A 115343-nucleotide genomic window follows, 5' to 3' on the forward strand; every position below is an offset into this window, starting at 1 on the left:
CAGCAATGTCTTTAGCTGCTGCGGTATCATTTACAACATCACCCGCTTCATTAGAATCAAGTATTGTTTCAAAATTAGGCGATATCAGTGTCGGTTCATATGTTTCAACCATGCGACCTTACTGGTTATTTTTCGTAGCATTAGCGATTGTGTTAGCCTTTTGGGGAACGAAACATAGAAATGTTGGCTTTAAAGAGTCGGCAGATGATGAATTTGATAAAAAGAGCAATGGCGAATTATTTAAAATTACCTTGCCAGCCATTTTCTTATTGTTTGCTGTAATTTTTGGACCAATTGTGAATGATTTAATTGGTTTTGCCTTCTTTACGCCACTTGTATACATGATTTTAACATTAGTTTTAATTTTCTTATGTACAGATTTCTCAATGAACAAATCTGTCGAAGCGATGGTAGATGGGTCTACATATATTTTGACTCGTTTATTCCAAGTAGGGATTTTCTTAGCCTTTATTAATGTTATTGCGGAAACAGGAACGTTTGCTGTCATCGCAGGTGTTGCTGAAAATGCACCAGCCTTTATTGTCGTGCCAGTTGCCATTTTAACAGGGATTTTAATTGGGATTCCAGCTGGGGCCTACGTAGGTTCTGTTTTAACTTTAGTGCTACCAGTTGCTGTATCGTTAAACTTCCCGCCGTTAGCATTAGGTTTTGTAGCAATGGGTGTTGGTTTAGGTAGTCAAATGAGTTTCGTTAATATTACTATGCAAGCTTTATCTTCAGGCTTCCAAATTCCAATTTTGGATGTAGTTAAAGGAAACGTGAAATGGTTAAGTATTGCCTCTGTACTATTATTAGTTATCGGTTTAATCTTTGGATAAAAAACAATTTAGGGAGTGGAAAACATGGATTTATTAATTAAACAAGTTCGTCTTCAAGACGGTGAAGCATTACAAGATGTAGCTATTAAAGAAGGTAAAATCATTGAAATCGCCCCAGTTATTACTGGCGATGCCAAAGAAGTCATCGAAGCAGATGGTCGTGTTTTAATCCCAGGTTTTGTAGAAAGCCATTTACATTTGGACAAGGCATTAATCGCTGATCGTAAACCAAATAAATCAGGTACGTTGAAAGAAGCAATTGAAGTAACCGCAGAATTAAAACCAACATTTACCGAAGAAGACATTTACGACCGTGCCAAACGTGCTTTAGAAATGTTAATCGTTCATGGAACCACGGCGTTAAGAACGCATGCAGAATTTGACCCAGCGCAAGGTTTTACTGGCTTCAAAACAATTATGCGTTTGAAAGAAGAATACAAAGAGTTAATTGACATGCAAGTAGTTGCGTTTCCGCAAGAAGGAATTTTTAAAGCCCCTGGAACAGAACAAATGATGTATGAAGCAATGGATATGGGCGCAGACGTTGTCGGCGGTATTCCTTATAATGATGCACCAGCGAAAGAACATATTGATTTAGTGTTTGAAATTGCTAAAAAATATGATAAAGATGTAGATTTACACCAAGATTTTGCCGATGAAGCTGATGATATGAGTATTGAATATTTATGTGAAAAAACCATCGCTGAAGGCTACCAAGGCCGTGTTTCAGTGGGCCACTTAACGGCATTGCATGCCTTACCTGAAGCAGAATTGGCGCCTATTATTGCAAAAATGGCGGAAGCAAATATTAGCGTGATGGCTTTACCAGCAACGGATTTACATTTAGGGGCTCGTGGTGATCAGTACAATGTTCGACGTGCGGTTACGCCAATCCGTAAATTACGCGATGGTGGCGTGAATGTCTGTATTGCTACGAATAATATTCGCAATGCTTTTACACCATATGGCACAGGGGATATTGTTCAAACAGCGATGTTAGCCATTCCTGTTGGGCACCTAGGTGGAGCGGATGACTTAAAAACAGTGCTACCAATGGTAACAACAAGTCCTGCTCGTGCGATGGGACTAGAAGGATACGGTGTCGCAGTTGGGAATAAAGCAGATTTAGTCTTATTAGACACAAAAGTGGTTGAACATGCGATTATTGATATTCCAGAACGGTTATATGTTATTAAAAACGGCCGTGTTACAGTCAAGACAGACAAAAAAGTCGAAATCATTCGTTAAGAAAAAAAACAAAAAGCTCAAAATGTTAGTTGTCAAAACTAACATTTTGAGCTTTTTTTGATAAAGGTAAAGCTAGGAAGGTGAAAATATGATTAATTTATCCTGTTTTAGCTATGATTCTCTATTGAAAAGTTTATTTTCAGTTTATTTTTGGTCGATTTTCCTTGATATATATAGAATCTTCAGGAAATGCTCCTGTCTGTTTAAAATTCGGAATTTCAGAAATTATTCTTTTTTGCTAAACTAGTTATAACTGGTTAGTAAAAAGAAGTATTGGACGAATAGGGCTGAAACAAGTGAATGATCCAAAGTATAAAGAAAAATGAAACCGATACCACAAGACAAGACTGTTGCTGAAAATGGTAAGTGATCATTCTGCTAAGTTTAGTGTCTTAATGTTTAGTTAACTAAGAATTGTTGGATTGTTCTTTAGAAAGAAGGGACAATATGAAGCGAAGTAAATGGAAAGAATTGATAGTAACGGGCATCTGCCATATATTAGTATTCCCCATACTAATACAGACAACTGTTTTTGCAGAAACATTACCAAGTACAAAACAAGTAAGAGAAGGAACCAATCATTCATTAACAGCAGAAAAAGCCGAAAGTGAACAACCACAGACAAAGGATAAACTACATGATGAAGAACCACTAGCATTGCCAAAAAGTGAGTTAATCGATAATGAGGCTAATGTTACAAGTCAAACGATTAGAGAAAGAATTGAGACGCCTAACCTAACTTATCGTTATGGATTTATTAATGAAGAGGGGCAGCCAGTAAACGCCAATGAGATCCTTCTACAGTATCATAGTTGGCAAGGCAATTCCCCAAATGGCATAAATGTGTGGGAAGGTGAAAGTCAACCAGTGACAGCATCTACAGTGGCTAATTTAAAAGAAGTGGTAATTCCAAGTGAGAAAGTAGCCGTCTATTCCGACATGTCAACGGTGCTTGCAGCGAGTAATCAAACATTTTTTTTACCAAGATATTATACTTCTTTAAGCTTATACAATAAGAAAGGGGAAATTGATCCCAATTATCCGCTGCCAACTATTTCCGACGCATCAGGAAACCAATATCCAACAACAATTTCGCAATTTGAATTGGAAAAAATGTCTGCACAACAATATAGTCAGAAAACAGGAGTAACGTTTAACATTAGCGAGAGTCAAAAACTAATCGTTCCTTTGTACAACCAAGTGAAGGTTGATTCATCGAATCAATCTGGGCTATTGAATTACTTTAAATTTTCAGGGCCGGTCTATTATCATGTTACCAATCGCAAAGTGACAGAACATTTTGTGGATACTCAAGGGAAACCAATCCCTCCACCACCGGGGTTTAGACAAGGAAAGCAAACACTTATTGAGCGTGACCCTTACGCATTTAAACAGAAAGATCTTTTGCCAAGTAGCTATGAAATTGACTCAAAAACGTATCAATTTCAAGGATGGTATAAAGGGAAAACGAAACCTGAAAATTTAGAAAAAAGCGTAACGCCCAGTTATGATATTACCTATGATGACAATGATGATTTAACTGTTGTCTATAAGGAGATACCTCAAAAAAATTATACATTTGAGGATGTCAATGGTGTTGAAATTGCACCACCATCTGATTTTATTCAGGATCACCAACGACCGATAACTACAGATGGCTTTCGCTATTTAGCTGGAAAAAAACTGCCACAACAATACAGCGTTAACGGTAAAACTTATTTATATCAAGGTTGGTATCAAAATAAAACAAAACAAGAGAGCTTAGAAAAAACAAAACGACCAATAAACTCCCCTGTTTTTAATGAAATGAACGCTATTACAGCAGTATATAAGGAAATAACTGCAAAAGCTGAAATGCAAATAGAAGGACTAGTCAAAGTCATGCCAAGTGGTTATATACAAATTTGGCAGATTATGCTTACAAATGTGGGAGAAGTACCGTTAAAAAAAATAAACTTAAAGCCAGCAAGTGGTTGGTCACCAGGTCTAGCTCGGCCAATCCAAGTCACGATTCGTGTTGGATCTGAACCAAACAAAATTGTTCCTATTACTGATGAAAATTGGCGAGTTGGCATTGCTTTAAATACGGAAGTGCCTATTGGTCAGACAGCAACTATTATGATGACAACAATTGCTACAGGTGAACCAGATCAAGTGTTACAAGCGGCTGTTGAAATGAATGGAAATTTTTCTGCTGTTCACGCAGCTGATACTGTCAGAATCCAACCTAAAAATCAAGAAATTGTGGCACCAGAAGAGGAAGGTTTTATCAGCACACCAACTTTTGATTTTGGCAAAGTCGCCATTTCTAGCAACACGCAGCAACATGGTTTAAAGCAGGCAGCAGATTATTATGAAAATGGTCAGGAAAATCCATATTTACGTTTGAAAAAATCACAACCCAATTGGGCACTAACTGCAGAACTATCCCCCTTTGAAGGAAGAGTGGATCAACTATCATCAATGACAAAGTTATTGTTAGGAACAACCAATGTTTCAGGTTTTATTCAGTACAATCAACCAACGGAAACTAAAGTTGCTCTTGGCAAAACAACCGCTATTCAATTAGTTGCCAACGGTGTAGCTAGCCATATTGTTGCCAATGGTCAGTTTGACGAAAGTGATGTTTATCAATTTGATTTTTCTTTTGATCAAATCAAATTAGAAATTCCAGCAAATCAAGGTAGAAAAGATCAAACTTATCAAGCAATGGTGACTTGGAATTTAGTGACAGGCCCATAAGTCCATAAAAAATAAGTTGAATAGTTTGATCAAAAACATTGCATAGAAATAATAAAAGGCGGCTCAACGAAGCGGCCTTTTTTTTGGTTCATTACCAAAATATAACGAATTTTGTAACAAAAACGTTTGCTAAAAAGAAGGAAAAATGATTAATTTTACGAAAAAAAGCATATATCGACAAAAAAGAAGCAAAATTTGAATAAAAAAAGAAAAAATATGAAAAAAAATCGAAGAATTGTTTAACAATTGAAAACACGTGAAAATCAGTCATGACAAGGCGTAAAAGCCTTACAAAAGGTAAGTTTACCTATTATGGAGAAAGAACGAGTGATCTGAAATGTTTTTGTAACATTTCTATTGCTTAATTGAAATATGTGTGTGGTAGAATGTTTTTGTCGTAAGAAAAGATTAAGATATTTTAAATAAACTTTAGAAATTAATTCGGAGGAATGACAAGTGAAGAAACGTCTATTTGCATCAGTATTACTATGTTCATTAACGCTATCAGCAATTGCTACCCCAAGCATCGCTTTGGCGGACAATGTTGATAAAAAAATTGAAGAAAAAAATCAAGAAATTTCATCATTAAAAGCAAAACAAGGGGATTTAGCTTCACAAGTATCTTCTTTAGAAGCAGAAGTATCTTCAGTATTTGATGAAAGCATGGCTTTACGTGAACAAAAGCAAACACTAAAAGCAAAATCAGAACAATTACAACAAGAAATTACAAACTTGAATCAACGTATTGAAAAACGTAACGAAGCAATCAAAAATCAAGCACGTGATGTTCAAGTTAATGGACAAAGCACAACAATGCTAGATGCAGTTTTAGATGCGGACTCAGTTGCAGATGCAATCAGCCGTGTTCAAGCTGTTTCAACAATCGTAAGTGCCAACAACGACTTAATGCAACAACAAAAAGAAGACAAACAAGCGGTTGTTGATAAAAAAGCTGAAAACGAGAAAAAAGTAAAACAACTTGAAGCAACAGAAGCTGAATTAGAAACAAAACGTCAAGATTTACTTTCTAAACAATCTGAATTAAACGTAATGAAAGCTTCATTAGCATTAGAACAATCATCAGCTGAAAGTTCTAAAGCTGGCTTAGAAAAACAAAAAGCAGCTGCTGAAGCAGAGCAAGCACGCTTAGCTGCTGAACAAAAAGCTGCAGCTGAAAAAGCTAAACAAGCTGCTGCAAAACCAGTTCAAGCTAAAGCTGAAGTAAAAGCAGAAGCACCAGTTGCCTCTTCTTCAACAACAGAAGCGCAAGCACCAGCAAGCTCAAGCTCAGCAACTGAATCAAGCACGCAACAAACAACTGAAACAACTACACCAAGTACAGATAATAGTGCAACAGAAAATACTGGCTCTTCTTCATCAGAACAACCAGTACAACCTACAACACCAAGTGATAATGGAAATAATGGTGGCCAAACTGGTGGTGGAACAGTTACACCACCAACACCAGAACCAGAGCAACCAACACCAGCGCCTTCTGCTGATCCAACAATCAATGCATTGAACGTTCTACGTCAATCATTAGGTTTACGTCCAGTAGTATGGGATGCAGGCTTAGCAGCTTCTGCAACTGCTCGTGCAGCACAAGTTGAAGCAGGTGGTATTCCAAATGATCACTGGTCTCGTGGAGATGAAGTTATCGCAATTATGTGGGCGCCAGGTAACTCAGTAATCATGGCGTGGTACAACGAAACAAACATGGTAACAGCTTCAGGAAGCGGTCACCGTGATTGGGAAATTAACCCAGGTATTACGCGTGTCGGTTTTGGTTACTCAGGTAGCACAATCGTAGGACACTCAGCCTAATCAGCAATGATAAAAATAGACGTAAGCAGCTTCTGAAAAGAAGCTGCTTTTTTCATTACTATTTCATCCATCTCCGTTGACAAATTTGCTAAACGTGGTATTCTAATTATAATCTAATAATTTCCGTTGAATAGGAAAGTAAATACAAGACAGTTGGTAGAGAGACTTTGGTTGGTGAAAAAAGTTAGATGTCTGTATCGAAAAATGGCCTAGGAGGAATTTTTGTCGAAACGTAGGCAAAAACGTAATGTCTTTCGTTAACAAGACCGCTGATTATGATTGTCAGTTGAAGGGAAAGAGTCATCTTTCCGAAAAAAGGTGGTACCGCGATAATAATCGCCCTTTTACTAGTTACGGCTAGTAAAAGGGCGTTTTTTTATAAATAAAAATAGGAAAGAGTGAGGCAAATGAGTAGTCAGATTCCTTTTACAGTTGATCATGTGGGAAGTTTTTTACGTCCGGAAACAATTAAGAAAGCACGGAAAAAGGTCCAAGCAGGTGCTTTATCTCAAGCAGAGCTACGTCTTATTGAAGATGAGGAAATCAAAGCATTAGTAGCAAAACAAAAAGCTGGCGGTTTACGGGGAATCACAGATGGTGAATTTCGTCGCGGTTTTTGGCATATTGATTTCTTAGAAGGATTAAATGGTGTGACAGGCTATATCCCAGAAACGGGGTATAACCAAACCTTTCATGGAAAAGCAGCTCCAGCCTATAATATCCGCGTAGTGGATAAAATATCTTTTCCTGCGCAACATCCATTTTTAGAGGACTTTTCATTTTTAAAAGAGGTGGTGGAAGTTGGTGATGGCACGGTAGCCAAAGCAACGATCCCTAGTCCGACCATGATTTTACGTCAAGAAATTTTATCCAACGACGGCACCTCGCGCATTCAAACAATTTATCCAGAGATTGGTGATTTTTATAAGGATTTAGCACAAACATATAAAGATGCAATTGCGGCCTTTTACGAGAGAGGTTGCCGTTATTTACAATTTGATGATACAAATTGGGCGTTTCTAGCGGATCAGACAAAACAAGAAGAATTACGAGCAAAAGGAATACAGCCAGAAGAAATTGCACAAGTGTGTACCACGATTATTAATGAAGCCTTAGCTGGCAAGCCAGAAGATTTAACTGTAACCACGCACATTTGCCGTGGGAACCATGCTTCGTCTTGGTTATTTTCAGGTGGTTATGAACCGATAGCAAAAGAATTATTTGCTACGAATTATGATGGTTTCTTCTTGGAATATGACTCAGATCGTGCAGGGGACTTTTCACCATTAAGACATTGGCAAAATAATGGCAGCAAAGTCGTTTTAGGTTTAGTTACTTCTAAGTTTCCTGAATTAGAAGAGACTGAACAAGTGAAAGCACGAATTGAAGAAGCCCAACAGTTTGTTCCTTTAGAAAACTTAAGTATTAGTCCGCAATGTGGTTTTGCTTCAACGGAAGAAGGAAATCGTTTGACGGAGAAAGAACAATGGCGCAAAGTTCAATTACTTCAAGAAATTGCTAGAGAAGTATGGTAAAAAAACTGGGACATAAGTCTAAACGGCTTATGTCCCAGTTTTTTCATTATATTATTTTAAATATTGATCTTTAGTAAAATTCGTGTGTTCATACTCGCCGTTGTCACCATAAAAGCGGTTATAGCGTTGTTTGAATTTGCGGAATAAATAAATGACTGTCACTTTAACTAGGCAATACATTGGAATCCCGAAGATAACGCCCATTAAACCAAACAGTTCGCCCATAACTAACAAGACAAGTAAAATAGTAATCGGATGGACTTTTAATTTATCGCCCATCACACGAGGAATAACAAAATCACCATGAATCAATTGGATGGCAAACCAGACGATAACAAATTTAACTACCATAAATGTGGAATCCTGAAAGGCAATAATCAATCCAGGAATAAAGGCAATAAATGGCCCGATATAAGGAATAATACATAAAATACCAGCAGCTAAAGCTAAAATGCTACCAAATTGTAAACCAATTAATAGAAAAGTTGGCCAATACATAATCCCTAAAACCAAGGAAGCAATGACTTGACCTTTTAGATAATCGCCAATTTGAATGTTGGCAATTTGGCTATATTCGTCAAAATCAGGACGAAAAGCTGGGGGGATGATGCCTTTTACAAAGCGATAAAACTTTTCTTTGTCTTTTAAAAGGAAAAAGGCGATGATAGGTCCTGTAAACAAGGTTAGGAAAGTAGAAGAGACTGCAGAAAAGACGCTTCCCAGACCTTGTGCGCCTGTTTGTAGGTAATCCCCTGCAAAGTCTTTAAAGGAGTTTGCAAGTTTGCCCCAGAGCTGATTAATCGACTCATTAGCAGATTCTAAATCTTTTGCAAAAGGTGTTTTAGCCATAAATTCTTGTACTGTTTGGAGCGTGCTTTTCCAAAAACTTGGGAATTGTTTGATTAATTCTTCCGTTTGGTCTTGGATAATTGGGAAAAGTTGCAGTCCAGCTAACACTAGTAATGCAATAATTAAGACATAGAGAATCGCAATCGCCCAAACACGGGGAATTTTTTTCTCAAGGCGTTTCACCATTGGATTAAGCAAATAAAATAGAATAATACCAAAAAGTACCGGGCCTAAGACGGCACTAAAAATAACAAAAATTGGTTTAAAGATAAATGAAACAGTGTTGAATAAAAAGATAGTTACAGCAATTAGACAAAGGATAGTTAATGTGTAAAGTAAATTTTTCCCACCTAAAAAGCGGATCCACTTGGTACTTTCTTTATCCATAAGTTGCTCCTTTCGTTAAGCTTTATTTCTAAAATGACCAATAATTTCAATGACACCCATGAAAATCAGGATAAATCCAAAGACTTGCATCAAAACTAAGAGACTTTTGAAGGGGTTGAAAACTAAAACAGCTCCAGCGATTAAAACCAGAATACTGTAGATAAGCGCACCTGTTTGACGAGTATTTAAAGCAAAAGTCAATTGAACGAGGCCGTTTATAACGATACTAATCCCTAATAAAAACGGCAGAATCGAAACAATCACCGGTGCAAAAAATAAAAAGGCTACTGCTAAGACGACAAAGATTAAACCTGTTACGAAACCAAGTCCCCAGCTACCCGTTTGTTTTTTTATTTTGTAGTCATCATAAATATTAATTAACCCTAAAAGCATCAAATAACCAGCAATTAAATAACCGACGAACTGGAAGAAAGCACCGGGATTAAAGACAATGGCACTTCCGATAACGATAAAGACGGCGTCGCGCAATAGGGTATGGCGCCGAAAATTTTCTCTAAAAGTTTGGAACATAAAAATCCTCCTCAATGTTATTGTTTCTTTTATTCTAGCGGAAAAAAGAAAAAAGTGCGAGTGGTAGCTCTAAAAAGTGTTGGAAACTGTGTCTTTAGAAAAAATAACATTAAAAATTAAAAAAGTCTTACAAATGAGCGAAAATTGGCATATAATGGAAAGTGAAATTTTATTTTAAGAAGGAGAGATTTGATGGATTTATTACCTTTATTAGGCGTATTGATCGTCATTGTCGGCTTCGCATTGAAATTTGATGCTATCTTGATTGTGATGGTTGCTTTAATAGTGACGGCTTTTACTGGCGGGCTTGGTTTGACATCAATGCTAGAAACACTAGGAACAACCTTTGTGAATAATCGAGGCATGGCTATCTTTATTATTATTATGTTAGCAACAGGAACTTTAGAAAGAAATGGCTTGAAAGAGTCAGCAGCTACGTTGATTAAACGATTCAAAAAGGTATCTGCTGGTGTGATTATTGACATTTATGGTGTCTTTCGGATTATCTTCGCCGCTTTTAACGTAAGTTTCGGTGGGGTAGCAGGTTTTGTGCGTCCGATTATTTTGCCAATGGCGTTAGGAACAATTGAATCAAAAAATTTACCAATGGTGCCAGAGTATGAAGAAGAACTAAAAGGGATGGCTTCAGCCATGGAAAATATCTGTTGGTTCTTTGGTCAAGTTCTGTTTGTTGGTGGGGCTGGGGCATTACTTGTTCAATCAACATTAAAAGATTTAGGCTATGAAGTGACATTAGGTAAATTGGCTTTAGTGGAAGTACCAGTCGCCTTAGTTGCCTTAATTTCGGCAAGTATTTACTTTACTTTAAAAGAAAAAAGATTACGTAAAAAATATTATGGACAGGAGGGACTGAAATGAGTTTTTTCACAGATCCAAGTATTGATTTGAGTGCAAAGTTATTGGAAGTCCTTTATATTTTTATGGGGATTATCTTGTTATATACAAGTTTTCGTAGTTTTCGTGATAAAACCAATCAACATGCGTATGGGACTAGTTTATTCTGGGGAATCTTAGGGATCTTAATCGGTTTTGGTCGGTTTATTCCACCAGTTGCCTGTGGCGTACTTATTTTTGTGATGACAATTCCGGCAATTCTTCAAAAAGTGACAAAAGGAGAAAGTCGCTTACCTTCGAAAGAATACATGGAAAAAATGTCTCAAAAATTAGGAATGAAGATTTTTATTCCCGCACTAAGTATCGGGGTTTTTGCAATTCTTTTTGCCACATTGACTACTTTAGGAGCTTTAGTCGGTGTCGGTGTTGGTGTCTTTGTAGCGATTTTCATCATGATGTTCTTTTCTAAAAATAATACGCCGAAAGTATTTTTTGATGATGCGGCGGAAATGTTAGAAACAGTCGGTCCTCTTAGTACGTTGCCAATGCTATTAGCTTGTTTAGGTGCTGTTTTTACTAGCGCTGGTGTTGGTGAGATTATTTCAAAAGGGGTTAGTGCCGTAGTACCAGCAGGAAATGTCAATGTAGGGATTATTATTTATGCTGTGGGAATGGTTATTTTTACGGCTATCATGGGCAATGCCTTTGCAGCAATAACCGTGATGACAGTCGGAATTGGTGTGCCGTTTGTCTTTTCTTTAGGTGCAGATCCCGCATTAGTTGGGATGGTTGCCTTAACATGTGGTTTTTGTGGTACACTGTTAACACCGATGGCTGCGAACTTTAATATCGTACCTGTAGCCATGTTGGAAATGAAAGATAAGTACGGCGTCATTAAAAATCAATTGCCGATTGCACTTTTCATGTTAATTTTCCAAATTGTTTATATGATTCTATTCAAATAAGAAAGGATGATCGAAATGAAAGTTGTCGTTACTGGCTTTGATCCATTTGGAGGAGAAGCAATCAATCCTGCCTTTGAAGCAGTCAAAAAATTACCTGCTGAAATTGCAGGAGCTGAAATTATTAAAGTTGAGGTGCCAACTGTTTTTGGCACTAGTGGTGAAAAAGTGGCTGAAGCAATTGAAACCCATCAACCAGATATGGTGATTTGTGTTGGACAAGCAGGCGGCCGCCAAACAGTCACTGTTGAAAAAGTGGCGATTAATTTAGCGGAAGCGCGTATCCCGGATAATGCAGGACAACAACCAAGCGATGTGCCGTTGGTTGAAGATGGAGCAACAGCCTATTTTACAAATTTACCGATTAAAGCGATGGTAAAAAATTGTCATGACCATCAATTACCTGCAGCGATTTCTTATACAGCAGGAACCTTTGTATGTAATGATATTATGTATCACTTACTACACTTAATTAACACTAAATATCCAACTATTCGTGGCGGATTTATTCATGTTCCGTTCCTACCAGAACAAACAATTGATAAACCAACGTTTGCTTCTATGTCATTAGAAGCAATCACAGATTCTTTGTTCTATATGATTGAAGCAGCAGTAAAAACGCAAGAAGATATTCAACTACAAGGTGGCACAACCCATTAATTAACAGGCGCTTTCGTGAGAACGGAGGCGCTTTTCTATTTTTACAAAAAGAAAAAGTAATTTTTGTTGGCGTGTGAAAAAATTTTTTATACTATTTTCGTTGACAAGTCGGTTTCTTCTTGGTATATTGAGATTCATAAATTATTAGCCCAGTAGGAAATAGATGTTTTGTTCAGAAAGTCGATGGTTGCTGCGAATCGATCAAGTCTATTTGTGAATTACACTAATAAGTAGTAACAATTACATAATACATAAGCGAGAAGCAAGTAAGCTTCTAATTAAGGTGGTACCGCGGAGAGATTCGTCCTTATTCTTTAAGGATGAATCTCTCTTTTTATGTAGCTTTAGGAGGCGTTTTCAATGAGTTGTGGAGGGGTTATTCGTTATCATAAGATCCTTTAATGTCAGAGTATTCAGAAAAAAGATTAGAGGAGAGTAACGAAATGAAAGAAAAACAGAAAAAGAAGACCGTGAGTGTTCGAGAAGCAAGTATCGTGTTATTAATTATTGTGGCAGCTATTGCAACAGGAGTAATTGGCTTAAAGATATCGCCAAATATTACTATTTTGTTTGTGATTGCATTGATTTTAGGCTACGCAATGTTTCGTAAAGTACCATTTGATCAAATGCATAAAGGGATTGTTGATGGCTTGAAGCCAGGGATTATTCCAATTTTTATTTTCATTTTAGTGGGGGCATTGATTGCCGTTTGGATTCAAGCAGGAATTATTCCAACGATTATGGTTTTTGGTTTTAAAATGATTAGTGTTAAATGGTTTGTGCCGTCAGTTTTTATTGTCTGTGCGATTGTCGGCAGTGCAGTAGGTAGTGCTTTTACAGTGATGTCAACAATTGGAATTGCCTTTTTCGGTATTGGCAGTACCTTAGGGTTAAATCCTGCTTTAGTTGTGGGGGCGATTGTTTCTGGTTCAGTTTTTGGTGATAAAATGTCGCCTTTATCAGAATCAACAAACTTAGCCGCAGCGATTGTTGAAGCGGATTTATTTAAACATATAAAAAACTTGATGTGGTCGACTGTACCAGCATTTATCGTCTCTTTAATCTTGTTTATGATTTTAGGACAAACGTACGCGAATACAAGTCTGACAGAAGTAGTTCAAGTTATTCAAGTATTGGAAGACCACTTTACCATTTCAATTTGGTCATTGTTACCATTAGCCTTAATGTTAATCTGTGCCTGGCGCAAAATTCCAGCGATTATCACGATTTTGTTGAACATTATTGTGGCAGTAATTATGATTATTATTCAAAATCCGAAAGTATCGTTGCAAGCATTAGGAAACACGTTGGAAAATGGGTTTGTTTCTCAAACGGGGAACGAACAAATTGATCAATTATTAAGTCGTGGCGGGATTATGAGTATGATGCCGACTGTTGCACTTATTATTCTAACGTTGTCTCTAGGTGGCTTATTAATGGAATTAGGATTGATTTCTGCGGTCATGGAAGTTGTTTCGCAGAAAATGAGCAGTACACCGAAATTGATTTTATCAACGTTATTAACAGGAATTGGCGTAAATATTTTTATTGGTGAACAATTCCTATCGGTTATTTTACCAGGGAATGCCTTTAAAGAAGTTTACAAAAAAGAAGGCTTGGATCCGACTGTTTTAGGCAGAACCTTGGAGGATGGTGGGACGGTTATTAACTACCTCATTCCTTGGGGGATTGCAGGTAGCTTCGTAGCGGGGACCTTTGGCGTACCAACGTTGACTTACTTACCATTTGTTTTCTTTAGCTTATTATCGCCTGTCTTCTCAATGGTCAGTGCATTTACTGGTTTAGGAATTAAGCGGTTATCAGCAGAACCTGTTACCGAAAAATAGATTGATTAAAATAGAACAGTTGATGGGGAATACTGTAGTTTCTCCCTGTCAATTGTTCTATTTTTCTTGTAAAAAAGGTTGCATTTTTAGAAAGAAACAGTTATAGTTGACTAGTCAATTGTTGACGAGTCATCTTTTTAAGGAGGAAACTATGTCGTTATCATTACGGGAAGTCAGCCAATTATTATGTCAGTTAAAGGTATTAGATCAAAAAATTACCAAAGTTTTTGAAGAGCAAGTTGGCTTGAGTTTGACTCGTTATGAGTTGCTGATGATTTTAAAAGAACGTCAGCCGTGTCTTCAAACGGAGATTCAAGAACACTTAAAAATCGATAGTGGTGCGGTCACTCGCCATTTGAAAATTTTAGAAGAGAAACAGTATGTGACACGACAGCGAAATCCAGAAAATAATCGGGAAGTGCTAGTGCATTTAACAGAAAAAGCACAACAAGAACTACAGCAATGTACAGCCAAGCAACAAACGGTAACAGAAATTATTCCCAGTACATTTACAAAGGACGACTGTCGCCAGTTAAAAGAACTTTTGACAAAACTAGATCAAAGCATTACAACGAAAGAGGTATGATAGAATGACAACATATACAACGAATGATTTTTCAGAGATTGTTTTTGGCCGCAAATCGGTTCGGGTGTACGATGAAACCCATAAAATTTCTCATGAAGAAATGTTAACAATGATTCAAGAAGCGACCACTGCCCCTTCTTCTGTTAACATGCAGCCATGGCGTTTTGTCGTAGTGGAAAGTGAAGCAGGCAAAGAAAAATTAAAACCCTTAATTCGCTTTAATACGCGTCAAAATGAAACATCTTCTGCAATGCTCTTAATTTTTGGTGATCTAAACTGCCATGAGCGAGGAGAGGAAATTTACAATCAAGCCTATGCTAGTGGTAAAATGCCTAAGGAAGTGCGGGACCAACAATTAGCAGCCATTATTCCCCATTATGAAAGTTTAAGTAGAGAACAAATGAATGACATCGTAAAAATTGATGCGAGTTTAGCAGCTATGCAATTTATGTTAGTGGCCCGAGCTCACGGATATGAAACAAATCCAATCGGTGGTTTTGAAGCGGAAAAATTAGCCGAAACATTTGGTTTAGATCAAGAGCGCTATGTCCCAGTAATGATTTTATCTGTGGGTAAGGGCATGGAAACTGGTTATGAATCTGTTCGTTTAGCACCAGAAAAAATCACGACATTTGAATAGGCAATAAAAAATGACGGCGTACGCTTGCATCAACCAACGATCTTAAAGAAAGTTGGCTAATGCAACAGCGATGCCGTCATTGTCGTTGGATAAAGTGACTTCCGTTGCGATGCTTTTAAGCTCGTCAACGGCGTTTTCCATAGCAATCCCCGTGCCGGCCCATTCCAACATTGTATAATCGTTGTGACCATCACCAAAAGCAATTACTTCTTCAGCAGTTATGCCTAACTGTAGGGTTAGTTTTTCTAAAGAACGCGCTTTATCAATATTTTTAGCGGTAAATTCAAAATAGAAAGGAGCGGAAAAAGCAGCGGTGACGGTTTCTTTGAAAGGCGCGTAGATGGCCTCATGATATTTTTGTAAATAGGCGGGTTCACCAGCAATTAAAATTTTGTTCAAGGGAAAGTTTAGTCTGGCGGCTAAATCACGCCACTCACATAATTGAAAGTTGCCGCCCCGTGATTCATATTCAATAATATTAAAATCACCAGTCTCTAAATGTAAGGTGTTATGAAAAACATCATTGACATACATAAATGTTTCATCATTAATCATTGGAATTACGTCAAATTGTTTCAAATGTTCTAAAATTTGTTGACTCAATGATTTTGAAATTGTCTGGTTAAATAGTTGTTGCTGACTGCCATGATGGGTGACACAAGCGCCGTTATAGGAAAGTAAGTGTCCATTATAATGAGCCATCTCCAATTCATCTGCTAAGGGCCGCATACCGTTAGTCGGGCGGCCAGAAGCCAAAATCAGTGAGAGGCCTTGTTTTTGTGCAGCTACTAATGCTTGTCGCGTTTTTGGTGAAATCTTTTTTTCTGAAGTTAACAAGGTACCATCAATATCCATTACAATTGCTTTGATTGCCATAATTGGCCTCCAATCCGAAGAGTTTCTTTCTTTTAGTATAAAAGTTTTTTCTATTAATGTAAACGGATTCTCTTGTGAGGTGTATAAAAGAATTATTTTACAAAAATCTATACTATTTTTTTGTGAAATTTCATATAATAGAAGTATTCTAATTATCTACATAGAGAGCGAGGGACAAGGAATATGAAGGAAAAAGAAATGCATTCGCTCTTTTTTAAACATAAGTTTGTGAAAGTAACTCCCTATTTACGTCGTTTTGGTCATCGTTTGAGTGGGATGATTATGCCAAATTTGAGTATTTTTATTGCGTGGAGCTTATTGTCTTTGGTGGCTGGCTATACGACCGGGAATCTACGGCTAGCTCTTTCTGAAGTCGAAACGATAATGATTCGAGTTGTTTTACCGATTCTAATTGGTTTTACAGGCGGAAAAATGTTCGAGGAACAACGTGGCGGCGTCGTTGCTGCTATTGCGACAGTGGGCGTGATTGTTTCCACAGATGTTCCACAGTTGTTTGGTGCTATGTTTATTGGTCCTTTAGCAGGATATACTTTCGCCAAAATTGAACAAATTCTCTTACCGAAAGTTAAAGAAGGCTATGAGATGCTGACTAAAAACTTTTTAGCAGGAATTGTGGGAGGACTGCTTTGCTGTTTTGGTATTCTGGTTGTAGCTCCTGCTGTTGAAAGTGCTAGTTTTTGGCTGTATCAATTTTCTTCTTGGTTAATTGAAGCCAATCTTTTACCATTGGTTCACGTTTTCTTAGAGCCCTTAAAAGTGTTATTTTTTAATAATGCGATTAACCATGGCTTATTAACGCCTCTAGGTTTAGAAGGTGCTAGTCAAACAGGTCAGTCCATTTTATTTCTATTGGAAACAAATCCTGGACCAGGCGTGGGCGTTTTGGTTGCTTTTCTGCTGTTTGGGCCTGTAGGACAACGAAAAACAGCAGGAGGTGCCACCATGATTCAACTGATTGGGGGCATTCATGAAATTTATTTTCCGTTTGTTTTGATGGACCCGCGCTTATTTTTAGCAGTAATTGCTGGAGGAATGAGTGGTACGCTTGTTTTTCAAATATTTAATGTGGGTCTAAGTGCTCCAGCTTCGCCAGGTTCATTGGTTGCGATTTTAGCCAATGCCCCGACTGAGGCGAGGCTGGTGGTTTTTAGCGGAATTTTTGTTAGCTTTCTGTGCTCTTTTGCAATAGCAAGCTTGTTATTAAAACGTCAACGAGGAATTGAACCAGTTTCAATGATAAAGATGAAGGAGAAGGAGGAAGACCAAGTGGAAACAGTCACACCTAACTATCAGCAAATTTTATTTGTTTGTGATGCAGGAATGGGCTCAAGTGCCATGGGGGCTAGTTTGCTGAGCCGACAATTAAAAGCTGTGGACTTGGAGATACCTGTGACTTACCAGTCCGTTCATCAGATGAAGTGGCAGCCTAAGACATTAGTGGTCATTCAAGCAGAATTGAAACAGTTAGCACAAAAGTACGTCCCAGAAAAGGATATGGTGAGTGTTCAAAATTTTTTAGAAATTAAATCCTATTACCCGCAAGTTTTAGCCAAACTGACTGCTTCTTCTCAAGAGCAATCTTCACTTGGTTCAGAGTCTACTGAAACGAACCCGACAAAACAAAGACAGAAGTTTGTTTTTTTATATGCCGAGAATGTTCGAGGATCGCAAACAATGGGAATGGAATTATTGCGGCAACAAGCGGCGAAACAAGGAGTCGCGATTGAAGTATCTAAAGAACCACTGGAAACAGTCTTTTTTACCAAGGAGACAACCTACGTAGTGACTCGTGAACTGGCGCAAGCCTATCATTTAGATCTAACGCAACAAAATTTATACGTAGTTACTAGTTTTTTGAATAAGAAAGAGTATCAAGAATGGCTGGAAGGAGGAGCTGATAGATGTTTTTAACGACAAGAGAAACTGTTCTATTAACGGAATTAGTGAATAGTCCTACCCCCGTTTCAGTAAACCGCATGATGAATTTGTTAAAGGTTAGCCGCCGGACGGTATATCGTGAATTAGAAAATTTAGAAACCTCGCTAGCATCGATGGGCGCAACGTTGGAAAAAGTAGCTCGTGGGCGTTTTTCGATTCAAGCAGATGAAGCAGCGATGACGGAAATTCAGGCTGCTATTTTAGGAGAAGAGACACAGGAACTTTCTACTTTGGCGCGGCAACATGCGATTTTATTGACATTACTTCAAACAAAAGAGCCAGTCTCTATGCATTATTTTCTGGAAACGTATTGTATTAGTAATACGACTTTTTATGCCGATATTAAACAATTAGAAACACGGATTGCTCGGATTCCGTTGACGATTTCTCGGAATCAAGGCTATGAAGTGACTGGTTCTGAAAAATATCGCCGTCTTCTAATGGCGAATATTCTAAGTATGGAAATTAATGAGTACCAATTTTTTCATTTTACCGAATTAACAACAAGCGACCATTTTTTCTTTCAGTTTATTCATGCAGAACATTTAGCATTTGCACAAAAAATTGTTCAGCCAGAAGTAGAAACTTTATTTCCAGCATTAAGTGATCGCAAATTACAACATTTGATTTTAATGTTAACAATTGCGATGGATCGGGTCACTGCAGGTTTTTATTTAGCTGATGAGACCTATACTGGGCAGATGAATAAGGCCTTTCTAAATTGTTCTAAACGACTTTTTTCAAAAGTTGCTGCTGAAACGAAACAACTATACGCTGTCAGTGAGATTGTTTTTTTTGCTAGCTTATTAAGTGATTTTTCTAATTCTTTTGATGAAGATTTTTTTGATGAACATTTTGACACTCAGCTGGCTTATGCAGTGAAACAACTGATTGAAGCAGTAAGTCAAGAAACGGAAGTTAATTTTTTCGAAGATACCAATTTGTATAAAATGTTGTTGACGCATTTATCAGGTGTTTTTTCTCGGGCGGTTTTACAAGAAGAAGATTTAACGAATCCCATTTTAGAACGGATTATGAATCAATATCAAGAAATAGCTGCGGCTTTACGCCAAGCGTTGCCGCAAATTTTTCCGCAAAAGAATTTATCGGAAGAGGAAATTGCCTACATGGTACTTCATTTTGCCAATTCTTTAGAGCGGAGTCCCAAAATTATGGAAGTTGATATTGCTGGTTTTTCTCCTAGCGGTTTGGCTTCGACAAGTATGCTGGAAATGCGATTACGGCGCTACTTTCCTTTTATCAACCAGATTCATTTTTTTCGGATTGCGGATTTAGGTAAGGTGAATGTTGAGGAAAACTATGACTTAGTGATTTCCACTTCGTTATTACCAGGATACAATGGTAAATATAAATTGATCTCACCGTTACTTTTAGACGATGAAATCCGCCAATTGAAAGAAGAGTTTAAGCGGATTAGTCACGAAAAACGCTCGCTTAGGAAAGCGCCTGTGAAAAAAATAGGTGGCGAAGAAAGCTACGAAACAGTGGTCGCTTTCATGGAAGAAATTAGTAAACTATTAGAAACATTTTTCATAGCAGATTTAAATAATCAAGCGGATTTAGCAGAAACCGTTCAACAAGCTCTCGCGCAACTTTCCGCAGATTTAATCACCGATAGTGCAATCGTCTGTCAGCAATTGATGAAACGTTACGAGCAAGCGCCTATTGGGATTCCTCAGACGGAAATGGCCTTATTCCATACCTCAAGTACAGCAGTGACACAGCCTGTTTTTTGTATTTTTAATCTGGCCCAGCCACTTATGATTGAAGGGATGGATAAAAAGCCGATGCAGTTACAACGTATGTTACTCATGCTAGCGCCGATGCCGATTGATGAAACAATCGGGAAAATTTTAGGAAAAATCAGTGGTGCGATTATTATGAATGATTTAAATACAGAAATTTTTCATTCAGGAAATGAAGCCATTGTTTATCAGTTGCTTTCGTCATTATTAATTGAAGAAATGAAAGGCTAGGTGTTGAGAGATGTTTGAAATTACAGCGGAGCAAATAATGTTGAATCAATCGTATGCTAGTTGGGAGGAAGCACTTGCAGCTTCTGGTGAATTACTGCTAAAAAATCAGTTGGTCACGCCTGACTATGTCAAAGCAATGTATCAACGTCAACAAAAAGTCAGCGTGTATATCGGTAACTTCGTGGCATTGCCTCATGCGGAAGGACAAGATGAACAAGTTTTAAAAGAAGGGATTTGCTTTATTCAAGTGCCTGATGGGGTCAACTTTGGTACGGAAGCAGATCGAAAAATAGCTACTTTGTTATTTGTCGTTGCTCTAAAAAGTCAACGGCAACTAAGCATGCTTCAAGAATTAGCTTTTTTCTGTTCAGATCTCGAAAACATTCAGCGGCTCAGTGATTGTCGAACAATAGATGAAGCGCAAAAAATTCTGGCTCAAGCCTAAAGTTACGTCTGAAAAAATCAATTCAATTTGAAATGTTCAATAATTATTTAAATAATTTTATATTAAAAAATAAAATATTTTAATTTAAGAGATCAAACAAAAAAGATAAGAAGATTCCTTGACAAAAAATAGGCCCTATGATAAATTTAAGGTAACTTGTGACAAAGTCGTGCATGGATGCACTAAAAAGACACCCTATCAGTAGTAGGGTGTCTTTTTTTGCTGTTTAGACAGCAGCGGCTGGAAGCAACTTGTTTATTCCTCGTTCTGTTTTTCCAACCAAATGGTTACAAGTTTCAGGACAATCCCGACAAAAATCGGCACAAGAATTTTTGTGACAATGTCGTACATGTGATGCACCTCCTTTCGAGGCAAGTCGCCAATTTGAGTATAGCATAAAAAGTTGTTCATTTATTATTGAAATTATTAGAAATGGAACAAGCACGTGTTTTCTGGTTTTCGTAACTAGAGAACACGTGCTTTTTTCTTTCAACTTTTGGCAAAATGGTTTGTGCCAAAGTACGACTTTTTCCAGATTCGGAAAGCGGATACAATTTAGTCAACAAGAAAAGTTACTTGAGAGAAGGGGAATAAAAATGGAACAAGTACCAGAAAAAAATAAAGTATCAATTAAAGCAAAAGTCCAAAGACTTGGCAGTACCTTATCTAGCATGGTGATGCCCAATATCGGGGCGTTGATTGCGTGGGGCGTTTTGACAGCGCTATTTATCCCAGATGGATATCTGCCAAATAAAGCCTTTGCCACGATGGTTGGCCCAATGTTGACCTATTTAATTCCATTATTAATTGGCTACACTGGTGGGAAAGTAATTGCAGGTGATCGCGGTGCCGTAGTTGGCGCAATTGCGACAATGGGCGTGATTGTGGGAACCGATATTCCGATGATGCTAGGTGCCATGATTATGGGTCCACTTGGTGGCTTTACAATTAAGAAATTTGATCAGTATTTCCAACATCGGATTAAAGCTGGTTTTGAAATGTTAGTAAACAATTTTTCAGCTGGATTGATTGGTTTTGCATTAGCTTTACTTGGTTTTTCAGCGATTGGCCCAATTGTCGATGCGCTGACTGCTGCAATGGCACGTGGTGTGGAAATCATTTTAAATGCTCATTTGATTCCATTAACGAGTATTTTTATTGAACCGGCAAAAGTGCTCTTTTTAAACAATGCGATTAATCATGGCATTTTAACACCCCTAGGGACAGAACAAGTCTTATCGGCTGGCAAATCAATTCTTTTCCTATTAGAAGCAAACCCTGGTCCTGGGTTAGGTGTCTTATTAGCATTTATGTTTTTTGGAAAAGGTGCGGCAAAATCTTCTGCGCCGGGAGCAATAATTATTCATTTCCTTGGTGGTATCCACGAAATTTACTTCCCATATGTAATGATGAAACCGTTATTATTCTTATCGGTTATTGCAGGTGGTGCGACAGGTAGTTTGGTTTTCCAAACGTTAGATGCTGGTTTACGTGCGCCCGCTTCTCCAGGCTCCATTATAGCTATTTTAGCGATGACACCAATGGGTTCTTACTTACCAGTTATTTTAGGTGTTTTGGCAGCAACTGCTGTTTCCTTTGCAGTATCCGCAGTCATTTTAAAAGCAGATGCGAAAGAAGAAAGTGATGAATTTGCCCAAAAAGTGAAAGAAACCCAAGCTGCTAAAGCAGCATCAAAAGGATTAACTGTCACAAATGGTAGTGCTTCATTGTCAGGAATTCAACAAATTATTTTTGCTTGTGATGCTGGGATGGGCTCTAGTGCAATGGGTGCGTCTATCTTACGGAAAAAGGTCCAAGAGGCTGGTTTAGTACAAACTGTGACGAATCGGGCCATTAATAATTTGACCGATGAGGGAAATACATTGATTGTCACACAAGCGGAATTGCAAGAACGGGCCAAACAGAAAGCACCTAATGCAACCTTTGTAGCAGTTGAAAATTTCTTGAACTCACCACGTTATGATGAAATTGTGGCTGAACTATCAGGTACCAAAGAAAAAAACGACGCACAACCAACAGCCTCCAAAGCAACACCTGCTTCTGAAATTGAGGGAGATTTAGCAAATGTCAATGAGATTCTTTTGGTTCACGATGATCGTGTCGGGTCAGCAACGATGGGAATGAAAGTCTTAGAAGAAATTTTAGATAAAGAGAAAATTTCAATGCCGATTCGAAAAATTAATATTAATGAATTAACTCAACAAACACGGGCTTTAATTGTCACAAAAGCTGAACTAACGGAACAAGCCCGTAAAAAAGCACCGAAAGCGACACACTTATCAGTAAAAAGTATGGTTAATCCCCAAAAATATGAAACAGTGGTTTCGCTCTTAAAAGAAAGTGCCTAGAGAGGAAGAAAACAATGGAAAATCTTACGAATATTTCAATTGAATTAAATCAACAGTTTAATACAAAAGAAGAAGCTATTCGCTTTTGCGGCGAAAAACTAGTCGAGGCAGGCTGTGTTGAGCCCGCTTATATCGAAGCAATGATTGAAAGAGACCAATTGCTATCTGTTTATATGGGGAATTTTATTGCCATTCCTCATGGAACAGAAGAAGCCAAAAAATTAGTGAAAAAATCAGGAATCTGTGTAGTGCAAGTCCCAGAGGGCGTTAATTTTGGCACCGAAGAAGATGAAAAAATTGCTACCGTATTATTTGGGATTGCCGGAGTCGGTGAAGAACATTTGCAATTAGTCCAACAAATTGCACTTTATTGTAGTGATATGGATAACGTGGTGCAACTTGCCGATGCATTAAGTAAAGAAGAAATAACAGAAAATTTAGCCATTGCTTAAAGGAGAGAATAAGAATGAACGCAGTACATTTTGGAGCAGGAAATATTGGACGCGGCTTTATTGGCGAAATTTTAGCTAAAAACGGGTTTCATATTACGTTTGTGGATGTTAATGAAACCATCATTCAAGCGTTAAAAGAACGTAAAAGTTATACAATTGAATTGGCCGATGCCTCACATCAACAAATTAACGTTGAAAATGTGACCGGGTTAAATAACATGACAGAACCAGAAAAAGTAGTAGAAGCAATTGCGGACGCCGATTTAGTCACGACGGCAATTGGTCCTAATATTTTACCAAGAATTGCTGAATTAATTGCTCAAGGAATTGATGCACGTGCCGAAGCAAATTGTCAAAAGCCGCTGGATATTATCGCTTGTGAAAATATGATTGGTGGTTCAACCTTTTTAGCAGAAGAAGTGGCCAAATATTTGAAAAACCCAGCTTATGCTGAACAATGGATTGGTTTTCCTGATGCGGCGGTTGATCGGATTGTTCCATTACAAAAACATGAAGATCCACTTTTTGTTCAAGTTGAGCCTTTTTGTGAATGGGTCATTGATGATACCAACCGAAAAGCCAAAGAGATTCAGTTAGAAGGCGTTCATTACGTTGCTGATTTAGAGCCGTATATTGAACGAAAATTATTTAGTGTAAACACTGGCCATGCTACAGTTGCCTATACAGGGGCGTTGTTAGGCTATCAAACCATTGACGAAGCGATGCAGGACGCCTTAGTAGTAGCACAACTCAAATCAGTTTTGCAGGAAACCGGTAAACTTTTAGTGGCCAAATGGAATTTTGATGAACAAGAACATGCAGCCTATATTGAAAAAATTATTCAACGTTTCCAAAATAAATATATTTCAGATGCTATTACACGTGTAGCACGGACACCAATCAGAAAATTAGGTGCGCAAGAACGGTTTATTCGACCAATCCGTGAATTACAGGAACGCAATCTAGTGTCGCCGCATTTATTAGCAATGATTGGTATTGTTTTTAATTATCATGATCCAGAAGATGAACAAAGCCGTCAATTACAGGAAATGCTTGACCAAGAAAGCGTTGATACAGTGATCGCTGAAGTAACGGGCATTGAAGATCCAGAAACGGTTAAAAATATTAAACAAAACGTAGAACGCTATGCGCGACCACAAGTAGCATAATAACAAAATCCTTCTACCAAGATACTTCACATTTCTTAATTAAAGAAAAAAACAACCGCTCACTGATTAAAGTGAGGGGTTGTTTTTTACATAGTGACTAAGTGGTTTTTGATAAAGCTCTCCTTTGAAGGCACCTGTATTGAAGTATTCAGCTAATTGGTAACCAATGAATGGGCCAGTAGTGAGTCCTGATGAACCAAGTCCGCTAGCAACCACAAGGTGGGGCAGCTCTGGCAAAGGACCAAAAAACGGAGCGAAATCAGATGTATAAGCACGTGTACCAACGCGGTAATGCATGGGTTGCTTAAAAAGCTGCTCTGCTTCTTTTAGAAATGGCGCAGTCCCAGAAGTTAGTTGTTGAAAAGCGCTAACAGTCTCTTCTAAATCCCAGGCTTGTTCATTTTCGTGGGTGGCACCTAATAAAATTTTTCCTTGATTAAAAGGAATTAAATCGGCTTCGCCATCTAACATAGCAACAGGCCATTGCTGACTATTTGTAAAAGGGGTCTCGAAAACTAACAATTGTCCTTTTTGGGGACGAATGTCCACAGATAAATTTAAAGTAGCGAGTAATTCCTTTAAATGAGGACCAGGTGTTAAAGCGAGAAAATCAACGCTCTTTTTTTCTGAATTTGTGACAATTTCCCACCCTTGATTCAGTTGACGAAAGTGCGCCCGTTGTGAGCAAAAAGTGACCCCTTTAGCTTCGGCGCGTTTCTGAAGATGGTTTAGATAAGCTGGTCCATCTAGGCGACCGCCGCCAGAAATAAAAAGTGAGGGAGTTTCCTTAAGTAGCGGTAAGAACTTCGCTGTTTGAACCGCTGACAACATCGTGATTTCTCCAATTTCAGGTGCAGTTTGCTTACGCTCTTCTGCCAAATGGGCTAAGTCTGCCAAAGCAGCTGCCGGACGCAAAATGACTGTCCCTGATTGACGATAAATATCCTCCGTCAGCTGAAAATCTTTGACTAGCTTTGGAAATAGGGCAGCGCCCTCTCGCGCTAATTGGTACCATTTCTTATTCCGACGTTTGGATAGCCAAGGGGAAATAATCCCGGCGCTCGCTTTAGTCGCTTGGCCGAGCCCTTCATCATAAACGGTAATATCAAATTTTTGTGGATCTAAATAATTAGCTAACGTCATTCCGATAATGCCGCCGCCAATAATGGCAATTTTTTTCATGCTTCTTCTCTCCTTCGAACAGTTGTATTGTAACACAAAAAAACCGCCTCTAGACAGAGACGATTGGGAGATAACTTGTTAACGGGTCCTTCTGTGTGTGTAAATAGAATTGCCGCCTTCTAAAACGTGAACAATTTCTTGTGCCATTTCTGCCACAGGCACAGGATCATAGCCAATAAATAAGTTCTTTAAAAAGGGGATTTTCTTAAAAAAATAAATACATTTACTAAAAAGTATGGTGCCGGTACGTTCTTGACCTACAAGTAAACTAGGATAAAAAATCACTGCTTCGGCGACTTCTTGGTGGATTAGTTCCTCCGCTGCCAATTTGGCATCCATATATTTTCTCAAAGGGAAAGGAACAGTATTGGCTGAAATAAATAAAAACTTAGCTGGCTTTTTTTGTTGTGCTAAAAAAGAGCTGATTTTTTTCACTGGCGTCAGAATTAGCCGTTGATAGGTTTTCTTTTTTCGTGGATTTTCAAATAAAATACCTACTGTATCAATGACCCAGTCAGCACGCTGGACTTGTTCTTGCCAATTCGTGTCACGAGTAACATCGGAGCATACCCACTGCACTTGGTGGCTCCAAGATGCGGAGAGCGTGGCAGGCTTTCCATGACGTGAAACACTGATGACTTGATGTTGGCGTTGGACTAAAATTTTCGCGATTTGTTGACCTAAAAAACCGCTACCGCCAAAAATAATGACTTTCATGGCAAGCCCTCACTTTCAATTGTTTCTTCTAGTGTACCTTAAATAAAAAAAGAAGCAAAAAATCTCGATTGCGCATAGTTTAGTTATAAATAACATAAAAATAACCTTTTTAGATTGTTGAAACACAAAGACCCAACAATGGTTATTTATTGTCGTGAAATAAATAAAAAAATGAACAAAAATGAAATAAATCAGACTAAAGGCCTAGAGAAATGCCCTTGTTTCTTGAATTCAAGCATGGTTAAATAGTTATAAGTGAACGACCGAGCAATTTAGTTTGTTGGGGAAAATAGACAGAATGAGGAGATGAAACGAAGAAAATGAAGAAGAAAACGATAATTATATTGGGGGCAGTTGCGGTAATTGCGGTTGGGGGCATCGTAACTGTGAATGCGTTAAATAAAAATGCACAACAAGTAGCTGTCAAGCAAGCGCCTAAAGATGACTGGGGAATTGACTATTTTGACGTTCCCGACTTGCAACAAATTTATATTAACGGTGTCATCCAACCAGAACAAATGGAAGCCTTTGCGCGTGATCAAAAAATAACAAAGGATCCAGAGATTAAGGTGAAAAACGGCGATGTCGTAGATGCAGGCACAGAATTATTTACTTATGAAGATGAGGCGGTCACAAAAGAAATTGAGGCACAACAAAATAGCTTAGCCAAATTAGAAACGAAGCGGGCGAATATCTATAATAAGTGGAATCGGGCCATTGATAAATTTAATAAAACTAAAGAAGAAGACCGCACGATGTCTGGTGATGATTTAAATGAACAATATCAAACAGAAGTCGATGCGGTAGATGAAGAGATTACCTTCACCAATGAAACCTTAGCGGATTTAGGAGCGAAGCAATATATTTCCACAAAGGCTAATTTCAAAGGTCGCGTATCAATTCCAGAAGTAAAAGATGCCAATTCACCGATTTTACGGTTAACTTCAGAAGATCTTTATTTAGCTGGGAAAGTGAATGAAAAGGACTTGACTAAAATTAGTGTTGGGCAAAAAGCTAAACTAACTTCTGTTTCCAACAATGTGGTTGTGGATGGCTCAATTTCTTACATCGATGATAATCCTCCTGAAGGCAACAGCGATGCCGCGAGTGGCAATCCAGAGGGCGGCACGACGATGTCTAGTTATAGCGTCAAAATTGCGTTGGCCAATTTAGACAAAGTTAAAAATGGCTACCATATGCAAGCAACCATTGATTTAGGCGATTTAGGGGCGATTGAGTTACCGAAAAAAGCGATTCAAAAAGAGGGTGAACAGGCCTACGTTTTAGTGAATGATTTTGGAACCATCATTCGTCGTGATGTCCAAGTCGGGCAAGAAAATGGCGACAAAATGGCGATTGAATCTGGCTTAGAATCAGCCGACCGAGTGGTTATTTCTTCAAAAAAACCAGTAAAAGTCGGTGATATTGTGGAATCAGATGCAGCGATTGCTTCTGATGAATCAGCAACCAACGAATCAATGACAGATGCGTCGAAATAGGAGGGCTTGATGGTGGAAGCAAACAATACAAATCAACCCCTCATTGAATTGCGGGACATTAACAAGTTCTATCCAGTAGGTAAGGAAAAACTACATGTTTTAAAAGAATTGAACTTGACCATCCATCAAGGAGAGTTCATTTTAATCATGGGGAAGTCCGGTAGCGGTAAGACAACGCTGATGAACATTATTGGTTTCTTGGATCGCTTAACAGACGGAAGTTATCATTTCTCAGGAACAGATGTTTCAAAATTGTCTGAAAATAAAAAATCAGCCTTTCGCAATGAATATCTAGGATTTATTTTTCAACAATTTTTCTTGATTAATTCTTTAAATGTTAGTCAAAATGTTCAATTGCCCTGTGTTTATGAAGGAAAAAAAAGCCGCGCTGAGAAAAAAGCGATTGCTGAGAAGTACCTAAAAATTGTCGGTTTGGAAACAAAAGCCAAATCAAAAGTTACTGAACTTTCTGGAGGACAGCAACAAAGAGTAGCCATTGCTCGTTCCTTGGTGAATGATCCATTATTGATTATGGCTGATGAACCGACTGGGGCATTGGATAGTGAAACGGGTACAGAAATCATGGAATTATTGAAAGAATTGAATGAACAGGGCAAAACAATTGTCATGGTGACACATGATGAAGATATGAAAAAATATGCCTCACGAGTGATTCATATGAAAGATGGTCGCTTTTTGGAAGAAGAGGTGATTAGATGATTGCTAATTTATTTGTTAGTACTTTTTTAAGCTTAAAGGCGCATAAGTTGCGGGTATTTTTGACGATGGTCGGGATTATTATTGGGATTACATCAGTCGTAACGATTTCTGCGCTAGGTGAAGGGATGAAGCGTCAAGTTGTGAAGGCATCCAGTGCAGTGAACGCGGATGTTTTGAAGATTCATTATACAATGTCGGATGGTAGCAGTGACAATTTTATGTCCTATGAAGAGCCAGATTATACGTTTAGCCGAGTGGACTTGAAAAAATTACAAGACATTCAAGGAATTGAAAGTATTTATCCTCAATATGGTGAATCAATGATGGGGGGCGGAGACAATTTGTTTGTACCAATGGATTATTTTGGGGCGCAAGCGAATTTATCCATTACGTCGACTAAAGGGCAGAATGATATTTTATATGGTCGTGATTTTCAACCGAGCGATGCAAATACAGATGCGATTGTCTTAAATCATGATATCTTTGAAGCGCAAATTCGGCTTGATGATCCTAGCCAACTCATTGGAAAAGCTGTTTCAATTGGTGGTTATATGTACAAGGTGATTGGTATTTTAGCACCAAAAGATTTAGATAGTTTGGGTATGAACGATGATTGGGCAACTGCTATGAGCAGTTTTGTTTCTCGAGAATCATACAATAAATTAGCAAAAACAAAAGCAATTAGTGGCATCAATATTAAGGTTCGTGAGGGAGCGGACCGTGAAGCAATTTTAGGACAGGCAATCACCATTTTAAGTGAAAATCATCCTGAAGTGAAAGGAACGTTTAAAGAAAATGACCAAGACCAACAACTCCAACAACAAATGGAAGAAATGGTCACGGGTATGACGATGTTTCTGATGGCAATTACTGCAATCTCCCTATTAGTCGGGGGAATTGGCGTCATGAACATCATGTATGTGTCTGTTACGGAACGGAAACGAGAAATCGGGATTCGCCGGGCCATTGGTGCTAAACCACGAGTCATTTTATTCCAATTTTTAATGGAAGCAGCGTTTATCACATTGATTGGTGGTTTGATTGGTGTCGGCTGCGGCTATTTATTGGCAACTGTGGTCGGTGGGTATATTTCGATTACGCCAATTATTACGCCGTCCATCTTTGCTATTTCAACATTAGTTTCGGTCTTCACAGGTATCTTTTTCGGGATTATTCCAGCAATTGGTGCCTCGAGGATGGATCCGATTAAAGCGATTTATAATTAAAAAGATATATTTTGGGTTTTTTCTAAACAGTTCAAATAATCTGAAATTAGATTGTTTGTTAAAAGATTGAATGATATGCTTTTGTTGTGCATGGTCACAATGGAAGCATATTGTTTTAATAGGAGGAGAGAAAATGAAAAAAACGGTTAGACTGTTGTTGGTTGGTTATGTAGAATGGACTGTAGAAGAAAGGTATCAAAGCTGTCTAGGGAATAATATAGTGAGTATAAGACAATTGTTTAAAAAAGTTCAGGCGCCAATTACATATAGAAATACAACGAAAATATGAAAAAAATAGTAGCAGGATTTCTTAGTTTGATTAGTATTGGAATAATGTTATTTGTTGTAAAAGACAAATTGATAGAAGAAAAAAAGCAATCTTTTGTTGTGCAAGAAGAAACAGATTTTTATGTATTATCAACCCAAGCGATTTATTCATTCATATTTTCTGAAAATGACATCAAAAAACATAAGCGAAGTCGTGTGGATCTACCAGAGATTGTCCCAACAGGGTTTTCAAAAGGAAGATTACAATCCCATTATTTACTATTTTCAACAGGTGATCTTTTGAGCAGCACTAAGGATGAATTTATAGTGAGTGTTGATTTTTTTAAAGGAGAACTTTTGAAAAGAAAGACAGAAAAATATCTTTATACTGGTACGGGTTATAGCTCCAACTATTTTTATACTGTTCAAGCAGAGCGTTTATATTCTTTTGATACTGAAGGGAATCCAGTTAGTTCATACATGTTTAATGAATCTACAACACCAGTTACGCAATTTTCAGGAACACAAAATAAGCTATATGTCGTCGCTAGTCAGGAAGACAAAGAAAAACAACTTTATGAGAATATGTTGTTCATTTTTAAAGAAGGAGAAAATTTGACATTAACAGACGAAATATTTTTAGATACAAGCCCAGAGTATGTTTATGGTTTTACTTCTTCTGTGATTGTAAATAATCAAATTTACTTGCCGATAACGGCTCATAGAAACCGAGTAAGTTATGAAAATGTGCCAGATAATCGAATTATGCAAATGGGTTTAGATGCTAAAAATCAACGTTTTATTCAATTGACAGAGAATTTTCCTAACCTAATTTACAAAAGTAGAACGTCCGAATATTTGATTATTGATCACGAGCCAAATGCATTAGGGAAAGTGGGGCTGTCAATTGTTAATCTTGCTACGGAAGAAAGTTATTTTTTAAATATTAATGGACAGTTAAAGACGGAAGAATTAGAAGAATCTATGATTTATAGTGTAAATACAACGAAAGATAATCAGTTGTTGGTTTTAGCTGGTCAGACGCTTCTCAGATATGATTTGGTGACAGGAAATTTGCTTTCGGAAACAAAAGTTCTTGAAAAAGAAGAACAAGGTATTTATATTTGGGTTAATCATTGAAAAAGAAGGACCGCCTGATAAGTTTCTCAGGCAGTCCTTCTTTTTATTTCATGTCACTAAGAATTTTCTGAATCAATTCTTGTTGAAACTCTTTGGTATATTGTTCGGTGAGTTTCGCTTGTTCTTCTTGGGACATTGATGGATTCGCCATCATAGCAGCCATCATTTTTTTGCCAACTGTTTCAGTCCCTTCTTTTTTGATATCAGCGGCATGTTGTTCCATATATTCGCCTAATTTTTTTGCTTGATCAGCACTTAAAACTAGCCAGTCACTAGCAACGTTGAAGGTGTTTTCTTGTTTTGCAAATTGGTTATCGTTGTCAGCAAGGCCAAATAGTGTTTTGGCCCAAGACTCTTGATAGGACCATTTCGTCGTTTTTTGGACTAATGTGGCTTTTTGAGCATCTTTTTGAACTGTGTTTGTGACGTTTTCCGTTCCTGTTTTTTGTAGTTTCTTTTTATCTGGTGTGTTATATAAATAAACTTTTTCGGAACCATCGCCCAACGGCTGGTACAATAACATGTTGGGGCCATCTTTGCTTGAACTACTGCTTTTTAGTTCAAACGTTTTGTCCTGAGTAACTTCGGTCATACCAAAATGATCTTTATCGTTTAAAACGATAAGACTTAACGAAGCTAAGAACCCTAAACCAAAAATAACCATACAGCATTTATGCCAAACTTTTCGGCCAAATACATTCGTATAGGCAAAGCCTAACACGCAAAGGATTAAAAGGAAAATAATCATTATTTCATTGCACCTACTTCCTTAACAGGCATCGCTTCTTTTTTATTTAAGAAGAAAGTAATCGCCAAGCCGAGAACGCCAAAGATTGTTGCCACGAAGAAGGCTGCGTGATAACCGTTTAGTGTTGCGTTTGTTGCTTGGTCGCGATAAGTGAGTGGGGCTGTTTTTAATAAGTCCGATGCAGGTAAGCCGTCTTTGGTAACATTTGTTAAAACACTAATCAAAACAGCTGTTCCAATTGAGCTGGCTACTTGTCGGAAGGTGTTGTTTACAGCAGTCCCGTGACTTAATAAATTCATTGGTAAAGCATTCATGCCAGAAGTTGTCACAGGCATCATGACCATCGAAATACCAAACATCCGAATCGCATATAGGACAATGATATAAATAATAGGTGTTGCTTTTGTTAAGAAAGCAAACGGTAACGTTGCAGCTGTTAAAATAAACATCCCAGTAATCGCAAGACGACGGGCACCAATTTTATCAAAAATGCGACCCGTTACTGGCATCATAAGTCCCATGACTAACGCTCCTGGTAAAAGCATTAACCCTGAATGGAAGGCAGATTCGCCACGAATATTTTGGATATACAAAGGTAAAACCATTTCGGCGCCAATCATTGCCATGTTGGTTACGCCAGATAAAATGGCCGCAACAGTAAAGACTTTTGATTTAAAAACGCGTAGTTCTAAGAAAGGTTGTTCTAAATGCAATTGTCGATATGTAAAAAGACATAAAACAATCGCACCAACAATTAAGAATCCATAGACTTGCGGGCTACCCCAACCTTTATCACCAACGCTTGAGAAGCCGTAAAGTAAGCTACCAAAGCCGAGAGTAGAAAGAATGACCGATAAGACATCGATACTTGGATTAGATAATTGAATGACATTTTTCATTAAAAATGAAGCTAAAATTAGGACTAAAACGACAATTGGAATGACCATCCCAAAAAGGTCACGCCATGTATAAGAATCAATAATCCAACCAGATAATGTTGGACCTAAAGCGGGTGCTAATCCGATAACAATTCCCGTTGTGCCCATGGCAGCGCCACGTTTTTCAGGCGGGAAAATTGAAAGCATAATTGTTTGTAAAAGAGGCATAGATACACCGACCCCTGCGGCTTGAACAAGACGTCCAGTCAATAACATGCCGAAGTCTTGCGCTACAAAACAGATGATGGTTCCGATTAAGAACGTTGACATCGCTGTTATGTATAATTTTTTTGAACTGAATTTGTTAATCAACCAAGCACTGATGGGAATCATAATGCCGTTCACAAGTAGGAATCCAGTGGTTAGCCACTGTACACTTGAAGCTGAGATATCAAATTCTTTCATTAATGTAGGTAAGGCCGTCGTTAAAAGCGTTTGGTTTAAAATCGTACAAAATGTTCCGATTAGTAAAACACCGACTAGTAACGACCGGTTATAAGGTTTTCCGTGAATATCCACAGGTTGTTGTGAAGTCACATATATCGCTCCTTTTTCTGTAAGTTTCAAATTAAATTGCATTAACTACTTTACAACTAATTAGAATCTTTGTCAACTTACTTGACAAAGGTGTAAAAAAAACTACAATTAAGGAAAGGATAAGGGAAAGGAAGTTAAACTAATGTGGTCAAAAATGATTCAGCGTTTGTTAAATGAAGAAAATTTGTTGATAGGAATTAGTGAACTAAGTGAAATTGCTGAAGTTTCGCCACGTCAACTTCGTTATTGGGAAGAAAAAGGGTATATTTCTTCTATTGCGAAAGACGCAAACGGTCCACGGAAATATCGGTTACATACAGTCGTCAAAGTGCATTGGATCAAGCGTTTTTTAGATGAAGGATATACGTTACAAAGTGCGGTGGAAAAAGCAGAAGAGCAGCATCGTAATGTGGGGATGACGAAAAAAATCTTTAGTCAAATGTTTCATGGTATCTCAGAAGTTTGTCCCAATTACGTAGCGATTGATTTGGGCGATTTCGATGAAGAACAAAAATTATATGTTGTATTTAATGAAACCACAGAAGTCAGTGAGTATCTTTTAATTCCTAAGGATGCAGATGTTTCTGATGAGTTAAAGAAAAGAAAATAAGAATGAAATAGGACTGGGAGAAAGACCTGAAGTGAAAGTAAAACGTTACTGAATGAATCTTCGAGTTCTTTTTTTCTTGCAATTTCTTTATTTTTCTATATAATTTCTTATATGGAAAAGGAGGGTTTCGATGAAAGAAACAAAACCTTACGGAACAGTCTTGTTAAAAGCGGCTAAAATCATGGACTGTCTAAGTTTACAACCCGATCAAACCTTACAGGAAATTGCAAAGAATACCGAAATGACGGCATCAACGGCAATCAAAATTTTAGAAACCTTAACATTAATTGGCTATGTTCAAAAAGACACGAACAAGACGTACCGCTTAGGAACAAAATTGATTCGCTATGCGAATCAAAGTGTGGAGCAAATCGATTTAGCTGAAATTGCGGTACCTTATTTAGAAAACCTTCAAAATACGGTCGATGAAACCATTCATTTAGGGATTTTAAATAATAATGAAATTCTGTATATCAATAAATTAGAACCGAAAAATCAAACGATTCGCATGTCCTCGAAAGTGGGAATTACTCGACCTTTGTATAATTCGGCCATGGGTAAAGCCGTTTTAGCAGAATTTTCGGAAGAACAAGTGCAACAATATTTAGACACGCAGACATTAATTCCCTATACCGAAAATACGATTACCAATCCCTTGCGTTTGAAAAAAGAATTAAAACAAGTGCAACAAACGGGGGTTGCTTACGATGATGAAGAAATTGAACAAGATATTTTCTGTAGCGGAGTATCTTTAATGAAAGATGGCGAAATTGCGGGTGCTTTTAGTGTAAGCATGCCGAAATATCGTTTGACAGAGGAAAATAAAACGACGATTAATCAAGCCCTTTTGGCAACAAAAGCAGCGATTGAAGCGAAATTATAGTAGAAAAAGAAAGACAAACAAAAGTCGATTGGGATTTTTGTTTGTCTTTCTTTTTTTATTTTTGTAAAAACGTTTGCATTTTCTTTTTTTATCTGTATAATGAAGTTGTGAATTTCTTTATAATAAATATATATTTCTAAATAAGAAATGAGGGAGTCTGTTGAAGCGAGTATCAATTTTACAAAAATTAGAAAATGCTGGCGTGATTGCTGTGGTTCGCGGAAAGACAAAAGAGGAAGCGCTAAAAGCTAGTCAAGCCATTGTAGCAGGCGGTATGCGGGGGATTGAGTTAACCTTTACTGTTCCTCAAGCAACAGAAGTGATTCAGGAATTAGTTGCGTTATACCAAGAGAATCCTGACGTAGTCATTGGTGCGGGGACAGTTTTGGATGCTACGACTGCTCGTTTAGCTATTGTAGCAGGGGCTGAATATATTGTGAGTCCAAGCTTCGATGAAGAAACCGCTAAAATTTGCAATTTATATCAAGTTCCTTACTTGCCAGGCTGTATGACCATCACAGAAATGAAAGAAGCACTGAAAAGCGGAGCAGATATTATTAAACTATTTCCGGGAAGTGTTTATGGACCGAGTGTTATTTCAGCATTTAAAGCGCCATTGCCTCAGTTAAATATTATGCCAACGGGTGGTGTCAGTTTGGAAAATATGGCCGAGTGGTTCGCTGCAGGTGTGACGGCCGTCGGTGTTGGTGGCAATCTGTTAGCGCCAGCAGCAACTGGGGATTTTGAAAAAGTTCGTGAGGTTGCCCAAGCCTATATGGAAAAATTCCAAGCAATCAAAGGGGTGTAGGCACATGGGGAAAGTCGTAACATTGGGAGAAATCATGTTGCGTTTGTCTACGCCTGTCGGAATACGCGTAGCACAAACAGAAAATTTCGCTGTACATTACGGCGGTGGTGAAGCGAATGTAGCGATTTCGTTAGCGAACTATGGCCACCAAGTGACTTTTGCCAGTAAAGTGCCCGATAATTCATTAGGAGAAGCCGCCAAAAAGCATTTAAGTCGTTATGGGGTTTCAACGGAATTTGTACGAACTGGCGGAACACGTCTAGGAACGTATTACTTGGAAACTGGTACAGGAGAACGAGCAGCCAGTGTTGTCTATGATCGCGCCTATTCAAGCTTTGCTCAAATCGAAGAAATGGAATGGGACTTACATGAGCTGTTTTCAGGAGTAGAGATCTTTCATATTTCAGGGATTACAGCGGCGTTATCAAAAAATTGGCAAAGTATGACGGTTGCGCTAGTTAAAGCAGCGAAGCAAGCAGGGTGCCAAGTAAGTTTTGACATTAATTATCGAGGGAAACTTTGGTCCCAGAAAGAAGCGAGCGTGGCATTGAAGGCCATTCTTCCATTTGTTGATATTTGTTCAGCTGGGGTATTAGATGCTCGTTATTTATTGGAGATTCCAGAACCAGAGGAAGAACTTGAAGACGCATTAACGTGGTACTACCGAAAAATGCAAGAACGTTATCCCAACATTCAAGTATTTTATTCAACCAAACGTCAAGTACACTCAGCGACAGATAATGAATTAATCGGAACGCTATGGTACAAAGGTGCGTATTATACGTCCAAATGTCATCGATTACAACCGATTGTTGACCGTGTCGGTGCCGGTGATGCGTTTGCTGGTGGGGTTTTACATGGCATATTAGCTGCCTATGATCCACAAACCTGCATTGATTTTGCGACAGCGGCTAGTGCGTTAAAACATACTGTCCATGGTGATTGTAATCAATTTAGTCAAAAAGAAGTCCTTGCTTTTTTGGCAACGGGCTCAGGAAAAATAAATAGATAGGAGATTTTAGTTATGCAAAATATGGAAACACGTTATACACATAGTCCGGCGGATATCCGTCACTATTCAACAGAACAATTGAGAGATGAATTTTTAGTAGAGAAAGTTTTTATTCCAGGTGCAATCAGCTTAACCTACACACATAATGATCGGATGATTTTTGGTGGTGTGACACCGACCACAGAAGAATTAGAAATTATTTTGGACAAAGAATTAGGGGTTGACTATTTCTTAGAACGCCGTGAACTAGGGGTTATTAATATTGGGGGACCAGGCTTTATTGAAATTGATGGCGCCAAAGAAACAATGAAAAAACAAGATGGCTATTATATTGGGAAAGAAACAAAACATGTTCGTTTTTCTTCAGAAAACCCTGATAATCCAGCGAAATTTTACATTAGTTGTGTGCCAGCACATCATAAATATCCCAACGTAAAAATTAGTATTGATGAAATTACCCCAATGGAAACGGGTGATCCATTAACATTGAACCAACGTAAAATTTACCAATACATTCATCCGAACGTTTGTGAAAGTTGCCAGTTACAAATGGGTTACACCATTTTAGAACCAGGTAGCGCTTGGAATACAATGCCTTGTCATACACATGAACGTCGTATGGAAGCGTATGTTTATTTTGATATGGAAGAAGATACGCGGATTTTCCACATGATGGGTAAACCAGACGAAACGAAACATTTAGTAATGAGTAATGAACAAGCAGCCATTTCACCAAGCTGGTCAATTCATTCTGGGGTTGGTACAAGTAATTATTCCTTTATTTGGGCCATGTGCGGAGAAAATATTACGTACACAGACATGGATATGGTTGCAATGGATCAATTAAAATAAACCAAAGAAAGAGGAGAAAACATGGAATTTAAAATGAATGATTTTCAATTAGATGGAAAAGTAGCGTTAATTACAGGTGCTGTTTATGGGATTGGCTTTGAGATTGCGAAATCCCTAGCTGAAGCAGGAGCAACAATTGTTTTTAATAACTTATCTCCTGAATCAGTTGAACAAGGCTTGGAAAATTATCGGGCCGCAGGGATTGAAGCACGTGGTTATGTGTGTGATGTCACTGATGAAGAGCAAGTTCAAGCGATGGTCGCTCAGATTAAAGAAGAAGTCGGCTCTATTGATATTTTAGTCAATAATGCGGGAATTATTAAACGAATTCCAATGGTGGATATGTCAGCAGAAGAGTTCCGTCAAGTGATTGATGTTGACTTGAATGCGCCATTTATTATGGCAAAAGCGGTTATTCCAGATATGATTGAAAAGGGTCATGGCAAAATTATCAATATCTGTTCAATGATGAGTGAACTAGGTCGTGAAACAGTTAGTGCGTACGCGGCGGCAAAAGGCGGACTAAAAATGTTAACGAAAAATATTGCTTCTGAATATGGACAATATAATATTCAATGTAATGGGATTGGACCTGGCTACATTGAAACGCCACAGACGGCGCCATTAAGAGAACCAGGGCATCCATTTAACGAATTCATCTTGGGACGAACACCTGCTAATCGTTGGGGCACACCAGCAGATTTAGCTGGCCCAGCAGTTTTCTTAGCATCTAACGCTTCTGACTTTGTTAACGGACATATCTTATATGTCGATGGTGGAATTTTAGCTTATATTGGAAAACAACCATAAATAAGTAACAAAAAGCGGACATACCTAAAAAGGATGTCCGTTTTTTGTTATTTACTCATTGATTGAATTGGTAAAAACCGTATCTAATTTTTAAAAAAAGTCAATTTTTGACAGTAATTCGTCAAGATTAACTATATAATTTGCTAACATTCCTTGCTAAACTAAAATTATAAAAAAATGAAAGCGTTTCATTTGCGCTGGTGGGATGGAAAAGGAGTTTTGATTGCCGATGATTATTAAACAGGAACAATTCATACCAAAAGATACAGTAGAAACAACGATTGACTTATTAATTAGAAATTTAACAACGATTAAAGATAACACAGGTGAATTTCTGTTAGATTTTGATGGTTTAAAAGTTGATGACAAAAGTTGGACGATTTGGAACTGGCCGCAAGGCGTTGGGTTGTATGGTATATATAAGAATTATCGAAATACTAAAAGTGAAAAAGCTTTACAAGTAGTTAACGACTGGTTTGAAGGTCGGATGCAAGAAGGCGCGCCGCCTAAGAATGTGAATACGATGGCTCCGCTTTTAACAATGGCTTATCTATATGAAGACACTAAAGACTCTAAATATATACCTTACTTAGAGCAATGGGCGGAATGGGTGATGGAAGAAATGCCCCGAACGAATGAAGGGGGCTTGCAACATGCGACATATGGACCAGAAAATAAAAATCAATTATGGGATGATACGTTAATGATGACTGTCTTACCTTTGGCAAAAATTGGTAAGTTGTTGAATCGACTCGATTATTTGGAAGAAGCAAAGCATCAATTTTTAATCCATATTAAATATTTACAAGATAAAAAAAGTGGTCTATGGTATCACGGTTGGACTTTTGAGGGAAATCATAACTATGCGGAAGCACTGTGGGCAAGAGGGAACTGCTGGATTACGATTGCTATTCCAGAAATTATTGAAATCTTAGAGTTGCCAAAAGGAGATAGTTTACGGGAATTTTTATTAAGTACCCTCAATGCGCAAGTGGCAGCTTTAGCGAAATACCAAGATGAATCTGGTTTATGGCATACATTAATTAATGATTCAAATTCGTATTTAGAATCTTCTGCTACAGCGGGATTCGCTTATGGGATTTTAAAAGCGGTTCATAAAAAATATATTTCTTCTGAATATGAAGAAGTGGCAAACAAAGCAATTGCTGGCTTACTAAATGAGATTGATGAAACGGGAGAAGTACAACATGTGTCAGTTGGTACAGGAATGGGTGATAATTTAGATTTTTATCGCACAATTGGAATGACAGCGATGCCTTATGGTCAATCATTAACAATCCTATGTTTGACTGAATTGCTTGTTTCTTATTGCTAGAAAAGTAAGGAGAAAAGTTCATGAAAAAAAGAAAGGTTTTATTTACAGCAGTTATGGTATTGGAAGGATTACAGTTGCTAAGTGGTTGCGGCAAAACAGAAGCTTCGGCAAGTGATACGGTAGTCTTGCGCTATGCGTATGCTAGTAATAGCCAACCAGTTATCGATTCTATGAAGAAATTCGGTGAATTGGTAGAGGAAAAAACAGATGGTAAAGTTCAAATTGAATACTTTCCAGATGGTCAATTAGGGGGAGAAACAGAACTAATTGAATTAACACAAACAGGTGCAATTGATTTTGCAAAGGTCAGTGGATCAGCATTAGAAAGTTTTTCTAAAGATTATTCTGTATTTGCCATTCCGTATATTTTTGATAATGAAAAACATTTTTTTAAAGTAATGGATAATCAAGCGCTAATGCAACCAGTATATGATTCTACAAAAAAATTAGGATTTGTTGGTTTAACTTATTATGACTCTGGTCAACGAAGTTTTTATATGAGCAAAGGGCCTGTTACATCTCCAGATGATTTGAAAGGTAAAAAAATTCGGGTCATGCAAAGTGAAACCGCCATCAAAATGGTAGAACTTTTAGGAGGTTCGCCAGTACCTATGGGTAGTTCGGAAGTATATACTTCTCTACAATCTAATCTAATCAACGGTGCAGAGAATAATGAGTTCGTTTTATATACAGCTGGTCATGGTGGTGTGGCTAAGTATTATTCTTATGATGAGCATACTCGAGTGCCAGATATTGTGATTATGAACGAGGGGACAAAAGAACGTTTGACAGCGAAACAAGAACAAGCGATTGAAGAAGCAGCAAAAGAATCGACCGCTTTTGAAAAAACGGTCTTTAAAGAAGCAGTTGAAGAAGAAAAGAAAAAAGCACAAGCAGAATATGGCGTTGTGTTCAATCAAGTAGACAGTGAACCATTCCAAAAACTTGTTCAACCGTTGCATGAATCATTCAAAAATAGCTCAGAACATGGCGAACTGTATCAGGCTATTCGCCAGTTGGCGGACTAATTAAGGAGGTAATTATGACAGGTTTTAGAAAATTTTTAAATCGACTTTTAGAAATACTTGGATCAATCATTCTTGCTGCAATGGTTTTGGTCGTTTTGTACCAAGTGTTTGCCCGGACAGTGTTAAAAAATCCTAGTACCTTAACAGAAGAATTTGTTCGCTTTGCATTGGTCTGGCTGGCGATGTTAGCTTCTGCTTATGTGGTTGGAAAAAAGGGACATTTAGCAGTAACTTTGTTAAGTGAAAAATTACAAGGGAAACAAAAACGCTTTTTAGAATTTATTGTTCAATTGTTGTTCCTACTTTTTGCAGGAGTGATTATGATATTTGGTGGTTGGAATGGTGTAGTAATTACGTTAGGACAAATTTCACCATCTTTGGCAATTCCTATGGGTTATGTCTATTTAGCCGTTCCAGTAGCAGGTGTTTTGATGTTTATTTATAGTTTGATGAATTTGCTAGAGTTATTCACGCAATCAAAAGATTCTTAATGCGTTTATAGAAGAAAAAGAATAGGAGTAAAAATATGGCTTTAGAAGCAGGCATTATCTTATTTGTAGTTTTTGCAGTCTTATTGGTAGTTGGTATGCCAATTGGTATGAGCATTGCGGCATCTTCAATTGCAACATTGTTATTAGTAATTCCTTTTGAAGCAGCTGCATTTACCTCAGCTCAAAAAATGGTCTCTAGTTTAAATAGTTTCTCTCTCGTAGCAATTCCGTTTTTTATTTTTTCTGGCGTGATTATGAATAATGGGGGAATTGCCCAAAAGTTGGTAAATTTTTCTATGTTATTTGTTGGTCGTGTTCCCGGCGCGCTAGCACATACTAATGTGTTAGGGAACGCATTATTTGGTTCGATTTCTAGCTCTGCAATTGCAGCATCTACTGCTATTGGTGGCGTGCTAATTCCGCAACAAGTAAATGAGGGCTATGATCGGAAATTTGCAACGGCTGTAAATATTGCCTCTGCTCCTACAGGAATGGTTATTCCACCAAGTACAGCGTTTATTATGTATTCATTGGTGGCTGGTGGGGCCTCTATTTCTTCTTTATTTTTAGGAGGTTATTTGGTAGGTTCTTTGTGGGCGTTAGGAATTATGGTGGTAGCCTATGTTATTGCAAAACGTCATAATTATCCTACTGTGGCAAAAGCAAAAAAAGGAGAAGTCAGCAAGGTTCTGCGAGAAGCGGTTCCCAGTGTATTGTTAATTGTCATTATTATTGGCGGTATTTTGACTGGGTTATTTACAGCGATTGAAGCATCAGCAATTGCTGTCGCATACTCATTATTGATTTCAATGTTTTACTACAAAACAGTGAAAATAAACGATTTACCTAAAATGTTAAAAGAGGCTGTCTTGATGAGTGGAACCATTATGTTCTTGTTGGCAACTTCTTCAATGATGTCTTTTGCGATGGCTTTTACAGGGATACCAGAAGCAATCAGTACAGCTATTTTAGGAATCACAGACAATAAATACTTAATTCTACTATTAGTAAACGTTGTCCTATTGTTTGTGGGAATGTTTATGGATGTTGGTCCAGCTATTTTGATTTTTACGCCAATCTTTTTACCAATTGTTATGAATGTTGGGGTGGATCCAGTTCATTTTGGTTTATTTGCGATTATGAACTTGTGTGTTGGTTCAATTACACCACCTGTTGGAACAGGATTATATGTTGGTGCTAGTGTTGGGGGTGTTAAAGCTGAGCAAATGCTGAAACCACTAGTTCCATTTTATCTGGTAATCTTAGCAATTTTACTTTTAATCACATATGTACCTGAACTTGTCATGTGGTTACCAAATCTAATTTCTTAATTCAATACAAATTGTCTAACAACCCCAATTGAGCGAAATATAAGTTGTTCAATCAACTAGATTTGGTAATTTACTATAAAATATTGAGTTTAGGAGGCATAGAAATAAAAAATCTCTCTATGACGTTATGTGTCATAGAGAGATTTTTTAGAAGCCACTTTTACGGTATTGACTAGGAGTTAATCCAGTTCGCTTTTTAAATAATCGACTAAAGTAGGCATAGTTTTCTAAACCAACATCTACAGCAATTTCTTTCACTGTTTGATTAGAATAGCGTAGTAAATCTTTTGAATAAGAAATTTTTTTACTAATTTGATATTTAATTGGCGGTAATCCAATGTATTTGGAGAACTCTTTGTTCAATTGATATTTATTTAAATGAAAGAGTTGAGCCAAGTCTTCTAAAGAAATTGTTTCTTTGAAATGTTGATCAATGTAAGCTTTCATTTCCAAAACCAATGATGGAATCGTTTCGTAGGTAAAGTCTTGACGATACTTTTGCAACAATAATTCGTTCAGTAATTGATGAATTAAAACGGAAGACTGGTAATCAGTTTGCGCATGTTGTAAATCTTGTAATTGTAATAGCTGCTGAATGATTAAATGAATAGGATTATCTTCTGGAAGCTGATTAGTGGAGAAAACTGGTGAACCATTTTTCATAAATTCTTGGAAAAAAGCACCAGAATTTCCTCCTTCAAAATGAATCCAGTCCATTTCCCAAGGATCTTCGCTGGTTGCTTGATAGTATTGATAATCCCGACAGTCAATAAAGAATAAATCACCTCTCTGTAAGCTGTATGTATGATAACGATAGCGTAATTCCCCAGTACCATTTAGCGTGAATTTAATTAAGTATGATGGTAAATGTGCCCGCTCCGTATAATAAGGGCGCGAGGCTTTAAACTGTCCAATTTCCTGTATGTAATAAAAAAGTGTGCGACTTTTGCTGCTAGGTGTCAAAATATGTCGCTTAGAATCGTCTGACCAAGAGTAGTCGGCTTTTTCCCAATAATCCATAAGAACCTCCTAATTACCAAGATAGTACAATTATATCTCAAAATTGTGAGAGGTGAAAGCGCTATTTTTTGTTTATGATGAATACATAAAGTTAGTCTAACGTACAAAAAATAAAAATAGTGAAAGGATTGACAACTATCAACAAAGTGAAAAAAGAACAAGTTGAGAAACGAACCTATTTAGCGGTTGATATTGGCGCTTCTAGCGGTCGCATAATGAAAAGTCAACGCTTAGCGAATGGTCAGATAACAATAGAAGAAATTCATCGTTTTAAAAATGGTTTTCATCAAAAAGATGGGTATCAGCGTTGGGATATGGCTAGTTTAGTTCATGAGTTACTGCTTGGTCTGCAAAAAGTTAAACAATTAGGTATCAAGGAATGCTTTATTGGAATTGATACTTGGGGTGTTGACTATTGTCTGCTGGATCAATCTGGACAACTTTTGGACGAACCGATTGCTTATCGAGATGGACGGACAGAAGCAGCTGTAACAAATTTTTCAAAAGGCTATTCATTAGAAAAATTGTACCAACAAACGGGGATTCAAGTTCAACCTTTTAATACCATTTTTCAGTTATTTGTAGAGGAAAAGGAACGTTTGGCTGCAGCCAGTCAATTGTTGTTAATCCCTGATTACTTAGGTTATGTCTTTACTGGAAAAGCAGTCATCGAAGCAACCAACGCCTCCACCACGCAACTGTTGAATGCTGGAACGAAACAATGGGAAAGTGAATTACTGGATTTCCTAGGAATTGATGAAACACTATTTCCAACATTAGTAGAGCCGGGCACGATTTTAGGCGACCTGCAAACAGCGGCTTTTCCAGACTATGATTTACCAAATGCAACGTTGATTACGATAGCTAGTCATGATACAGCTTCAGCAATTTTAGGTACGCCAGGCATTGGCGATGACTGGGCGTACATTAGCAGTGGTACTTGGTCTTTATTAGGCATTGAAACGACTGTTACAACAATTTCTGCTGAAGCTTTCCAAGAAAATTACACGAATGAATGGGGCGCCCAGAACACAATTCGTTTCTTAAAAAATATTATGGGTATGTGGCTAATTCAAGAAGTGGCACGGCACCAAAACTACCAATATAGCTATGCTGAATTGGCCGCCTTAGCTGAAAAAGAACCAGCATTTCAACAATTTATTGATGTAAATGATCCTCGTTTTTTAAATCCGGGAAATATGATTACTGAATTACAAGCCTATTGCCGTGAAACACAACAAACAGTTCCTGAAAGCCCTGGTGAACTCGCTCGTTGTATTTATGATAATTTAGCATTGTGTTACAGCGTAGAACTAGAAAAATTAGCTCAATTAACAGGAATCGAACGGAAAATTACAACTTTACATGTTGTCGGTGGTGGTTCCAATAATCGTTTATTGAACCAGCTAACTGCGGATGTTGCTAATGTTACAGTGAAAGCGGGACCTGGGGAAGCAACTGCTTTAGGTAATCTTTTGATGCAGATGATTGCAACAGGTGAACTTAAAGATATTCCAGCAGCTCGTACTTGTATCCAAACATCTTTTCCCACGGAAATCTATCAAGCAAATCCAATTGATTCAACAATAAAAAATCGCTATCAAGCATTTATGAAAAGGAGCTCATTATGACAACCATTACACAAAAATATGAAGAAGCGAAAGAAAAATATGCCAGTATTGGCGTAGATACCGAAGCTGTATTGGAAAAAATGGCTGATGTCAAAATTTCAATGCATGTGTGGCAAGGAGATGATGTGAGAGGCTTCTTAAGTGAGGATGAACTTTCTGGCGGTATTTCAGTTACAGGGAATTATCCAGGCGTTGCTCGAAGTCCCCAGCAACTACGTCAAGATTTAGAAAAAGCGTTTTCTTTAATTCCAGGAAAACACAAATTGAATTTGCATGCTATTTATTTAGACACAGAGGAAAGGGTAGATTTAAACGAACTGGAACCAAAGCATTTTGAACCATGGGTGACTTGGGCAAAAGAAAATGGCTTAGGATTGGACTTTAATCCAACCTTTTTCTCGCATCCAATGTACCGCGATGGCTTTACTTTAGCTCATCCGAATCCGCAAGTTCGAGACTTTTGGATTGAGCATGGGAAACGTTCACGAAGAATTGCTGAATATTTTGGAAGAGAATTAGGACAAGTAGCTGTCAATAACTTTTGGGTGCCAGATGGCTTTAAAGATAACCCAGTTGATCGTTTAACGCCGAGAAAGCGGCTAATGGCTTCGCTAGATGAAATTTTTTCAGAGGAAATTGATCCAGCTTATACAGTCGATGCGGTGGAAAGCAAGCTCTTTGGGATTGGTTCAGAAGCCTATACAGTTGGGTCTCATGAATTTTATATGGGCTACGGTTTAACGCGGAATAAATTAATTTGTTTAGATGCTGGTCATTTTCATCCAACAGAAGTGATTTCTAATAAGTTATCTTCATTATCCTTATTTGGCGAAGGAATGCTATTACATGTCAGTCGTCCAGTTCGCTGGGATAGTGACCACGTTGTCATTATGGATGATGAATTGCAAGAAATTGCCAATGAGTTAGTTCGTAATGATTTATTAGGAAAAACACACGTGGGCTTAGATTTCTTTGATGCCACAATCAATCGTGTTGCCGCTTGGGTGATTGGCACCCGCAATACACAAAAAGCGTTAATGAAAGCGATGCTTGAGCCAACAAACGTCTTAAAAGAAGCTGAATTGATAGGAGATTTTACCACACGTTTAGCCTTAACGGAAGAGTTAAAAGACTTTCCATTTGCCGATATCTGGAACTACTACTGTCAAGAAAATCACGTACCTATCGGCTTAGATTGGTTAACGGATGTTCAAGAATACGAAAAAGTGATTTTACCAACTCGTCAATTGCCAACAGGTAAAGATAGTTGTCGTTTTTCATAAAATTAACAAACGAGAGGAACTTCTAAAATGAAAAAAATGAACGTGTTACAAGCACCATTTGTGGAAGAAATGGTCAAAACGACCAAAAATTTATATCGTTTAGGTTGGGATGAACGAAATGGCGGAAATATTTCGTATTTATTAAAAGAGGAGGAGATTTTACCTTTTCTAAATCCAACACAAGTGCTCCGAAAGATTCCAATGAAATTTGATGCAACGAAATTAGCAGGAAAATATTTTATCGTGACAGGCTCAGGAAAATATTTTAAAAATGTCTGTGATGCACCAAGCGAAAACTTAGGGATTTTACGAGTTAGTGAAAATGGCCAGGAATTAGAACTATTGTGGGGCTTAGAAGATGAAGCTGTGCCAACGAGTGAATTACCTAGCCATTTTATGAGCCATATTGCTCGTTTAGCTGTTGATCCAGAAAATCGCATTGTCATGCATAATCATGCGAGTCATTTATTAGCAATGAGTTTTACCCACGAATTAGATGAAAAAGTCTTTACTAGAACATTATGGCAAATGTGTACCGAATGTTTAGTAGTATTTCCAGACGGTGTTGGTATTATTCCGTGGTTGGTTCCTGGAACGAATGAAATTGGTGCAGCAACGGCTGAAAAAATGAAAGAATCTCGTTTGGTTTTATGGCCGCAACATGGTATTTATGGTACTGGCCGTGATATGGATGAAGTATTTGGTTTAATTGAAACTGCCGAAAAAGCCGCTGAAGTGTACACTTATGTTTGTGCGCAAGGAGGCGTTCGCCAAACAATTTCAGATGCAGATTTATGGCGCTTAGCAGAAGCGTTTGGTGTGACACCGAAAGTTGGCTATTTGGAAGAGAAAGTATCAAAACGGAGAAAGCTATGATAAAAAAAGCCTTTTGTATGCAAGTATATCCTGATCAACATGCCGAATATCAACGACGTCATGAGGAGTTATGGCCAGAAATGCGTCAAATGCTGAAAGAACATGGGGTAATTAAGTATCAAATTTTTTTAAATACTGAAACCAGTACACTTTTTGGTTATTTAGAAATAGAAGATGAAGCTCGCTGGGAGCAAATAGCACTGACACCAATCAATCAAAAATGGTGGAACTATATGGAAGATATTATGGAAACAAATCCGGATTGCTCGCCGGTGACGGCTGAATTAAAAAAAGTTTTTGAACTATAATTTAAAATAGAACAGTTTGTTATAGTGAATCGTATGATTGTACACAAAACAACTTACTTGAGTAGAGTTGATTTCAAGGGATTGTTCTAGAACTTACAAAGAAAGCCTTTGTGGTAACGGCTGTTCCAGAAAGAAATAAATTGTACCAACATTAGCTGTAACTGTTTATTCAAAAAATAGTTAACTTCTAAAAAAAGAGGTGAATCTTGTTGAAGAGTGTAAAAGAAATCCGGAAATCACAAGTAAATAGTATGATTTCAGATCAATATGAGATCTTTCATGTAAAAGATATGGTTAGTCCAGAAAAAACCATCTATCATTACCACGATTTTTATGAAGTCCATTGTACGTTAAAAGGGGTAGCAACGTTCTTTTTAGATGGACATCAATTTGATGTTGAAGCAGGGACCGTTTTACTCATTCATTATCATGATTTACATCGAATTATTAAGCAGAGTACTGATGATTTTGAACGGATGTATATTTTTTTAACACCTGATTTTTTACAACAACGATCTAGTAAACGGACAAACTTGTCTGCTTGTTTTCAACATTTTGGTCAGCGTCGTAGTAAAGTTATCAAAGTGGATGTAGCAAAATTAGCAAACTACTTGACCCCGTTAGATCATTCTCCTTTGCCAGAAGAATATGGTGCGGATGTTCGTTATGAACAACAACTGTTAGACTTTTTAATTTACTTAAATCAATTAGTTCTGAAAGAAGAGAATGAGAGCCAACCAAAACAAATGATTGAAAATGAACGAATTGAAGCAATGATTACCTACATTTCTCAAAATTTGGATCAACCATTAACCTTAGAACAGATGGAAAAAAATTTTTTTGTGACTAAGTATTATGTAACGCGGGAATTTAAGAAACATACAGGATTTACTTTCCATCAATTTGTGCTGAAAAAGAAATTACTTTACGCTAAACAGTTATTAAAAGAATATCGCAGTGCTAGTGATGTTTACCTGAAATGTGGATTTAAATCATATCCACACTTTTTGAAATCCTTTAAAAAAGAGTTTAATATGACACCAAAAGAATTTTTGGTGCAACATAAGAATAATCAGATCATTCATTTTGATCATTACGAAGAATCTATAAAGAAAGTGAGGCTTGAATAAAATGTTGACACTTGCAGTACGTGCCCATGATGTTGGCACCAAAATATCTCCTGTGGAATTGGCTAAAAAAATTGCTGAAACGAACATAACTTCAATTCAATTTGCCTTAGGTATTTCTTATCCAGAATATGCAAGTGCTGCTGTTCTATCTCCAGGACTAGGAAGCCAATTGAAGAATATTTTCGAAGATGAAAAGATTACGATTAGTGTCCTAAGTTGTTATATTAATCTGATTCATCCAGATTTAGAAGAGCGAGAAAAACGACTTCATCAATTTGAAACATACATTCGTTACGCTTCAATGTTTGGGGCAAAAATCGTTGCAACTGAAACAGGCAGTATATATGAAACGATTTATTACACTGAAGATAATTATACAGAAGAAGCCTACGAAGAAGTTTTATTTTCTGTTAGAAGATTATGTCGAGAAGCTGAAAAGTATGGGATAATTGTTGGGATTGAACCAGGAATCAATCATCCAATTCATACAATTGAAAAAATGCAACGATTGATTGACGAGGTTGCTTCAACTAATTTAGGCATTATTTTGGATCCTACCAACTTAATTCGAGTGGATATAGATAAAACGTATTTGGAAATAGTAGAAGAAGCGTTTGAGTGTTTTGGTGAAAAAATCGTTGCTTTTCATTTGAAAGATTTCATTATAAGAAATCAGCAGATATTTCCGGTAGCCATTGGCGAAGGGCAGGTACCTCTTAAAGAAACCATTCAATTTTTGAATAAACATAAGCCCGGACTGTTCACTATTTTTGAGGAAACACCATTTGAAAAAATAGCAAGTGCCTATCAAAAAGTTTCGCAATATCATTCCATTTAGATAAAAATGTGCAACAAAAAACATCTCGATTTTTTGAGATGTTTTTGTTGCTTAATAAGACAAAATATAAAATACACTTGCCTTAAAAACTCACATAAAAGAAAGAAGCAATCGCCACAGCAAATGAAATAATAGCAAACACTAAACTACTCCATAGTCCTAACAGAATAAATGGTGAGGTTCTTTTACCGCCCTCTTTCTTTAAGTAGGAAAATGTCCGTCCAGTAACAATGAATTGCCAGATACTAATCAATAAAAAAATACCGCCAATTAAGTAACGCATGTCCTCGTCCTCCTTCTATTTAGTATACCACTTGATGAAAACGTTATCAAAACGCTGTATAAAAAAGTTGCCTTTCAAAAAAGAGAAAGGCAACTTTTTGACGGTTTAACGGACGTCACCCATTAAGTTTTGGATTGGTTTTTTCACAATGAATAAGAGAATCCCAGCAACGACAGCTACAAGTCCGACAATCCCAAAATATGCTGACTCTGTTCCAGGTGTATAGAAACGAGCAATTTGAGCGTTAATGGCTTGTGAAGCGGCATCTGCTAATAACCAAATAGCAACGGTTTGAGCTTCGAAAGCTTTCGGTGCTAATTTTGTAGTAATCGATAAGCCAACGGGAGATAAACACATTTCTCCGACAATCATAATGAAGAAACTAAAGAATAACCAAAGTGGACTCACCCGTCCTTCGGTACCATAAAGTAGACCTGGCAACATTAATAAGACGAAGGAAAGACCAGCAAAGACTAGCCCTAGTGAAAACTTCACAACGGTTGATGGTTGACGTTTACCTAGTTTTGTCCATAATGTAACAAAAATAGGGGTCAAAATAACTACGAATACAGGATTTAATGATTGGAACCAGCTAGCGGCAATCGGGAAGCCAAACAAACTCGTTTGCGTCCGTTCATTTGCAAATAGAGCAAGAATAGACGAACCTTGTTCTTCCAATGACCAGAAAACAATTGCTGCTAAGAATAATGGCAAGTAAGCCAGAACTTTTGGTTTTTCTTCAGCAGTGACATCTTTAGACGTTAACATTTTGCTGAAATAATAAACTGGTAACAGGATTCCTAACACGCTGATGGTATTAATAAAGAAATCAATTGTTAAATGTCCTGTGACATAGGCGCCACCAAAAATAAGTAAAGCAACGACAATTGCCAACATAAATGCTTTAGCAAATTTCTTTTGCTCTTCTTTAGACATTGGATTAGTTGGGGCCTGACCAATCCCAGCAAGAGATTTACGTCCTTGGAAATAATATTGTAGTAGCCCGAAGAACATCCCTACTGCGGCAACTGAAAAGCCTAAATGATAATTATATTCTTGTCCTAAAGTTCCGACAACAAGGGGAGCGATTAAGGCTCCGATATTAATCCCCATGTAAAAAATGGAGAAGCCTGCATCTCTACGTAAGTCAGTTTTTGAATAAAGATGACCAACCATCCCTGAAACGTTTGGTTTTAACATCCCAGTCCCAAACACAATCAACATAATAGAAACGAATAAGGCGGGGACACCAAATGGGGTAGCGAGAACAATATGTCCAGCAATGATTAGCAAACCACCAATAAAAACAGTTTTCCTTGAACCTAAGACACGGTCAGAGACCCAACCGCCAATGATACTGGACATGAAAACCATTGATCCATAAATGGACATGATGGCTAAGGCAGTTGCTTTGGGGAGACCTAAACCGCCATTGGCTACGGTATCGTAAATGTAATACATTAGAATAGCACGCATGCCGTAGTAACTGAAACGTTCCCACATTTCTGTGAAGAACAGTGTTGCTAGTCCTTTCGGTTGTCCCAGAAAGGATTTGTCTAATTTCTCAAGTTGTTCTTTGTCACTCATAGATAAAACTCCAATTCTTATAATATTCAGAATATTTGATAATAAAATGACTTAAATGTAGATTCATATATTTTATTACTCATAGATTGGAAAATAGAAAGATAAAAAACTGATTACGTTTTTAAATAACAAACGTTCGAATGATTATTTGTTTTTTATTCGTGAATTACAATAAAAATGAATATTTATTCTGCTTTATTTTCAATACTTTGTTTTCACAGTCGTTTTAGCTGTTCTTTTTTTGAATAAGATTAAAATGAATAAATAACAAGCAAAATATAAGATTTTTTTGTTTAACTCTTTTTGTTTCAATAGGAAGTGCTTAGTGTTTTTTCAGAATCAAAAAATGAATACGACAAAAAATTTAACTATATATAGAAGGAAAAATAAAAATAGTGAATGATAAAAAAATTCAAAAAAAACACCCGTTCTTTTTAGGCCTGAGTTTTTGAAAAAAACATTCTCATGTCTAGTATCTTTAACATTTTGTTACTTTTTGACTGAAACGAATGTAAAAAAACCGACATTTAATGGCTAATCAAGGGTTAGAAAACGGTTTCTCGAAAATAAAATCCTGTTTTTTTAACTTTTTTTCGCAAAATATAAACAGGATAATATCAAGCTTCCAGCAGCTTTTTATTACAAAATGTAACAAAACCGACATTCTAGTAATAAATTGTCACGAGATATTCACCTACGGCCGGCCATTCGATGATAAAGTATGTGAAGTCGTTTCGATAAAGCGAAGCAGACGTGGTTGTTGCCGAGAGCTAAGAGCAACAATCAAATATTTTTAATTACAAAGGAGAAACATACATGAAATCAATCAAAACGATTTTACTTGGAACAACTTTGGCCGCAGGTTTAGGATTATTCTTAGGAACAGACGCAAACGCAGAAAGCTTATATACAGTTAAAGCAGGAGATACTTTATCAACAATTTCTCATCAATTTGCAGGAGACAATAGCTTAATTCAAAAAATTGCTTCTGATAACAAATTGCCAAACCTTGATTTAATTTTTGAAGGAGAACAATTAGTTATTCGTTCAGAAAAAGAAGTTGCTAATACTCCAGCACCAGCTGTAGAAGTTGCACCAGTTCAACAAGTAGTTGAACAACCTGTTGCACAACCAGTACAACAAGAAGTACAACAACCTGTTGCTCAAGAAGTAGCGCAACCAGCAGCACCTGCCGCAAGCAGTGATGCAAAAGAGTGGATCGCACAACGTGAATCTAGTGGTTCTTACGATGCAACAAACGGTCAGTATATCGGTCGTTACCAATTATCTGCCTCTTATTTAAATGGTGACTATTCACCTGCCAACCAAGAACGCGTGGCAGATCAGTACGTAGCAGGTCGCTATGGTTCATGGGATGCAGCTAAATCATTCTGGTTAGCAAATGGTTGGTACTAAAATTAAATAAACGAAGTAATCTAATTACTTATTAAAAACCATAAACAAAAAAACAGTAACCTGTAAAGATTACTGTTTTTTTTGTCGATTTGTTAAGGTACAACGCCCCACGCTCGTCAATTGGTGGTCTGCGTTATATATTTTTGCTTCCCAAACTTGAAGGGTCTTTCCCGAGTGATCGGGTGTCGCAATCACGGTAAGGCTACCATCATGGACACTACGAAGATGATTTACTTGTAAGTCTATGCCGACAGCAAAAGTGTTTTCAGGAACGTTTTCGTTCGCACCTAAACTACAGGCAGTTTCAATTAAGACGCCGTTTAAGCCCCCGTGGACAAGGCCATAGGGTTGTTTATGCACGTCTTTTACCGCTAAAGTAAGCTGACATTTCTCAGCAGAAACCTGTTGAATCGTGATGCCTAAATACTCTAAAAGATGAATAGTAATCAGTCCTTTCTAATAAAAGAGAGAATAAAAGGTTTTTTATTTATTATACAGGAATGAAGAAAATTTGAAATAGCCATGTTTTTTCTTAAAATTCAAGCGACTTTTTCTCTAAAGTGCCGATTCTTGTGTATAATAGAAAAGATGAGATTAATGAAGGAGGTTTCCTAATGAGAAACTGGACAACAATTAAAGAATATGATGAAATTTTATTTGAGCAAGCAGGCAAAGTAGCAAAAATTACTATCAACCGCCCGCATGTTCACAACGCATTCACACCAAAAACAGTCATGGAAATGATTGATGCATTCAACATTAGTCGTGATAAAGAAGATGTCGGGGTTATTATTTTAACAGGCGCAGGTGACCAAGCATTCTGTTCTGGTGGCGATCAAAAAGTTCGAGGTAATGGTGGTTACGTTGGCGAAGACAACATTCCACGTTTAAATGTGTTAGATTTACAACGGTTAATCCGTGTCATTCCCAAACCAGTCATCGCAATGGTGAAAGGCTGGTCCATTGGTGGCGGCAATGTTTTACAATTAGTTTGTGATTTAACAATTGCGGCGGAAAATGCTAAGTTTGGGCAAACAGGACCAAATGTCGGTAGCTTTGATGGTGGATACGGCTCAGGTTACTTAGCGCGTGTTATCGGCCATAAAAAAGCAAAAGAAGTTTGGTTTATGTGTAAACAGTATTCTGCTCAAGAAGCTTTAGATATGGGCTGGATTAATACAGTTGTTCCATTGGAACAAGTAGAAGATGTGACAATGGAGTGGGCAGAAGAAATGTTAACCAAAAGCCCGATTGCTTTACGGATGATTAAAGCCTCTTTAAATGCCGATACAGATGGCTTGGCTGGTGTGCAACAATTAGCTGGTGATGCGACACTTCTTTACTATACAATGGCTGAAGCACAAGAAGGCCGAGATGCATTTAAAGAAAAACGGACACCAGATTTCGATCAATTCCCTAAATTCCCATAAACCAATGACTTGGTTAAATAAACAAGTACAAAAACGTCCCGATCATCCTGCTTTTTATTTTCAGGATGAATCTTGGACGTTTTTAGAAGTGCAACAAGAAGTCAGCCATTGGGTAGCCACATATCAACAGGTGCTTGCACCAGAAGAAAAACGTGTGGCTTTATTCAGTAAGAACAGCAAAGAGTTGTATTTTTCAATTCTAGCCTTATGGGAATTGGGGAAAGAGTTATTATTTTTAAATACGCATTTGACACTTGCTGAACTGACTTTTCAGTTAAAAGATGCGCAAGTTAAAACGATTATTGGTGCGCCTGAAACGCAGGCTTTGTTAGAAGAAATTTCTTTTGTCGACGTTCAGCCAATGATTAAAAAACAGCATAGTCTTTCACATCAGGAGTTTCAACAGCCAAGTGACTTAGAGTCGGTGGCTTCTATTATGTATACATCTGGAACTACAGGACAGCCTAAAGGGGTCTTGCAACGGTTTAAAAATCATTTGGCCAGTGCTAGAGGCACTCAAGAAAATATGGGGATTACTGCTGAAGATTGTTGGTTGTGTGCAGTCCCATTATTTCACATTAGCGGATTGTCGATTGTTGTTCGACAACTCGTCTTAGGTTGTAGTATTCGCCTTTACGATAAATTTGATGAACAGCAAGTGACACAAGATTTACAAGAAGGCCGTGGAACCGTCATTTCAGTGGTTGCGACAATGTTACAACAATTATTGTCTGTCTATCCTGAAGCTGGCTACAGCGCCAGCTTTAAAGGAATGCTATTAGGCGGCGGACCGATTGCTCCGGATAAATTAGCGCAGTGTGAGGAAAAAGGGATTCCAGTCATTCAATCTTACGGGATGACGGAAACGTGTTCGCAAGTTGTTGCCTTGAAATTTGAAGATGCGGCACTGAAAATCGGCTCTGCTGGACAACCGTTAAAAGATATGCAAATCAAAATTGTTGATGAACTAGGACAAGAACAGCCAGAAAAGCAAGTCGGGGAAATTTTACTTAAGGGACCAAACGTTGTTTCAGGTTACCTTAACCAGCGTCAACCTGAAAAATGGACAGCAGATGGTTGGTTTAAAACAGGCGACATGGGCTATTTAGATGCACAAAGTTACCTGTATTTGGTTAGTCGTTTAAGTGAACTCATTATCTCTGGTGGTGAAAATATTTACCCCACTGAGGTTGAACAGGTGTTACAGGCGATAACAGGAATTAAAGCAGCGGCAGTTGTAGGAGAACCAGATGCGCAATGGGGAGCCGTCCCAGTTGCATATGTGATTAGTGACCAAGAAATCACCTTAGCGCAAATTCAAGACCAGTGTTCACGAAAACTGGCAAAATATAAACGACCGAAACGCATTTATTTTTGTCATTCTTTCCCGCAAACAGCAAGTGGAAAGATTGCCAAACATCGTTTCATGACAGAAGAAAGAGAGGCGTTTTTAATCAGATGAAATTGCCTGATGAATTACGACAAGCCTATCAGAAGAATGCCCGTCAGTTCAGTTGGGTTTTTCCATTAGAAACAGAACAAACAGCCTTGGCAATTTTTGCCGCTGGTGAAAAGGCATACCAAGGAGAACGTTTTTTTTGGCAAACGCCGAAAAAAGATTTTGCTTTGGTTGGCTTCGGATATGAAACTATCTTAAAAGGCGCAGAAACAGAAACGCATCAATTGAACAACTTTTTAAAAAAAGAGGCGGCAACTCGTTTTCAAAATATGTCTATTTCTGGTACGGGGGGCCTTCTGTTTGGCGGTTTGCCTTTTGATACAGAACAAACGCCTACTGAGGCCTGGGGAGAGTTAGGGGAAGGTTGGTTTTATCTACCAAGTATTCTATTTACTTTTTCAGGTTCACGTATTTATGGAACGCTGAACTTTTCAGGTTCTAGTGAACAAGAAGTCGAGGAACGTTGGTCGACTTTGGTGGCTCAGTTTGATCGCTTGTTAGCTACCTGTGAGGAGTTGCCAGCTGTAGCGGAAACAAAGATTGACAAGGAAGAAGTTGCCGTGACTGAATGGCTACAAGCTGTCAACGAAACAGTAGCAGTCTTAAGAGAAGATGGCCCTTTAAAAAAAGTGGTTTTGGCTCGACAACTTGCTGTGAGCAGTCCTGAAAAAATTCGAAGTAACCAAGTGCTCGTTAATTTAATGGCACAACAACAAAATACGTATTTGTTTGCTTTAGAAGCCAAAGACACAAGTTTCATTGGTGCAACACCAGAACGACTTCTGTTGGGTACTAAAGAAACGTTTGCGACCGCTTGTATTGCAGGAACCATTAAAACGGGTCAAACACCAGAAGAAACGAAAGCTTTAGGAGCGCAACTTTTACAAGACCGCAAAAATACCGGAGAACACCAAATTGTGGTGGAACGTTTAGCGAAAGAGTTGGCGAAGATGACGACTTCTGAAAACAGTATTCAAGCACCTATTATTTTGGAAAATCGAGATGTACAACATCTTTATGTGCCAATCTCGGGTCAACGTAAACCGGGAATTTCGTTCTTGGAAAGTGTGATGCAGTTACACCCAACGCCAGCTTTAGGTGGTGAGCCCAAAGAGTTGGCAGTCGAATGGATTCGACAATATGAGCCAGGGAGTCGTGGGTTATATGGTGCGCCAATCGGTTGGATTTCAGGGAATGATGATAGTGGCGAGTTCGCTGTGGCCTTGCGTTCAGGTGTCTTTGCTGGTCAGCAAGGCGTTCTTTATGCAGGTTGTGGTATCGTTGCTGATTCTCAAGCAGAGCTAGAAAGAGAAGAAACGAAAATAAAATTTCAACCGATGTTACGAGGAATTGGAGGGCAGGTTTAATGAATCATCAAGAAACAATGACCGATTATTTAATGGCCTTTATTGAAGGCTTAAAAAATAGTGGGGTTGAACAAGCAGTCATTAGTCCAGGGTCCCGTTCCACACCACTGGCTTTATTACTTCATCGGGAAACCGCAATCCAAACTTTTGTCGATGTCGATGAACGTTCCGCTGCTTTTTTTGCTTTAGGATTAAGTAAAGCGAGTCAAAAACCAGTGGTCTTACTTTGTACCTCTGGAACAGCAGCTGCAAACTATTATCCAGCAATTTGTGAAGCCAATATTAGCCATGTGCCTTTAGTCGTTTTAACAACGGATCGGCCGCATGAGTTACGTCAAGTTGGCGCTCCTCAAGCCATGGACCAATTACAAATGTATCAAAATCACGTGAAATTATTTGTTGAAATGGCTTTGCCAGAAGCAACAGAAGAGATGTTGAATTACGCCTATTGGCAAGGCGCTAAAGGAGCAGCTTTCGCGCAACAAACGCCTGCAGCACCTGTTCATTTGAATTTTCCTTTGCGGGAACCATTATTACCTGACTTAGAGAGAAAAACAAAGAGTTCTCAACAAACGGCTTTATTCGCTGGTCAATCAATCCTTTCTACAGAACAAGTGCAACAGCTAGCGGATCAATGGTACCAGAAAAACGGCGTTTTGGTTGTCGGTGGCAGTCATACAGAGGAAGAAGCGGCGTTATTTATTCAATTAGCCGAAGCTTTGCAATGGCCGTTACTAGCGGATCCTTTAGCAAACATTGTGACACATGGGCAAAATAGTGAAGTTGTTATTGCACACAGTGATCTGTTTCTAAATGTGGCGACCTTGCCACAAGAACCAGAAGTGGTAGTGCGTTTTGGTTCGCTGCCAATTTCTAAAAACATCATGTTATGGTTGAAACGCTTAGCAACGACAGAGACTGCTTTTTATTTTGTGGACGAAAATGGGCAATGGCAAGAGCAATTGAAAAAATCACAAACAGTTATTCAGGCAAAGGAAACCACGTTTGTAGAACAACTACTAACGGTTGTCAAACCAACAGAAGCGACTTGGTTAGCACAATGGCTCCTGCTGGAAAAAACGGTCTCTGAAGTTCTTCTAGAAACGCTGAACGCGACAGAATTAAATGAAACAACAGCCAGCTTAGCTGTTCACCAAACAATGAAAGAGAACGGTCAGTTATTTGTATCTAATAGTATGGCTATCCGCTACTTAGATCGATTTATGGATAGTCGCCCTTATCGGATGTTTGGAAATCGCGGCATCAACGGGATTGATGGGATTGTTTCAACTGCTTTAGGAATGAGTGCCGTAGCACCGACACAGCAAAACGTTCTACTGATTGGTGATTTAGCGCTATATCATGATATGAATGGTTTATTTTTGGCTAAACGTTATCAGTTGCCGTTAACAATTGTTTTATTAAATAACAATGGTGGCGGGATTTTCTCTTTTCTATCTCAACGAACTTTACGTGAGGACGATTTCGAGCCTTTATTTGGAACACCGCTTGATTTAGATTTTTCGTTAGTTGCTGAACTTTACGGTGCTTCGTACCAAGAAGTCAAAACAATCGCGGAGCTCAAGCAAATTTTACAAGCAGCGGCTGAAGAACCACAATTTCAAGTGATAGAAGTCAAAGGAAATCGCCAAGAGAATGTTCATTTGTACGAATCAATTTTAGCTGAAATTGGTAGACGAGTAGAAAGACAGGGGATTTCATGGAACGGTTAATTCGGGGGATGCAGTACCATTATCAATGGTTAACACCTTTTGATGCAAAGCGAACGACAGTAGTCTGTTTACACGGTTTCACAGGAACGTTAGCCACGTTTGCAGCCGTTTTTCCCAGTCAAACACCTTATAACGTTTTAGGCATTGATTTACCTGGGCATGGCGCGACTGCTAGTTTGGTAGCACCAGAGCGTTATACCATGAAACAGGTTTGCCATGATATTGCTGAACTAACCGAATCGCTAAATTTGCCTTGCTTTTGTTTATTAGGCTATTCAATGGGCGCTCGAACAGCTTTAGGTTTTGCATTACATTATCCACAAAAGGTACAGCATCTTTTATTGGAAAGTGGATCACCAGGTTTGGCCACTGCCGCAGAACGTCAGGCTCGGATCTGTCAAGATCATCGTTTGGCGGAACGTCTTTTAGAGGAACCGCTGGTGGATTTTATTGATTTTTGGCAAGAATTACCGTTATTTCAAACGCAAAAAGCTTTGTCTGTGGCACAGCAAATGGCCATTCGTCAGGAACGTTTGAGCCAATCGGCCTTTGGATTGGCTAGTAGTTTGTGGTATATGGGCACAGGAGCGCAAGAGAGTTACTGGGAACGTCTAGCAGAATTGCAGCCGATTCCTACCGATTTATTGGTAGGCGGCGAAGATCAAAAATTTATTGGAATTGCGAAAAAAATGCAGGCACGTCAACCGTTGTTGAGGCTGACAATTTTTCCTGAAGCAGGACATTGTATCCATTTAGAACAACCAACGATTTTCTATGAAAAGGTGACAGCGTTATTGGAAGGAGCTATCTGAATGAACATTCAATCAATTGAAACCTATCAGGTTCGTTTGCCTTTAAAAACGCCGTTTGTCACGAGCTATGGTCGCCTGGAAGAAAAAGCGTTTGATCTATTTGTAATAACAGATGAGCAAGGAAATCAAGGGTTTGGCGAATTAGTGGCTTTTGAGCAACCTGATTATGTGCAAGAAACGTTGGTAACCGAACGCTTCATCATCCAACAGCATTTAATTCCGTTACTTTTAACAGAAGCGATTGAACAGCCGCAAGAGGTTTCAACAATTTTTGAAGAAGTTAAAGGACATTGGATGGGAAAAGCTGCGTTAGAAACTGCCATCTGGGATTTATATGCCAAACGGCAACAGAAGAGTTTAACTGAATTTTTTGGACCAACGCGGAGGAAAATTCCTGTAGGGATTAGTTTAGGGATTCAAGAAGACTTACCTCAATTGCTTAAACAAGTTCAGTTAGCTGTAGAAAAAGGGTATCAACGAGTGAAGCTGAAAATTCGTCCCGGTTATGATGTGGAACCTGTTGCTTTGATTCGTCAGCATTTTCCTAACTTGCCTTTAATGGTCGATGCAAATTCAGCGTATACATTGGCAGATTTGCCTCAATTGCAACGTTTAGATCACTATCAATTAGCGATGATTGAACAGCCTTTTGCTGCAGATGATTTTTTAGATCACGCACAATTACAAAGAGAACTGAAGACAAGAATTTGTTTGGATGAAAATATTCGTAGTCTCAAAGACTGCCAAGTGGCGTTAGCATTGGGCAGTTGCCGTAGTATCAATTTGAAGATTCCTCGTGTAGGTGGGATTCACGAGGCGTTGAAGATTGCCACATTTTGCCAAGAAAATGATTTATTGGTTTGGTTAGGTGGTATGTTTGAGTCTGGTGTTGGTCGCGCATTGAATTTGCAATTTGCGTCACAGCCTACCTTTTCCTTTCCAGGTGATATTTCAGCAACGGAACGCTATTTTTATGAAGATATCATCACGGAACCTTTTATTTTAGAGCAAGGGACAATGACCGTGCCTCAGGGACTTGGTATTGGTGTTACACTTTCCCAGACGAATTTGCTAAAATACAGTCAGTATCAAAAAATCATGTAATGATAACAAAATTGCGCCTATGACTATGCAGAGAAGCATAATCTAGGCGCAATTTTTTATTTTTCTAATTGACTCGCTGCGGCTTCATCCAAGAGAACCGTTAAATTTGGATGGAGTTGAAGAATAGAGGCAGGATACGTTTCTGTGACAGGTCCTTGGAGCACTTGTTTGACCATCTGAGCTTTTTGTTCACCATTTACAATTAGGACAAGATGCTTAACTTTCATGATGCTGGCTGGCCCCATCGTAACAAAGGTCATGCCTGGCTGCATCATTTCAGGAACAAACCAAGGCTCTGAACCAGTGACGGTCACTTGATAGGTTTCGTTTTTAAAATGAGTGGTAGTGGGCATGTTCCCACAAAAATGACCATCTGCTCCTAAGCCAATTAACATCAAATCTAAGCCGCCTGCGTCAGCAATCCGTTGTTCTTGTTGTTGAAAGTTTTCAACAGTTAATGGATGGATGTTTTGCTCGGATATTTCCGCAGGTGTCAAATACAGCGTTCGCAAATCTGTCAGAGTAATGCCTTCCTTTTGATGAGGAACGGGGATTTCATCAAAGTTATAATAATGAACATTATCAAAGTCAGATGAATTTTTCACAATCGAGGCTAATTTTTGGTAAACAAGTGCTGGCGTTTTACCAGCGGTAATTGATAAATTCACTCGTTTATCTTGGCTCATCGTGCTTAGAAGTAACATTTTTGCCCATTCGCTCATCGTGTCGAAATCTTGTTTAATTAAAATTTTCATACTTGCTCACTCCATTCTTTGAATAAGCTAAGTATAATTTGTGGGAACCATCCCATGTCAAGCTCTTCACAAAAAGGATTTAATTAACGGTATGCAAAAGAAAGAGGAGCAGCCGTCAAAACGACGACTACCCCTCTTTTTAAAGCTTAAGATAACCTACAACGAGTTAACTTTTTAGCTTTCTGCTCCACTTGCTCCAACGCTGGTCTAAACGTTCTTTTGACCAACACTGTTTAACAAAGAATTTTATTTTATTGTTCTTTTAACCATTTTTCTAGTTGTAAACGTTGCACTTTCATAGTAGCTGTGTGAGGGATTTCGTCAAAAGCCATAATGATAGGTTCGTTTAAATGTGGTAAATCGGCTACTTGTGTCCACCAAGCGTCCCAATCCATTTCTTCCCCAGGGACAACCGCTAAAATTGGCTGAGGTTCATTTTCTTTGCCACGGACAATAATCACTTCTTCTAAGAAATCTAATGCATCCAATAAATGATCTTCAATAGCTAAATTACTGTCGATGTTTTCAATTAGATCTACTTGGCGATCTTTCAAGAATAAGTGGCCGCGTTCATCTAACATTCCGTAATCGCCGCTGTCCCACCATTCGCCGTAGACATTTTCTGCAAAGCGGGCATCTTCTTTGTAATATGTTAAGGCCCGTCCTTTTGATAAGAATTGGATATGGCCGTCCGTCATCGCAGGTAAAACTTGTCCTTTTTCATCAGTAATTCGAGCTTGTGTTAAATCCTCTAAACCAACACCCATGTCACGAGCATCTGAATCTTTTAGGGAGTCTAAAGTATGCGCTCGTAAGATCATTGGCCCGCATTCACTTTGTCCATAAACTTGTAGGAAAATTGGTTCATTGGCAGCAGATGCTTTTAAGAAAGCCACCATTGTAGCGTTGTTAATTGCATCAAAAGTAGAATGATAATAATGGACACTAGCGAAAGCTTCAGGTTTTTCTTTGGTCAAACGAACCCATTGAACGAAGTTATTGGGGTGTGTTTCTACAGCGATTGGTTGATAGGTGCTGAACATTTCAGCGACTTTTTCGCTCGAAGCATTTGCTAAAGGCATCATAGGGAAGCCCATGGCCATTAAAGAAGACACGCCAATGTTAAAACGAGAATGAACTGGCGAAATATGAAAGCCAACTAATTTCTTTTCAGCAATTTTTGTAAAAATGGTTTTTTGCCATTTTGTACGCCAACCCATAGAGTGATTGGAATGACAGATAAGTTTAGGAATACCTGTTGTTCCAGAGGTGTGGGTCATGTAGGCAATTTCGTCTTTAGTCAGTTCGTCTTGAGGAACTTCCGTGGCATCAGCTTCTAAAAGAGAAGCAACCGAAAGTTTTTTATTGGCAGAGCTGTTACGAACAGCTTGAACTTTTTCAGCAGTCACATCATCAAATAAAATATAAGGATCTTCTAAACGATCAACGAATACTTCAATTGTTTCAAAAGGTAAATGGTATGAAACCATTACAGGAACGGCTGCTAGATATGAGGCTGCAACAGCTAGTAAATACGTGTCGAATTTAGGACTTTTATAAATAATAATTTTGTCGCCTTTTTTTACACCTAAAGCGGCTAATTGATATGCCCGTTTCAAAATTTCTTGATGGCTTTCACCATAAGTTGTTTCTAAGCCAAGTGCAGGAAAAGCAGGCAAAGATTCATCAAAAATAATTGGAACAGTTGGTGTTTTTTCTGCGGCTTCTTGATAGTTTGTGTAGAGGTTTAATGGTTGATAATCAAGTAAGTGTGTCAAGGGAAAGTCTCCTTTGTAAAATAGTTTGTGTACAAATGTACAAGTTCACTTTATCCTATCATAGAATGGGTTCTTTTTCTACGTCAAAAATACAACGTTAAATGTTATTTTTTATTATTCACAAGCACAACGTTTGCTGTATCTGACAAAGTTTCCTACAATAATTATGTAAGTAACAAGTTCTCAGAAGTGTAAAACTTTACAAAGGAGAGGAATTTACATGAAAAAAATCTATGAAACAACTATCATTAATACGGGTGGACGTGCAGGAGAAGTTCACTCACCGGATAAATCATTTTCTTATGCGGTTGCTTCGCCAGGTGTCAAGAAAGAAAATACAACAAATCCAGAACAATTATTCGCAGCGGCTTACAGTGCTTGCTTTAACGGTGCATTAGAATTAGTGATGGATCAAGAAAAAGTCGAAGGTAAAAGTACAGTAACTGCACGTGTTTCCTTATTCCAAGGAGAAGATGGATTTAGCGTTGGTGCTGAATTAGAAGTTCATATTGATGGGGTAGATCAAGCTAAAGCAGAAGAACTTGTTAAAAAAGCCCACGAAATTTGCCCATATTCTAAAGCAACAAGAAATAATATAGATGTTAAATTAACAGTGATTTAATTAAAAAAGAAGCGCTTTGTCTATACGACAAAGCGCTTCTTTTTTAGATAACACTCCACAAATTATACATATTTAACAAAATAACTAAAAAAACAACTAAACTATAAATTTGGGCGACCCGTTGTTGGGATAATTTTTTACTGAAAAGACCGCCGACATAACCACCGAATAAAGCGGCAGGAATAATAGCCCAAAGCATTGTCAAATCAAAAACCGCAAACCCTGTGGTCAAGCCGATATTGCCAAGTTTGGCGAGTTGGGAGAAAAAAATAGTAATGATGGAATAGACAGTTGCTGATTTGATATCCATTCCAAAAAAGAGAATAAGGCAAGCTACATTAATGGGACCGCCACCGATGCCTAAAAAGGTTGACAGAATCCCTAAGCCTAATCCAACAATCAGAAAAATGCTCAATCCGTTGAGGTGTAAGTGCCAGTTGGAAAATTGATTGTAGAGAAGAACCAAAACCAAGGTCAGCAACATGATGATATATTGGATTAGTTGTACTTTTTCTTCATTTGGCGCTAGTGCAATCGCCTGATTAAGAAGTAAATCACCTAACATGCCGCCGACTAAGGAACCAAACGAAATACTCGCGGCTTTTTTCCATTCAATTTGGACACCATTTTGATACTGTTTATAAGTCGAAGAAATGGACATGACAAAAACAGCGACACTTGAATAGAACGCAATACTATTTAACGAATGGAACCCAAGAAAATCCAAAACAGGCTTAATAATGACGCCTCCACCCATCCCAGAGAGCGCCCCAACTGTATTGGATAGAAAAATAGTTATGAAATAAATCAGCAAAACCCGCACATAATCACTCCTAAACCGTTTTCTTTTAGTATAGCACAAAAATTATATAAGAAATGTAATTTCATTTAAAAATATTTTTAAAAAGAACTTGAAATGATATTTCTTTAATGGTATTCTACAAATACAAAAAAGAAAACGCATTCAAGGAGGATGAGAAAGCATGACAGTATCGATTGGTATTATTTTGATTTTATGTCTTTACACAGTTGTTGGTGTACTTGACCAAATTTCTATTCAGATTGGTCCATATACACCATTGTTTGCTGCAACGTTTACTGGCCTAGTCTTAGGAGATGTTCAAACAGGTTTGATGATTGGGGCAACGCTTCAATTGATGACATTAGGCGTAGCGACTTATGGAGGAGCAACAGTCCCAGACTTTCTTTCGGGGGCCATTATGGGAACGGCTTATGCAATCATTTCAGGGAAAGGGGCAGAGTATGGTATCGGAGTTGCGGTTCCGATTGGGTTATTATTAACACAACTAGATATTTTAGGCAGAATGGCTAATACGTTTTTTCAACACAAAGCAGATCGTTATGCGGAAGAAGGCAATTATAAAGGGGTCGAGCGTTGCAATGTTTTAGGAATTTTTCCTTGGACGATTTCTCGTGTCATCCCAGTTTTTATTGGCCTAGCTTTTGGTGAACAAGTTGTAAACGCTATCAATGATTGGATTCCTATTTGGGTGATGAATGGGTTAAAAGCAGCAGGCGCTATTTTACCAGCGATGGGGATTGCTATTTTAATGCGTTACTTACCAATTAAAACATACTGGCCCTATTTTATTATTGGGTTCGTGTTACTTGCTTATGGGGCCCAATTCTTCTCAGTTTTAGGTGTCGCACTGGTTGGCTTGGCTTTAGCAGCGATTTATGTGATGAATCATAACAAAGGCGGCGCAGCTACAACAAGTGGCACGGTTATTTACGAAGATGATGAGGAGGTTGAGATTGATGACTAACAAATTAACAAAAAAGGATATTAATAAAGTTTACGTCCGTAATCTTTTTGGCTATCAGTGGGGCTGGAACTATGAAAAAATGCAAGGACTTGGTTACGCTTGGGTGATGATGCCTGCATTAAAGCGACTATACAGTGAAGATCCAGTAGCTATGAAGAAAGCCTTGAAGACACATCTTGGCTTTATGAATACAACGCCAGCCATGTCGCACTTAATTGTCGGAGCTGATATGGCTTTGGAAGAAGAAGTCGGCATTGAAGATGAAACGGCCATTACTGGTTTGAAAACAGGTCTAATGGGTCCGTTTGCTGGTGTTGGTGATACCATTTTTATCGCGATTTATCGTGCGATTGTTTTTTCGATTGCAGCTTACATGGCGCAAGGGGGCCAGGTTGTTGGGTTACTGATCCCGTTAATTGCCGGAGCAGTGGTCCTATGGGTTCGCTATAAATTCACTTGGATTGGTTACCATCAAGGGAAAAAAATTGCGACAGAATTTGCGGATAAAATGAAATTGTTTACGCAAGGTGCAGCTATTTTAGGGTTAACGGTGGTCGGCGGTTTGATTCCTTCGGTAATTACTTACAAATTAGATTTAACTTATAAAATGGGAGATGTAACATTATCTGTTCAAGAAATGTTGGATAAAATTTTACCCGCATTAATTCCTTTAGGGATTGTTCTTTTATCCTATTGGTTACTAGGGAAAAAGAAAATGAATTCAACACGGCTAATCTTTGTTTTAATTTTAATTGGCATGGTTTTAGGCAATTTACAACCAATGTTGGCTTGGGTTGGCGGTTTATTTTAAAAAAATAGTATATAATAGGAGAGATTTATTATGACAATTGTACATGCAAGAGTAGATGAGCGTTTAATTCACGGACAAGTTGCAACTGTTTGGACGAATACGGTTGGCGCACAAAGAATCATGGTAGTAAATGATGCCGCTGTCAAAGATCAATTACAAATTGGTGCCTTAAAAATGGCTAAGCCTGCAGGAGTTAAATTATCCATTTTATCAAAACGTAAAGCGATTGAAAAAATTTTAGCAGGCAATTATGATGAAGAAAAAGTCTTTTTAATTACGAAAGACATTGCAGACATGGCGGCTTTAATTGATGGCGGTGTCCCATTACAGAGCTTCAATGTCGGCAATATTTCTCAAAAAGAAGGCAGTCGAGCAATTAAAAAATCTGTTGCATTAACCGATGAAGATATTCAAACCGTTCGTCGTTTAACAGATAATGGGGTGACTATTACCGCACAGATGATCCCTTCTGAACCAAACGAAGCAATTTTAACTTTCATAAAATAGAAATGGAGATGAGAAGATGGAGCCAATCCGTTCAATCAGACAAAAATATAAGGACTTTTCCAAAGTAAATAAGAGAATCGCAGACTATATACTGAAGGATCCGACCCGTCTTCTCTCATTAACAGCAAACGAAATTGCTAGCAATAGCGAAACTTCTCCAGCGTCAGTTACCCGTTTTTCTAAACAATTAGGGTTTGACAGCTGGGAAGAGTTAAAACTATCCATTGCAGCGGTACAAGCTGCCAGTAACGGTAAAAAAGATATTGATCCAATTGTAGCGGCGGATGATTCGGTGGATACTATTTGTATGAAAGTGGAATCTTTATTAAATGCTACGATTGAGGATTTATTTTATACAGTGGATAAACAAGCCTTGGAACGAGCAATCGCGCATGTTAAAAAAGCGGAAAAAATTCATTTGGTTGGAATTGGTGCCTCTTCTTTAACGACTTATAATCTTTATCACAAGTTTAACCGCGCTGGTCGCCAAGCGATTTTTAATTATGATAGTCACATGATGTTGGAGTTTTTAAATTATGCAACGGCACAAGACATTTTGATCACGGTCTCCTATAGTGGTTTGACAAAAGAAGCCTTAATCGCCTGTGAAATTGCCAAAAATAGAGGTGCAACGGTTATTTTTATTACCAGTAACGATGGAGAAAACGTGCGATCATTGAGCGATGAAGTTCTTTTAGTCCCCAATAATGAGCACCTCATCCGAGTTGGGGCTATTTCATCGATTGCTTCGTCAATGGCAATTGGCGATGTTCTGTATTTAGGTTCAATTCAAGATGATTTAGACACAGAAATTGAACGCAATATGATTGAAACGAGTCAACTTGTCAGCCGTCTAAAAGAGAAGTAGGGGTGTGCAAGCAAATGAACTTAGAAGGATTAACGACAGAAGCCAGAAATGAAGCGACTAAAAAGATTGACCAAGTGTCAACATTAGAGATGGTGACTTTAATAAATCAAGAAGACCAAAAGGTAGCACAAGCAATTGAAAAGGTGCTTCCGCAGATCGCTGCAGCAATTGATGCAGCGGCAGAACGATTTAAAAAAGGGGGCCGTTTAATCTATTGTGGTGCAGGAACGTCTGGACGTTTAGGTGCTTTGGATGCGATTGAATTAACGCCCACATATAGTGTGTCGCCAGAACGCGCATTTGGTATTTTAGCTGGTGGTGAAAAAGCAATGTATCAAGCAATTGAAGGCGCTGAAGACTCGAAAGAATTAGCTATCGAAGATTTAACGCAACATCAATTGACCGCCCGAGATGTCGTAATTGCGATTGCTGCTAGTGGTCGGACACCATATGCTGTTTCCGCAATTGAATACGGAAAAAAAGTGGGCGCTCTAACCATTTCAGTTACCTGTAATAATCAAAGTCCGATGAATCAATTGGCGGAAATTGGGATTGCGCCAATTGTCGGACCGGAAGTCATTACAGGGTCAACTAGAATGAAAGCGGGTTCAGCACAGAAAATGGTGTTAAATATGTTTTCAACAGGAATTATGGTTAAAGTAGGGAATATCTATCAAAATTTGATGGTCAATGTACAACCAACGAACGAAAAATTAATTCAACGTGCCACGAATATCATTAAAGAAGCAGCAGAAATCGAGGAATCGCAAGCCAAAGAATACTTGGAGGCAGCACAGCTAGAAGTGGCACCAGCCATTGTAATGGCAAAAGCCCACGTTGATTTTCAAAAAGCCAAACAACTATTAGCAGAACATGATGGACGGATTTCAGAAGTTTTAGCATAGAAGTGGTGAACAATGAATCAAATCGCAATTCAAGAAACAATTCAGAGACTGATTAATCAGCAAGTCGTTCCGGGTGTCGCTTGGGGGACGATCACAGAAGATAGCTTATCAGAACAGTATACGGGCTTTTTAGGTAATACTGGTCCATTTGCAAGACAAAAGGTTTCATCAGCTAGCCTGTATGATTTAGCGTCCTTAACGAAAGTTATTGGGACAACAAATCGAATGTTACAATTAATCGATACAAATCAGCTTACTTTTTCAACCACTGTGGGGGAAATCCTACCTGATTATCAAGGACTATCTTGTTCGATTGGGGAGCTTCTACTGCATCAGAGCGGACTGCCAGCTGATGTTGTCGATAAGAAAAATGTCACAAAAAAAAGCTTGCAAGAAATCATTTTAACGCATTCGTTATCTGAACGAGGGAAAACCACTTATTCTGATTTAGGGTATTACTTATTGGGAGAAATTATTCAAGTATTGGATCGCTGCTCATTAGAAGAGAGCTTTCAAACATACTTATTTCAACCAATGAACCTACAGCATACAAGTTTTACGGTCAGCGATTTTGCCCAGGCAGTGCCCACAGAGATTACAAAACAACGCGGCGTTATTCAGGGAGTGGTCCACGATTCGAAAGCCTATCAACTAAAAGCGCCAATTGGCAGTGCAGGTTTATTTGCAACTTTACCAGATTTACTCACTTTTGTTCAGTGTTTTATGAACAATCGCTACCCGTCTGGCAAACCATTATTTTCTGAAAAAATGTTCGATGCTCTCTGGTCTATGAACCAAGGGGGACGTACATTTGGTTGGGAAGTGAAAAAGACGCAAGCAGGGGCAGGCTATTTGTATCATACTGGCTTTACTGGAACGGCGATTGGTATGAAAAAAGAGACCAAAGAAGCCCTAATTTTGCTGACGAATCGGATTCATCCCACTCGTGAAGAACGTGGCTTTCTGAAAGCACGAACAAAAATTTATCAGCAGTATTTTTAGGAGGATATGATGAAACCAAAATTAATTTTAATGAGCCATGGACGGATGGCAGAAGAAACCTTAGCTTCTACTCAAATGATTGTCGGGGAATTAGCAGATGCTGCGATTGTGTCAATGACCGCAGAAGATGGCTTGAGCGGCACGCAAGCAAAACTGGCAGCAATCTTAAAAGAAGCTGGCAATGTCCCGACGCTTGTATTAGCTGATTTAAAAGGAGGAACACCTTGTAATGTGGCTATGATGGCCATGGGCACTTATCCGCAATTGCGAGTAGTCGCTGGACTTAATTTAGCAATGGCAATTGAAGCAGCCGTCTCACCTGTGGAAAATGTGGATGAATTAGCTGCATATTTAACGCAAATTGGCCAATCTGCGGTGACCACGATTGACTTACCTGAATTAACAGATGAAGAAGAATTTGAAGAATAGAAAGAGGTCGGGACGGAACCGTTTAGCTCCGAGAAATAAGAAGGAATTTCCGAAAATTGCTTTTTAATTTTTGGAGAATTTCGGCTTATTTCCGAAGGAGTTGGTTCTGTTCCCGCCGTTTATCAGGTTTTGAGCCTGGAACAAAAATCCAAAGTGATTTTTGTTCCAGGCTCTTTTTTTAAGAACCAGGGATATTCCGTGGTTCGTTTTTGGTTGTGACAAAGAAAAAGAACAGACTTAGTAAAATAACTAGGATGCCATCGTTAAACATCGGATTTACGAAGTTTAAAATAGCACTTAAGATAACTGGCACGGTAGCACAATACGTAATAATTTTTAAACAATCAATCAAACGTAAAGAATAAAAACGTAATTTTGAATAGAGAGATGCACCGATAGCGGCAATCAGTAAGTCTAAAACTAAACCGATTAGAACAGGGTAGATAGCCACTAAAAAGACAATGAGTTTTGTCCACCAGGGGATCGCTGCCTCACTTAGCGCAGTCTTGATACTCTGAGCGTTAACGCCATCTAAGGTTCCTTTACTATAGGGGAAGATAAATTGGTCGGTGCCTAGAATTGATTCAGTTGCGCCTGAATTTGGTAAGGCGACTACAAATTCATCTTGTAAAAAAGCCAAACCAAACGCATTACCAATTAAATCCTTTTGGACATCAGCGGCTGTACGTTTTCCATCTGGATCAAACGTAAAAATAATCGAGTCGGTTTGATAAATAAAGCCAGATTCTTTGGCCTTTGTTTGCAACGTGCCATTTTCAATAGAAAAGTCAGGCAACTTTTCTGCAATTTTTTGGCCATCTTGTTGCACCTCTTGTAGCACAGAAAAGACTTGTTTGGTAATAGGTAGTGCTAAAATAGCACTTAAAAAAACAGCATAGAGAATTACTTTCCAAAACGCCATTTTTTTCGCATGCCGTAATTCTGAAACTGAAAAAAAGGCCTGCTTAAATAATTGCAATGTATTCATTTATTTACTCCTCACATCGTTCTTCTACAGGTCATTCTAGCGAATTTATGAGGGAAACACAAGGTAATCTCCCTCTTTTGTAAAACTTTTCTTTTGGCAAGCAAACTATTTTGTAGAAAGCGGTTCACTCTGTTATCATAATAGTTGTATGAAAGACGTATGTTACATACTAAAAAATAGGGGGATTTAAAAAATGACTTATACATTACCAGAATTACCATATGCTTATGATGCATTAGAACCTTACATTGACGTGGAAACAATGCACTTACACCATGATAAACACCACAACACTTATGTGACTAACTTAAACGCAGCGATTGAAAAACATCCAGAATTAGGCGAAAAATCTGTAGAAGACCTAATTTCAGATATGAATGCTATTCCTGAAGATATCCGCACAGCCGTTCGTAACAATGGTGGCGGTCACGCAAACCATACATTCTTCTGGGAAATTATGGCACCAAATGCTGGTGGTCAACCAACTGGCGCTATTAAAGAAGCAATCGATGAAACATTTGGTAACTTTGATGAAATGAAAGCTGCTTTCAAAACAGCTGCAACTGGCCGCTTTGGTTCAGGTTGGGCTTGGTTAGTTGTGAATAACGGTAAATTAGAAATCACTTCAACACCAAACCAAGATTCACCATTAATGGATGGCCAAACACCTGTTTTAGGTCTTGACGTTTGGGAACATGCGTATTACTTAAAATATAAAAACGTTCGTCCAGATTACATTGAAGCATTCTGGAACGTTGTTAACTGGGATAAAGTAAACGAACTTTTTGCAGCAGCAAAATAAGTTTGCCAATTGTGAAGGAAAGAGTCAAATGACGGCTGTCATTTGACTCTTTCCTTTTACAAATCCAGGGTCGAAATAGTTGTTCGTTTATGGCATACTAAAGTAAGTAGGGAAAGATAACGGATACATAAAGAAGGAGCTAAAAAAATGAATGTTATGATGCAAAAAGTACACGGGTCAGAAAATGATTTCTTTTTATTGGATGAAACACAGTTTGAGCGTTCTTTAACCGCTGAGGAAATTGAGCAATTGCGCATCCAGTTATGTTCGCGGGAAACAGGATTATTGGCGGGAGCAGATGGGTTACTTTTGGTAGGAGAAGGGACTCACGGCACGTCCAATGCTAGAATGCGAGTGATTAACAGCGATGGTAGTGAAGCAAGCATGTGCGGGAACGGCTTGCGTACGGTTGCCCGTTATTTATCTGAAAAAAACCAAGAAAAATCATTTACAGTTGAAACAATGTTTGCAGATTTGAAAGTACGTCAAGCCCCCAATTTAGCTGAAGAAGTAGCGACTTACCAAGTGGAAATTTCACCAGTAAGTTTTGAAGCAGTCACTATCCCAATGCATTTAGGGGTCCAAACATTAATTGATGAAATCGTACCAGCCTTATCTAACACCATTCGCTTTACAGCGGTAGCAGTGCCTAATCCGCACCTTGTAGCATTTGTGGATCACGAAACCTTAAATGGTCCAGAATTTGAACGAATCGCTACCTATGTAAATAATGAAAATCCATATTTTCCAGAAGGGATAAATGTGAGTTTTGTTGAAATTCTTGGCAAAAATCAACTATTTGTTCGAACGTATGAACGTGGTGTAGGTTTTACAAGTGCTTGTGGGACAGCTATGTGCGCAAGTAGTTTACTTTATACGTTATTGAAAGATGGTGTTTTTTATGAAGAAATAACCGTCAAAAATGCTGGAGGTATGGTGAAAACAGTCGTCCACGAAACGTCTGATGGCAGTTATTGGATGGAATTAATTGGGAATGCCACGATTACGCATTTGATTGAAGGATCACTGACTGATTTACTAAATGGTGCATTTGAGAAAATAACTATCACTGAAACGAATGAACAGAAACATTATCAAGAATTTCTGCAAACACTTTCTCAAAAATAACAATTGTTCCTTGATAAAGCGCTCTTTTATTTTACAATTGTGTTAAGTTCTTGTTCCAAAAAATAAAAAATATTGCTTGAATAAGCAAACTATGAGAAAATAAAGGGCATGAATTAAGAATTATTCTTAGATAAACGAGGAAGTGTCTTATGAAACTATGGAAAAAAGTAGTACTGGGCTTCTTGAGCGTCTTGCTAGTGGTAGTAGCTGGGGTATGTGCTTACGGGATTAAGATGTATTCAGATGCCAATTCAACAATTAATGGGATCTATCAATCAGTTAACCGTAAGTCCAATAAAGGAGCCACGGCCAATATTGATGCGCAAGAACCATTCTCTGTTCTTTTAATGGGGATTGACACAGGCGATTTAGGTCGAACAGAACAAGGTCGTTCAGATACTACAATGGTTGTAACCATCAACCCGAAAGAAAACAAGTCCACAATGATCAGTTTGGATAGAGATATTCTAACAGATATTGTTGGAAATGACACACAAGACAAATTGAACCATGCCTATGCATTTGGTGGCGCCGAAATGGCGATTAATACAGTCCAAGAATTACTGGATATTCCCATCCATCACTATGTATCCATCAATATGAAAGGGTTAAAAGACCTGATTGATGCGGTAGGCGGTATTGAAGTAGATAATACGATTGGTGAATTTACGTTGGACGGTATTACTGTTCCAGCAGGTAAAATCAAGTTAGATGGCACGACAGGTTTGGCTTATGCGCGGATGCGTCACGAAGATCCTGAAGGAGATGTGGGTCGTCAACGCCGCCAACGAGAAGTTGTTGAGAAAATTGTGCGCAAAGTCATGAGTTTTGATGGTGTTTCAAAATATCGAAAAATTCTTGATGCTGTTGAAGCCAATGTAAAAACAGACTTAACCTGGGATGACATGATGGACATCCAATCAAAATATTTGTCTGCCTTTAAAACAATTGACTCAGAACAATTACAAGGATACAGTGCAACCATTGATGATATTTATTATCAAGTCCTAGATCCAAATAGCTTATACAAAACACAAACAACGCTTAGAAAACAACTTGGTTTAAAAGAACATGCTTCTGAACGTGAAAAAGATTTAGCCTTTTATAATCAGTTTAGCTATGCTGTTACAGATACTGCACTGATTGGTGAATCTGGTGATTCAAGTGCTAATAGCTCTACTAGTTCGAGTAGCACAGCGGACACCACAGCCGGACAAACAGAATACAACGGCAATACGCAACAAGCAGCAGAAGGAGCCTACGATCCGAATACGTACGTTGACCCAAATGCGTACACAGATCCAAACGCTTATGCTGATCCAAATACGTATGTGGATCCCAACGCACCACAATATTAATCTGTTAAACAAGCTCGAAAACTTCTATTTCTGATGAGAAATAGAAGTTTTTTTCTTTTATTCTAGAAATTTTTTTCAGAAGGTGTTATAATTGGACTATACCAAAATAAACCGTAAGGAGCGTGTCAAAATGCAAATTATCCGTGTAGCAAATGCAGAAGAAGGCGGCAAAAAAGCGTTTGAATTAATTAAAGAAGGTATGAACAATGGTGCGAAAGTTTTAGGCTTAGCAACAGGTAGTACACCAGAAACATTATATAAAGAAATGACTGCAAGTGATGTCGACTTTACAGAAATGACTTCTGTAAACTTAGATGAATATGTTGGTTTAGGTGGCGAAGATGAGCAAAGTTACCGTTATTTCATGAACAAACACTTATTCGACAAAAAACCATTTAAAGAAACATTTGTACCAAATGGTAAAGCAGAAGATTTAGATGCTGCTTCCGCAGAATATGAAAAAATTATCGATGCACATCCAGTAGATATCCAAATCTTAGGTATTGGTCAAAATGGACACATTGGTTTCAACGAACCAGGCACACCTCTAGATAGCTTAACCCATGTCGTTGAGTTGACTGAATCAACAATCAACGCAAACAAACGTTATTTTGACAAAGTAGAAGATGTCCCAACACGTGCTGTTTCTATGGGGATTGGCTCAATCATGAAAGGTAAAAAAATGATTTTAATGGCTTATGGCGAAGCAAAAGCAGAGGCCATTAAAGGAATGATTGACGGACCAGTAACAACAGACATGCCAGCAAGTGCATTACAAAACCATCAAGATGTTGTTGTAATCATTGATGATGCAGCTGCAAGTAAATTATAATCGTTGATGAAAAAGAACTTGAAACATAAGGATTTCCTTATGTTTCAAGTTCTTTTTTTGTTATACTGGAAGTAATAGAAGAAGAGGTGAAAAGGATGTTACAGCTAACAATTCCAGAAATTATTTTACGGTTAGTCCTAGCGATGGTGATGGGTGGCGCAATTGGTTTTGAAAGACAATATAAGAATCGCCCAGCAGGGATGCGCACTCACATTTTAGTTTGTATGGGCGCGGCTATTATTGCGTTAATTCAGTCGCAAATTGCAATCAATGCATTGAAAGATGCGTTAGCTAATCCGGCTTTGACGGGGGTCATTCGTTCAGATCAAGCAAGGTTGATCGCACAAGTTGTAAGTGGAATCGGCTTTTTAGGTGCTGGAACCATCATTGTAACGAAACAAAGTGTCACCGGATTGACGACAGCAGCGTCACTATGGACCGTTGCTGGTTTAGGGATCGCGGTGGGCATGGGCTACTATACGATTGCCTTAACAAGTTTTATCGGTGTATTATTTGCCTTAACCATTGTCAAACGAATTATTCACGTACCAACAATCAAAAAATTAGAAATTCGCTATCAACATAAACAAGAAACCAAAGAATTTATTAATCAGTATTTTGAAGAAAAACATATTGAAATTTATGATGTGAATTTCAATGTTTCTTGGGTGGATGATACAAAAATCTATACGAATATCTATACTATTGATTTACCTAAAGGCCTAACGTATGCCGATGTTATCGAAGATCTATCTGTTTCAAATAATGTAACAAAATTACGATTGATTAATGTATAGAAATTAAAAAATATCTCATGAAATGAATGCTTTTAGCGTTTGGTTTTATAGGGATAATGAAAATAGAGAGGGATGTAGGATGAAAAATAATCAAGAAAAAGCTAATGAGAAAATGAATATCTCTAATTCTTCTTTTGATAAAATGAATACAAAAGTAGATCCTTCGCAAAATGGTTCACCCCTTCCATTTCAAGTGGGAGATTTTGCTTCTACCAGATTTGAAAAAGGAGAAGAAAAATCTAGCCGAGAAATACTCCAATTTTATTTGGTGGGCATTATTTTATCTCTTATTGGGTATCTAGGGTTAATAAAAATTCCCGTATTTAAGAATGTTTTGGAAAATACTATCGGTTCTTTTGTTATTTTAGCCTGCATCATAATTTTTAGCTTTATTTTCTCCAAAATTATCCAGGTTGCTTTTAAAAGAAAAAAGTAATCCATTTTGCATAAGCTAATTGTTATCCTGTTTATCAGGGGCAATGAGAAAAGAAATTACTTATAAGTTAGAGTAGGGTACATAATAAAATGGTTTCATACTCTAATTTATATATATCTTTTACTTAGGGAGGTGAAAAGTATGTTTGGTTGGATTAGTTCTTGGTTCGGTGGCGGCTCATTCGGCGGTGGCGGTGCCTCAGGAAGTTGGTAAAACAAAAAGCTAGAAACGTTAATCGTTTCTAGCTTTTTGCTATTTATCTAAACCGTAAAGATAGTCATCATCTTTCATGGCTTCAACTGTTCCTAGTAAATAGCCATTTCCTACTTGGGAGAAGAAGTCATGGTTGCTAGTTCCTGTCGAAATACCATTCATTACAATCGGGTTCACATCATTGGCTGTATCCGCAAATAAGGGATCCATACCTAAGTTCATTAAAGCTTTGTTGGCGTTGTAACGTAAAAAGGTTTTTACTTCTTCGGTCCAACCTAAGTCATCATATAATTCTTCTGTATAACGTTCTTCGTTTTCGTACAATTCGTAAAGTAAATTATACATCCAGTCTTTTAGTTTATCTTGCTCATCTTCTGGTAATTCATTAAATCCTAATTGGAATTTATAGCCAATATACGTGCCGTGCACTGATTCATCACGGATAATCAATTTAATAATTTCAGCGACGTTCGCTAGTTTATTGTTTCCTAAATAGTAAAGAGGAGTGTAAAACCCAGAATAGAATAAAAACGTTTCTAAAAATACACTAGCAATTTTTTTCTCTAACGGAGTACCGTTTTTATAAATTTCGTTAATCCGTTCTGCTTTATATTGCAGATGTTTGTTGGTATTTGTCCACTCAAAAATATCATCAATCTCTTTTTTTGTATTTAATGTACTGAAGATAGAAGAATAACTTTTGGCATGGACAGATTCCATGAATTGGATGTTATTTAAGACGGCTTCTTCATGGGGCGTCCGCACATCATTTCTCAGTTGATCCATGCCGCTTTCTGATTGAACAGTATCTAATAAAGTTAAACCGCCGAAAACGTAGCCGACAGTAGTTTTTTCTAAATCGGAAAGAGTCCGCCAATCATCTAAGTCATTGGATAACGGAATCCGTGTATCTAACCAAAATTGTTCGGTTAATTTTTCCCAAGTGGATTTATCAATGACGTCTTCAATGGCGTTCCAGTTAATTGCTTCATAATACGTTGCCATGGTTATTCCTCCTGTATGCTGGGACAGCAGTCTGTTTGACTAGTTGTCTCGTTTCTTCGCTTAAAACGTTCTACAGAGTCCAAATAGGAGCATGCAGCCGTTCTTCTTTGTCCAGTATATCTGAAAATGTCCTGTTTAAAAAGAGAACATTCCTAAAAAATAAGACGCTCAAGCAGAACGCCTTATTTAAGTGCTTTTCATTAAATCACGCAAGACTCACATTGATTGCTGCCAATTTCTTCAGCATCATCTGTAAATGTACGAATATAGTAAATTGATTTAATCCCTTTGTTGAACGCATAATGACGTAAAATGTTTAAGTCACGGGTTGTTTGTTTTGGTGTTTCTTTCCATTCATACAAGCCTTCAGGGATTTCTGAACGCATAAACAAGGTTAAACTCATTCCTTGATCAACGTGTTGTTGCGCTGTTGCGTAGACATCAATCACTTTGCGCATATCCATGTCGTAAGCAGAAGTATAGTAAGGGATTGTATCATTAGCTAAATAAGGCGCTGGATAGTAAATCTTACCAATTTTCTTCTCTTGACGTTCTTCAATCATACGAGTAATTGGATGAATGCTGGCACTAGTATCATTAATATATGAAATTGAACCATTTGGCGCTACGGCTAAACGATTTTGATGATAAAGACCATCTTTTTTCACAGCATCGCGTAACGCAGCCCAATCTTCAGCCGTTGGAATCTGAATGTCTTTGAAAATTTCTTTCACTTTATCAAATTTTGGTGTAAAGTTGCCTTCAATATATTTATCGAAGTAAGCACCAGAAGCATAATCTGATTTTTCAAAATTGTGGAAGACTTGGTTACGTTCTTTCGCAATTTGGTTACTTTCCATTAAAGTCCAGTAATTTAATAACATGAAATAAATGTCTGTAAAGTCTAATGATTCTTCAGAGCCGTATTCCATATGATTTTTAGCGAAGAAGGTGTGTAAGCCCATTGCGCCTAGTCCGATTGTATGGCTTAAACGATTTCCATTTTGGATAGTTGGCACGACATCAATTTCAGAAGCATCTGTTACAAAAGTTAACGCACGCGTCATAGCGCGGACAGATTTTCCAAAGTCAGGACTTTCCATTAAATTAACAATGTTAGTTGAACCTAAGTTACAACTAATATCTGTGCCTAAAACTTCATATTCTTGTTTCCCATTAATAACAGAAGGCGTTTGAACTTGAAGAATTTCAGAACATAAGTTACTCATGATAATCTTGCCATCAATCGGATTGTTTTTGTTAGCTGTATCAATATTGATGATATAAGGATAGCCAGATTCTTGTTGTAATTTAGAAATTTCATTTTCTAAGTCACGGGCTTTAATTTTACGTTTACGTATGTTTGGATTGGCCACTAGGTTATCATATTCTTTGGTAATATCTACATAGGAATAAGGCACACCATATTCACGTTCCACACTATAAGGACTAAATAAATACATATCTTCGTTGTTACGCGTTAATTCGTAAAATTTATCTGGAACAATAACACCAAGAGACAACGTTTTTACACGGATTTTTTCATCAGCGTTTTCTTTTTTAGCAGATAAGAACATTTCAATATCTGGATGGAAGACGTTTAGATAAACCACACCAGCACCTTGACGTTGACCTAGTTGGTTAGAGTAGCTAAAGCTATCTTCAAATAATTTCATAACAGGGACAACACCACTTGCTGCGCCATCATAACCTTTGATTGGTGCGCCCGCTTCACGTAAGTTTGAAAGAGTAATTCCTACGCCACCGCCGATTCGTGATAATTGAAGGGCAGAATTAATTGAACGCCCAATGCTGTTCATATCATCTGTTACTTGAACTAAGAAACAAGAAACCAATTCACCTCGACGTTTACGCCCAGCGTTTAAGAAAGAAGGTGTGGCTGGTTGATACCGTTGATGGATCATTTCATCCGCCAATGTTAAAGCCAACTCTTCATCGCCATCCGCAAAATACAAGGCATTAAAGGCAACACGATCTTCATATGTTTCTAAATACTCTGTTCCGGCGTTGTTCTTTAAAGCGTATTGAGAATAAAATTTATAAGCCGCCATGAAAGACTTGAATTGGAAATGTTGTTCATCTAAGAAAGCATATAATTTTTCAATAAAGTCCATTGAATATTTTTCGATGAATTCAGTTTCAATAAAATCTTCTTTCATTAAAAAGTTGATTTTTTCTTCAGCAGAGCTGAATTTACGTGTATTCGGTTCTACATTTTCTTTAAAGAAGGCTGCGAGTGCTTCTTTATCTTTATTTAAAGGGATTTGACCATCAACAGGACGGTTAATCTCGTTATTCAGTTTGAAATAGCTGACATCTTTAATTTCTTTTAGACTCAATTTCTTCCACTACTTTCTTAAAGGTCTCCACGTCTTCGTCTGTTCCGCTAAACTCAAAGGAGTACAGAAGCGGAACGTGGTAATCGCGGGCAATATCTTTGGCGGTATAGACAAATAATTCAGCAAAATTACGGTTGCCCCCACCAGCTACACCAACTAACAGTTCTTGGTTACTTTTATAATCAAGAAAGTCATTCACTACCTCTGTAATTTCTGCATCATAGGTAGGAATGACAAGAATAAAAGGCTCATTTATTTCAAAAAAAGGATTCGCTGGCTCAAGTTCATAAGCAGGCAAATCCAATTTTTTAATAAAGCGCCTTGTTTGACCGGTGACTGAAAAATAAACAAGTTTCATCTTAGCTAGCCAATTGTTTTAATTGGTCTGGACGGAAGCCAACAACGGTTGTTGCTTCAGATGTGATTACCGGTACGCTTTGGAACCCTTGTTCTTTTAACCAGTCGATAGCATCTGGTTGTGCGTCGATATTGATTTCTTCAAAAGCGATGTTATTTTCACTTAGGAAACGTTTCGCCATTTTACATTGGATACAGTTATTTTTTGAAAAGATTTTTACGTTCATTGAAAGTTCCTCCTCTTTTTTTCTACATAGACTAGTATAAATCTATGTAGAAAAAAGTCAACACTTTAACACTATATATTGTGGTGCGTTTTTCTCATAATACTAGTTTTTGTGTTTTTGAAAGAAAAATGAAAACACGTGAATCCTCGTTTTTGGGAGAAAAAACACATTGGTCAGTGTTTGACAAACAAAAAAATTAAAATTTTGAAAGAGAACATTTAGTGAAAAAACACTAAATATTGTGTTGACATTTGAGTTAGGCACAAGAAGAAAAAATAAGTGGATTTGTTATTGAATGAGTGGAATTTTATAGTAGCTAGTAACATAAAAAACAAGAGCTGACTTTTTTCAAAAATAGTAACCTGAAAAAAGTGTCTCTATATAGAAGGAAAATAGAAGAAAACAGGAGACACATCCAGAAATTCATTGACTTTCCGTGTAAGCAAGCGTATTCTTTTAATTGAGAACGATTCTCATTTTCGTTTGAAACTTTTTCACATGGAGGAAAGTAAATGATTACGTTAGCGCAGGCAGAAGTTGGGAAAGTCTATACAGTCGAAAGCGTCCAAGCAGATGTTCAGACAAAGAAACATCTGAACAATTTAGGTGTCGTTGCAGGCCAAGCAGTTGTCCTTGTCAATTATCAGAATCAAAATGGTATTGTTTTATTACATAATAGTCGAATTGCGCTGACAGATACGATTTTACAAGCGATTCATGTGGAGGAGCGCTCGGCGAATGAGAAAGTTTGGGTCTCCTTGGATACCTTAAAAGTTGGAGAACGCGCTACAATAGTAGGGATCCACGGACAAGGAGCGGTGAAACGTCGGTTGATGGACATGGGCTTAACAAAAGGAACAGTAATTTTTATTCGCAAAGTAGCTCCTTTAGCTGATCCAATTGAAATCAATGTACGTGGCTACGAACTAACGTTACGAAAAAGTGAAGCGGAACTAATCTTGGTTGAAAAGGAGGAAAGCGAATGACTCAGCAAATTGCACTAGCCGGCAACCCTAATAGCGGTAAAACGACAACGTTCAATATGTTAACAGGAGCCAACCAATATGTTGGAAACTGGCCAGGGGTGACTGTGGAACGCAAAGAGGGGGTGGCAAAGAAAGATAAGACACTCATTATTCAAGATTTGCCAGGGATTTACTCTCTTTCTCCTTATACGCCTGAAGAAATTGTGGCACGAGATTATCTTTTGGAGGACCAACCTTCAGTGATTTTGAATATTCTCGATGTGACCAATTTGGAACGGAATCTTTATTTAACAACACAATTAATTGAAACTGGATTACCGGTTGTTTGTGCGTTAAATATGATGGATTTGTTGGAAAAAAACGGCCAAACATTGAATAGTGAAAAGTTAAGTTATGGCTTAGGCGTGCCTGTTGTTGAGATTAGTGCTTTGAAGAATCGTGGGTTGGATCATGCTTTAAAACAAAGTAAGCAGCGAGCGAATGCCATAGAGACAGAGGTTATTTATCCTTCTTATGATAATCGCTTAGAAGCAGCACTTGCTGAAATTGTTGATATTTTAGGGAATACTGTTCCTGAAACGCAACAGCGTTGGTATAGTTTAAAACTTTTTGAACGAGATGTTCGAACCAAAGAGCAATTATTATTGAGTTCTTTTCAAGAAAAAGAAATTGAAGAAGTCATTCAAATTACTGAAAAAATCTTTCAAGATGAAAGTGAAGCGATTATCATTAATGAACGCTATGCCTTTATTGCTCGATTAATTGCTTTGTGTGCGACGAAAAAAACAGAAATGACATTTACTCACAGTGATAAGATTGACCGAGTGGTAACCAATCGGTGGTTGGCGTTGCCAATCTTTGCGTTTGTGATGTGGTTGGTCTATTACTTATCTATTCAAACGGTTGGTACAATGGGGACAGACTGGTTAAATGATGTCTTTTTTGGGGAATGGGTTCCTCAATTTGTGGGAAATTGGTTGGCGCAATGGCAAGTAGCGCCATGGATGCAAAGTTTAATTTTAGATGGGATCATTGCAGGTGTTGGGGCGGTGTTAGGATTTTTACCACAACTGGCCGTCCTGTTTTTATGTTTAGGTTTTTTAGAAGATTGTGGCTATATGGCCCGGATTGCCTTTGTCATGGATCGCTTGTTTCGGAAATTCGGCCTATCTGGTAAGTCGTTTATTCCAATGTTAATTGCGACAGGTTGTGGGGTCCCAGGCGTGATGGCTAGTCGAACGATTGAAAACGAACGCGATCGGCGAATGACTATTATGGTCACGACTTTTATGCCATGTTCGGCGAAGTTGCCAATTATCGCTCTGATTGCAGGTGCATTTTTTCCTAACCAAAGTTGGGTCTCGCCCTCTGCTTATTTCTTAGGGGTTGCTTCCATTGTGTTATCAGGAATTGCTTTAAAAAAGACCAAGCATTTTTCGGGAGATCCAGCACCATTCATTATGGAACTTCCCGCCTATCATTTGCCACAGCTTAGAAGTGTGGTTCGGCATGCCTATGAACGATGTCGCTCATTTGTAAAAAAAGCAGGAACGATTATTTTTGTTTCCAGTATTCTCATTTGGTTCATGTCACATTATTCTGTGACGTTTCAACCCGTTCCAGAAAGTCAAAGTATTCTAGCATTTCTAGGTAAAGGGTTGGCGGTGCTATTTATCCCATTAGGCTGGGGTAATTGGCAAGGGGCAGTTGCCACAATTACAGGATTGATAGCGAAAGAAAATATTATTGGTACCTTAGGCATTTTATTTGGCAATGTGAAAGATGTTTCTGAAAACGGGGTAGAAGTCTGGGGCGCACTGCAACACACCTTTACGCCAGTCGCGGCCTATTCGTTCTTAACTTTTAACTTATTATGTGCACCTTGTTTTGCTGCAATTGGCGCAATTCGTCGTGAAATGGGAGACCTCAAATGGACATTAGGAGCCATTGGTTATCAATGCGGTTTGGCTTATATGGTCAGTTTTGTGATTTATCAATTAGGCCATGTGTTAGTCGAAAAAGGCACACTAACTCTGGGGACTTTTTTAGCGATGGGTGTTGTTTTAGCTGGATTTTATTTCCTTATAAGAAAACCAAAGCCAGGCAAAGAAAGTGTCCAAGCAATCACTTCTTTAGAAAGAGGGTAATAACGGATGGCAACAATTATTTTATCCATTTTAATTTTTGGAACAGCAGGAATCATCACCTATCAACGAATCAAAAAAGGGGAAAGTTGTGAAGATTGTCAAACAGCTTGTCCTGTAAAAAAAGAACAATCTTCACAAGAATAACAACTGAAAAAAATTCCCTCTTGTATAAATAATAGCGGAGTGCTACAATATTGAGGTAGCTGAAAAGCCATTTTATACAACGGGGGCATAGCTCAGTTGGTTAGAGCATCTGACTCTTAATCAGAGGGTCTAGGGTTCGAATCCCTATGCCCCCATTGGGTGCCAAACCCACGAGAACGGTATTCTGTCGGCGTCTTAGGACGTTTCGAAGACGGAGTACGCGTTCTCTTTTTTTACATAAAATGTCGTGTGTCGTGAGAGATACACTAGTTAAATCGGTTAAAGAATGCTACGCTTAGAAGAGCGAGAAAGTACGTTATATAAAAAAAGTTAAAAATTTTTCAGGCTAAAAAAGCGAATTTACCAAAAAGCGCACTTTTTGGTTCCTATGAAACGAAAAAGTACGTACTATACAGCATGTACGGCACGGTATATGATGATATCAGAAAACGTTAAAGGAGCGAATCAAATGATTACATCACTAGCAGATACAGTAACATTAAACAACGGCACTAAAATTCCAGGAATGGGTCTCGGGGTATTCCAAATACCAGATGAAGAGACAGCAAAAGTGGTCGAAGAAGGGATTATCAATGGTTATCGTTTAATCGATACAGCGCAAATCTATGGCAATGAATCTGGCACAGGAGCGGGAATTAAAGCAGGCTTAGCGGCAACTGGTTTGAACCGTGAGGACTTATTTGTTACCTCGAAAGTTTGGAACGCGCATATTTCCTATGATGAAACAATTCAAGCTTTCAATGATAGTTTGGAACGTTTAGGTTTAGATTATTTAGATTTGTATTTAATTCATTGGCCAGGAAATAATTCTTACAAAGAATCATGGCAAGCTTTAGAAACTTTATACGCCGAAGGAAAAGTGAAAGCAATTGGTGTCAGCAACTTCCAAGTTCATCATTTAGAAGATTTACTTTCTTATGCAAAAGTTGTTCCGGTAATTAACCAAGTGGAACTACATCCAAAATTGGATCAAAAAGAAGTGCGTAATTTCTGTGAAAAACATGATATCAAAGTCCAAGCTTGGTCACCATTGATGCAAGGTCAATTATTATCGAACGAAACCATTTTGGCGATTGCTGAGAACCATAATAAATCAGCAGCCCAAGTGATTTTACGTTGGGATATTCAACAAGATATCTTATTAGCCGTGAAATCTGTCCACAAAGAACGGATGATTAGCAATGCAGCGGTCTTTGATTTTGAACTAAGTGCAGATGAAATGGCACAAATTAACCAATTGAATGAATCGTTACGTGTGGGACCAGATCCAGACACGTTTGATTTCTAAAAATTAATTAGGAGGAGATACAATGAGTGAAGCAGTTAAAGGTTTTTCAGTAGTCAACCACGTGGGGATTACAGTCAGTAATTTGGATGAATCAGTGAAGTTTTATGAAGCATTAACAGGAACAAAAATCGCAAATCGTGATGAAATTGGTGGAAAACGGATGGCCCAAACACAAGGGTTAGATGATACATTAATCAAGTATGCCAATGTGCATCTAGAAAACATCAATATTGATTTATTAGAATATGTTAAACCAAAATCAGAAAAAGCTTCTTATTCCAACGAACAAATTAGTGCAATGCATATGTGTTTCGAAGTGGAAGATATTGATGCAGCTGTTGCACGTTTAAGAGCGATTGGCGTAGAACCTGATGGAGAGCCGATTACATTCCAAGAAGAAGATGGCTTGAAGAGCGGTTTTGGTACAGGTGTCGCTTACTTTACCGATCCAGATGGTACAAATTTAGAATTGATTGCTCCTAAAGGTCCATTTACACGAAATTAAGTTAAAAGACTTTCAAACAAACATCAAAAAGAACCCCTCATTCTAGTTACTGGTACTAGAATGAAGGGTTCTTTTTATTTTTTGAGACAGAAGCAGCTAAAGAAAAGATATTCCAAATCCGTAATTGATGGTATACTAAAACATAACAAATAAAGGAGGAAGACAATTGATTCTTAGCGTCTTAACAGTTATTTATTTTATTAATGCAATTATTGCGGGAATTACCATTTTGTTAAAACCTCGAGATGTAGCAGCAATTTGGGCATGGCTACTCGTACTGATTGCTCTACCCGTTTTTGGTTTTTTCTTATATTTATTCTTTGGGCGCGGTTTAACCGACAAAAAGAAATTTTATTTGCAACAAAGTGATTTACGGGAATTAGAGAATTTCCAGAATTTCCAAGAAGAAAGTTTTGAACTTTATAGTCAAAAGATGCCGACGGAGGAGCAACAACAGTTTACAGACTTTTTTTCCTCGTTAAATAGGATGCCTCTGACTAAGAAAAATGATGTTGAAATTTTTACGGATGGTACGGAAAAATTCAATGCGTTGATGGCGGACATAAAAAAAGCTCAGCACTCCATTCATATTGAATATTATGCCTTTGTAACGGATCATATCGGCACCAAAATTTTGAACTTATTAGAAGAAAAGGCGGCTGAAGGGGTTGAAGTGCGGTTGCTTTACGATGCCTTTGGCTCAAAGGGCACCAAGGTTCATCATTTGAATGAATTGAAAAAAAACGGCGGTTTTGTCCAAACATTTATTACTTCTCAAAAAGCACTTTTGAAGTTTCGTTTGAATTATCATGATCACCGGAAAATTGTTGTTATTGACGGAAAAGTAGGCTACATTGGCGGCTTTAATGTTGCCGATCAATATGCCGGAACGACTAAAAAGTTTGGCTATTGGCGGGATACGCATTTACGGATTCAAGGGCCAGCAGCCTCATTACTGCAAATGCGTTTTTTAATGGATTGGAACGTCTCTTCCCCCGAGAAAAATCGTGTGGCGTATCAATTGGATTATTTCTTTAAACTTGAAGCATTGGTGCCAGAGGCAAATACATCCATTCAGATGATTGCCAGTGGTCCTAACAGTGACCGTGAACAAATTAAATTGGCCTTTATTAAATTGATTACTTCTGCCAAGAAAAGAGTCTGGATTCAAACGCCGTATTTAGTTCCTGATGATAGTGTCTTGGCTGCTTTAAAGGTTGCTGCGGCTTCAGGAGTAGATGTTAAAATTATGATTCCAGATAAGCCCGACCATCCGTTTATTTATCGAGCAACACAGTATTACGGCCGCTTATTGATGAAAGAAAATATTGAAATTTTAATTTATAACGGTGGTTTCTTACATGCGAAAACAATGATTATGGATGATGAAGTCTGCACAGTTGGTTCAGCCAATCAAGATATCCGAAGTTACAAATTAAACTTTGAAGCAAATGCTGTGTTATATGATAAAAAAATCATTGATCAATTAGAAGCAATTTTCTTAGAAGATCGAAAAAAATGTACAACAATGACTCCAGAAGTTGTTCGCGACATGTCAAAATGGTTGATTTTTAAACAACAAATTTCACGATTATTTTCACCAATTCTTTAAAACTGTTTTTCACAAAATGACGAACTTCTGATCCGAAGTTCGTCATTTTTCTTCGGGAATTTTATAAAAGTATAGAAAATCACAAAAAAAGTCAAAAAAATTTAAAAGAATATTTTTTAAATTTTTTCGTTATTTTTTTATCTGTAGTTGCTGTTAAAACAAATAAATATTATTTTGAATTCGTTATTTTATTTTTGTGAAAAAGGGACATCTTTTATAAAAGTAAAAAAAATTAAGCAAAGAGTGTTGACAAAAAAAACGAAAAGGAATATGCTACATGTACAAGTTAAATACAAAGCAATGACAGAAAAGCAGTAGAGAAATAACCACTGTTACAGAAAGCTAGTGGCGCTGGAAACTAGTACACGTTATTTATCGAATTACATTCTTGAGCTTCTGCCTACAGGGCACGGGTAACAGCGTTATTTGTTAAGAGGTATATAGTATTTTAAATAAATTAAACTATGTATAAATTTGGGTGGTACCACGAGAAATTCGTCCCTAAGTCGTTTTGACGGCTTAGGGATTTTTTGTATTCTTTTTTTGAATACGTGGCAGACCAAAGAAAATTTCGTGAACCCGTGTATACATAGAAATAAACACGGGATATCGTGTAAAAACAAGTGTGTTAATCGTTTATTTCGTTAAATGAACGATTTCCTATAAAGAGATAATTATAAATATGGAGGGTGATAACATGAATATCATTGACGAGCTAGCATGGCGTGATGCAATCAATCAACAAACAAACGAAGAAGGACTAAGAGAACTTACAGAAAATACGAGCATTTCGCTATATTGCGGTGTCGATCCAACTGGAGATAGCATGCATATTGGACATTTAATTCCTTTTATGATGATGAAACGATTCCAATTAGCAGGTCATCACCCATACATTTTAATTGGTGGCGGAACTGGAACAATTGGTGATCCAAGTGGACGAACAACCGAACGTGTCTTACAAACGATGGAAGCTGTGCAACATAATGTGGACAGTCTTTCAAACCAAATGAAAAAATTATTTGGTAAAGATGCTGAGGTAACAATGGTGAACAACTACGATTGGTTATCAGAACTATCTTTATTAGATTTTTTAAGAGATTACGGGAAAAACTTTAATGTCAACACGATGTTGGCAAAAGACATTGTCGCTAGTCGTTTAGAAAGTGGCATTTCCTTTACAGAATTCACATACCAAATTCTTCAATCAATTGACTTTTACACATTGCATAAAAAACATAATATTCAATTGCAAATTGGTGGCGCTGATCAATGGGGCAATATCACTGCAGGATTAGATTTGATTCGTAAAAAAGAAGGACCAGAAGCCAAAGTATTCGGGTTAACCATTCCTTTAATGCTAAAAGCAGATGGTACAAAATTTGGGAAAACAGCGGGTGGCGCTATCTGGTTAGATCCTAAGAAAACCTCACCATTTGAATTCTACCAATTCTGGTTAAACCAAGATGATCGTGATGTCATCAAATACTTGAAATTCTTTACTTTCTTAGATAAAGAAGAAATCGATGCGTTAGCTGAAAAAGTTGAAAAAGAACCAGGTAAACGTGAAGCACAAAGACGCTTAGCTGAAGAAGTGACACGATTTGTTCACGATGATGCAGCATTAGAAGAAGCGCAAAAAATTTCAGAAGCTCTTTTCTCAGGCAATATTAAAGACTTAACGATTGAGGAAATCGAGCAAGGGTTAGAACATGTGCCAACTGTTGAAATTACCAAAGATGCTAAAAACATCGTAGATTGGTTAGTTGACACAGAAATCGAACCATCAAAACGTCAAGCTCGCGAAGATGTGAGCGGAGGAGCTATAAGTATTAACGGTGACCGAGTTACCGATTTAGATTTTGCAGTCGATCCAACACAACATTTCGATGGAAAATTCGTTGTTGTACGGAAAGGGAAGAAAAATTACTTTTTAGCAAAAGTAATGGATTAGAAATTGATAATAATTTCACGAAGAGAAGACGTGTGATTATTTGATCAAAGTTAAAATTCTATTTCTCCTTACAGGTAGTGGTGAAACCGTTAATACACCTAATAAGAGTGGGATTGTACACACAATCCCACTCTTATTTTTTTATATAATGGTTCTGACAAGACACCTTGTGAAAAAATTATAAAATTAAAGAGCTATGATAACCATTGTTATTTTTCTTCTTTACACTTTAGCCGTTTGGGTGTAAGTTGTGAATGCAAAATCTAATTCATTAAAATTTGTAAGGAGGAATTTTCGTATGAAAAACGAAAAATTAGCAAAAGGCGAAATGAACCTTAATGCACTATTCATTGGGGACAAAGCCGAAAACGGACAATTATATAAAGACTTGTTGATCGACTTAGTAGATGAACATTTAGGATGGCGTCAAAACTACATGCCACAAGACATGCCAGTTATCTCTTCTCAAGAACGCACATCTGAAAGCTACGAAAAAACTGTCAACCATATGAAAGATGTATTGAATGAAATTTCTTCTCGCATGCGTACACATTCAGTTCCATGGCATACAGCAGGTAGATATTGGGGACATATGAACTCAGAAACATTAATGCCTTCTCTATTAGCTTACAACTTTGCAATGCTATGGAACGGGAACAACGTTGCCTATGAATCTTCTCCAGCAACTTCTCAAATGGAAGAAGAAGTAGGACATGAATTTGCTCACTTAATGAGCTACAAAAATGGTTGGGGACACATCGTTGCTGATGGTTCTTTAGCTAACTTAGAAGGCTTATGGTATGCCCGTAACATTAAATCATTACCATTTGCTATGAAAGAAGTAAAACCAGAATTAGTTGCTGGCAAATCAGATTGGGAACTATTGAACATGCCAACAAAAGAAATTATGGACTTATTAGAATCAGCTGAAGATGAAATTGATGAAATCAAAGCTCATTCAGCTCGTTCAGGTAAACATTTACAAGCAATCGGTAAATGGTTAGTTCCACAAACTAAACACTATTCTTGGTTAAAAGCTGCTGATATTATCGGTATCGGTTTAGATCAAGTTATCCCAGTACCAGTTGACCATAACTACCGTATGGATATCAACGAATTAGAAAAAATCGTTCGTGGCTTAGCAGAAGAACAAATTCCAGTGCTAGGTGTTGTCGGTGTAGTTGGTTCTACTGAAGAAGGTGCCGTTGACTCAATCGATAAAATTATTGCTTTACGCGATGAATTAATGAAAGACGGTATTTACTATTATGTACACGTGGATGCTGCTTATGGTGGTTATGGACGTGCCATCTTCTTAGACGAAGACAACAACTTCATCCCTTACGAAGATTTACAAGATGTTCATGAAGAATACGGTGTCTTCAAAGAGAAAAAAGAACACATTTCAAGAGAAGTGTATGATGCATATAAAGCAATCGAATTAGCAGAATCAGTAACAATTGACCCTCATAAAATGGGTTATATCCCTTATTCAGCTGGTGGTATCGTTATCCAAGATATCCGTATGCGCGACGTTATTTCTTACTTCGCAACTTACGTATTTGAAAAAGGTGCCGATATTCCTGCGTTACTAGGTGCTTATATCCTTGAAGGTTCAAAAGCTGGTGCAACAGCTGCTTCTGTATGGGCTGCACATCACGTTTTACCTTTAAACGTTGCAGGTTATGGTAAATTAATTGGTGCTTCAATTGAAGGCTCACATCATTTCTATAACTTCTTGAATGATTTAACATTCAAAGTTGGCGACAAAGAAATCGAAGTCCACACATTAACTCATCCAGACTTCAACATGGTTGACTATGTGTTTAAAGAAAAAGGCAACGATGATTTAGTAGCAATGAACAAATTAAACCATGATGTATATGACTATGCATCATACGTTAAAGGAAATATTTACAACAACGAATTCATTACTTCACATACTGACTTTGCTATTCCAGATTATGGCAACAGCCCATTAAAATTTGTAAACAGCTTAGGATTTAGTGACGAAGAATGGAACCGTGCAGGTAAAGTAACTGTGTTACGTGCTGCTGTAATGACTCCATACATGAACGATAAAGAAGAATTTGATGTTTACGCTCCTAAGATTCAAGCTGCTTTACAAGAAAAATTAGAACAAATTTACGACGTAAAATAATTGAATCTTAAACGGAAAAAAGAAATGGTAACCGAATGAGGGAACGTTCGTCTGATTGATTTATTTAAGAGATAAATCAATCAGATGGCTAACCTCTTAACCAATTCTTTGTCTGGGTAAGAGGCAGTCGAATGACTGTTTTACTCAGCGTATAACAGTCATTCATGCTCCTTATCCAAAATCTTATAAGGAGTGTACAAAATTGGATAAACAACAAGTTAAAAAAATTGAATTAGGTACTTTTATCGGTTTAACAATGGCATTGTGTGCAACTGTACGTAGTATCCCAACACTTGCTGCTGTTGGTTGGACATTAATTTCTTACACAATTTTCGCGGTCTTATTCTTTGCTGGTCCAATCGCATTGATATCTGGTGAATTATCTACGATGCTTCCTCAAGAAGGTGGCCCTCAACTTTGGGTTAAAACTGCCTTAGGTAGCAAATGGGGTTTTGTTGTCGCTTGGTTACTATGGGTGCAAATGTTCCCAGGAATGGTAATGGTTGCTTCTACATTAGGCCCTTTGCTAGGTAATACATTTGGTAATGTTCACTTAGGTGAAAATCATTGGTTCGTATTAGGTTGTATCTTAGTGATTTACTGGATTATTACAATCTTGAACTTGAAATTTGACATGGCGAAAGTTGGCGGAAATATTGGTGTTTGGCTAGGTGTTTACATCCCAGTATTAGTTATGTTTGTTTTAGGTCTTCTTTCAATGATTAAAGTAGGCTTAACACCTGGCGGCTATTTAGGTGCCTTCTCTTGGTCAAAAGTTTTACCAAACTTAGAAAATATGGACACATTTAAATATCTAGCAGGGATTGCGTTTATCTTTGTTGGGATTGAAATGTCTTCTGTTTATATTCCTCGTTTGAAAGATGCAACAAAAAATTATACAAAAGGCGTTTTCATTTCATTAATTGGTTTAGTTTTATTAAACGTTATTAATGCAATGTTTGTTGCTAATATTGTTCCAAATGGCAAAATGGAATTGTCTAACATTACACAACCAATTTTGCTTTATTGTGACGTTTTAGGTTTACCAACAATTATTGGTAATATCTTTAGTTTCATGGTCTTCTTAGGCGTGTTATTACAATTATCTGCTTGGGTTACTGGACCATCAAAAACAATTATTCAAGTTGCTCGTGATGGCTTATTGCCACCAAAATTTGGTTTCCATCGCGAAAATAAATATGGCGTTTCTCGTAACGTTGTGTTAACACAATCTGTGGTTATCTCATTATTCGCTTTACTTTATGGGGTAATGGATGATGTCAACGCTGTATTCTTAACTTTAACAAATGCAACAACAATTATTTATAGTATTGTGTATGTATTGATTGCGATTTCCCTAATTAAATTACGTAAATCTCAACCAGATACACTACGTCCTTACCGAATTGGTAAAAAAGGTAATGGCTTAGCTTATTTAGTGGCAGCAATGTTAATTTTTAGTGTTATCATTGTTATTTTCGCCACATTAGGTACAACAACCGTGACTGATGCAGTCTTAGTTGCATTAATCACTATTGTTATGTTTGTGATTCCGTTAATCATTAATCGCTTTAAAAAAGCAAGTTGGGCAACGGAAGTAAAAGAAGATTTAGGTGAATAAAAAGGCCAGCAATTATTTTGCTGAGTGCCTCTTCATCTGATGACTATAGTAAATTGTCGTTTGGAAACTGAAGCAAGTTCGATTATTGCTTCAGTTTTCGCTTTCCATAAAAGGAGGTTTTCATATGAAATCAACGAAACCCACTGTTTCGTTCGCTGAAAGTTTAGGCATTTTGGTTGCCTTGTTAGCGATTCTCGGGTACTTAATTATTGGTCAAAAATTAACCCCTCACATACCGATTCTTTTTGTATTCATGTTGTTGTTGCTTTATGGCAAATGGAAAGGATTTTCTTGGGATGAGATCCACGAAGGCATTGTGGAAGGGATTAAACCAGGGATCATTCCGATTATTATTTTCTTGTTGATAGGTGTCTTAGTTGCTACTTGGATCTTGTCTGGGACGATTCCAACAATTATGGTCTATGGTTTTAAAATTATCTCAGTGAAGTTCTTCTTACCAACCGTTTTTGTGGTCTGTGCACTAGTTGGTGTGACGGTAGGGAGCTCCTTTACGACTGTTTCAACTATGGGGATTGCCTTTCTAGGTATTGGACATATTCTTGGATTCGACAATGCGATGACAGCTGGTGCAGTTGTTTCAGGTGCCTTTTTAGGGAACAACATTTCACCGTTATCTGATACAACAAACTTAGCTGCTGGAATTGGTGGCGTGAACCTTTTTGAACATATACTAAACATGATGTACACTGTTATTCCGGCGTTTATTATTTCGATTGTCGGCTATATCTTCTTGGGGCATCAATCTGGTTCAGCGGATTTACAATCGGTTGATGCAATGGTCCAAACGTTACATCAAGGATTCTGGATTTCACCGATTACATTGTTGCCAGTAGCGGTTTTATTCTTATTCGCCTGGAAAAAGGTACCGGCTATTCCAACGTTACTAGTCGGCTCTACAGTGGCGGTCATCTTAGCTTTTATAAATGATCATCACCTAAGTTTAGCGAAAGTTTCTACCATCTTAATGAGTGGTTATGTGGCAGATACAGGGGATCAAAGTATTGATACACTTTTATCTCGTGGTGGGATTGAAAGCATGTTAGGTTCTGCTGCGTTGATTATTTTGGCATTAGGTTTGGGCGGTTTGTTGATTAAGTTTAACATCGTGGCTACTTTAATTGATAAAATTAAAGGCTATGTGAATAATCCAGCCAAATTAATCGCTTTAACTGCCTTAAGTTCTGTGGGAATTAACTTACTAGTTGGCGAACAATATTTGTCAATTATTTTACCAGGGGAAACATTTAAATCCTCATTTACTCGTTTAGGTATTGATAAAAAATATTTAACTCGTACTTTGGCAGATGCTGGGGCGGCAGTCAACTCGTTAATTCCTTGGGGAGTTAGTGGTACCTTCATTATGGGAACGTTAAAAGTTGGTGCACTAGAATACTTACCGTATGCCTTTTTCCCATTGCTTTGCCCTATTATCACCGTCATTCTGGGGATATTCTTAAAAAAACAACAAGGGGAAAACAAAAAAGCACCAGGGACTAACGTTGAATTGTGAGTTTTTTCAGATAATTAAACAATTGGTTACGATTGAACCTCAGTGTATCTACTGATTGGTTCAATCGTTTTTTCGTCACAGATTTTTTACAATTCTTCATATAATCTTTGAAGCTCCTTAAAGGCAATTTAATTATTCTAAGTTATGATACAAAGGATCAATCAAATAGGTGGATGAACGTGGTGTTAAACTCATAGAGACTAACAGTAGTTTATTCTTGCTCAATGTTGAGGTGTAGGTTCGAATCCTACCGTCCACTTTTGTTATTTAAACCAACTTAGAACGAAACACAAACAAGTGACGGATACACATGATTAAGGTACAATAAGGGTAGGGAAAACAAGGAGGAATTCTTATGAAAAAGATAGGGCTTATTTCTAGTGCTTTTCTTTTAACCCTTGCTTTAGCAGCATGTGGCGGCGGAAAAAGTACAGAAAATACGGATAGTCGTTCCAGTGCTGCGGAAAGTACCACAGTCGAGAGTACAAAAGCATCTGCTACAAAAGAATCAAGTAGCAAAGCAGCAACAAAATCTAGTGATGCGAAACCGTCAGGAACAACAACAGCTGATTCGAAAGCAACAGCTTCTTCTACGAAGGAAGCGGCAAATAATGGCTCAGCAGAGAAGCAATCACCAGCGAAAAATGCGAATCCAGATGACCAAGCCAACCAAGTGCTTAACCAGCTAGCAAACATGTTTCCTAGTCAAGGCTTACCGCAGGCAATTTTAACGAGTCAAACGAATAACTTTTTAACTGCAGCGACAACTTCACAAGCGGATCAAAACAATTTTCGTGTTTTATATTATGCAGAAAAAGAAGCGATTCCAGTGAATGATGCACGTGTTAATCAGTTAACGCCAATTAGTTCTTTTGAGAAAAAAACATATGGCTCTGATGCCGAAGCAAAAAATGCAGTGAACCAAATCATTGACAATGGCGGTCAACCAGTAGATTTAGGTTACAATATTACTGGGTATAAACAAGGGGCGGCAGGTTCTAGTTACTTATCTTGGCAAGAAGGCAATTGGAGTTTAGTCGTACGGGCCTCAAATATCAATGGTGAATCGCCTGATGATTTAGCAAAAAATGTTGTCAACATTTTGGAACAAGAAACGTTGCCAGCACCGAATACCGTTGGTCAAATCACACTGAACGTGGCAGGAACCACTGACTATAATCGCAACTCAGTAGTTTGGCAAGCCGGTACAGTCGTTTACTCTGTCCATCATTTTGACCCAATTCAAGCAGTGAAGATGGCAACATCAATGTAATTAATAAAAAGAAAGCGTGCGACAATGCCCATTGTCGCACGCTTTCTTTTATTATTTTTGTTCTGTATAACCTTGTGACTCCACCAATTCTTGGCTTTTCTTCATGCTGATTCCCTTAGAAGAATCTCCATCAATCTGGATACCATCCACTTTTTTGGCTTTATCATAATCAAGTTTTTCATAATTAATCGTCAATTTTTCGATGGCTTGTTTGTCCTCATAGGTCAGTTTGTAATCAAGCCCTTTGATGTCCTCATATTGTTTAGAAACGGGTTCCAACGCTGTTTTTGCCTCTTCTTTTGTAATTCCCAATTTGTCATAAGAAACAATGTTTTTAGCCGTTTGCGTTAAGACTTTATCTCCTTGGTACGTATAGGTTAAGGTGGAATCAATCCCATCTTGTGGCGAACCTACAAAGGTTTTTGTCTCTATTTTTGAACCGCAACTTGCAAGAAAGAATACCCCAATAAAAATTAAAAATACGCGTAAAAACTTTTTCATTTCTAGATAACCTCCTTTAGCTGTTTATTCTTTACTGTAACATAACACGGCAAATAATTACTGTTAAGTAGAAAGCTTGTGAGAAGTCCAGCAAATAAAAAACTTGCCTCTTCTCATAAAAATGAAGAGGCAAGTTTTTTATTTAGTAATATCACTTAAATCTGGTTGTGAGTGGGCCAACCGACTGGCAGCCGCAGCCGCAATTGCGCCCACGATATCATCCAAGAATGTGTGGACATGTTCGCCATCATGCGCATTTAACTCTTTTAAAATGCCTGGTTTTACCTTGTCGATATACCCATAGTTCGTAAAACCGATAGATCCATAAACATTTACAATGGAGAGCGCCATAATTTCATCAATGCCATAAAGCCCTTCATCTTCCGTTAAAATTTCTTGTAACGGTGAGAGTAGCTTGTTTTCTTCTGCCAGAATATCCAGTTGGACACCTGTAATAATCGCGTTGTGTACTTCACGCTTTGTTAACACGGCATCAACACTTTCTAAACAAGTATCTAATGTTAAATTGTCAATATAATCTTTTTGTAAAAATAACACAAGTTCAGCTAAATCATTCATTGTTACGCCACGTTCTTGCAATAAACGACGTGCGCTATTTTCTAACGTATCTCCTTGGATTACCATTTTTTGTCCTCCTAATTTCTGCTTTAGTTGAAGTTCTTCTTTCATGGTACCAAAAAGAACGATAAAGGGGAATTAGAATCTATTTTGGTAGAGAATAATTTAGTTGAAGTGTTATTTTTAGTTAAAAATTACTAAGCGTTCGGTTGTAACGATGCCATCACTTGTTTTAATTGTGTCACTGATTTTTGGAAGAGTTCTTTTTCAGCGGCATTCAGATTCAATTCAATAATGTCAGTCACACCTTGATTGCCAACGACTGCAGGAATCCCTGTAAATACATCTTGTTGCCCATATTGCCCATCTAAGTAAGCTGAGACAGGTAAAATAGCTTGTTCATTATTTAAAATGGCTTTAACAATGCGTGCAGTACTCATACCAATCCCATAATAGGTCGCTTGTTTGCGATCGATAATTTCATAAGCTGTATTTTTCACTTTATCAGAAATGATTGGTAAATCGTCACTAGTTAAGCGCTCTGTCGTATCCACAATTTCTAAAATAGGTTTGGTACCAATCATGGTATGAGACCAGACAGCCACTTCAGAATCCCCGTGTTCGCCAATAATATAGCCGTGAACATTGCGTGGATCAATCGCTAAACGTTGAGACAGTTCTTTGCGGAAACGAGTTGTGTCCAAAGTTGTACCAGTTCCAATTACTCTTGAAACAGGTAAACCAGAAGCTTGCCAAGCCACATAAGTCAGTACATCGACAGGATTTGAGGCAATCACTAAAATTCCATCAAAACCAGATTTCATGATATTGTTAACAATTGTTTTCATAATTTCTGCATTGATTGAAACCAAATCTAGACGACTTTGCCCAGGTTTTTGATTAGCACCAGCTGTAATCACGACGATATCGGCATCTTGGCAGTCTTGATAGTCGCCAGCCCAGACGTTTACATTTTCTTGACCCCAAGACACACCATCTAATAAGTCAATTGCTTCGCCTTCAGATTTGGCTTTGTCAATATCAACTAAGATTAATTCATTCGCAATCCCTTGGTTGATCATGGAATAGGCAATACTTGTGCCAACAAAACCAGTACCAATAATTGCGACTTTTTTGTTAAATACTTTCATCGTTCATCTCTTCTTTCTGTAATATTTCTTTCTTAGTGAATTATATCACGAACTTTTTAGGTGTGGTTATACCAATCTGTAATAGTCTTTATTAACAATTTAAATAAGGGAAGCGTGCTTTTTTTGTTATGATAAGAGTAGGAAAATAGAGAAGATAAGGAGGCAAAATGACAACGACAACAGTGTATTATGCAAGCAATAATGAAAAACAGCCGAACCATTTTCAACTAGTTATCGGTAGCTGTAGCTATGAACTTCCAAAAATAGAAATCTACGAAATCCTGGAATGTGTCGCTTCAGCATATGGCTATCAAAAAGAACCATTCATTGAAGAACAAACAGAATGTTTTGTTAAAGGCAACCGTTGTATACATGTTTCCCAACAAGCGACGACGTTGACTTTTGTTGTGAATGATCTGCGTTTAGTAATGGAAAAACAATGCCGGAATCACGAAGAAGTCTTTCAAGAAGTCAATCATATTTTATTGAATATTTTTGAGGAGACCCCTTGTGTTTTTCTCGAAAAGTAGGAAAGAAGGATTAAGATGAAACAGGTGAAAATAACAACTACCTCAGACTTGATTAATGGCGGCTGCAATGCCTGTCCGAATGTGAAGTGTACGAATTATCTTGTTCATGTAGAAGATGAAACAATTGCGTTAGAAACGCTAACCGTTGCAGATTTAGTAACTTTATTAGCACTCAAAGAAGGGTTTCGTCAAAAATTAGTTATGGAAATGTTCGAAGAATATACGATGTTTGAAAGGGAAACTCATCAAGTTGTATTCAAGGAAGAGGAAACGAGAATTCTTTTTCAATCAAAAAAACAGACCATTCAAAGCACTCTTTTGTCTAAAGAACCACAACAAGTGTTCCAAGAAACCCAGCAAATTTTACACCAACTATTTGAGTTAGAACCTTTTGAATTTGAATTGGTAGAGGAAACTGATGAATAAAAAACAGGAAAACGATTTAGCGAAAGCTAAGTCGTTCTCCTGTTTTTTAGGCTTGTCGTTCACGAATTTTTTCAACGATTCGGTTATAAACTTCAGAGAAGGAAGTATTGGCATGGTGATCGGTCTGGACAATGAAAATTTTTCGAGAAGCAAAGGACTGATCAATTGGTTGCCAAGGGATCTCATCGGAAATAGATAATCGAGAAACAATTGATTGCCCAATGTTATTTTTTAGCAATTGTAACAGGACTTCGTTGTTGTTTAATTCGATAATTGGTAAGTTGATGCTGTGTTCGTTGAGATAAAGCTCATTGAAAAAACGTAAGCCAGAGTTCTTTTCTCTTAAGAGCCAAAATTTTGAAGCGGCATCTCCTGCTAGAACTAGTTGATCTTCATAAACAATTTCTTTGTGTAGATTTTTGGTTTCAATGGGTTTTTCAATTAGTCCAATGTGGGCATGATTATTTTGAACCATATCCACGACTTCGTTTGAATTCATCAGTTGAATCGAAAAATTGATGAGTGGAAAAGCGGTAACCAAACTCTCCATAATATCTGGCAGTAAATAAATAGCAACTGTATTTGAAGAGGCTATAATGCAGTCTTCTTTAAAATTCTCTTTTTCTGCAGCTTGCGCAAAAGAAGTAGTTAAGCTTTCAATAATCGAGAGCATTTTTGGATATAAAAAATCAGCTTCTTTGGTTGGAATAACCGATTGTTTTCCATTACGATAGAACAGCTTGATCGAAAAGTGTTGCTCTAATTTCTTGATTTGCAAAGAAACAGTTGGCTGAGAAATATACAATTGTTTGGCCGCCGCACTAAAATTTTTGGTTTCATACACAGCAATAAATGTTTTGATCCATTCGAACATAAAATCGCCTCTTTCTATTTACTATCTTAATAGTTGGTATTGAAAATATTTATTTTACAAATATAAATATTTCATTTAGTATAATAACATACTTTTGATTAATATCAATAATAATAAATAAAGACGGAGTGTGACTACATAATGGTAGAAAGTGCGAAAAAATTCTTGCGGAAAGTCCCGATTCCCATTTGCGGACTAATTTTAGGGATGGTTTCTTTGGGGAATTTACTTTATTCCTTGGGATATGCAACAATTGGGACCATTTATTGTGTACTTGGCAGTCTCTTAATGATTTTAGTTATTTTAAAAATTATTTTTACAATGAAACATGCATTAAGCACCTTAGATGATCCAATTATTGCTTCGGTATCACCAACATTTACAATGGCTTTAATGGTTATCTGTGTTTTCTTAGATCGGATATTTACCAATGCTGCTTGGATTAATGTGTTGTGGATTGGCGCAGTGATTTTACATTTTATTTTAATGATTTATTTTGTAGCGGTGCATATTTTTCCAACAAAAATCGAACTGGAACATATTTATCCAAGCTGGTTTATTACGTTTGTCGGCATTGGCGTTATTCCTAATACTTCTCAATTGTTTATCAATGAGTTGGGAAAAATTGTTTTTTGGGTAGCGTTGTTCTTTTATTTACTCTTGTTACCAATTTTAATCAAGAGAATTACGAAGTCGAAAGAAATGCCTGAATCGACCATTCCTTTATTGACGATTATGACAGCGCCAGGTTCGTTATGTTTAGCTGGCTATATTTCAATGGGTGGTCATTTGTATATGCCATTAGTTGTTTTCTTGCTAATTTTATCTCAATGTATTTATGGGATTGTAGTAGTGAATCTATATAAAATTATGCAAGTGACATTCTATCCAAGTTATGCTGCCTTTACATTCCCATTAGTAATTTCTGCGACAGCATTAGTCAAAGTTAAACCTTTATTTGCAGAAAAGGTAGGCCTAACGAGTCTGTTAAATATTTTGTCTACTTTTGAACTTTTATTAGCTGTGGCTATTGTAAGTTATGTGTTCATTCGATATTGCATTTTTTTATTCCAAAGAGAAAATAACACGAAAAAAGTGGAATTAAATTAAAAAAGAGAGGAAGCAAAGAGGTGAAGAAACTATTAATTACTGGAGGAGCTGGCTTTATTGGTTCTAATTTGGCTAATTTTTATAGTCAACAGTATCAAGTTTTTGTGATTGATGATTTGTCCATGGGGCGAGTGTCAAATTTGCAACAAACTGAGCAGTTGGTTTTTATTAAAGGAAGTGTGACGGATCAGCAATTATTGGACGAAGTACTTTCAAAGCATTCGTTTGAGTACATCTTTCATCTTGCGGCTGTGGCAAGCGTGGCAAGTTCTGTGGCACAGCCTCTAGAGACCCACGAGGTCAATTTTTTAAGTGTATTGAAAATATTGGAATCAATAAAAAAATATCAAAAAGAGCTCAAACGTTTTGTTTTTGCTTCGTCGGCAGCCGTTTACGGTGCAGAGCCAACGTTGCCTAAAAGAGAAACTTCGGTGATTTGCCCTTTGAGTCCCTATGCTATTGATAAGTTTGCTGCTGAACGTTATGTTCTCAATGAATACCATTTACACGGGGTACCCACGAGCGCAGTTCGCTTCTTTAACGTCTATGGTCCCAATCAAAATCCTGCTTCACCCTATTCTGGTGTCCTGTCCATTTTGATGGATCGTTATATCCAGTTAGAACAAGGGCAAGCGAGCCAATTTCAAATATTTGGAGATGGTCAGCAAACACGTGACTTTGTCTACATTGAGGATGTCCTAACTGCATTAGATTTAGTAGCAACCAAAAATGAAGCGTTGGGACACGTTTATAATATGGGTACCGAAGTTGCTATTTCCCTTAATCAATTAATTGAAGAAATGAACCAATTAGTGGGACTTTCTTTGCCAGTTTCTTATCAAAAGGAACGAGATGGCGATATAAAATATTCTCTTTCAGATAGTTCCGCTTTGAAAGGCTTAGGTTTTTCGCCCGTTTATTCAATTCGAGAAGGACTTCAAAAATATCTTAAGTTTACCCATAATACCCAAAATAGATAAAAAAAGACGAGACTTATTTGTTAAGTCTCGCCTTTTTTTGTGCAAATGTTTCGCCCCAATGGCAAAGTGAAGAGAGGGCATCGTAAAGAGCATATCCTTCCGGAGTGAGCGTATATTCCACACGCGGGGGTAGTTCGTTAAAGGATTCTCGATGGACTAAGCCATCTTTTTCCATTTCTCTCAAGCGATCTGTCAGGACGCGCTGAGTGATTCCGTCGAGCGCACGCATCAATTCACCGTTGCGCTTGGTTCCTTGGAATAATTCATCCATTAATGATAATTTCCATTTGCCGTTAATGGTGGAAAGGGCTAAGTTGATACTGGTTTGTTTATCAGTTGTCATAGTTTCTCCTTGTGACACGTAATGGTTACTTTTTTCTTCCTAGGTGAATAAAAAGTGCGTACTTTTTTTCTCCATCATAGTGAGTAATAATAACTATGTCAAGTAAGGCAAGAGGAAGGAAGAAGAAATATGATGTATCAAGATGTTGTTCGCAGCCGCCGCTCAGTTCGGGATTTTATGCCAGATGTTGAGATTCCTAAAGAGGAATTAATGGCCATAATTGAGGAAGCGATGTTCGCGCCAAATAGTACCAATTTAAATTCATGGCGTTTTTTAATTGTCACAGAAAAAGAACAAAAAGAAGCCCTTTACGAAGTTTCGATGCAACAACCAGCAGTTAAAGGGGCAGCGGCGGTGATTATTTTATTAGGTGATTTGACTGCTTATACAGTGGCCAATGCAGATGAAATCAGTGCTAAAGCTGTCGCACAAGGAACGATGACGGAAGAAATTCGTCAAGGAATTAATGAAAATGTTTCTTGGTACTATGATGTTAGCGAAGAACAAAAAAGAGAGTGGCTAATGTTAGACCAAGGCTTAGTTGCGATGCAGCTGATGCTTTCTGCAAAAGATCGAGGCTATGATACTGTGGCGATGTCTGGTTTTGAAACAGAAGCGGTTCGCAAGTTATTTAATATTGAGGATCATTTAGTGAACGGACTGATTATTCCGATTGGCAAAGCTCAAACACCCGGCTTTGAAACAGTCCGACGAGATGTTTCAGAAGTAGTAACTTGGTTAGATTAAAAAGCTAAACAGTTCTGCAATTGCTGTTTATTAGATTTTGAGCGTGGAACAAACATCCAAAGTGATTGTTGTCCCACGTTCGTTTTTTTGTTGATCATCCGCTTTTGAGAATGGCCAGAGAAGACGTTTAGTGAACCAATTTTGAAAGAAAGTGATACACTAGAAGAAAAAGAAGTGGGGCGACCTTATGCGTTATGTCATAATGCAGTCACGAGATATTCGTGAAAATTTAGCAACGGAAGATTATCTATTAAACACTCTCTCTTTTGAAGAGCCCTTAGTGTTGTTTTATATTCAGGAACCCTGTGTTATTTTAGGCCGAAATCAAAATGCTTATGAAGAAATTGACTTAGCTTATGCTAGAGAGAAGGGAATCGTTATTACTCGCCGTTTATCGGGCGGTGGTGCTGTTTATGATGATCTCGGGAATGTCAGCTTTAGTTTTGTTGTTCAGGAAGGACATCAAGCTTTTGGGGATTTTAAAGCGTTCACTAAACCAATTATTGAAGCATTACATAAAATGGGCGCAACGGGGGCCGAGATTAGCGGTCGCAATGATTTATTAATTGATGGGAAAAAATTTTCTGGCAATGCCATGTATACAAAAAAGGGGAAGATGTATACTCATGGTACCTTGATGTATGATGTTGGTTTGGCAGAAGTTCAACGTGTCTTAACTGTTTCTAAGAAAAAAATTGAATCAAAAGGGACAAAATCTGTTCGGGGACGCGTAACCAATTTACGGCCGTACTTAGACGAAAAATATCAACAATTAACCATTGAGGAATTTCGCAATCGTTTACTGATGGAGCTCTTTGATGTCGAATCTCTAACTGAAATTGCGGAGAAAGAATATGTCCTAACCAAAGCAGATCAACAGGAAATTAGGAAATTGGTCGCTGAAGTGTATGGCAATGAAGCTTGGATTTTTGGTGAAGCGCCTAAATTTACGATCAAAAAAGAAGAAAAGTTTAAAGGTGGCATCGTGGATGCACGTTTGACTGTTGAAAAAGGTAAAATAATTGAGTTAACGATTTATGGTGATTACTTTGCCAAAAAAGAAACAGCGGAAATCGTTGCAGCTTTATTAGGTGTGGACTATCAGTATTCATCAATTTGGCAAGCATTAGCAGCGTTTAACTTTGAAGACTACTTTGTAAATATCACCAAAGAAGAATTTGTTCATTTATTGGTGGATTAATAAACGTGCTGGGACAAAAGTTAAAGAATCTTTTGTCCCAGCACGTTTATTTAATGATGGTTGGCTCTTGCTAGAAAAATTTTCCATGAACGTCCCAATTGCCAGTATCTTTGGCTTTTTTCAATGTTTGCATTCGACGGAAGCCAACAGGATGATCGGATAAGAAGTTACTCAATTTAAGCCAGATGGTATCATCATGTAAATCAATACTGTGAAAGTATTCTTCTAAATCCACACGACTGCCCATATATTTTCCTGAAAATAAATAAATCATGCTTAAAGCACCTTCTTCTGCGTAGTATAAACCTGCGCGATCAGCGGTATATTCTTGCGTTCTTGTAAAACTTTTATCTAACGCAACTGGTTTCAAAATAATGGATAACATTAGCCGCCATAAATTAGTGTGCCCACATTTATGGTGTCCTAGCTCGTGTGCCAAAATAAAGCGAATCAGCGAAAAATCGCCTGTATTGTACGCGATGTCCAACAAATCACTGTGAATGACAACATAGCGTCTGTGTAAAGAGCATTTTGCCGCAAAAGCGTTTAAGACACCATTCCCGTTGATTAAATAAAGACGTGGCATCCTTAATTTTTTAGTGCCAAAGCCCATTTCTTTTGCCAAATCAATATACAAGGAATAAATTTCTGGTAACTGATTTTCTGTAATTTCCACTCCGTTAGAAGCAGTATCCATGTACATATAACGAATGGTAAAAAAAGCAATGACTGGCGCAATTGGTGCAATTAAGACAATTAATAACCAGTCAGGAATCGGCAAATCACTCAATATCAATAAAGCAACTAACCCCAATGCGAAAAACAATAAAACAAAACCAATGATAATCATTGGTACTTCAAAACGATAACGTAACTTAGCAACAGAAATTTCTTTCTTTTTTTCCTGCGGTTGACACATAAACATTCCTCCCCAAACATTTCCCAAACACTTTTTCAAATAAAATGACTTATCTGTTACTTCTAATATACCATTGGTTAATCGATAATGACAATGGTGGGAACTTGAATAAAGGTAATTATATCAAGTGATTAATGAAAGGGACTCGTTGTACGCGGGGAATTGGTCTATCTTGATTAAATAAAATTTTAATAATCTAACTGTTTTAGACGTAATAAAGTAGTTTCTGGAGTTAATTTTTTAATAACATACAAACGCAAAATCGCATGTTCAATTTTTTGTTCTTCTGGTGATAGCGCCGAATTTATATAGGATAACTTCTCGATTAAATAGGTTAAAAATGAGCCAGCACCTTGGCTGCCCACTAAGAAGCCCATTTCTTCCGTTTCGGTTAATTGTTGTTTTTTTAAGTGGTAAATTTCTTGTGCAAGTGCCCCCGAGATAATGATTTCATCTGTTTGCTTGTTCAAATTTGTTAGTAAGTCGCTTTTTGTTGCTACTGTAACAGTTTCCATTGCACTCATCCTTTGCTTTTATATGATACATCTAGTATAACATGGTCTCACTTTTTTTATTTTTCCTCTTGCTCTGGTACGCGTTTCATAAGGTAAGCTATGTGTATCAAAATATTGGAGGGCATGAAAATGAATGTTATAGTGGAGATAAGCGATAGACTTGGTATGGATTACTATTTTGTCTCGGTGACTACGACGGCCAAAAGTCTGCAGTTAGATAGTCCCAAAAAATACTATAAGATTTGGCATCAAGAAATTCCGTACCATCAGATAACGGAGTGGCACTTGACACAGCAGGAGGATATTCAGGAAATTTCTTTTGCTTGGCAGGAGACCTTTTATCGTTTTGTTGATTACGGAACAGGGATTGTGCCTTATTTAACTCAATTTTGTAAAGTAATGAGGTGAAAGTATGACAACAATTCGAGAAATTGCGCGCCTTTCAGGATCTTCAGTTACGACTGTTTCGCGTGTGATTAATCATCATCCTTATGTTTCTGAAGAAAAACGACTGAAAATCCAAGCAATTATCGATGAGTTGGGCTATAAGCCCAATATATTAGCGAGAAATCTTAGCTTTGGGAAAAGTAATACATTAGGTGTCATGGTTCCTTATACGAATCAACCTTATTTTGATGCTATTTTAAGTGGGATTATCCACCAAGCATTTCAACAAGGGATGATGGTCAGTTTATTACCAACGGATTATGATAAAGAAGTTGAAAAAAGTTACTTGGAAAAAATGGCCACGGGTGCGTTTGATGGCATGATTGTTTTGTCAAAGGCAAATCCTTTAAGTGTGTTTGCTCCGTATAAAGAGCAAGTTGTTTTTTGTGAAAAAATAGAAGACCCTAGTTATGCTAGTATCTATATCGATCGTTTAACCGTTTATCGGCGGGTTTTCCAAGCGTTGAAACAACAAGGATGTAGTGAAGTGGCAATTACGATTAACCGTGCACCAGAAAAAAGTACAAGCGCACGCTATTTAGTTGACGCATATCAGGAAATTTATGGAGTGATTCCTGAAAATCGGTTATTTAAGGACTGTTTAACCTATGAAGATGGGTGTGAAGTAGGACGACACTGTGGGCAAGATCCAACGCTCCAAGCGGTTGTGACCAACGGTGATGAAATTGCTGCAGGGATTCAAGCCGTTATTGAAAGACCACTCTTTTTAGTGGGACAGGAGCAAACTTTATTAAGTGAAATTTTAAATTTTTCAACAATCTGTCATCCATTAATGGAATTAGGGGAAAAAGCCACACACTTATTTCAAGAAAAACGGCCGAAAACGATTCAATTGACTTCTACATTTATTAATCGACAACCAGATTTTTCTTTTTCTTAGAAAAAAGCTGGTTGTTTTTTCTTTGGTAGAATAAGGTTTTTCACTAAAAAATAAAAAAACTTACAAAAAGTAAGACAAAAATCTTTACTTACTTTTAGTAAGGTAGTATAGTAAGCATGTAAACAAAATTAAATGAATTTACTGAGGAAATTCGAAAGGATGAACATATTATGTCAAAATTTACTGAAATGATGAAAAACCGTCGTTCAATCTATGCTTTAGGAGAAAACTTACCAATTTCAAAAGAAGAAGTAACTGCTTTAGTAAAAGAAGTTGTTAGAGAAAGTCCAACAGCTTTTAACTCTCAAACACAACGTGTTGTGTTCTTATTCGGCGATGCTCACAAAAAATTATGGGCAATGACTGAAGATGCCTTAAAACCATTAACTCCAGCAGAAGCATTTCCAAACACACAAGCTAAATTACAAGGTTTTGCATCTGGTGCGGGCACAATTTTATTCTTTGAAGATACAGATATCGTGAAAAACTTACAAGATAGCTTTCCATTATATGCGGATAACTTCCCTGTTTGGTCTGAACAAGCAACTGGTTTAACACAAGCGAACGTTTGGACTGCCTTAGCGCAAGAAAATATCGGCGCAAACTTACAACACTACAACCCAGTCATTGACGAAGCGGTTGCTGCAGAATGGTCAATTCCTGCAAACTGGAATTTACGTGCACAAATGGTTATTGGTTCCATTGAAGCGCCAGCTGGCGAAAAAGAATACATGGAAGATAGTGCTCGTTTTAAAGAATTCAACTAAATCATTGCTTTAGTAAAACAAAGAGGAAAGGAGTGAAAGCAAATGGTTCAAGCATTACCAAGTAATATTGGGATTCAACAAGTCACTTTGAAAGTGGCTGATTTAGATAAAATGGTAAACTTTTATACGAAAACAATTGGCTTAAAACTTTTAAAACAAGGAGAGGGACGTGCTTGGCTAGCGCCACAAGGCACCAACGATGCAATTCTTGTCTTAAAAGAACTAACAGCTGGGGAAGAAAATCAGGGTACCACTGGCTTGTACCATATTGCTTTCCTGCTACCAACCCGCAAAGATTTAGGCAATATGTTGCTGTGGCTTTTGCAAGAAAATGTGCAAATTGGCGCAGCAGATCATGGCTATAGTGAAGCCCTTTACTTAAGTGATCCAGAAAATAATGGCATCGAAATTTATTGGGATAAACCAGAAGAAGTCTGGGATATTCGTCCAAATGGTGAAATTATCGGTGTGACAGAAGAATTAGACGGTGATAGTTTAGCTGCAGAAGCTGACGGTCACTGGCTAGGAATTTCCGAAGGTTCTAAAATTGGGCACATTCATTTGAAAGTGGCCGATTTAGATACCACTGAAACGTTCTATAAAAATTTAGGGTTTGGCTTAAAGTCTAACTTTGGTCAACAAGCGAAGTTTTTTGCAGCGGGTCAGTACCATCATCATATTGGGACAAATACATGGAGCGGCAAACAGCTGCCAACGATTCAAGAAAATCAATTTGGCTTAGAAAATTACACCTTCCGTTTACCAACTGCGGCAGATTTAGAGATAGTCCAAGCCAATGCGGAAGAAGCAAAGTTACATTTTATTGCCAAAGATCATTTACTTGCGTTAGAAGATCCTAGCGGCATGATTATTCAATTTACCTATTAAAACCACTCTCAAACTAGCCCTTCGTTAGAAAATGAAGGACTAGTTTTTTTTGTCTTATTTGCATTATTTTGCATTTGTTTGCAAAATAATGCAAAAGATGCTATCTTTACTTAGAAGAGGTGAGGAAGCATGTTGATTGAAGAACGTTTAGCCAAGATTCAAAAAATAGTGAATGAACAAAAAAGTATTTCCATGGAAGCGTTAGCGGAGCAAGTCTCCGTTTCAAAAGATACTATTCGACGAGATTTAATTCGTTTAGAAAAGGAAGGACATTTAAAGAGAACGCATGGTGGCGCTATCTCAGTGCAGTCTGAAGCAACTATTTATGATTATGCTCAACGAATAATGAAGCATCCAGAGAAAAAACAAGCGATTGCCCAAAAAGTTTGGGCAAATATTCCCAAACAAGCGTCCATTTTTTTTGATTCATCAACCACGGTGGAAGCAGCTATTCGAGCGATGGAAAATAGTCCGATTCACGCGATAACGAACTCTCTCAGTCATGCGCTACTTCTAGCGCAAATGGATCAGACAAAAATTACAGTATTACCTGGGCAACTGCATAAACAACAACTCTTTTTGTTTGGGGCAGAAACAGTCGCTAAGGTTGGGGAATTTGCCCCCGACTATACATTATTAGGTGTGTTTGCGTTATCTGAACAAGGATTATTTATTCACACAGAAGAAGAAGGTCAAGTCAAACGGCGAATGATTCGACAAGGCAAACAAGTCATTGCCTTAGCAGACCAAACGAAATTAAACAAAACGGGTTTATTTAAAATTTGCGAATTAACAGAAATTGATTGTTTAGTGACAGATACACGACCTGATGAAAAATTCTGTGAACAGTTAGCGCAAGCAGGCATAACGTTGATTGTCGCAGATGAATAATGGAGGATAATAATGAAGCGAAAAATTAATTATACACATATTGCTGAACCTACTGTTTTTGAGAATGTTTTTCCAACGTATTTGACGAATGAAACGATGATGGCGCGCAAGCAGAAAGTATTACAACGAATGGAAACAGAAAAATTCGATCAATTAGTTTTCTATGCAGACAAAGAGCATGGCAGTAATTTTGAATACTTAACTGGCTTTATTCCAAGGTTTGAAGAAGGACTCCTTGTGTTAAATAAGGATGGTGCGGCGACACTTATTTTAGGTAATGAAAATTTAAAAATGTGCCAACATGCCCGCATCTCAGCCGATTTAATTCATTATCCAGCTTTTTCGCTACCGAATCAACCAATGGCTGGGGAACAAAAATTGTCGCAGATTTTTGAAACGCTTCTCGATGAAACAGCTCAAAAAATAGGTATTGTTGGTTGGAAAATGTTTACAACACAACAGCAAGAACCTGCTACTATGTTTGATGTGCCATATTTTATTGTCGAAGCACTGAAAAAAGCGCTGCCGAAAGAAGCTCGTTTACTAAATGGGACCCACTTATTGATTGGAGCAAAGGGGGCCCGCACAACAAATAATGCCAACGAATTGGCGCACTATGAATATGGGGCGAATTTGGCTTCTCGCAGTATGTTAAAGGCCTTAAATGCAATTGAAATAGGACAGCGTGAAACGGACATTGGGGCTTTGTTAAATGATGAAGGTCAAACGCCGACGGTAGTAACCATTGCGGCAACTGGTCAACGTTTTGAATATGCAAACATGTATCCGACTGCCAAAGAAATTCAGTTAGGTGATGCCTTATCATTAACTACAGGCTACAAAGGCGGCTTGTCTAGCCGAACAGGTTTTGTTATTGAAAACGAGCAGCAATTGCCAGAAGCGCAACGTGATTATTTAGAGCGCGTAGCAAAACCCTATTTTCAAGCTGTCGTTCACTGGCTTGAAACCATTCGAATCGGACTGTTAGGGCGAGAAATGTACCAAGCGATTGAAGAACAGTTACCAAAAGAAATCTATCACTGGCATTTGAATCCTGGGCATTTAGTTTCGGATGATGAATGGATGTCGTCGCCTATTTATCCAGATTCAGCCATTCGCTTGGAAAGTGGCATGCTCTTTCAAGTGGATATTATTCCTTCTGTACCTGGTTATACAGGGGTGAGTGCAGAAGAATGTGTGGCTTTGGCTGATGAAACACTGCAAAAAGAGATTCAGCAAACTTATCCAGACATGTGGCAACGGATTGCGACACGCAAAGCCTATTTAAAGGAGACATTAAAGATCGATTTACCATCGGAGGTTTTACCAATGTCTAATTTAGTTGGTTACTTACGGCCTTTTTATTTAGCTAAAGACAAAGCTTTGTGTGTAGAAAAACCAGCTCCTAAATGAGTAGGCTCCTTTTTTGAGTTTCTTTTGGGTCCTATTTATAATCAATATAGCGAAGGAAGAACACCAGAAGAGAGGCGTGATGGTAAATGCACTATCCTGAACATCTGAAAAAAGCAGTTTTAGCTAAAGCGAAAGACTTACCATTAGAAGGTTTTGTGGAAGGGCAAGGCCCGCAACAGCCAAAAGTGATGCTGATTGGGGAAGCACCTGGAAAAGAAGAAATTAAAGAAAACGTACCATTTATAGGGCGTTCAGGTCAATTGTTGATGGAACAATTACAACAAGTTGGCTTAAGTCGTGAAACGGTGTATATCACCAGTGCGGTTAGGAGTCGGCCTTTTTCTGTAAAAACGAAGCAGATTGCAAAAACGGGAGAAAGAGTAACCAAGTTTCCTAATCGAACGCCAACCAAAGAAGAAATCAAAATTTTTGCGCCTTTGCTTGATTGGGAAATCGCTGTTTGCCAACCTGAACTAATTTTGACACTGGGGAATATTGGGTTGCAACGACTTTTAGGACCAAAGCCAACAATCACTGCAGTGCACGGAACGGTCATTCAGTCGCCCATTCAAACATTTGATGAGCAATCACAAAACTATCATTGGACGCAGAAAACCTATCAAATCATTCCACTCTTCCATCCAGCAGCTGTCTTTTATAATTATCGTTTAAAAGAAGTCGTGAAAGAAGATTGGCAAGTGGTTCAAAAACAACTGCAACTGCTTAAGAAAGTTTAAAATGAGAAAAATAGAAGGATGGTTGTTTTTTCGAAGAGAGAATGCTACCCTAGAAGTATCAATAAATAGACAGATTATTTAATCGCTGGGTTGAATAATTGAAGGATTCTGATTTTTGCGTAAGCCTTGAAGCAAAAAGAATGAGTCCTTTTTTTGTTAGAAGGAGATTTGGGTATGGAGCAAACACAGCAAAACCATTTTACTGCGTTGTTTTATAAAAATGTTCTGTTAGGAATTTTAAGTATGGCGGCGCAATCAATTTTTATTTTGGCGGACACATTTTTCATTGCAAATGGGATCGGCACCGAGGCGTTGGCGGGGCTTAACATTGTCTTACCACTCGTTAATATTATTAATGGATTAGGTTGGATGTTTGGCGTTGGCGGCGCTACGTTGTTTTCGACCACGGTTGCGCAAAAAGAAATCAAAAAAGCCAATCAGTATTTTAGTTTAACGATTGGGTTAGTTTTCGTTATAGGGAGTCTCTTTACTTTAGTGAGCTTGATTTTTTCCGATCAAATTATTCGGGGACTTCAGGGGACCGGTGTCTTGTTTGGTTTGGCAAAGGAATATTATATGATTTACCTTAGCTGTTCATTATTATTTATTTTAAACAATTGCCTGATTACTTTTTTAAGAAATGACCATAATCCTCGTTTGGCAACGATTGCTTTTGTCAGTGGGGGAATTGTCAATATTATTTTGGACTATGTCTTTATTTATCAATTTGGGTGGGGCATGGCAGGTGCGGCCATTGCAACGGTGATGTCACCGTTAACAAGCTTAATCCTGATTACGTTGCATAAGTGGTCGCCGCAACGAGTTTTACGTTTTGAAAAGTTTAAAGTGAAATTTCAGGATGTTCGAGAAATTATGTCGATTGGTTTTTCCTCCTTTTTAAATGAATTTTCTTCGGCCTTTGTCATGTTTTTATTTAATATTGTTTTGTTAAACTTAGTTGGTCATGTGGCGATTTCAGCTTATGCGATTGTTGCCAACCTCAATATTATTGTGATTGCCATTTTTACAGGGATTGGGCAAGGGGCGCAACCATTACTCAGCCGATACTATGGTTTAGGGGAAACGAAGGTGTTGCGTAAATTTGTTAAACTTAGCTTTATTACGTACTTGGTCGCCGGCTTCCTGTTCTTTTTAATCAGTCAAGTATTTACGGGACAAATTATTGAGGTCTTTAATAGCGAAGGGAACGACCAGTTGGCGCAAATTGCTAGGACAGCCATCCGCTTATATGCGATTTCCTTCTTGTTTACAGGATTGAATTTTATGGGGATTTATTACTTTTCGGCAGTTCGTAAACCGAAAATGGCGCTAATGATTTCCTCTTTGCGTGGGTTCTTTTTAATTGTGCCAGTTTTATTTATTTTGGTGAAATTACTAGGATTAACCGGTGTTTGGTTAGCCATGCCAGTAGTTGAATTTGTTACGTTTGGACTAATGCTTGTGGGCTACCTTGCATATCGAAACTATTTGAAAAAAAGAGAAGCAGTAACCTGATGTTGGTTACTGCTTCTTTTTTGCTTAGTTTACATAGTTTTCAGTTAAAGTCATGAATTGTTCCACATCTTTTAGGACTTGATCAATGCCGGCTTGCCAGAAATCAGGTTTTGTTAAGTCAACATTTAAATGTTTTTTCGCTAATTCTTCGCTTGTCATCGAAGCAGTGTCTCTTAATAACGCAATGTATTGGTCTTCAAAAGAGCTGCCTTGTTGATTGGCATACGCATAGATACCCATGCTGAATAGATAGCCAAAAGTATATGGGAAATTATAGAAAGGCACATCATCAATAAAGAAGTGCAATTTGCTCGCCCAGAAATGAGGATGATAACTGCCAAGACTATCTTTGTAGCTTTCTTTTTGCGCCGCTAACATTAATTCAGTAATATCTTCTTCCGCTACTAAACCTTTTTGGCGCGCTTGATAAAAATTATTTTCAAAGATAAAACGCGCATGAATGTTCATAAACATGGCAATGGCATTTTGCATTTTTGTGTCTAAAAGGTTAATCTTTTCAACATCTGATTTGGCCTCTTTTAAGGTGGCGTCAGCAACAATCAATTCTGCAAAGGTACTAGCCGTTTCTGCTACGTTCATGGCATACTCTCGATTCAATGAAGGTAAATCCCACATCACGCTACTATGGAAAGCGTGACCTAATTCATGGGCTAAAGTAGCTACTTCGTTGATTGAATTGCCAAAGGTCATGAAAATCCGTGATTCTTGTGTTTCAGGTAATTCTGTACAATAACCCCCAGGACGTTTGCCTGGACGATCTTCAGCTTCAATCCAACTTTTTTCAAAAGCCATTTGGGCAAAATCGGCCATTTTCGGACTGAATTTACGGAAATTTTCTAAAATAAAGGCAGCGGCTTGATCAAAGGAATACGTTTTTTCTTCTAAATCACCTAAAATAATTGGTGCATCTTGGTCTTGCCAATCCATTTTTTCTTTGCCGAATAATTGCGCTTTGCGCGTTAGAAAGTCGACGAATGGTTGTTTATTTTTTTGGATGGTTTCCCACATAACCGTTAATGTTTCTTGACTCATTCGATTATAGTTTAAGGGATTTTCTAAATAATCTGTAGTGCCATGCAATTTGTAATCAGATAAACGGAACCCATCCAAGTGATTTAGGGTGTCTGCCAAAATTGAAGCTTTGCCACTCCAAGCTTTCTCCCAGGCTGTAAACAAACGTTGACGAACCTCTTTATCAGGATCTCCCATCATGCGGTTAAAGGCTTGGCCTGCAGATAGTTCTGTCACAGAGCCATCTTTTTCTTCAAAAGGAATCACAATGGAAGCAACAATCGTATCGTAATGTGTACTCCAAGCATTTAACCCATCTAGAGAAAGCGTATTGATGATATTTTCTTCTTGTTCGGAAAGCAGTTTTTTTCCATCACGTCGCAATTCATTTAAGCGAAAAGCCATTGTTTTAAACGGTTCTTCGGCTAACAGGGCTTGCCAATGTTCTGCTGAAATCTCGGTGATTTTTTTAGTAAAAATGG

113 protein-coding genes, 1 tRNA gene and 3 other annotated features (2 of these 117 running past the window's edge) are annotated in these 115343 nt (G+C 37.8%); of the genes, 85 read left to right on the forward strand and 29 right to left on the reverse strand.

Going from position 1 to position 115343, the window contains the following annotated elements; translation table 11 throughout:
• From IGK27_RS01465 to IGK27_RS01475, 3 genes are all read left to right on the forward strand, one after another.
• A protein-coding gene (locus tag IGK27_RS01465) for a hypothetical protein (protein WP_002392492.1) crosses the window boundary here: on the forward strand, positions 1-839 show its 3' portion. It extends 583 nt beyond the left edge of the window; only the last 839 of its 1422 coding nucleotides appear in the window; its start codon lies off the left edge, out of view; it ends in the stop codon at positions 837-839.
• 24 nt (positions 840-863) lie between these two features.
• Complete coding sequence (locus tag IGK27_RS01470; RefSeq protein WP_002389547.1) at positions 864-2087, forward strand: amidohydrolase family protein; 1224 nt, start codon at positions 864-866, stop codon at positions 2085-2087.
• Between the two features lie 447 nt (positions 2088-2534).
• Positions 2535-4829: a WxL domain-containing protein gene (locus IGK27_RS01475; RefSeq protein WP_033626495.1), complete on the forward strand. Its 2295-nt coding sequence runs from the start codon at positions 2535-2537 to the stop codon at positions 4827-4829.
• A gap of 91 nt (positions 4830-4920) precedes the next feature.
• On the opposite strand, the gene IGK27_RS01480 is transcribed toward IGK27_RS01475, so the two are convergent.
• A complete protein-coding gene (locus IGK27_RS01480; RefSeq protein WP_033605810.1) occupies positions 4921-5100 on the reverse strand; it encodes a hypothetical protein in 180 nt (59 codons plus the stop codon).
• 185 nt (positions 5101-5285) lie between these two features.
• Here IGK27_RS01480 and IGK27_RS01485 point away from each other — a divergent pair, with 185 nt between their 5' ends.
• Positions 5286-6653: a PcsB-like coiled-coil domain-containing protein gene (locus IGK27_RS01485; RefSeq protein ID WP_002410455.1), complete on the forward strand. Its 1368-nt coding sequence runs from the start codon at positions 5286-5288 to the stop codon at positions 6651-6653.
• Positions 6654-6770: 117 nt separating this feature from the next.
• Positions 6771-7000: a binding site (T-box leader), on the forward strand.
• Positions 7001-7060: 60 nt separating this feature from the next.
• Positions 7061-8188, forward strand: coding sequence for a 5-methyltetrahydropteroyltriglutamate--homocysteine S-methyltransferase (locus IGK27_RS01490; RefSeq protein ID WP_002355260.1), 1128 nt, complete (start codon positions 7061-7063; stop codon positions 8186-8188).
• Positions 8189-8239: 51 nt separating this feature from the next.
• Here IGK27_RS01490 and IGK27_RS01495 read toward each other — a convergent pair whose 3' ends face one another.
• Together IGK27_RS01495 and IGK27_RS01500 are read right to left on the reverse strand one after the other, a co-directional pair.
• Complete coding sequence (locus tag IGK27_RS01495; protein ID WP_010817008.1) at positions 8240-9424, reverse strand: AI-2E family transporter; 1185 nt, start codon at positions 9422-9424, stop codon at positions 8240-8242.
• Between the two features lie 15 nt (positions 9425-9439).
• Entirely contained in the window at positions 9440-9955 is a 516-nt protein-coding gene (locus IGK27_RS01500; RefSeq protein ID WP_002381189.1) for an HdeD family acid-resistance protein, read from the reverse strand.
• A 192-nt stretch (positions 9956-10147) separates the two neighbouring features.
• Here IGK27_RS01500 and IGK27_RS01505 point away from each other — a divergent pair, with 192 nt between their 5' ends.
• From IGK27_RS01505 to IGK27_RS01530, 6 genes are all read left to right on the forward strand, one after another.
• Complete coding sequence (locus tag IGK27_RS01505; protein ID WP_002355265.1) at positions 10148-10834, forward strand: DUF969 domain-containing protein; 687 nt, start codon at positions 10148-10150, stop codon at positions 10832-10834.
• Positions 10831-11775: a DUF979 domain-containing protein gene (locus IGK27_RS01510; RefSeq protein ID WP_002355267.1), complete on the forward strand. Its 945-nt coding sequence runs from the start codon at positions 10831-10833 to the stop codon at positions 11773-11775. Before IGK27_RS01505 ends, IGK27_RS01510 begins: the two co-directional genes overlap by 4 nt.
• A 15-nt stretch (positions 11776-11790) precedes the next feature.
• Entirely contained in the window at positions 11791-12432 is a 642-nt protein-coding gene (gene pcp, locus IGK27_RS01515) for a pyroglutamyl-peptidase I (protein ID WP_002355269.1), read from the forward strand.
• Between the two features lie 136 nt (positions 12433-12568).
• Positions 12569-12744 (forward strand) — a binding site (T-box leader).
• A gap of 89 nt (positions 12745-12833) precedes the next feature.
• A complete protein-coding gene (gene nhaC, locus IGK27_RS01520) occupies positions 12834-14279 on the forward strand; it encodes a Na+/H+ antiporter NhaC (RefSeq protein WP_051587277.1) in 1446 nt (481 codons plus the stop codon).
• Between the two features lie 151 nt (positions 14280-14430).
• Entirely contained in the window at positions 14431-14865 is a 435-nt protein-coding gene (locus IGK27_RS01525) for a MarR family winged helix-turn-helix transcriptional regulator (protein ID WP_002362972.1), read from the forward strand.
• A 4-nt stretch (positions 14866-14869) separates the two neighbouring features.
• Complete coding sequence (locus IGK27_RS01530; RefSeq protein WP_002358386.1) at positions 14870-15505, forward strand: nitroreductase family protein; 636 nt, start codon at positions 14870-14872, stop codon at positions 15503-15505.
• Positions 15506-15547: 42 nt separating this feature from the next.
• On the opposite strand, the gene IGK27_RS01535 is transcribed toward IGK27_RS01530, so the two are convergent.
• Positions 15548-16381: a Cof-type HAD-IIB family hydrolase gene (locus IGK27_RS01535; protein ID WP_002358387.1), complete on the reverse strand. Its 834-nt coding sequence runs from the start codon at positions 16379-16381 to the stop codon at positions 15548-15550.
• Between the two features lie 183 nt (positions 16382-16564).
• Here IGK27_RS01535 and IGK27_RS01540 point away from each other — a divergent pair, with 183 nt between their 5' ends.
• Genes IGK27_RS01540 through IGK27_RS01550 form a run of 3 tightly spaced genes read left to right on the forward strand, consistent with a single transcriptional unit; the run spans position 16565 to position 20782 of the window.
• Complete coding sequence (locus IGK27_RS01540) at positions 16565-18313, forward strand: PTS transporter subunit EIIC (RefSeq protein WP_033626493.1); 1749 nt, start codon at positions 16565-16567, stop codon at positions 18311-18313.
• The gene (locus tag IGK27_RS01545; RefSeq protein WP_016626080.1) at positions 18304-20337 is read left to right on the forward strand and encodes a BglG family transcription antiterminator; all 2034 of its coding nucleotides are present in this window, start codon (positions 18304-18306) and stop codon (positions 20335-20337) included. Before IGK27_RS01540 ends, IGK27_RS01545 begins: the two co-directional genes overlap by 10 nt.
• 10 nt (positions 20338-20347) lie before the next feature.
• Positions 20348-20782 (forward strand): PTS sugar transporter subunit IIA, encoded by a 435-nt coding sequence (locus IGK27_RS01550; protein WP_002358391.1) that lies wholly within the window; start codon positions 20348-20350, stop codon positions 20780-20782.
• Between the two features lie 255 nt (positions 20783-21037).
• Here IGK27_RS01550 and IGK27_RS01555 read toward each other — a convergent pair whose 3' ends face one another.
• Entirely contained in the window at positions 21038-21133 is a 96-nt protein-coding gene (locus IGK27_RS01555; protein WP_122975133.1) for a type I toxin-antitoxin system Fst family toxin, read from the reverse strand.
• Between the two features lie 245 nt (positions 21134-21378).
• On the opposite strand from IGK27_RS01555, the gene IGK27_RS01560 reads away from it, so the two are divergent.
• Genes IGK27_RS01560 through IGK27_RS01570 form a run of 3 tightly spaced genes read left to right on the forward strand, consistent with a single transcriptional unit; the run spans position 21379 to position 24772 of the window.
• A complete protein-coding gene (locus tag IGK27_RS01560; RefSeq protein ID WP_033626492.1) occupies positions 21379-23151 on the forward strand; it encodes a PTS mannitol-specific transporter subunit IIBC in 1773 nt (590 codons plus the stop codon).
• 14 nt (positions 23152-23165) lie between these two features.
• Complete coding sequence (locus IGK27_RS01565) at positions 23166-23603, forward strand: PTS sugar transporter subunit IIA (RefSeq protein WP_002355279.1); 438 nt, start codon at positions 23166-23168, stop codon at positions 23601-23603.
• A gap of 14 nt (positions 23604-23617) precedes the next feature.
• The gene (locus IGK27_RS01570; RefSeq protein ID WP_033626491.1) at positions 23618-24772 is read left to right on the forward strand and encodes a mannitol-1-phosphate 5-dehydrogenase; all 1155 of its coding nucleotides are present in this window, start codon (positions 23618-23620) and stop codon (positions 24770-24772) included.
• A 66-nt stretch (positions 24773-24838) separates the two neighbouring features.
• Here the strand turns inward: IGK27_RS01570 and IGK27_RS01575 are convergent, their stop codons facing one another.
• Both IGK27_RS01575 and IGK27_RS01580 read right to left on the reverse strand, forming a co-directional pair.
• Positions 24839-25954, reverse strand: coding sequence for an NAD(P)/FAD-dependent oxidoreductase (locus IGK27_RS01575; protein WP_033626490.1), 1116 nt, complete (start codon positions 25952-25954; stop codon positions 24839-24841).
• 78 nt (positions 25955-26032) lie between these two features.
• A complete protein-coding gene (locus IGK27_RS01580) occupies positions 26033-26671 on the reverse strand; it encodes an NAD(P)H-binding protein (RefSeq protein WP_002358396.1) in 639 nt (212 codons plus the stop codon).
• A gap of 320 nt (positions 26672-26991) precedes the next feature.
• On the opposite strand from IGK27_RS01580, the gene IGK27_RS01585 reads away from it, so the two are divergent.
• The 5 genes from IGK27_RS01585 (at position 26992) to IGK27_RS01605 (ending at position 31523) form a co-directional block, all read left to right on the forward strand.
• Positions 26992-28170, forward strand: a complete 1179-nt coding sequence (locus IGK27_RS01585) for an efflux RND transporter periplasmic adaptor subunit (protein ID WP_002355284.1) — start codon at positions 26992-26994, stop codon at positions 28168-28170.
• A 9-nt stretch (positions 28171-28179) separates the two neighbouring features.
• Positions 28180-28890, forward strand: a complete 711-nt coding sequence (locus IGK27_RS01590) for an ABC transporter ATP-binding protein (protein ID WP_002383683.1) — start codon at positions 28180-28182, stop codon at positions 28888-28890.
• Positions 28887-30116, forward strand: coding sequence for an ABC transporter permease (locus tag IGK27_RS01595; protein WP_002355288.1), 1230 nt, complete (start codon positions 28887-28889; stop codon positions 30114-30116). The genes IGK27_RS01590 and IGK27_RS01595 overlap by 4 nt, the downstream gene beginning before the upstream one ends.
• Before the next feature lie 133 nt (positions 30117-30249).
• Entirely contained in the window at positions 30250-30405 is a 156-nt protein-coding gene (locus IGK27_RS01600; protein ID WP_010709202.1) for a hypothetical protein, read from the forward strand.
• A 26-nt stretch (positions 30406-30431) separates the two neighbouring features.
• Entirely contained in the window at positions 30432-31523 is a 1092-nt protein-coding gene (locus IGK27_RS01605; RefSeq protein ID WP_224800129.1) for a hypothetical protein, read from the forward strand.
• A gap of 43 nt (positions 31524-31566) precedes the next feature.
• Here IGK27_RS01605 and IGK27_RS01610 read toward each other — a convergent pair whose 3' ends face one another.
• On the reverse strand, positions 31567-32271 hold the full coding sequence (locus tag IGK27_RS01610; RefSeq protein WP_002364955.1) for a DUF4811 domain-containing protein: 705 nt from the start codon (positions 32269-32271) through the stop codon (positions 31567-31569).
• A complete protein-coding gene (locus IGK27_RS01615; protein ID WP_002385351.1) occupies positions 32271-33788 on the reverse strand; it encodes an MDR family MFS transporter in 1518 nt (505 codons plus the stop codon). The genes IGK27_RS01610 and IGK27_RS01615 overlap by 1 nt, the downstream gene beginning before the upstream one ends.
• Before the next feature lie 100 nt (positions 33789-33888).
• Here IGK27_RS01615 and IGK27_RS01620 point away from each other — a divergent pair, with 100 nt between their 5' ends.
• From IGK27_RS01620 to IGK27_RS01665, 10 genes are all read left to right on the forward strand, one after another.
• Positions 33889-34356 carry a MerR family transcriptional regulator gene (locus tag IGK27_RS01620; protein ID WP_002383688.1) on the forward strand — a complete coding sequence of 156 codons (468 nt, stop codon included), beginning with the start codon at positions 33889-33891 and terminating at the stop codon, positions 34354-34356.
• A 130-nt stretch (positions 34357-34486) separates the two neighbouring features.
• Positions 34487-35239 carry an IclR family transcriptional regulator gene (locus IGK27_RS01625; protein ID WP_002355294.1) on the forward strand — a complete coding sequence of 251 codons (753 nt, stop codon included), beginning with the start codon at positions 34487-34489 and terminating at the stop codon, positions 35237-35239.
• A gap of 160 nt (positions 35240-35399) precedes the next feature.
• Positions 35400-36047: a bifunctional 4-hydroxy-2-oxoglutarate aldolase/2-dehydro-3-deoxy-phosphogluconate aldolase gene (locus tag IGK27_RS01630; protein ID WP_002367887.1), complete on the forward strand. Its 648-nt coding sequence runs from the start codon at positions 35400-35402 to the stop codon at positions 36045-36047.
• A 4-nt stretch (positions 36048-36051) separates the two neighbouring features.
• Positions 36052-37059, forward strand: coding sequence for a sugar kinase (locus tag IGK27_RS01635; protein ID WP_002385349.1), 1008 nt, complete (start codon positions 36052-36054; stop codon positions 37057-37059).
• Positions 37060-37071: 12 nt separating this feature from the next.
• Positions 37072-37911 (forward strand): 5-dehydro-4-deoxy-D-glucuronate isomerase, encoded by an 840-nt coding sequence (gene kduI / locus IGK27_RS01640; RefSeq protein WP_002355301.1) that lies wholly within the window; start codon positions 37072-37074, stop codon positions 37909-37911.
• Positions 37912-37932: 21 nt separating this feature from the next.
• Positions 37933-38721, forward strand: a complete 789-nt coding sequence (locus tag IGK27_RS01645; RefSeq protein WP_002362994.1) for a gluconate 5-dehydrogenase — start codon at positions 37933-37935, stop codon at positions 38719-38721.
• Positions 38722-38950: 229 nt separating this feature from the next.
• Positions 38951-40057: a glycoside hydrolase family 88/105 protein gene (locus IGK27_RS01650; protein WP_002385348.1), complete on the forward strand. Its 1107-nt coding sequence runs from the start codon at positions 38951-38953 to the stop codon at positions 40055-40057.
• 20 nt (positions 40058-40077) lie between these two features.
• Positions 40078-41085, forward strand: coding sequence for a TRAP transporter substrate-binding protein (locus tag IGK27_RS01655; RefSeq protein WP_033626489.1), 1008 nt, complete (start codon positions 40078-40080; stop codon positions 41083-41085).
• A 14-nt stretch (positions 41086-41099) separates the two neighbouring features.
• Complete coding sequence (locus IGK27_RS01660; RefSeq protein WP_002358409.1) at positions 41100-41576, forward strand: TRAP transporter small permease; 477 nt, start codon at positions 41100-41102, stop codon at positions 41574-41576.
• 35 nt (positions 41577-41611) lie between these two features.
• Positions 41612-42907, forward strand: coding sequence for a TRAP transporter large permease (locus tag IGK27_RS01665; RefSeq protein ID WP_002355306.1), 1296 nt, complete (start codon positions 41612-41614; stop codon positions 42905-42907).
• Positions 42908-43054: 147 nt separating this feature from the next.
• On the opposite strand, the gene IGK27_RS01670 is transcribed toward IGK27_RS01665, so the two are convergent.
• Positions 43055-43927, reverse strand: a complete 873-nt coding sequence (locus tag IGK27_RS01670; RefSeq protein WP_002355307.1) for a helix-turn-helix domain-containing protein — start codon at positions 43925-43927, stop codon at positions 43055-43057.
• Between the two features lie 119 nt (positions 43928-44046).
• Between IGK27_RS01670 and rhaB the strand changes: the two genes are divergently transcribed.
• From rhaB to IGK27_RS01700, 6 genes are all read left to right on the forward strand, one after another.
• Positions 44047-45558, forward strand: coding sequence for a rhamnulokinase (gene rhaB, locus IGK27_RS01675; RefSeq protein WP_002364952.1), 1512 nt, complete (start codon positions 44047-44049; stop codon positions 45556-45558).
• Positions 45555-46841 carry an L-rhamnose isomerase gene (gene rhaA / locus IGK27_RS01680; RefSeq protein WP_033626488.1) on the forward strand — a complete coding sequence of 429 codons (1287 nt, stop codon included), beginning with the start codon at positions 45555-45557 and terminating at the stop codon, positions 46839-46841. Before rhaB ends, rhaA begins: the two co-directional genes overlap by 4 nt.
• 27 nt (positions 46842-46868) lie before the next feature.
• Positions 46869-47717, forward strand: coding sequence for a rhamnulose-1-phosphate aldolase (gene rhaD / locus IGK27_RS01685; RefSeq protein ID WP_002391529.1), 849 nt, complete (start codon positions 46869-46871; stop codon positions 47715-47717).
• On the forward strand, positions 47714-48025 hold the full coding sequence (gene rhaM / locus IGK27_RS01690; RefSeq protein WP_033626487.1) for an L-rhamnose mutarotase: 312 nt from the start codon (positions 47714-47716) through the stop codon (positions 48023-48025). The genes rhaD and rhaM overlap by 4 nt, the downstream gene beginning before the upstream one ends.
• Positions 48026-48276: 251 nt before the next feature.
• Positions 48277-49155 (forward strand): AraC family transcriptional regulator, encoded by an 879-nt coding sequence (locus IGK27_RS01695; protein WP_002358417.1) that lies wholly within the window; start codon positions 48277-48279, stop codon positions 49153-49155.
• Between the two features lies 1 nt (position 49156).
• A complete protein-coding gene (locus IGK27_RS01700; protein WP_002355313.1) occupies positions 49157-49993 on the forward strand; it encodes a sugar phosphate isomerase/epimerase family protein in 837 nt (278 codons plus the stop codon).
• Between the two features lie 82 nt (positions 49994-50075).
• On the opposite strand, the gene IGK27_RS01705 is transcribed toward IGK27_RS01700, so the two are convergent.
• Both IGK27_RS01705 and IGK27_RS01710 read right to left on the reverse strand, forming a co-directional pair.
• Positions 50076-50276, reverse strand: coding sequence for a hypothetical protein (locus IGK27_RS01705; protein WP_002355314.1), 201 nt, complete (start codon positions 50274-50276; stop codon positions 50076-50078).
• Between the two features lie 105 nt (positions 50277-50381).
• Entirely contained in the window at positions 50382-51863 is a 1482-nt protein-coding gene (locus IGK27_RS01710) for a peptide MFS transporter (protein WP_002355315.1), read from the reverse strand.
• An 816-nt stretch (positions 51864-52679) separates the two neighbouring features.
• Here IGK27_RS01710 and IGK27_RS01715 point away from each other — a divergent pair.
• Entirely contained in the window at positions 52680-53279 is a 600-nt protein-coding gene (locus IGK27_RS01715; protein WP_002355317.1) for a LysM peptidoglycan-binding domain-containing protein, read from the forward strand.
• Between the two features lie 69 nt (positions 53280-53348).
• Here IGK27_RS01715 and IGK27_RS01720 read toward each other — a convergent pair whose 3' ends face one another.
• Positions 53349-53729 carry a PaaI family thioesterase gene (locus IGK27_RS01720; RefSeq protein ID WP_156190052.1) on the reverse strand — a complete coding sequence of 127 codons (381 nt, stop codon included), beginning with the start codon at positions 53727-53729 and terminating at the stop codon, positions 53349-53351.
• A gap of 110 nt (positions 53730-53839) precedes the next feature.
• On the opposite strand from IGK27_RS01720, the gene menB reads away from it, so the two are divergent.
• From menB to menC, 6 genes are read left to right on the forward strand one after another with little or no spacing between them, the layout of a single operon-like run.
• Complete coding sequence (menB, locus tag IGK27_RS01725; RefSeq protein ID WP_002385329.1) at positions 53840-54709, forward strand: 1,4-dihydroxy-2-naphthoyl-CoA synthase; 870 nt, start codon at positions 53840-53842, stop codon at positions 54707-54709.
• A gap of 4 nt (positions 54710-54713) precedes the next feature.
• Entirely contained in the window at positions 54714-56171 is a 1458-nt protein-coding gene (locus IGK27_RS01730; RefSeq protein WP_002387679.1) for an o-succinylbenzoate--CoA ligase, read from the forward strand.
• Entirely contained in the window at positions 56168-57535 is a 1368-nt protein-coding gene (locus IGK27_RS01735; RefSeq protein ID WP_033626486.1) for an isochorismate synthase, read from the forward strand. Before IGK27_RS01730 ends, IGK27_RS01735 begins: the two co-directional genes overlap by 4 nt.
• Complete coding sequence (menD, locus tag IGK27_RS01740; RefSeq protein ID WP_010777377.1) at positions 57535-59268, forward strand: 2-succinyl-5-enolpyruvyl-6-hydroxy-3-cyclohexene-1-carboxylic-acid synthase; 1734 nt, start codon at positions 57535-57537, stop codon at positions 59266-59268. Before IGK27_RS01735 ends, menD begins: the two co-directional genes overlap by 1 nt.
• The gene (menH, locus tag IGK27_RS01745) at positions 59256-60080 is read left to right on the forward strand and encodes a 2-succinyl-6-hydroxy-2,4-cyclohexadiene-1-carboxylate synthase (protein WP_002387682.1); all 825 of its coding nucleotides are present in this window, start codon (positions 59256-59258) and stop codon (positions 60078-60080) included. Before menD ends, menH begins: the two co-directional genes overlap by 13 nt.
• A complete protein-coding gene (gene menC, locus IGK27_RS01750) occupies positions 60081-61184 on the forward strand; it encodes an o-succinylbenzoate synthase (RefSeq protein WP_002373222.1) in 1104 nt (367 codons plus the stop codon).
• Positions 61185-61240: 56 nt separating this feature from the next.
• On the opposite strand, the gene IGK27_RS01755 is transcribed toward menC, so the two are convergent.
• Together IGK27_RS01755 and IGK27_RS01760 are read right to left on the reverse strand one after the other, a co-directional pair.
• Positions 61241-61939 carry a glucosamine-6-phosphate deaminase gene (locus IGK27_RS01755; protein WP_002355326.1) on the reverse strand — a complete coding sequence of 233 codons (699 nt, stop codon included), beginning with the start codon at positions 61937-61939 and terminating at the stop codon, positions 61241-61243.
• Positions 61940-62190: 251 nt separating this feature from the next.
• Positions 62191-63717 carry an AMP-binding protein gene (locus tag IGK27_RS01760; protein WP_002373224.1) on the reverse strand — a complete coding sequence of 509 codons (1527 nt, stop codon included), beginning with the start codon at positions 63715-63717 and terminating at the stop codon, positions 62191-62193.
• A gap of 220 nt (positions 63718-63937) precedes the next feature.
• On the opposite strand from IGK27_RS01760, the gene IGK27_RS01765 reads away from it, so the two are divergent.
• Positions 63938-64339 carry an organic hydroperoxide resistance protein gene (locus IGK27_RS01765; RefSeq protein ID WP_002355332.1) on the forward strand — a complete coding sequence of 134 codons (402 nt, stop codon included), beginning with the start codon at positions 63938-63940 and terminating at the stop codon, positions 64337-64339.
• 43 nt (positions 64340-64382) lie between these two features.
• On the opposite strand, the gene IGK27_RS01770 is transcribed toward IGK27_RS01765, so the two are convergent.
• A complete protein-coding gene (locus tag IGK27_RS01770; protein ID WP_225583261.1) occupies positions 64383-65153 on the reverse strand; it encodes a sulfite exporter TauE/SafE family protein in 771 nt (256 codons plus the stop codon).
• Between the two features lie 169 nt (positions 65154-65322).
• Here IGK27_RS01770 and IGK27_RS01775 point away from each other — a divergent pair, with 169 nt between their 5' ends.
• Genes IGK27_RS01775 through IGK27_RS01805 form a run of 7 tightly spaced genes read left to right on the forward strand, consistent with a single transcriptional unit; the run spans position 65323 to position 70648 of the window.
• Complete coding sequence (locus IGK27_RS01775) at positions 65323-66126, forward strand: PTS mannose/fructose/sorbose/N-acetylgalactosamine transporter subunit IIC (protein ID WP_002377923.1); 804 nt, start codon at positions 65323-65325, stop codon at positions 66124-66126.
• Complete coding sequence (locus IGK27_RS01780; RefSeq protein ID WP_002355336.1) at positions 66119-66937, forward strand: PTS system mannose/fructose/sorbose family transporter subunit IID; 819 nt, start codon at positions 66119-66121, stop codon at positions 66935-66937. Before IGK27_RS01775 ends, IGK27_RS01780 begins: the two co-directional genes overlap by 8 nt.
• Before the next feature lie 30 nt (positions 66938-66967).
• Positions 66968-67444 (forward strand): PTS system mannose/fructose/N-acetylgalactosamine-transporter subunit IIB, encoded by a 477-nt coding sequence (locus IGK27_RS01785; protein WP_002355337.1) that lies wholly within the window; start codon positions 66968-66970, stop codon positions 67442-67444.
• A 16-nt stretch (positions 67445-67460) separates the two neighbouring features.
• Entirely contained in the window at positions 67461-68312 is an 852-nt protein-coding gene (locus tag IGK27_RS01790) for a MurR/RpiR family transcriptional regulator (protein WP_002355339.1), read from the forward strand.
• 14 nt (positions 68313-68326) lie between these two features.
• Positions 68327-69217: an N-acetylmuramic acid 6-phosphate etherase gene (murQ, locus tag IGK27_RS01795; RefSeq protein ID WP_002355340.1), complete on the forward strand. Its 891-nt coding sequence runs from the start codon at positions 68327-68329 to the stop codon at positions 69215-69217.
• 12 nt (positions 69218-69229) lie between these two features.
• Positions 69230-70219 carry a serine hydrolase domain-containing protein gene (locus IGK27_RS01800; protein WP_002401733.1) on the forward strand — a complete coding sequence of 330 codons (990 nt, stop codon included), beginning with the start codon at positions 69230-69232 and terminating at the stop codon, positions 70217-70219.
• A gap of 9 nt (positions 70220-70228) precedes the next feature.
• Complete coding sequence (locus IGK27_RS01805) at positions 70229-70648, forward strand: PTS sugar transporter subunit IIA (protein WP_002363016.1); 420 nt, start codon at positions 70229-70231, stop codon at positions 70646-70648.
• Positions 70649-70826: 178 nt separating this feature from the next.
• On the opposite strand, the gene IGK27_RS01810 is transcribed toward IGK27_RS01805, so the two are convergent.
• The gene (locus IGK27_RS01810; RefSeq protein ID WP_002355344.1) at positions 70827-71636 is read right to left on the reverse strand and encodes a DUF1189 domain-containing protein; all 810 of its coding nucleotides are present in this window, start codon (positions 71634-71636) and stop codon (positions 70827-70829) included.
• A 193-nt stretch (positions 71637-71829) separates the two neighbouring features.
• Between IGK27_RS01810 and IGK27_RS01815 the strand changes: the two genes are divergently transcribed.
• The 6 genes from IGK27_RS01815 to IGK27_RS01840 all read left to right on the forward strand — a co-directional run bounded on the left by IGK27_RS01815 (position 71830) and on the right by IGK27_RS01840 (position 76989).
• Complete coding sequence (locus tag IGK27_RS01815; RefSeq protein WP_033626349.1) at positions 71830-72438, forward strand: superoxide dismutase; 609 nt, start codon at positions 71830-71832, stop codon at positions 72436-72438.
• 147 nt (positions 72439-72585) lie between these two features.
• Positions 72586-73566, forward strand: coding sequence for a diaminopimelate epimerase (gene dapF / locus IGK27_RS01820; RefSeq protein ID WP_002377925.1), 981 nt, complete (start codon positions 72586-72588; stop codon positions 73564-73566).
• A gap of 149 nt (positions 73567-73715) precedes the next feature.
• Complete coding sequence (locus IGK27_RS01825; RefSeq protein ID WP_002390468.1) at positions 73716-74924, forward strand: LCP family protein; 1209 nt, start codon at positions 73716-73718, stop codon at positions 74922-74924.
• Between the two features lie 130 nt (positions 74925-75054).
• Positions 75055-75756, forward strand: a complete 702-nt coding sequence (nagB, locus tag IGK27_RS01830; RefSeq protein ID WP_002355352.1) for a glucosamine-6-phosphate deaminase — start codon at positions 75055-75057, stop codon at positions 75754-75756.
• Positions 75757-75851: 95 nt separating this feature from the next.
• On the forward strand, positions 75852-76553 hold the full coding sequence (locus tag IGK27_RS01835) for an MgtC/SapB family protein (RefSeq protein WP_002355354.1): 702 nt from the start codon (positions 75852-75854) through the stop codon (positions 76551-76553).
• A gap of 79 nt (positions 76554-76632) precedes the next feature.
• Positions 76633-76989, forward strand: a complete 357-nt coding sequence (locus IGK27_RS01840) for a hypothetical protein (protein WP_002375865.1) — start codon at positions 76633-76635, stop codon at positions 76987-76989.
• Between the two features lie 252 nt (positions 76990-77241).
• On the opposite strand, the gene nrdF is transcribed toward IGK27_RS01840, so the two are convergent.
• The 4 genes from nrdF to IGK27_RS01860 form a co-directional block, all read right to left on the reverse strand.
• The gene (nrdF, locus tag IGK27_RS01845) at positions 77242-78207 is read right to left on the reverse strand and encodes a class 1b ribonucleoside-diphosphate reductase subunit beta (RefSeq protein WP_002355357.1); all 966 of its coding nucleotides are present in this window, start codon (positions 78205-78207) and stop codon (positions 77242-77244) included.
• 200 nt (positions 78208-78407) lie between these two features.
• Entirely contained in the window at positions 78408-80567 is a 2160-nt protein-coding gene (gene nrdE, locus IGK27_RS01850; protein WP_002355358.1) for a class 1b ribonucleoside-diphosphate reductase subunit alpha, read from the reverse strand.
• A complete protein-coding gene (gene nrdI, locus IGK27_RS01855; protein WP_002355359.1) occupies positions 80548-80925 on the reverse strand; it encodes a class Ib ribonucleoside-diphosphate reductase assembly flavoprotein NrdI in 378 nt (125 codons plus the stop codon). The genes nrdE and nrdI overlap by 20 nt, the downstream gene beginning before the upstream one ends.
• A gap of 1 nt (position 80926) precedes the next feature.
• Positions 80927-81151: a redoxin NrdH gene (locus IGK27_RS01860; protein ID WP_002355360.1), complete on the reverse strand. Its 225-nt coding sequence runs from the start codon at positions 81149-81151 to the stop codon at positions 80927-80929.
• A 512-nt stretch (positions 81152-81663) separates the two neighbouring features.
• Between IGK27_RS01860 and IGK27_RS01865 the strand changes: the two genes are divergently transcribed.
• From IGK27_RS01865 to IGK27_RS01920, 12 genes are all read left to right on the forward strand, one after another.
• Positions 81664-82137: a ferrous iron transport protein A gene (locus IGK27_RS01865; protein WP_002355361.1), complete on the forward strand. Its 474-nt coding sequence runs from the start codon at positions 81664-81666 to the stop codon at positions 82135-82137.
• Positions 82134-84284: a ferrous iron transport protein B gene (feoB, locus tag IGK27_RS01870; RefSeq protein ID WP_002355363.1), complete on the forward strand. Its 2151-nt coding sequence runs from the start codon at positions 82134-82136 to the stop codon at positions 84282-84284. The genes IGK27_RS01865 and feoB overlap by 4 nt, the downstream gene beginning before the upstream one ends.
• 6 nt (positions 84285-84290) lie before the next feature.
• Positions 84291-84428: a hypothetical protein gene (locus IGK27_RS01875; RefSeq protein ID WP_002377926.1), complete on the forward strand. Its 138-nt coding sequence runs from the start codon at positions 84291-84293 to the stop codon at positions 84426-84428.
• A gap of 81 nt (positions 84429-84509) precedes the next feature.
• Positions 84510-84583: transfer RNA gene (locus IGK27_RS01880), tRNA-Lys, on the forward strand.
• Between the two features lie 278 nt (positions 84584-84861).
• On the forward strand, positions 84862-85737 hold the full coding sequence (locus tag IGK27_RS01885; RefSeq protein WP_002397001.1) for an aldo/keto reductase: 876 nt from the start codon (positions 84862-84864) through the stop codon (positions 85735-85737).
• Positions 85738-85759: 22 nt separating this feature from the next.
• Complete coding sequence (locus tag IGK27_RS01890; protein WP_002355441.1) at positions 85760-86242, forward strand: VOC family protein; 483 nt, start codon at positions 85760-85762, stop codon at positions 86240-86242.
• Between the two features lie 166 nt (positions 86243-86408).
• Complete coding sequence (gene cls, locus IGK27_RS01895; protein WP_002361214.1) at positions 86409-87854, forward strand: cardiolipin synthase; 1446 nt, start codon at positions 86409-86411, stop codon at positions 87852-87854.
• Positions 87855-88145: 291 nt separating this feature from the next.
• Positions 88146-88360, forward strand: a binding site (T-box leader).
• A gap of 191 nt (positions 88361-88551) precedes the next feature.
• Entirely contained in the window at positions 88552-89808 is a 1257-nt protein-coding gene (gene tyrS / locus IGK27_RS01900; protein WP_002355444.1) for a tyrosine--tRNA ligase, read from the forward strand.
• A 298-nt stretch (positions 89809-90106) separates the two neighbouring features.
• Complete coding sequence (gene tdc / locus IGK27_RS01905) at positions 90107-91969, forward strand: tyrosine decarboxylase (RefSeq protein WP_002355450.1); 1863 nt, start codon at positions 90107-90109, stop codon at positions 91967-91969.
• A 202-nt stretch (positions 91970-92171) separates the two neighbouring features.
• A complete protein-coding gene (gene tyrP, locus IGK27_RS01910; protein WP_002355453.1) occupies positions 92172-93590 on the forward strand; it encodes a tyrosine-tyramine antiporter in 1419 nt (472 codons plus the stop codon).
• Positions 93591-93714: 124 nt separating this feature from the next.
• Positions 93715-95121, forward strand: a complete 1407-nt coding sequence (gene nhaC / locus IGK27_RS01915; RefSeq protein ID WP_002358632.1) for a Na+/H+ antiporter NhaC — start codon at positions 93715-93717, stop codon at positions 95119-95121.
• Positions 95122-95476: 355 nt separating this feature from the next.
• Positions 95477-96394, forward strand: a complete 918-nt coding sequence (locus IGK27_RS01920; protein ID WP_010777397.1) for a hypothetical protein — start codon at positions 95477-95479, stop codon at positions 96392-96394.
• Positions 96395-96445: 51 nt separating this feature from the next.
• Here IGK27_RS01920 and IGK27_RS01925 read toward each other — a convergent pair whose 3' ends face one another.
• From IGK27_RS01925 to IGK27_RS01935, 3 genes are all read right to left on the reverse strand, one after another.
• Positions 96446-96895 (reverse strand): YehR family lipoprotein, encoded by a 450-nt coding sequence (locus IGK27_RS01925; RefSeq protein WP_002355456.1) that lies wholly within the window; start codon positions 96893-96895, stop codon positions 96446-96448.
• A 138-nt stretch (positions 96896-97033) separates the two neighbouring features.
• Positions 97034-97540, reverse strand: a complete 507-nt coding sequence (locus IGK27_RS01930) for a phosphatidylglycerophosphatase A family protein (protein ID WP_002355457.1) — start codon at positions 97538-97540, stop codon at positions 97034-97036.
• A 131-nt stretch (positions 97541-97671) separates the two neighbouring features.
• Positions 97672-98625, reverse strand: a complete 954-nt coding sequence (locus IGK27_RS01935) for an L-lactate dehydrogenase (protein ID WP_002358635.1) — start codon at positions 98623-98625, stop codon at positions 97672-97674.
• Between the two features lie 167 nt (positions 98626-98792).
• On the opposite strand from IGK27_RS01935, the gene IGK27_RS01940 reads away from it, so the two are divergent.
• Together IGK27_RS01940 and IGK27_RS01945 are read left to right on the forward strand one after the other, a co-directional pair.
• Positions 98793-99155, forward strand: a complete 363-nt coding sequence (locus IGK27_RS01940) for a DUF4809 family protein (RefSeq protein WP_033626592.1) — start codon at positions 98793-98795, stop codon at positions 99153-99155.
• Positions 99156-99170: 15 nt separating this feature from the next.
• A complete protein-coding gene (locus IGK27_RS01945; RefSeq protein ID WP_002370887.1) occupies positions 99171-99581 on the forward strand; it encodes a DUF4809 family protein in 411 nt (136 codons plus the stop codon).
• 46 nt (positions 99582-99627) lie between these two features.
• Here IGK27_RS01945 and IGK27_RS01950 read toward each other — a convergent pair whose 3' ends face one another.
• The gene (locus tag IGK27_RS01950) at positions 99628-100455 is read right to left on the reverse strand and encodes a LysR family transcriptional regulator (RefSeq protein WP_002355461.1); all 828 of its coding nucleotides are present in this window, start codon (positions 100453-100455) and stop codon (positions 99628-99630) included.
• Between the two features lie 141 nt (positions 100456-100596).
• On the opposite strand from IGK27_RS01950, the gene IGK27_RS01955 reads away from it, so the two are divergent.
• Both IGK27_RS01955 and IGK27_RS01960 read left to right on the forward strand, forming a co-directional pair.
• A complete protein-coding gene (locus tag IGK27_RS01955) occupies positions 100597-101565 on the forward strand; it encodes a TDT family transporter (protein WP_002355462.1) in 969 nt (322 codons plus the stop codon).
• Positions 101566-101585: 20 nt separating this feature from the next.
• Positions 101586-102545, forward strand: a complete 960-nt coding sequence (locus IGK27_RS01960; RefSeq protein ID WP_033626591.1) for a GDP-mannose 4,6-dehydratase — start codon at positions 101586-101588, stop codon at positions 102543-102545.
• Between the two features lie 13 nt (positions 102546-102558).
• Here the strand turns inward: IGK27_RS01960 and IGK27_RS01965 are convergent, their stop codons facing one another.
• The gene (locus IGK27_RS01965; protein WP_002355464.1) at positions 102559-102906 is read right to left on the reverse strand and encodes a winged helix-turn-helix transcriptional regulator; all 348 of its coding nucleotides are present in this window, start codon (positions 102904-102906) and stop codon (positions 102559-102561) included.
• Between the two features lie 111 nt (positions 102907-103017).
• On the opposite strand from IGK27_RS01965, the gene IGK27_RS01970 reads away from it, so the two are divergent.
• A complete protein-coding gene (locus IGK27_RS01970) occupies positions 103018-103635 on the forward strand; it encodes a nitroreductase family protein (RefSeq protein WP_002355466.1) in 618 nt (205 codons plus the stop codon).
• 187 nt (positions 103636-103822) lie between these two features.
• Positions 103823-104836 (forward strand): lipoate--protein ligase, encoded by a 1014-nt coding sequence (locus tag IGK27_RS01975; protein ID WP_002363126.1) that lies wholly within the window; start codon positions 103823-103825, stop codon positions 104834-104836.
• 70 nt (positions 104837-104906) lie between these two features.
• Here the strand turns inward: IGK27_RS01975 and IGK27_RS01980 are convergent, their stop codons facing one another.
• Both IGK27_RS01980 and IGK27_RS01985 read right to left on the reverse strand, forming a co-directional pair.
• Positions 104907-105761, reverse strand: coding sequence for a M48 family metallopeptidase (locus IGK27_RS01980; protein WP_002382951.1), 855 nt, complete (start codon positions 105759-105761; stop codon positions 104907-104909).
• A 182-nt stretch (positions 105762-105943) separates the two neighbouring features.
• Positions 105944-106279 (reverse strand): hypothetical protein, encoded by a 336-nt coding sequence (locus IGK27_RS01985; protein ID WP_002358645.1) that lies wholly within the window; start codon positions 106277-106279, stop codon positions 105944-105946.
• A gap of 114 nt (positions 106280-106393) precedes the next feature.
• Between IGK27_RS01985 and IGK27_RS01990 the strand changes: the two genes are divergently transcribed.
• The 8 genes from IGK27_RS01990 (at position 106394) to IGK27_RS02025 (ending at position 113829) form a co-directional block, all read left to right on the forward strand.
• Entirely contained in the window at positions 106394-106678 is a 285-nt protein-coding gene (locus IGK27_RS01990; RefSeq protein ID WP_002382953.1) for a hypothetical protein, read from the forward strand.
• 4 nt (positions 106679-106682) lie between these two features.
• On the forward strand, positions 106683-107618 hold the full coding sequence (locus IGK27_RS01995; RefSeq protein WP_002355472.1) for a LacI family DNA-binding transcriptional regulator: 936 nt from the start codon (positions 106683-106685) through the stop codon (positions 107616-107618).
• Positions 107619-107788: 170 nt separating this feature from the next.
• Positions 107789-108385 (forward strand): nitroreductase family protein, encoded by a 597-nt coding sequence (locus IGK27_RS02000; protein WP_267589418.1) that lies wholly within the window; start codon positions 107789-107791, stop codon positions 108383-108385.
• Between the two features lie 42 nt (positions 108386-108427).
• Positions 108428-109273 (forward strand): VOC family protein, encoded by an 846-nt coding sequence (locus IGK27_RS02005; RefSeq protein WP_002355476.1) that lies wholly within the window; start codon positions 108428-108430, stop codon positions 109271-109273.
• Between the two features lie 129 nt (positions 109274-109402).
• Positions 109403-110164, forward strand: coding sequence for a DeoR/GlpR family DNA-binding transcription regulator (locus tag IGK27_RS02010; RefSeq protein WP_033626590.1), 762 nt, complete (start codon positions 109403-109405; stop codon positions 110162-110164).
• Positions 110165-110176: 12 nt separating this feature from the next.
• Positions 110177-111577 (forward strand): aminopeptidase P family protein, encoded by a 1401-nt coding sequence (locus IGK27_RS02015; RefSeq protein ID WP_033626589.1) that lies wholly within the window; start codon positions 110177-110179, stop codon positions 111575-111577.
• An 86-nt stretch (positions 111578-111663) separates the two neighbouring features.
• A complete protein-coding gene (locus IGK27_RS02020) occupies positions 111664-112314 on the forward strand; it encodes a uracil-DNA glycosylase (protein ID WP_002355481.1) in 651 nt (216 codons plus the stop codon).
• A 174-nt stretch (positions 112315-112488) separates the two neighbouring features.
• Positions 112489-113829, forward strand: coding sequence for an MATE family efflux transporter (locus tag IGK27_RS02025; RefSeq protein WP_002366141.1), 1341 nt, complete (start codon positions 112489-112491; stop codon positions 113827-113829).
• Between the two features lie 24 nt (positions 113830-113853).
• Here IGK27_RS02025 and IGK27_RS02030 read toward each other — a convergent pair whose 3' ends face one another.
• A protein-coding gene (locus IGK27_RS02030; protein ID WP_002399760.1) for a M3 family oligoendopeptidase crosses the window boundary here: on the reverse strand, positions 113854-115343 show its 3' portion. The gene runs 337 nt beyond the window's last position; the window shows 1490 of its 1827 coding nt (coding positions 338-1827); its start codon lies off the right edge, out of view — the gene reads right to left on this strand; the stop codon is at positions 113854-113856.

The organism is Enterococcus sp. DIV0236 (genome assembly GCF_050558525.1).
Classification (GTDB): domain Bacteria; phylum Bacillota; class Bacilli; order Lactobacillales; family Enterococcaceae; genus Enterococcus; species Enterococcus faecalis.

Excerpts from the sequence above, each read along its gene's own strand:
- IGK27_RS01470 (WP_002389547.1), top strand. The coding sequence starts at position 864 with ATGGATTTATTAATTAAACAAGTTCGTCTTCAAGACGGTGAAGCATTA.
- IGK27_RS01475 (WP_033626495.1), top strand. The coding sequence starts at position 2,535 with ATGAAGCGAAGTAAATGGAAAGAATTGATAGTAACGGGCATCTGCCAT.
- IGK27_RS01480 (WP_033605810.1), bottom strand. The coding sequence starts at position 5,100 with ATGACTGATTTTCACGTGTTTTCAATTGTTAAACAATTCTTCGATTTT.
- IGK27_RS01490 (WP_002355260.1), top strand. The coding sequence starts at position 7,061 with ATGAGTAGTCAGATTCCTTTTACAGTTGATCATGTGGGAAGTTTTTTA.
- IGK27_RS01495 (WP_010817008.1), bottom strand. The coding sequence starts at position 9,424 with ATGGATAAAGAAAGTACCAAGTGGATCCGCTTTTTAGGTGGGAAAAAT.
- IGK27_RS01500 (WP_002381189.1), bottom strand. The coding sequence starts at position 9,955 with ATGTTCCAAACTTTTAGAGAAAATTTTCGGCGCCATACCCTATTGCGC.
- IGK27_RS01505 (WP_002355265.1), top strand. The coding sequence starts at position 10,148 with ATGGATTTATTACCTTTATTAGGCGTATTGATCGTCATTGTCGGCTTC.
- IGK27_RS01510 (WP_002355267.1), top strand. The coding sequence starts at position 10,831 with ATGAGTTTTTTCACAGATCCAAGTATTGATTTGAGTGCAAAGTTATTG.
- pcp (WP_002355269.1), top strand. The coding sequence starts at position 11,791 with ATGAAAGTTGTCGTTACTGGCTTTGATCCATTTGGAGGAGAAGCAATC.
- nhaC (WP_051587277.1), top strand. The coding sequence starts at position 12,834 with ATGTCAGAGTATTCAGAAAAAAGATTAGAGGAGAGTAACGAAATGAAA.
- IGK27_RS01525 (WP_002362972.1), top strand. The coding sequence starts at position 14,431 with ATGTCGTTATCATTACGGGAAGTCAGCCAATTATTATGTCAGTTAAAG.
- IGK27_RS01530 (WP_002358386.1), top strand. The coding sequence starts at position 14,870 with ATGACAACATATACAACGAATGATTTTTCAGAGATTGTTTTTGGCCGC.
- IGK27_RS01535 (WP_002358387.1), bottom strand. The coding sequence starts at position 16,381 with ATGGCAATCAAAGCAATTGTAATGGATATTGATGGTACCTTGTTAACT.
- IGK27_RS01540 (WP_033626493.1), top strand. The coding sequence starts at position 16,565 with ATGAAGGAAAAAGAAATGCATTCGCTCTTTTTTAAACATAAGTTTGTG.
- IGK27_RS01545 (WP_016626080.1), top strand. The coding sequence starts at position 18,304 with ATGTTTTTAACGACAAGAGAAACTGTTCTATTAACGGAATTAGTGAAT.
- IGK27_RS01550 (WP_002358391.1), top strand. The coding sequence starts at position 20,348 with ATGTTTGAAATTACAGCGGAGCAAATAATGTTGAATCAATCGTATGCT.
- IGK27_RS01555 (WP_122975133.1), bottom strand. The coding sequence starts at position 21,133 with ATGTACGACATTGTCACAAAAATTCTTGTGCCGATTTTTGTCGGGATT.
- IGK27_RS01560 (WP_033626492.1), top strand. The coding sequence starts at position 21,379 with ATGGAACAAGTACCAGAAAAAAATAAAGTATCAATTAAAGCAAAAGTC.
- IGK27_RS01565 (WP_002355279.1), top strand. The coding sequence starts at position 23,166 with ATGGAAAATCTTACGAATATTTCAATTGAATTAAATCAACAGTTTAAT.
- IGK27_RS01570 (WP_033626491.1), top strand. The coding sequence starts at position 23,618 with ATGAACGCAGTACATTTTGGAGCAGGAAATATTGGACGCGGCTTTATT.
- IGK27_RS01575 (WP_033626490.1), bottom strand. The coding sequence starts at position 25,954 with ATGAAAAAAATTGCCATTATTGGCGGCGGCATTATCGGAATGACGTTA.
- IGK27_RS01580 (WP_002358396.1), bottom strand. The coding sequence starts at position 26,671 with ATGAAAGTCATTATTTTTGGCGGTAGCGGTTTTTTAGGTCAACAAATC.
- IGK27_RS01585 (WP_002355284.1), top strand. The coding sequence starts at position 26,992 with ATGAAGAAGAAAACGATAATTATATTGGGGGCAGTTGCGGTAATTGCG.
- IGK27_RS01590 (WP_002383683.1), top strand. The coding sequence starts at position 28,180 with ATGGTGGAAGCAAACAATACAAATCAACCCCTCATTGAATTGCGGGAC.
- IGK27_RS01595 (WP_002355288.1), top strand. The coding sequence starts at position 28,887 with ATGATTGCTAATTTATTTGTTAGTACTTTTTTAAGCTTAAAGGCGCAT.
- IGK27_RS01600 (WP_010709202.1), top strand. The coding sequence starts at position 30,250 with ATGAAAAAAACGGTTAGACTGTTGTTGGTTGGTTATGTAGAATGGACT.
- IGK27_RS01610 (WP_002364955.1), bottom strand. The coding sequence starts at position 32,271 with ATGATTATTTTCCTTTTAATCCTTTGCGTGTTAGGCTTTGCCTATACG.
- IGK27_RS01615 (WP_002385351.1), bottom strand. The coding sequence starts at position 33,788 with ATGCAATTTAATTTGAAACTTACAGAAAAAGGAGCGATATATGTGACT.
- IGK27_RS01620 (WP_002383688.1), top strand. The coding sequence starts at position 33,889 with ATGTGGTCAAAAATGATTCAGCGTTTGTTAAATGAAGAAAATTTGTTG.
- IGK27_RS01625 (WP_002355294.1), top strand. The coding sequence starts at position 34,487 with ATGAAAGAAACAAAACCTTACGGAACAGTCTTGTTAAAAGCGGCTAAA.
- IGK27_RS01635 (WP_002385349.1), top strand. The coding sequence starts at position 36,052 with ATGGGGAAAGTCGTAACATTGGGAGAAATCATGTTGCGTTTGTCTACG.
- kduI (WP_002355301.1), top strand. The coding sequence starts at position 37,072 with ATGCAAAATATGGAAACACGTTATACACATAGTCCGGCGGATATCCGT.
- IGK27_RS01645 (WP_002362994.1), top strand. The coding sequence starts at position 37,933 with ATGGAATTTAAAATGAATGATTTTCAATTAGATGGAAAAGTAGCGTTA.
- IGK27_RS01650 (WP_002385348.1), top strand. The coding sequence starts at position 38,951 with ATGATTATTAAACAGGAACAATTCATACCAAAAGATACAGTAGAAACA.
- IGK27_RS01655 (WP_033626489.1), top strand. The coding sequence starts at position 40,078 with ATGAAAAAAAGAAAGGTTTTATTTACAGCAGTTATGGTATTGGAAGGA.
- IGK27_RS01660 (WP_002358409.1), top strand. The coding sequence starts at position 41,100 with ATGACAGGTTTTAGAAAATTTTTAAATCGACTTTTAGAAATACTTGGA.
- IGK27_RS01665 (WP_002355306.1), top strand. The coding sequence starts at position 41,612 with ATGGCTTTAGAAGCAGGCATTATCTTATTTGTAGTTTTTGCAGTCTTA.
- IGK27_RS01670 (WP_002355307.1), bottom strand. The coding sequence starts at position 43,927 with ATGGATTATTGGGAAAAAGCCGACTACTCTTGGTCAGACGATTCTAAG.
- rhaA (WP_033626488.1), top strand. The coding sequence starts at position 45,555 with ATGACAACCATTACACAAAAATATGAAGAAGCGAAAGAAAAATATGCC.
- rhaD (WP_002391529.1), top strand. The coding sequence starts at position 46,869 with ATGAAAAAAATGAACGTGTTACAAGCACCATTTGTGGAAGAAATGGTC.
- rhaM (WP_033626487.1), top strand. The coding sequence starts at position 47,714 with ATGATAAAAAAAGCCTTTTGTATGCAAGTATATCCTGATCAACATGCC.
- IGK27_RS01695 (WP_002358417.1), top strand. The coding sequence starts at position 48,277 with ATGATTTCAGATCAATATGAGATCTTTCATGTAAAAGATATGGTTAGT.
- IGK27_RS01700 (WP_002355313.1), top strand. The coding sequence starts at position 49,157 with ATGTTGACACTTGCAGTACGTGCCCATGATGTTGGCACCAAAATATCT.
- IGK27_RS01705 (WP_002355314.1), bottom strand. The coding sequence starts at position 50,276 with ATGCGTTACTTAATTGGCGGTATTTTTTTATTGATTAGTATCTGGCAA.
- IGK27_RS01710 (WP_002355315.1), bottom strand. The coding sequence starts at position 51,863 with ATGAGTGACAAAGAACAACTTGAGAAATTAGACAAATCCTTTCTGGGA.
- IGK27_RS01715 (WP_002355317.1), top strand. The coding sequence starts at position 52,680 with ATGAAATCAATCAAAACGATTTTACTTGGAACAACTTTGGCCGCAGGT.
- IGK27_RS01730 (WP_002387679.1), top strand. The coding sequence starts at position 54,714 with ATGACTTGGTTAAATAAACAAGTACAAAAACGTCCCGATCATCCTGCT.
- IGK27_RS01735 (WP_033626486.1), top strand. The coding sequence starts at position 56,168 with ATGAAATTGCCTGATGAATTACGACAAGCCTATCAGAAGAATGCCCGT.
- menD (WP_010777377.1), top strand. The coding sequence starts at position 57,535 with ATGAATCATCAAGAAACAATGACCGATTATTTAATGGCCTTTATTGAA.
- menH (WP_002387682.1), top strand. The coding sequence starts at position 59,256 with ATGGAACGGTTAATTCGGGGGATGCAGTACCATTATCAATGGTTAACA.
- menC (WP_002373222.1), top strand. The coding sequence starts at position 60,081 with ATGAACATTCAATCAATTGAAACCTATCAGGTTCGTTTGCCTTTAAAA.
- IGK27_RS01755 (WP_002355326.1), bottom strand. The coding sequence starts at position 61,939 with ATGAAAATTTTAATTAAACAAGATTTCGACACGATGAGCGAATGGGCA.
- IGK27_RS01765 (WP_002355332.1), top strand. The coding sequence starts at position 63,938 with ATGAAAAAAATCTATGAAACAACTATCATTAATACGGGTGGACGTGCA.
- IGK27_RS01775 (WP_002377923.1), top strand. The coding sequence starts at position 65,323 with ATGACAGTATCGATTGGTATTATTTTGATTTTATGTCTTTACACAGTT.
- IGK27_RS01780 (WP_002355336.1), top strand. The coding sequence starts at position 66,119 with ATGACTAACAAATTAACAAAAAAGGATATTAATAAAGTTTACGTCCGT.
- IGK27_RS01785 (WP_002355337.1), top strand. The coding sequence starts at position 66,968 with ATGACAATTGTACATGCAAGAGTAGATGAGCGTTTAATTCACGGACAA.
- IGK27_RS01790 (WP_002355339.1), top strand. The coding sequence starts at position 67,461 with ATGGAGCCAATCCGTTCAATCAGACAAAAATATAAGGACTTTTCCAAA.
- murQ (WP_002355340.1), top strand. The coding sequence starts at position 68,327 with ATGAACTTAGAAGGATTAACGACAGAAGCCAGAAATGAAGCGACTAAA.
- IGK27_RS01800 (WP_002401733.1), top strand. The coding sequence starts at position 69,230 with ATGAATCAAATCGCAATTCAAGAAACAATTCAGAGACTGATTAATCAG.
- IGK27_RS01805 (WP_002363016.1), top strand. The coding sequence starts at position 70,229 with ATGAAACCAAAATTAATTTTAATGAGCCATGGACGGATGGCAGAAGAA.
- IGK27_RS01810 (WP_002355344.1), bottom strand. The coding sequence starts at position 71,636 with ATGAATACATTGCAATTATTTAAGCAGGCCTTTTTTTCAGTTTCAGAA.
- IGK27_RS01815 (WP_033626349.1), top strand. The coding sequence starts at position 71,830 with ATGACTTATACATTACCAGAATTACCATATGCTTATGATGCATTAGAA.
- dapF (WP_002377925.1), top strand. The coding sequence starts at position 72,586 with ATGAATGTTATGATGCAAAAAGTACACGGGTCAGAAAATGATTTCTTT.
- IGK27_RS01825 (WP_002390468.1), top strand. The coding sequence starts at position 73,716 with ATGAAACTATGGAAAAAAGTAGTACTGGGCTTCTTGAGCGTCTTGCTA.
- nagB (WP_002355352.1), top strand. The coding sequence starts at position 75,055 with ATGCAAATTATCCGTGTAGCAAATGCAGAAGAAGGCGGCAAAAAAGCG.
- IGK27_RS01835 (WP_002355354.1), top strand. The coding sequence starts at position 75,852 with ATGTTACAGCTAACAATTCCAGAAATTATTTTACGGTTAGTCCTAGCG.
- IGK27_RS01840 (WP_002375865.1), top strand. The coding sequence starts at position 76,633 with ATGAAAAATAATCAAGAAAAAGCTAATGAGAAAATGAATATCTCTAAT.
- nrdF (WP_002355357.1), bottom strand. The coding sequence starts at position 78,207 with ATGGCAACGTATTATGAAGCAATTAACTGGAACGCCATTGAAGACGTC.
- nrdI (WP_002355359.1), bottom strand. The coding sequence starts at position 80,925 with ATGAAACTTGTTTATTTTTCAGTCACCGGTCAAACAAGGCGCTTTATT.
- IGK27_RS01860 (WP_002355360.1), bottom strand. The coding sequence starts at position 81,151 with ATGAACGTAAAAATCTTTTCAAAAAATAACTGTATCCAATGTAAAATG.
- IGK27_RS01865 (WP_002355361.1), top strand. The coding sequence starts at position 81,664 with ATGATTACGTTAGCGCAGGCAGAAGTTGGGAAAGTCTATACAGTCGAA.
- feoB (WP_002355363.1), top strand. The coding sequence starts at position 82,134 with ATGACTCAGCAAATTGCACTAGCCGGCAACCCTAATAGCGGTAAAACG.
- IGK27_RS01875 (WP_002377926.1), top strand. The coding sequence starts at position 84,291 with ATGGCAACAATTATTTTATCCATTTTAATTTTTGGAACAGCAGGAATC.
- IGK27_RS01885 (WP_002397001.1), top strand. The coding sequence starts at position 84,862 with ATGATGATATCAGAAAACGTTAAAGGAGCGAATCAAATGATTACATCA.
- IGK27_RS01890 (WP_002355441.1), top strand. The coding sequence starts at position 85,760 with ATGAGTGAAGCAGTTAAAGGTTTTTCAGTAGTCAACCACGTGGGGATT.
- tyrS (WP_002355444.1), top strand. The coding sequence starts at position 88,552 with ATGAATATCATTGACGAGCTAGCATGGCGTGATGCAATCAATCAACAA.
- tdc (WP_002355450.1), top strand. The coding sequence starts at position 90,107 with ATGAAAAACGAAAAATTAGCAAAAGGCGAAATGAACCTTAATGCACTA.
- nhaC (WP_002358632.1), top strand. The coding sequence starts at position 93,715 with ATGAAATCAACGAAACCCACTGTTTCGTTCGCTGAAAGTTTAGGCATT.
- IGK27_RS01920 (WP_010777397.1), top strand. The coding sequence starts at position 95,477 with ATGAAAAAGATAGGGCTTATTTCTAGTGCTTTTCTTTTAACCCTTGCT.
- IGK27_RS01925 (WP_002355456.1), bottom strand. The coding sequence starts at position 96,895 with ATGAAAAAGTTTTTACGCGTATTTTTAATTTTTATTGGGGTATTCTTT.
- IGK27_RS01930 (WP_002355457.1), bottom strand. The coding sequence starts at position 97,540 with ATGGTAATCCAAGGAGATACGTTAGAAAATAGCGCACGTCGTTTATTG.
- IGK27_RS01935 (WP_002358635.1), bottom strand. The coding sequence starts at position 98,625 with ATGAAAGTATTTAACAAAAAAGTCGCAATTATTGGTACTGGTTTTGTT.
- IGK27_RS01940 (WP_033626592.1), top strand. The coding sequence starts at position 98,793 with ATGACAACGACAACAGTGTATTATGCAAGCAATAATGAAAAACAGCCG.
- IGK27_RS01945 (WP_002370887.1), top strand. The coding sequence starts at position 99,171 with ATGAAACAGGTGAAAATAACAACTACCTCAGACTTGATTAATGGCGGC.
- IGK27_RS01950 (WP_002355461.1), bottom strand. The coding sequence starts at position 100,455 with ATGTTCGAATGGATCAAAACATTTATTGCTGTGTATGAAACCAAAAAT.
- IGK27_RS01955 (WP_002355462.1), top strand. The coding sequence starts at position 100,597 with ATGGTAGAAAGTGCGAAAAAATTCTTGCGGAAAGTCCCGATTCCCATT.
- IGK27_RS01970 (WP_002355466.1), top strand. The coding sequence starts at position 103,018 with ATGATGTATCAAGATGTTGTTCGCAGCCGCCGCTCAGTTCGGGATTTT.
- IGK27_RS01975 (WP_002363126.1), top strand. The coding sequence starts at position 103,823 with ATGCGTTATGTCATAATGCAGTCACGAGATATTCGTGAAAATTTAGCA.
- IGK27_RS01980 (WP_002382951.1), bottom strand. The coding sequence starts at position 105,761 with ATGTTTATGTGTCAACCGCAGGAAAAAAAGAAAGAAATTTCTGTTGCT.
- IGK27_RS01985 (WP_002358645.1), bottom strand. The coding sequence starts at position 106,279 with ATGAGTGCAATGGAAACTGTTACAGTAGCAACAAAAAGCGACTTACTA.
- IGK27_RS01990 (WP_002382953.1), top strand. The coding sequence starts at position 106,394 with ATGAAAATGAATGTTATAGTGGAGATAAGCGATAGACTTGGTATGGAT.
- IGK27_RS01995 (WP_002355472.1), top strand. The coding sequence starts at position 106,683 with ATGACAACAATTCGAGAAATTGCGCGCCTTTCAGGATCTTCAGTTACG.
- IGK27_RS02000 (WP_267589418.1), top strand. The coding sequence starts at position 107,789 with ATGTCAAAATTTACTGAAATGATGAAAAACCGTCGTTCAATCTATGCT.
- IGK27_RS02005 (WP_002355476.1), top strand. The coding sequence starts at position 108,428 with ATGGTTCAAGCATTACCAAGTAATATTGGGATTCAACAAGTCACTTTG.
- IGK27_RS02010 (WP_033626590.1), top strand. The coding sequence starts at position 109,403 with ATGTTGATTGAAGAACGTTTAGCCAAGATTCAAAAAATAGTGAATGAA.
- IGK27_RS02015 (WP_033626589.1), top strand. The coding sequence starts at position 110,177 with ATGAAGCGAAAAATTAATTATACACATATTGCTGAACCTACTGTTTTT.
- IGK27_RS02020 (WP_002355481.1), top strand. The coding sequence starts at position 111,664 with ATGCACTATCCTGAACATCTGAAAAAAGCAGTTTTAGCTAAAGCGAAA.
- IGK27_RS02025 (WP_002366141.1), top strand. The coding sequence starts at position 112,489 with ATGGAGCAAACACAGCAAAACCATTTTACTGCGTTGTTTTATAAAAAT.